The sequence below is a fragment of the Vreelandella gomseomensis genome (assembly GCF_031451645.1).
In the GTDB taxonomy this organism is placed as follows: Bacteria; Pseudomonadota; Gammaproteobacteria; order Pseudomonadales; family Halomonadaceae; genus Vreelandella; species Vreelandella gomseomensis.
In genome coordinates, this window is record NZ_JARWAI010000011.1 from 1 (window position 1) to 115,343 (window position 115,343).

Annotated in this window: 95 protein-coding genes, 2 pseudogenes and 1 riboswitch (1 of these 98 running past the window's edge); of the genes and pseudogenes, 61 read left to right on the plus strand and 36 right to left on the minus strand. The window is 60.4% G+C overall.

The window, feature by feature from the left end:
• Window positions 1-239 precede the first annotated feature (239 nt).
• Window positions 240-737, plus strand: coding sequence for an MmyB family transcriptional regulator (locus tag QC815_RS13935; RefSeq protein WP_422828726.1), 498 nt, complete (start codon window positions 240-242; stop codon window positions 735-737).
• Between the two features lie 266 nt (window positions 738-1,003).
• Window positions 1,004-2,659, plus strand: coding sequence for an FMN-binding glutamate synthase family protein (locus QC815_RS13940; RefSeq protein ID WP_310540413.1), 1,656 nt, complete (start codon window positions 1,004-1,006; stop codon window positions 2,657-2,659).
• 50 nt (window positions 2,660-2,709) lie between these two features.
• Here QC815_RS13940 and msrQ read toward each other — a convergent pair whose 3' ends face one another.
• Both msrQ and msrP read right to left on the minus strand, forming a co-directional pair.
• Complete coding sequence (gene msrQ / locus QC815_RS13945; RefSeq protein ID WP_310540415.1) at window positions 2,710-3,330, minus strand: protein-methionine-sulfoxide reductase heme-binding subunit MsrQ; 621 nt, start codon at window positions 3,328-3,330, stop codon at window positions 2,710-2,712.
• Window positions 3,330-4,349 carry a protein-methionine-sulfoxide reductase catalytic subunit MsrP gene (gene msrP, locus QC815_RS13950; RefSeq protein WP_230446965.1) on the minus strand — a complete coding sequence of 340 codons (1,020 nt, stop codon included), beginning with the start codon at window positions 4,347-4,349 and terminating at the stop codon, window positions 3,330-3,332. Before msrP ends, msrQ begins: the two co-directional genes overlap by 1 nt.
• A 305-nt stretch (window positions 4,350-4,654) precedes the next feature.
• Here msrP and QC815_RS13955 point away from each other — a divergent pair, with 305 nt between their 5' ends.
• Entirely contained in the window at window positions 4,655-6,382 is a 1,728-nt protein-coding gene (locus tag QC815_RS13955) for a mechanosensitive ion channel family protein (RefSeq protein ID WP_310540418.1), read from the plus strand.
• 26 nt (window positions 6,383-6,408) lie between these two features.
• On the opposite strand, the gene QC815_RS13960 is transcribed toward QC815_RS13955, so the two are convergent.
• Entirely contained in the window at window positions 6,409-7,194 is a 786-nt protein-coding gene (locus QC815_RS13960) for a glutamate racemase (RefSeq protein WP_310540420.1), read from the minus strand.
• Between the two features lie 185 nt (window positions 7,195-7,379).
• On the opposite strand from QC815_RS13960, the gene QC815_RS13965 reads away from it, so the two are divergent.
• The gene (locus QC815_RS13965) at window positions 7,380-8,135 is read left to right on the plus strand and encodes an alpha/beta hydrolase family protein (protein ID WP_310540422.1); all 756 of its coding nucleotides are present in this window, start codon (window positions 7,380-7,382) and stop codon (window positions 8,133-8,135) included.
• 50 nt (window positions 8,136-8,185) lie between these two features.
• On the opposite strand, the gene QC815_RS17335 is transcribed toward QC815_RS13965, so the two are convergent.
• A complete protein-coding gene (locus QC815_RS17335) occupies window positions 8,186-8,344 on the minus strand; it encodes a hypothetical protein (RefSeq protein WP_340331147.1) in 159 nt (52 codons plus the stop codon).
• A 388-nt stretch (window positions 8,345-8,732) separates the two neighbouring features.
• Here QC815_RS17335 and QC815_RS13975 point away from each other — a divergent pair, with 388 nt between their 5' ends.
• The 6 genes from QC815_RS13975 (at window position 8,733) to QC815_RS14000 (ending at window position 16,668) form a co-directional block, all read left to right on the plus strand.
• A complete protein-coding gene (locus QC815_RS13975) occupies window positions 8,733-9,872 on the plus strand; it encodes a hypothetical protein (RefSeq protein WP_310540431.1) in 1,140 nt (379 codons plus the stop codon).
• Entirely contained in the window at window positions 9,866-10,312 is a 447-nt protein-coding gene (locus QC815_RS13980) for a toxin-activating lysine-acyltransferase (protein WP_310540432.1), read from the plus strand. The genes QC815_RS13975 and QC815_RS13980 overlap by 7 nt, the downstream gene beginning before the upstream one ends.
• A gap of 674 nt (window positions 10,313-10,986) precedes the next feature.
• Window positions 10,987-12,315, plus strand: a complete 1,329-nt coding sequence (locus tag QC815_RS13985) for a M16 family metallopeptidase (RefSeq protein ID WP_310540434.1) — start codon at window positions 10,987-10,989, stop codon at window positions 12,313-12,315.
• Window positions 12,312-13,682, plus strand: a complete 1,371-nt coding sequence (locus tag QC815_RS13990; RefSeq protein ID WP_310540436.1) for a M16 family metallopeptidase — start codon at window positions 12,312-12,314, stop codon at window positions 13,680-13,682. The genes QC815_RS13985 and QC815_RS13990 overlap by 4 nt, the downstream gene beginning before the upstream one ends.
• Complete coding sequence (locus tag QC815_RS13995; RefSeq protein ID WP_230446956.1) at window positions 13,682-15,346, plus strand: peptidase domain-containing ABC transporter; 1,665 nt, start codon at window positions 13,682-13,684, stop codon at window positions 15,344-15,346. Before QC815_RS13990 ends, QC815_RS13995 begins: the two co-directional genes overlap by 1 nt.
• Complete coding sequence (locus tag QC815_RS14000) at window positions 15,343-16,668, plus strand: HlyD family type I secretion periplasmic adaptor subunit (protein WP_310540439.1); 1,326 nt, start codon at window positions 15,343-15,345, stop codon at window positions 16,666-16,668. The genes QC815_RS13995 and QC815_RS14000 overlap by 4 nt, the downstream gene beginning before the upstream one ends.
• A gap of 155 nt (window positions 16,669-16,823) precedes the next feature.
• Here the strand turns inward: QC815_RS14000 and QC815_RS14005 are convergent, their stop codons facing one another.
• A complete protein-coding gene (locus QC815_RS14005; RefSeq protein WP_310540441.1) occupies window positions 16,824-20,297 on the minus strand; it encodes an acyl-[ACP]--phospholipid O-acyltransferase in 3,474 nt (1,157 codons plus the stop codon).
• Between the two features lie 159 nt (window positions 20,298-20,456).
• Here QC815_RS14005 and QC815_RS14010 point away from each other — a divergent pair, with 159 nt between their 5' ends.
• The gene (locus QC815_RS14010; RefSeq protein WP_310540443.1) at window positions 20,457-21,206 is read left to right on the plus strand and encodes a helix-turn-helix domain-containing protein; all 750 of its coding nucleotides are present in this window, start codon (window positions 20,457-20,459) and stop codon (window positions 21,204-21,206) included.
• A gap of 218 nt (window positions 21,207-21,424) precedes the next feature.
• Here the strand turns inward: QC815_RS14010 and tnpC are convergent.
• Together tnpC and QC815_RS14020 are read right to left on the minus strand one after the other, a co-directional pair.
• Window positions 21,425-21,967 (minus strand): annotated as a pseudogene (tnpC, locus tag QC815_RS14015) (IS66 family transposase); the annotation flags it as partial.
• Window positions 21,968-22,272: 305 nt separating this feature from the next.
• The gene (locus tag QC815_RS14020) at window positions 22,273-22,527 is read right to left on the minus strand and encodes a hypothetical protein (RefSeq protein WP_310540444.1); all 255 of its coding nucleotides are present in this window, start codon (window positions 22,525-22,527) and stop codon (window positions 22,273-22,275) included.
• Window positions 22,528-22,758: 231 nt separating this feature from the next.
• Between QC815_RS14020 and QC815_RS14025 the strand changes: the two genes are divergently transcribed.
• Both QC815_RS14025 and QC815_RS14030 read left to right on the plus strand, forming a co-directional pair.
• Window positions 22,759-23,130 (plus strand): MbcA/ParS/Xre antitoxin family protein, encoded by a 372-nt coding sequence (locus tag QC815_RS14025; protein ID WP_230446951.1) that lies wholly within the window; start codon window positions 22,759-22,761, stop codon window positions 23,128-23,130.
• Window positions 23,127-23,876, plus strand: a complete 750-nt coding sequence (locus tag QC815_RS14030; protein WP_310540447.1) for an RES family NAD+ phosphorylase — start codon at window positions 23,127-23,129, stop codon at window positions 23,874-23,876. The genes QC815_RS14025 and QC815_RS14030 overlap by 4 nt, the downstream gene beginning before the upstream one ends.
• 49 nt (window positions 23,877-23,925) lie before the next feature.
• Here QC815_RS14030 and QC815_RS14035 read toward each other — a convergent pair whose 3' ends face one another.
• From QC815_RS14035 to QC815_RS14060, 6 genes are all read right to left on the minus strand, one after another.
• Complete coding sequence (locus QC815_RS14035; RefSeq protein ID WP_230446949.1) at window positions 23,926-24,264, minus strand: AzlD domain-containing protein; 339 nt, start codon at window positions 24,262-24,264, stop codon at window positions 23,926-23,928.
• Complete coding sequence (locus tag QC815_RS14040; protein WP_230446948.1) at window positions 24,261-24,983, minus strand: AzlC family ABC transporter permease; 723 nt, start codon at window positions 24,981-24,983, stop codon at window positions 24,261-24,263. Before QC815_RS14040 ends, QC815_RS14035 begins: the two co-directional genes overlap by 4 nt.
• A complete protein-coding gene (locus tag QC815_RS14045; protein WP_310540452.1) occupies window positions 24,980-25,510 on the minus strand; it encodes a helix-turn-helix domain-containing protein in 531 nt (176 codons plus the stop codon). The genes QC815_RS14040 and QC815_RS14045 overlap by 4 nt, the downstream gene beginning before the upstream one ends.
• A gap of 128 nt (window positions 25,511-25,638) precedes the next feature.
• The gene (locus QC815_RS14050) at window positions 25,639-25,926 is read right to left on the minus strand and encodes a hypothetical protein (RefSeq protein ID WP_230446946.1); all 288 of its coding nucleotides are present in this window, start codon (window positions 25,924-25,926) and stop codon (window positions 25,639-25,641) included.
• Window positions 25,927-26,535: 609 nt separating this feature from the next.
• Complete coding sequence (locus tag QC815_RS14055) at window positions 26,536-35,154, minus strand: GH36-type glycosyl hydrolase domain-containing protein (protein ID WP_310540454.1); 8,619 nt, start codon at window positions 35,152-35,154, stop codon at window positions 26,536-26,538.
• A gap of 107 nt (window positions 35,155-35,261) precedes the next feature.
• Complete coding sequence (locus tag QC815_RS14060) at window positions 35,262-35,897, minus strand: CDP-alcohol phosphatidyltransferase family protein (RefSeq protein ID WP_310540456.1); 636 nt, start codon at window positions 35,895-35,897, stop codon at window positions 35,262-35,264.
• 284 nt (window positions 35,898-36,181) lie between these two features.
• On the opposite strand from QC815_RS14060, the gene QC815_RS14065 reads away from it, so the two are divergent.
• From QC815_RS14065 to QC815_RS14085, 5 genes are all read left to right on the plus strand, one after another.
• Entirely contained in the window at window positions 36,182-37,813 is a 1,632-nt protein-coding gene (locus QC815_RS14065) for an SLC13 family permease (protein ID WP_310540597.1), read from the plus strand.
• A gap of 102 nt (window positions 37,814-37,915) precedes the next feature.
• Window positions 37,916-39,064: an exonuclease SbcCD subunit D gene (locus tag QC815_RS14070; protein WP_310540598.1), complete on the plus strand. Its 1,149-nt coding sequence runs from the start codon at window positions 37,916-37,918 to the stop codon at window positions 39,062-39,064.
• On the plus strand, window positions 39,061-41,661 hold the full coding sequence (locus QC815_RS14075) for an SMC family ATPase (RefSeq protein ID WP_310540457.1): 2,601 nt from the start codon (window positions 39,061-39,063) through the stop codon (window positions 41,659-41,661). The genes QC815_RS14070 and QC815_RS14075 overlap by 4 nt, the downstream gene beginning before the upstream one ends.
• A 62-nt stretch (window positions 41,662-41,723) precedes the next feature.
• Window positions 41,724-42,449 carry a tellurite resistance TerB family protein gene (locus QC815_RS14080; protein WP_310540460.1) on the plus strand — a complete coding sequence of 242 codons (726 nt, stop codon included), beginning with the start codon at window positions 41,724-41,726 and terminating at the stop codon, window positions 42,447-42,449.
• Complete coding sequence (locus QC815_RS14085; RefSeq protein WP_310540461.1) at window positions 42,449-42,928, plus strand: phosphatidylglycerophosphatase A family protein; 480 nt, start codon at window positions 42,449-42,451, stop codon at window positions 42,926-42,928. The genes QC815_RS14080 and QC815_RS14085 overlap by 1 nt, the downstream gene beginning before the upstream one ends.
• Window positions 42,929-43,016: 88 nt before the next feature.
• On the opposite strand, the gene QC815_RS14090 is transcribed toward QC815_RS14085, so the two are convergent.
• From QC815_RS14090 to QC815_RS14100, 3 genes are all read right to left on the minus strand, one after another.
• A complete protein-coding gene (locus QC815_RS14090) occupies window positions 43,017-44,399 on the minus strand; it encodes an NAD-dependent succinate-semialdehyde dehydrogenase (RefSeq protein ID WP_310540463.1) in 1,383 nt (460 codons plus the stop codon).
• A gap of 214 nt (window positions 44,400-44,613) precedes the next feature.
• On the minus strand, window positions 44,614-45,240 hold the full coding sequence (msrA, locus tag QC815_RS14095; RefSeq protein ID WP_310540465.1) for a peptide-methionine (S)-S-oxide reductase MsrA: 627 nt from the start codon (window positions 45,238-45,240) through the stop codon (window positions 44,614-44,616).
• Between the two features lie 95 nt (window positions 45,241-45,335).
• Window positions 45,336-46,247 (minus strand): LysR family transcriptional regulator, encoded by a 912-nt coding sequence (locus QC815_RS14100; protein ID WP_310540467.1) that lies wholly within the window; start codon window positions 46,245-46,247, stop codon window positions 45,336-45,338.
• A 139-nt stretch (window positions 46,248-46,386) separates the two neighbouring features.
• Between QC815_RS14100 and QC815_RS14105 the strand changes: the two genes are divergently transcribed.
• The 5 genes from QC815_RS14105 to QC815_RS14125 all read left to right on the plus strand — a co-directional run bounded on the left by QC815_RS14105 (window position 46,387) and on the right by QC815_RS14125 (window position 51,887).
• Window positions 46,387-47,907, plus strand: a complete 1,521-nt coding sequence (locus QC815_RS14105) for a CoA-acylating methylmalonate-semialdehyde dehydrogenase (RefSeq protein ID WP_310540469.1) — start codon at window positions 46,387-46,389, stop codon at window positions 47,905-47,907.
• 27 nt (window positions 47,908-47,934) lie between these two features.
• A complete protein-coding gene (locus tag QC815_RS14110) occupies window positions 47,935-49,599 on the plus strand; it encodes a GMC family oxidoreductase (protein WP_310540471.1) in 1,665 nt (554 codons plus the stop codon).
• A gap of 191 nt (window positions 49,600-49,790) precedes the next feature.
• A complete protein-coding gene (locus QC815_RS14115) occupies window positions 49,791-49,994 on the plus strand; it encodes a cold-shock protein (protein WP_230446934.1) in 204 nt (67 codons plus the stop codon).
• A gap of 158 nt (window positions 49,995-50,152) precedes the next feature.
• Complete coding sequence (locus tag QC815_RS14120) at window positions 50,153-50,821, plus strand: alpha/beta hydrolase (protein ID WP_310540473.1); 669 nt, start codon at window positions 50,153-50,155, stop codon at window positions 50,819-50,821.
• 46 nt (window positions 50,822-50,867) lie between these two features.
• The gene (locus tag QC815_RS14125; protein WP_310540475.1) at window positions 50,868-51,887 is read left to right on the plus strand and encodes a YihY/virulence factor BrkB family protein; all 1,020 of its coding nucleotides are present in this window, start codon (window positions 50,868-50,870) and stop codon (window positions 51,885-51,887) included.
• Window positions 51,888-51,961: 74 nt separating this feature from the next.
• Here QC815_RS14125 and QC815_RS14130 read toward each other — a convergent pair whose 3' ends face one another.
• The gene (locus QC815_RS14130) at window positions 51,962-53,371 is read right to left on the minus strand and encodes a PhoH family protein (protein WP_230446931.1); all 1,410 of its coding nucleotides are present in this window, start codon (window positions 53,369-53,371) and stop codon (window positions 51,962-51,964) included.
• A 227-nt stretch (window positions 53,372-53,598) separates the two neighbouring features.
• On the opposite strand from QC815_RS14130, the gene QC815_RS14135 reads away from it, so the two are divergent.
• The 7 genes from QC815_RS14135 to QC815_RS14165 all read left to right on the plus strand — a co-directional run bounded on the left by QC815_RS14135 (window position 53,599) and on the right by QC815_RS14165 (window position 61,274).
• The gene (locus QC815_RS14135) at window positions 53,599-54,462 is read left to right on the plus strand and encodes a cation diffusion facilitator family transporter (protein ID WP_230446930.1); all 864 of its coding nucleotides are present in this window, start codon (window positions 53,599-53,601) and stop codon (window positions 54,460-54,462) included.
• Window positions 54,463-54,527: 65 nt separating this feature from the next.
• Entirely contained in the window at window positions 54,528-54,995 is a 468-nt protein-coding gene (gene ybaK, locus QC815_RS14140; RefSeq protein ID WP_230446929.1) for a Cys-tRNA(Pro) deacylase, read from the plus strand.
• Between the two features lie 93 nt (window positions 54,996-55,088).
• Window positions 55,089-56,486, plus strand: coding sequence for an ATP-dependent RNA helicase DbpA (dbpA, locus tag QC815_RS14145; RefSeq protein WP_230446928.1), 1,398 nt, complete (start codon window positions 55,089-55,091; stop codon window positions 56,484-56,486).
• 57 nt (window positions 56,487-56,543) lie between these two features.
• The gene (locus QC815_RS14150) at window positions 56,544-57,422 is read left to right on the plus strand and encodes a PA4780 family RIO1-like protein kinase (protein WP_310540480.1); all 879 of its coding nucleotides are present in this window, start codon (window positions 56,544-56,546) and stop codon (window positions 57,420-57,422) included.
• 56 nt (window positions 57,423-57,478) lie between these two features.
• On the plus strand, window positions 57,479-59,368 hold the full coding sequence (locus QC815_RS14155) for an ABC transporter ATP-binding protein (protein WP_310540482.1): 1,890 nt from the start codon (window positions 57,479-57,481) through the stop codon (window positions 59,366-59,368).
• Between the two features lie 30 nt (window positions 59,369-59,398).
• A complete protein-coding gene (locus QC815_RS14160) occupies window positions 59,399-60,406 on the plus strand; it encodes a zinc-dependent alcohol dehydrogenase family protein (protein ID WP_230446926.1) in 1,008 nt (335 codons plus the stop codon).
• An 88-nt stretch (window positions 60,407-60,494) separates the two neighbouring features.
• Window positions 60,495-61,274: a DUF429 domain-containing protein gene (locus QC815_RS14165; protein WP_230446925.1), complete on the plus strand. Its 780-nt coding sequence runs from the start codon at window positions 60,495-60,497 to the stop codon at window positions 61,272-61,274.
• Between the two features lie 9 nt (window positions 61,275-61,283).
• On the opposite strand, the gene QC815_RS14170 is transcribed toward QC815_RS14165, so the two are convergent.
• Window positions 61,284-62,015 carry a YebC/PmpR family DNA-binding transcriptional regulator gene (locus QC815_RS14170; protein WP_230446924.1) on the minus strand — a complete coding sequence of 244 codons (732 nt, stop codon included), beginning with the start codon at window positions 62,013-62,015 and terminating at the stop codon, window positions 61,284-61,286.
• 195 nt (window positions 62,016-62,210) lie between these two features.
• On the opposite strand from QC815_RS14170, the gene QC815_RS14175 reads away from it, so the two are divergent.
• Window positions 62,211-62,828 carry a LysE family translocator gene (locus QC815_RS14175; protein WP_230446923.1) on the plus strand — a complete coding sequence of 206 codons (618 nt, stop codon included), beginning with the start codon at window positions 62,211-62,213 and terminating at the stop codon, window positions 62,826-62,828.
• 94 nt (window positions 62,829-62,922) lie between these two features.
• Window positions 62,923-63,408: a glutathione peroxidase gene (locus QC815_RS14180; RefSeq protein WP_230446922.1), complete on the plus strand. Its 486-nt coding sequence runs from the start codon at window positions 62,923-62,925 to the stop codon at window positions 63,406-63,408.
• Between the two features lie 5 nt (window positions 63,409-63,413).
• Here the strand turns inward: QC815_RS14180 and QC815_RS14185 are convergent, their stop codons facing one another.
• Entirely contained in the window at window positions 63,414-63,797 is a 384-nt protein-coding gene (locus QC815_RS14185; RefSeq protein ID WP_230446921.1) for a DUF7079 family protein, read from the minus strand.
• 152 nt (window positions 63,798-63,949) lie between these two features.
• Between QC815_RS14185 and fabV the strand changes: the two genes are divergently transcribed.
• Window positions 63,950-65,155, plus strand: coding sequence for an enoyl-ACP reductase FabV (gene fabV / locus QC815_RS14190; protein ID WP_230446920.1), 1,206 nt, complete (start codon window positions 63,950-63,952; stop codon window positions 65,153-65,155).
• 167 nt (window positions 65,156-65,322) lie between these two features.
• Window positions 65,323-66,300 (plus strand): GlxA family transcriptional regulator, encoded by a 978-nt coding sequence (locus QC815_RS14195; protein WP_230446919.1) that lies wholly within the window; start codon window positions 65,323-65,325, stop codon window positions 66,298-66,300.
• On the opposite strand, the gene QC815_RS14200 is transcribed toward QC815_RS14195, so the two are convergent.
• Window positions 66,292-67,086 carry an SDR family NAD(P)-dependent oxidoreductase gene (locus QC815_RS14200; protein ID WP_230446918.1) on the minus strand — a complete coding sequence of 265 codons (795 nt, stop codon included), beginning with the start codon at window positions 67,084-67,086 and terminating at the stop codon, window positions 66,292-66,294. The genes QC815_RS14195 and QC815_RS14200 overlap by 9 nt on opposite strands.
• Before the next feature lie 232 nt (window positions 67,087-67,318).
• Between QC815_RS14200 and QC815_RS14205 the strand changes: the two genes are divergently transcribed.
• The 6 genes from QC815_RS14205 to QC815_RS14230 all read left to right on the plus strand — a co-directional run bounded on the left by QC815_RS14205 (window position 67,319) and on the right by QC815_RS14230 (window position 74,061).
• Complete coding sequence (locus QC815_RS14205; protein ID WP_230446917.1) at window positions 67,319-68,533, plus strand: aspartate aminotransferase family protein; 1,215 nt, start codon at window positions 67,319-67,321, stop codon at window positions 68,531-68,533.
• A gap of 38 nt (window positions 68,534-68,571) precedes the next feature.
• Complete coding sequence (locus QC815_RS14210) at window positions 68,572-69,636, plus strand: arginine N-succinyltransferase (RefSeq protein ID WP_230446916.1); 1,065 nt, start codon at window positions 68,572-68,574, stop codon at window positions 69,634-69,636.
• Window positions 69,636-70,667, plus strand: a complete 1,032-nt coding sequence (astA, locus tag QC815_RS14215) for an arginine N-succinyltransferase (protein WP_310540489.1) — start codon at window positions 69,636-69,638, stop codon at window positions 70,665-70,667. The genes QC815_RS14210 and astA overlap by 1 nt, the downstream gene beginning before the upstream one ends.
• 36 nt (window positions 70,668-70,703) lie before the next feature.
• Window positions 70,704-72,176, plus strand: coding sequence for a succinylglutamate-semialdehyde dehydrogenase (astD, locus tag QC815_RS14220; protein ID WP_310540491.1), 1,473 nt, complete (start codon window positions 70,704-70,706; stop codon window positions 72,174-72,176).
• Window positions 72,173-73,531, plus strand: a complete 1,359-nt coding sequence (astB, locus tag QC815_RS14225) for an N-succinylarginine dihydrolase (protein ID WP_310540493.1) — start codon at window positions 72,173-72,175, stop codon at window positions 73,529-73,531. The genes astD and astB overlap by 4 nt, the downstream gene beginning before the upstream one ends.
• A gap of 104 nt (window positions 73,532-73,635) precedes the next feature.
• Window positions 73,636-74,061: a GNAT family N-acetyltransferase gene (locus QC815_RS14230; protein ID WP_230447288.1), complete on the plus strand. Its 426-nt coding sequence runs from the start codon at window positions 73,636-73,638 to the stop codon at window positions 74,059-74,061.
• An 82-nt stretch (window positions 74,062-74,143) separates the two neighbouring features.
• Here QC815_RS14230 and QC815_RS14235 read toward each other — a convergent pair whose 3' ends face one another.
• Window positions 74,144-75,085, minus strand: coding sequence for a DMT family transporter (locus tag QC815_RS14235; RefSeq protein WP_310540495.1), 942 nt, complete (start codon window positions 75,083-75,085; stop codon window positions 74,144-74,146).
• Window positions 75,086-75,183: 98 nt separating this feature from the next.
• Here QC815_RS14235 and QC815_RS14240 point away from each other — a divergent pair, with 98 nt between their 5' ends.
• Together QC815_RS14240 and bluB are read left to right on the plus strand one after the other, a co-directional pair.
• Window positions 75,184-75,669, plus strand: a complete 486-nt coding sequence (locus QC815_RS14240; protein ID WP_230447290.1) for a MarR family winged helix-turn-helix transcriptional regulator — start codon at window positions 75,184-75,186, stop codon at window positions 75,667-75,669.
• Window positions 75,670-75,775: 106 nt separating this feature from the next.
• On the plus strand, window positions 75,776-76,453 hold the full coding sequence (gene bluB / locus QC815_RS14245; protein WP_310540498.1) for a 5,6-dimethylbenzimidazole synthase: 678 nt from the start codon (window positions 75,776-75,778) through the stop codon (window positions 76,451-76,453).
• 39 nt (window positions 76,454-76,492) lie between these two features.
• On the opposite strand, the gene QC815_RS14250 is transcribed toward bluB, so the two are convergent.
• The gene (locus QC815_RS14250; RefSeq protein WP_310540500.1) at window positions 76,493-77,155 is read right to left on the minus strand and encodes a GGDEF domain-containing protein; all 663 of its coding nucleotides are present in this window, start codon (window positions 77,153-77,155) and stop codon (window positions 76,493-76,495) included.
• Between the two features lie 190 nt (window positions 77,156-77,345).
• Here QC815_RS14250 and QC815_RS14255 point away from each other — a divergent pair, with 190 nt between their 5' ends.
• On the plus strand, window positions 77,346-77,633 hold the full coding sequence (locus tag QC815_RS14255; RefSeq protein WP_310540603.1) for a hypothetical protein: 288 nt from the start codon (window positions 77,346-77,348) through the stop codon (window positions 77,631-77,633).
• Window positions 77,634-77,750: 117 nt separating this feature from the next.
• Here QC815_RS14255 and QC815_RS14260 read toward each other — a convergent pair.
• A pseudogene (locus tag QC815_RS14260) lies at window positions 77,751-77,987 on the minus strand (MASE2 domain-containing protein); the annotation flags it as partial.
• Window positions 77,988-78,277: 290 nt separating this feature from the next.
• Between QC815_RS14260 and QC815_RS14265 the strand changes: the two are divergent.
• Window positions 78,278-79,600 carry a DUF2252 domain-containing protein gene (locus QC815_RS14265; RefSeq protein ID WP_230447293.1) on the plus strand — a complete coding sequence of 441 codons (1,323 nt, stop codon included), beginning with the start codon at window positions 78,278-78,280 and terminating at the stop codon, window positions 79,598-79,600.
• A gap of 11 nt (window positions 79,601-79,611) precedes the next feature.
• On the opposite strand, the gene QC815_RS14270 is transcribed toward QC815_RS14265, so the two are convergent.
• The 3 genes from QC815_RS14270 to QC815_RS14280 all read right to left on the minus strand — a co-directional run bounded on the left by QC815_RS14270 (window position 79,612) and on the right by QC815_RS14280 (window position 83,211).
• Complete coding sequence (locus QC815_RS14270; RefSeq protein ID WP_310540503.1) at window positions 79,612-81,411, minus strand: GGDEF domain-containing protein; 1,800 nt, start codon at window positions 81,409-81,411, stop codon at window positions 79,612-79,614.
• A 247-nt stretch (window positions 81,412-81,658) separates the two neighbouring features.
• Window positions 81,659-82,714: an SPFH domain-containing protein gene (locus QC815_RS14275; RefSeq protein WP_310540505.1), complete on the minus strand. Its 1,056-nt coding sequence runs from the start codon at window positions 82,712-82,714 to the stop codon at window positions 81,659-81,661.
• Window positions 82,715-82,716: 2 nt separating this feature from the next.
• Window positions 82,717-83,211 (minus strand): NfeD family protein, encoded by a 495-nt coding sequence (locus QC815_RS14280; RefSeq protein ID WP_230447296.1) that lies wholly within the window; start codon window positions 83,209-83,211, stop codon window positions 82,717-82,719.
• A 166-nt stretch (window positions 83,212-83,377) separates the two neighbouring features.
• Between QC815_RS14280 and QC815_RS14285 the strand changes: the two genes are divergently transcribed.
• Window positions 83,378-84,094, plus strand: coding sequence for a trimeric intracellular cation channel family protein (locus QC815_RS14285; RefSeq protein WP_230447297.1), 717 nt, complete (start codon window positions 83,378-83,380; stop codon window positions 84,092-84,094).
• A gap of 5 nt (window positions 84,095-84,099) precedes the next feature.
• On the opposite strand, the gene QC815_RS14290 is transcribed toward QC815_RS14285, so the two are convergent.
• Window positions 84,100-87,120 carry a hypothetical protein gene (locus tag QC815_RS14290; RefSeq protein ID WP_310540506.1) on the minus strand — a complete coding sequence of 1,007 codons (3,021 nt, stop codon included), beginning with the start codon at window positions 87,118-87,120 and terminating at the stop codon, window positions 84,100-84,102.
• Window positions 87,121-87,228: 108 nt separating this feature from the next.
• Here QC815_RS14290 and QC815_RS14295 point away from each other — a divergent pair, with 108 nt between their 5' ends.
• Window positions 87,229-87,942 (plus strand): DUF3581 family protein, encoded by a 714-nt coding sequence (locus tag QC815_RS14295; protein ID WP_230447299.1) that lies wholly within the window; start codon window positions 87,229-87,231, stop codon window positions 87,940-87,942.
• Between the two features lie 35 nt (window positions 87,943-87,977).
• Here the strand turns inward: QC815_RS14295 and QC815_RS14300 are convergent, their stop codons facing one another.
• The 3 genes from QC815_RS14300 to QC815_RS14310 all read right to left on the minus strand — a co-directional run bounded on the left by QC815_RS14300 (window position 87,978) and on the right by QC815_RS14310 (window position 94,611).
• On the minus strand, window positions 87,978-88,859 hold the full coding sequence (locus QC815_RS14300; protein WP_230447300.1) for a transglutaminase family protein: 882 nt from the start codon (window positions 88,857-88,859) through the stop codon (window positions 87,978-87,980).
• Entirely contained in the window at window positions 88,856-91,264 is a 2,409-nt protein-coding gene (locus QC815_RS14305) for a circularly permuted type 2 ATP-grasp protein (protein WP_310540510.1), read from the minus strand. Before QC815_RS14305 ends, QC815_RS14300 begins: the two co-directional genes overlap by 4 nt.
• A 77-nt stretch (window positions 91,265-91,341) precedes the next feature.
• Window positions 91,342-94,611, minus strand: coding sequence for a transglutaminase family protein (locus QC815_RS14310; protein ID WP_310540512.1), 3,270 nt, complete (start codon window positions 94,609-94,611; stop codon window positions 91,342-91,344).
• 353 nt (window positions 94,612-94,964) lie between these two features.
• On the opposite strand from QC815_RS14310, the gene QC815_RS14315 reads away from it, so the two are divergent.
• Both QC815_RS14315 and QC815_RS14320 read left to right on the plus strand, forming a co-directional pair.
• A complete protein-coding gene (locus QC815_RS14315; protein WP_230447303.1) occupies window positions 94,965-96,449 on the plus strand; it encodes a circularly permuted type 2 ATP-grasp protein in 1,485 nt (494 codons plus the stop codon).
• Between the two features lie 3 nt (window positions 96,450-96,452).
• Window positions 96,453-97,457: an alpha-E domain-containing protein gene (locus QC815_RS14320; protein ID WP_230447304.1), complete on the plus strand. Its 1,005-nt coding sequence runs from the start codon at window positions 96,453-96,455 to the stop codon at window positions 97,455-97,457.
• A gap of 12 nt (window positions 97,458-97,469) precedes the next feature.
• Here the strand turns inward: QC815_RS14320 and QC815_RS14325 are convergent, their stop codons facing one another.
• Window positions 97,470-98,528, minus strand: a complete 1,059-nt coding sequence (locus QC815_RS14325; protein WP_310540515.1) for a zinc-binding metallopeptidase family protein — start codon at window positions 98,526-98,528, stop codon at window positions 97,470-97,472.
• Between the two features lie 273 nt (window positions 98,529-98,801).
• Here QC815_RS14325 and QC815_RS14330 point away from each other — a divergent pair, with 273 nt between their 5' ends.
• Window positions 98,802-100,301 (plus strand): CoA-acylating methylmalonate-semialdehyde dehydrogenase, encoded by a 1,500-nt coding sequence (locus QC815_RS14330; RefSeq protein ID WP_310540517.1) that lies wholly within the window; start codon window positions 98,802-98,804, stop codon window positions 100,299-100,301.
• 65 nt (window positions 100,302-100,366) lie between these two features.
• Here QC815_RS14330 and QC815_RS14335 read toward each other — a convergent pair whose 3' ends face one another.
• Window positions 100,367-101,059, minus strand: coding sequence for a hypothetical protein (locus tag QC815_RS14335; protein ID WP_230447307.1), 693 nt, complete (start codon window positions 101,057-101,059; stop codon window positions 100,367-100,369).
• Window positions 101,060-101,267: 208 nt separating this feature from the next.
• Window positions 101,268-101,370: riboswitch (TPP riboswitch) on the plus strand.
• On the opposite strand from QC815_RS14335, the gene QC815_RS14340 reads away from it, so the two are divergent.
• The 5 genes from QC815_RS14340 to QC815_RS14360 all read left to right on the plus strand — a co-directional run bounded on the left by QC815_RS14340 (window position 101,360) and on the right by QC815_RS14360 (window position 107,580).
• Window positions 101,360-102,739, plus strand: coding sequence for a sodium:solute symporter family transporter (locus tag QC815_RS14340; RefSeq protein WP_310540519.1), 1,380 nt, complete (start codon window positions 101,360-101,362; stop codon window positions 102,737-102,739). Its footprint overlaps the riboswitch before it by 11 nt.
• Window positions 102,740-102,802: 63 nt before the next feature.
• Window positions 102,803-104,218, plus strand: coding sequence for a diguanylate cyclase domain-containing protein (locus QC815_RS14345; protein ID WP_230447309.1), 1,416 nt, complete (start codon window positions 102,803-102,805; stop codon window positions 104,216-104,218).
• A gap of 26 nt (window positions 104,219-104,244) precedes the next feature.
• On the plus strand, window positions 104,245-105,213 hold the full coding sequence (locus QC815_RS14350; RefSeq protein WP_310540522.1) for a magnesium transporter CorA family protein: 969 nt from the start codon (window positions 104,245-104,247) through the stop codon (window positions 105,211-105,213).
• Window positions 105,214-105,315: 102 nt separating this feature from the next.
• Window positions 105,316-106,488 carry an alcohol dehydrogenase catalytic domain-containing protein gene (locus QC815_RS14355; RefSeq protein WP_230447311.1) on the plus strand — a complete coding sequence of 391 codons (1,173 nt, stop codon included), beginning with the start codon at window positions 105,316-105,318 and terminating at the stop codon, window positions 106,486-106,488.
• Between the two features lie 18 nt (window positions 106,489-106,506).
• On the plus strand, window positions 106,507-107,580 hold the full coding sequence (locus tag QC815_RS14360; RefSeq protein WP_310540524.1) for a proline racemase family protein: 1,074 nt from the start codon (window positions 106,507-106,509) through the stop codon (window positions 107,578-107,580).
• Here the strand turns inward: QC815_RS14360 and QC815_RS14365 are convergent.
• Window positions 107,541-107,756, minus strand: coding sequence for a DUF1289 domain-containing protein (locus tag QC815_RS14365; protein WP_310540526.1), 216 nt, complete (start codon window positions 107,754-107,756; stop codon window positions 107,541-107,543). The genes QC815_RS14360 and QC815_RS14365 overlap by 40 nt on opposite strands.
• A gap of 118 nt (window positions 107,757-107,874) precedes the next feature.
• On the opposite strand from QC815_RS14365, the gene QC815_RS14370 reads away from it, so the two are divergent.
• The 5 genes from QC815_RS14370 to QC815_RS14390 all read left to right on the plus strand — a co-directional run bounded on the left by QC815_RS14370 (window position 107,875) and on the right by QC815_RS14390 (window position 113,218).
• Entirely contained in the window at window positions 107,875-108,486 is a 612-nt protein-coding gene (locus QC815_RS14370; RefSeq protein WP_230447314.1) for a flavin reductase family protein, read from the plus strand.
• 226 nt (window positions 108,487-108,712) lie between these two features.
• Complete coding sequence (locus QC815_RS14375; RefSeq protein ID WP_230447315.1) at window positions 108,713-109,867, plus strand: ABC transporter substrate-binding protein; 1,155 nt, start codon at window positions 108,713-108,715, stop codon at window positions 109,865-109,867.
• 55 nt (window positions 109,868-109,922) lie between these two features.
• Complete coding sequence (locus QC815_RS14380; protein ID WP_310540528.1) at window positions 109,923-112,037, plus strand: methyl-accepting chemotaxis protein; 2,115 nt, start codon at window positions 109,923-109,925, stop codon at window positions 112,035-112,037.
• Between the two features lie 147 nt (window positions 112,038-112,184).
• Window positions 112,185-112,754: a DJ-1/PfpI family protein gene (locus tag QC815_RS14385; protein WP_230447317.1), complete on the plus strand. Its 570-nt coding sequence runs from the start codon at window positions 112,185-112,187 to the stop codon at window positions 112,752-112,754.
• Between the two features lie 101 nt (window positions 112,755-112,855).
• On the plus strand, window positions 112,856-113,218 hold the full coding sequence (locus QC815_RS14390) for a ribbon-helix-helix domain-containing protein (RefSeq protein WP_230447318.1): 363 nt from the start codon (window positions 112,856-112,858) through the stop codon (window positions 113,216-113,218).
• A 4-nt stretch (window positions 113,219-113,222) separates the two neighbouring features.
• Here the strand turns inward: QC815_RS14390 and QC815_RS14395 are convergent, their stop codons facing one another.
• Window positions 113,223-113,990 carry a DUF1499 domain-containing protein gene (locus tag QC815_RS14395; RefSeq protein ID WP_310540531.1) on the minus strand — a complete coding sequence of 256 codons (768 nt, stop codon included), beginning with the start codon at window positions 113,988-113,990 and terminating at the stop codon, window positions 113,223-113,225.
• 103 nt (window positions 113,991-114,093) lie between these two features.
• On the opposite strand from QC815_RS14395, the gene QC815_RS14400 reads away from it, so the two are divergent.
• Window positions 114,094-114,453 carry a hypothetical protein gene (locus QC815_RS14400; protein WP_310540533.1) on the plus strand — a complete coding sequence of 120 codons (360 nt, stop codon included), beginning with the start codon at window positions 114,094-114,096 and terminating at the stop codon, window positions 114,451-114,453.
• Between the two features lie 2 nt (window positions 114,454-114,455).
• Here the strand turns inward: QC815_RS14400 and QC815_RS14405 are convergent, their stop codons facing one another.
• Window positions 114,456-114,668 (minus strand): DUF3820 family protein, encoded by a 213-nt coding sequence (locus QC815_RS14405; protein ID WP_310540535.1) that lies wholly within the window; start codon window positions 114,666-114,668, stop codon window positions 114,456-114,458.
• 113 nt (window positions 114,669-114,781) lie between these two features.
• On the opposite strand from QC815_RS14405, the gene QC815_RS14410 reads away from it, so the two are divergent.
• On the plus strand, window positions 114,782-115,207 hold the full coding sequence (locus QC815_RS14410; RefSeq protein WP_230447322.1) for a VOC family protein: 426 nt from the start codon (window positions 114,782-114,784) through the stop codon (window positions 115,205-115,207).
• A gap of 9 nt (window positions 115,208-115,216) precedes the next feature.
• Here the strand turns inward: QC815_RS14410 and QC815_RS14415 are convergent, their stop codons facing one another.
• Window positions 115,217-115,343 carry the 3' portion of an AraC family transcriptional regulator gene (locus QC815_RS14415; RefSeq protein WP_310540538.1) on the minus strand. Its footprint extends 791 nt past the window's final position, so only the last 127 of its 918 coding nucleotides appear in the window; the start codon falls outside the window, past its right edge; its stop codon occupies window positions 115,217-115,219.

Consider the following 115,343-nt stretch of genomic DNA (forward strand, 5'->3'; position numbering starts at 1 on the left):
GGAAAAGACCTCATGCATTCAACGATGGCATTTCGCCCGTTGCCGCTGAGGAAAACCTTAAGATACTGTCCGGGATTAGTTGACCACTACAGCGGGATATAAGCGTATCGGCGACGTTTCTGGACAATCTATCCAAAGCGCTCAAGCTGGATGCGGCTGAGCGCCGACACCTGTTCTTGCTTACTCATCAGCGCTTACCCTCTGAGCTAGGCAAAACCTGGTGCAGTGTGCCGCCGCTGGTGCAAACCTTGATGGACGACCTGCCTACGCGACCTGCGTATATCCTGAACTTGCGCTGGGATGTGCTGGCCTGGAATGCTGCCGCTGATAAGCTTTTCAACTTCTCTGCTCACTCGCCGGAACGCCGCAATATGCTGTGGTTGTTATTTACCGACCCTGCCATGCGTCAGCGCTTGTCACCCTGGGAAGCGCAGGTCTGCCAAATGCTATCCAGCTTTCGGCGCGACTTTGCCCGGGCGACCGAAGATCCCGCTATCGATGGGTTGGTTGAAGAGTTAACTAAGGTGGCGCCTGAGTTTAAGGCATGGTGGAAAAATCAGGAGGTCAACGCGCCCTGTCAGGGAGTGCGTCACCTTAATATTGAAGCGCTTGGTGCTGTGGCGCTTGAACACACGACCCTCACAGTTGATGAAGAGCGCCACCTGCGGCTGGTCTACTACGCGCACAAAGGGAGTAAGGCCGAAGAACGTATCTTCAACGAGTGGATCATGGCTTGAATTCAGGAAGGCAGAGTTCGCAATAGCTATCACGGCATAATCGGCTTTCAGTCGATTCAGTAGAGTAGCAGTGCTGTGGTCTGTCCGGTGACGATACCTGTCGCCAATGCGCATGCAGTATATGGGACTGCCTCGCTGTCGCATACCGCAAGCATCTGCGCTGCGTCTTTGGATAAAAAGCGGCTTGGTGGGTCGTACACACTCTGCGTTATGCCAGCCAGTTTCGCCATCTGGTGTGAAACGACGCAAACGGAGTTTGTACGCTTATGATCGACGCTCGAGGGCTATCCCGTATTCCTCTCCGACATGCCACCTTTATTGCCTGTTTGTTGCTGTTGGCGATCTCGCTTATTGGGCTGTCTTTTTCGCTGGTGTGGCTGTGGGGCGTGGTGATCTTCGGCCTGCTGTCGGCGCTGGGGATTCATGATGTGCGTCAGCGTCGGCGTACTGTCAGCCGTAACTACCCGATACTGGCGCACTTGCGCTATGTCCTTGAGTCGATTGGCCCGGAGATTCGGCAGTATTTTATCCAGTCCGACCTGGACGCACGCCCTTTCTCCCGGGAACAGCGGGCGGTGGTCTATCAGCGCGCCAAGAATGAAAGCGACAAGAAGCCGTTTGGCTCGTTGCTGGATATGTATCAGCCGGGCCATGAATGGATCAATCACTCCCTTCGGCCCAGCACCATCGACAGTCACGATTTTCGTGTTCAGGTTGGCGGCAGCCGCTGCCGCAAGCCCTATTCCACCAGCGTGTTCAATATTTCGGCGATGAGCTTTGGTTCGCTGTCGGCCAATGCGATCGAGGCGCTTAACGCCGGGGCGCACAAGGGTGGCTTTTATCACGATACCGGTGAGGGCTCGATTTCCCGCTACCACCGCAAGCACGGTGGTGATCTGGTGTGGGAGATAGGCTCGGGCTACTTCGGCTGCCGTAACGACGATGGAACCTTCAGCGAGGCGCGCTTTGCGGCCAATGCCTGCGACGAGCAGGTGAAGATGATCGAGATCAAGCTTTCCCAGGGGGCAAAGCCCGGTCATGGAGGAATTCTGCCAGGCGCCAAGGTGACCGCTGAAATCGCCGAGGCGCGGGGTGTACCAGTGGGCGAGGATGTCGTCTCGCCCGCCGCTCATACGGCGTTTTCCACGCCGCTGGAGTTGATGCACTTTATCGCCCGCCTGCGCGAGCTTTCCGAGGGTAAGCCGGTGGGCTTCAAACTGGCGGTCGGCCACCCCTGGGAGTGGTTTGCCATTGTCAAAGCCATGCTTGAAACCGGCGAACGGCCGGATTTCATTGTGGTTGATGGAGGCGAGGGTGGTACGGGGGCAGCACCGCTGGAATTTATCAATCGGCTTGGAGTGCCGCTAACCGAAGCGCTGACCCTGGTTCACAATACCCTGGTGGGGGCGGGGCTGCGTGACGAAATTCGCATTGGGGCGGCGGGCAAGATCATGTCAGGTTTTCATATTGCCCGCACCATCGCGCTGGGGGCGGATTGGTGCAATGCGGGTCGTGGCTTCATGTTTTCACTGGGATGTATTCAGGCGCTCAGCTGTCACACCGATAAATGCCCCAGTGGGGTGGCGACCCAGGACCCGAAGCGGGGGCAGCATTTGGATGTCGTCGATAAGTCTGAACGGGTCTATCACTACCACCGTAATACGCTAAGGGCGTTGGCAGAGATGCTGGCCGCCGCCGGGCTGGGTCATACCAGTGAGCTGGGCCCAGAGCACATTATCCGGCGGGTGTCAGAAAATGAGATTCAATCCTACGATCAGCTTTTCACATTCTTGAAGCCTAACGAGCTGCTGACCGGTAACTGCCATCACACGGTCTTTGAGCACTACTGGGAGGACGCCCGGTCAGATTCGTTCTTACCGCCTTCGCGGATTGCCCAGCTGCGTTTCACTAAGCTGGAGTGAACGGACACCACGGCGATACGCCAATAGCAGATGCCTGCTTGTCGCGTTGCTTACGCTCGACTCAATCGGTGACGCAATTTGGGTAGAGTGCGCGACACAGGGGGCAGACGGGTGGCCATGACGAGCGCGCCGATGACCGCATACATTGCCCATTCGCCCATGTCGGCGCGTACCACCCAGAAGAAGTGCAGCAGCACCAAGCCCAGAATGGCGTAGGAAAATTTGTGCAGCGACTTCCAGCGCTTGCCCAGGCGGCGCATCGACCATTTGTTGGACGTCGCACCGAGTACGGCCAGGCCGATCAGCGCGATCATGCCGACGATAATATACGGGCGCTTGACGATCTCGCTGCCCAGCAGTGCCCAGTTAAGCCCCAGGATAAACAGCGCGTAACTGAGCATATGCAGGGTGGCGTAGGCGAGCGTCCACAGGCCCAACTGGCGCCGGATCAGCGCGAAGCCTTTCCAGCGGGTGAGCTTTGTTAGCGGCGTCAGGCTGAGGGTAAGCAGCAGCAGCCACAGCCCACCGATGCCAATGTTGAGCAGCAGGTAGCGCCCCGGCTCAGGCCCGGCGGCGTTGTTCGCCACCTGCCAACCCCAGAATATCAGCGGCGCGAGTGCGGCCAGAAACACCGCCGCACGCCAGGCTAACCATTTGCGCTGCGTTGCCATCAGTAGTGCTTCCTCAAATCCATGCCCGCATACAGCTCAGCGACTTCATCTTCGTAGCCGTTGAACATCCGGGTGTCGATGGTATTGGAGTTGAACAGGGTGTTGGGCAGACGGCGTTCGGTCGCCTGGCTCCAGCGGGGATGGTCCACATTGGGATTGACGTTGGCATAAAAGCCGTACTCATCCGAGGCAATCTTCTGCCAGGAATTGACCGGCTGCTCTTCGACCAGCGAGATGCGCACGATTGACTTGATACTCTTGAAGCCATACTTCCAGGGAACCACCAGCCGCAAGGGGGCGCCGTTCTGGTTGGGCAGCTCGCGGCCGTACATGCCCATGGCCATTATCGTCAGTGGGTGCATGGCTTCGTCTAAACGCAGGCCTTCCACATAGGGCCAGTCGATGATCGAGAAGGAGGAACGCTGACCGCGCATCTGATCCGGGTCGACCAGGGTTTCAAAGCGCACGTACTTGGCTTTGCTGGTAGGGTCGGCGCGCTTGATGATCTCGGCGAGCGGGATGCCCAGCCAGGGGATCACCATCGACCAGGCCTCAACGCAGCGCAGGCGGTAAATGCGCTCCTCAAACTGTGACGGTTTGACCAGGTCTTCGAGCGCAAAACGCCCGCCGTTGTTCACCTCACCATCGACCACCACGCTCCACGGCTGGGTTTCCAGGCTACCTGCATGGCGGGCAGGGTCGCCCTTGTCGGTGCCGAACTCGAAGAAGTTATTGTATTGGCTGGCGTCATCAAAGGGCGCGAGCTTGTCTTTTTCAGGGTCGCTTGGGGTGATGGCATCCCACTTGGCGTCGCTGATTTTTTCTTTCAGCCAACCGGGCGCGTCGCCTTCGGGAACGTCCGAATAGTCCTCGGCGGCTGCCTGGGCGTGGCCTGAGAGCGCAAGCCCTGCCCCCAGGCCTGCCACGCCGCCCATAAAGCGACGTCGGGAGAGGTAGATGGATTCGGGCGTAACATCGGATTCGTGCAAGTCACTCGGTTTGGCAATCTTGATGAGCATTGGATGCCTCCTGTGGGGGTAAGCCGATCGCCGAATTGGGGCATCTTTTTTGGCGAAGTCCCCATCGCTATCTATCGGCAATGGCACTTGGATGACCAAGCACGTTAAAAAGTTCTACGTAACTTTTAACACAATGGATGCAGGGAGAGGTAACGATGAACTGTAGCGAAGGCGACAGCATTAAGCCCCTGGAGAGCCTTGATTCATCGAATAAGGTAGGCTGTACTTTTATCCGCCACTGACACGGATAGCCTTCCTGGCAGTGGGTGGCAGACACCTGGGCTCACTCAACTTAAAAGGCGTTTATGAAAAAAAGTAACGCGTGGCTCGCGTGGCTGATACTGGTGGTGGCGTTCACTTTTTCCAGCCTGTGCGCAGCCCAAACTCAAGGAGGAGAGAGCGACGACAGTCGCTGGTTTACCGTCGATTCACTGAATACGGGCCTTGGCGAAGTCCCTGAGGAAGCCAACCGCGTCACGCCACGTGAGGCCATGCGAAGCTTTCTCGACCTCAGCGAACAGGGCGAGTACGAAAAAGCGGCCCACATGCTCAATCTGTCGGAATTGAGCGCGGCTGAGCAGCGCGAACAAGGTCAGGAACTGGCTCGGCAACTGGCAGAAGTGTTCAAGCGTGGCGAACGGATCAGCGTCGATAACCTATCGGGGCGGGAAGACGCCGTGATAGAAGACCCCGCCGGACAAAACCCGCGCATTGGCGAAACACGGCGTAATCTTGAGTTGGCGTCGTTGCGGGCCGACGGGCAAACCTATGATATTCGGCTAGCTCGCTACCGCGTGGGGGATGATGAACCGGTGTGGCTGATCATGCCCATCAGCGTCTCGTATATTCCAGTGCTGTATGAAGAGTACGGGCCGTCGATGCTCGAGCAATACATTCCCGAAAGGCTGCAGTCGTCGTTTGGCATATTGCGGCTTTGGGAATGGCTCGCTATTCCGGTCTTTTTGCTGTTCGTAGGCATGGTGGGCTGGGGGATCCACCGCTTGATCGGTTTGATGTCGAACTTGCTGCCATTCGGCGCTTTCCGCATGTTTGCCGAGCAGATTGGTATGCCGACGGCACTGATCGTGATGTCGCTGTTTACCCAAATGCTGCTGGACTACGTGGTGTCGTTTTCGGCGGTCGCGACCACCACTTTCCGTGTGTTGCTTATCGGTATTCTTGCCTGGGGCGCAGGCACCATCGCGCTGCGCTTTGTGGATACCCTGATGCTGCGTATGACACGGCGGCTGGTGGGGGAGATTGATGACTCCAAACCCAAGGACGAGCGCAAGCTCCTGACCTCGCTGTACGCACTGCGGCGCATTATTATCCTGGTCGCTGTGACCGGTGTATCGGTTTACATCCTGGGGCAGATCCAGCTTTTTGAGTCGATGGGGTTATCCATTCTGGCGTCTGCCAGCGTGCTGGCAGTCCTGGTAGGTGTCGCTGGTCAGGCAGTGTTGGGGAATATCTTAGCGTCTTTTCAATTGTCGTTTGCCAAACCGATTCGTATTGGTGACCTGGTGATCTTTGAAGATCAGTGGTGCTATGTAGAAGGCATTTTTTATACCTTTATCCGCTTAAGGACCTGGGACGAGCGGCGGTTGATCGTGCCCGTGACCTACTTTACGTCCAAGCCTTTCCAGAATCTCTCGGTCAAGAGTATCAAGATGTACCGCTATGTGGAGCTAACGCTGCACCTGAGCGCGGATATTGGCCTGATAAGAGACAAGTTTTTTGAGTTTGCCAAGGAAGAAGACAACGTCATCGAGCACCATAAGCTGCTTTGTTACGTGACAGCACAAACGGCAACCGCACAGACCGTGACCTGTTATCTAATGACCTCTGACCCCATGGCCGGGTGGACCGCGGAAATGCACGTACGCGAAAAGCTCATGGCGTTCATCCGCGATAACCATCCCGAGTGGTGGCCGAGAGACGTCGTGGTTATCAGTCATCAGGATGTTGCGCGTGGAGCGAAAGTTAAACACTCCTCGGAGGCGGACAACGCTGAGGGGAAAGCGTCGGAATAGAATGCTGACGCACAGCATTAGGCGCCTTATGGCGCTGAGACTATCTCTAACGGGATGTCCACGCCGAATTGCTGCAACATGCGTCGGAAGGTCTCTACATTATAGGTCTCACTTTCTGTTACCAGCCCTTGGATCTGACCTGTACCCAGTGTCCCTTCGCCTAGCCCCGTAACAATCGATTCAGCGGGGTCGAGGAAGCGGCAATTGGGTCGAGCTGCTTCAAAGAAGGGACGCAGCCATGGTAAATGCGTACTAGAAAGTGTCAGCGTGTCGATATCGGGATGCTGTCGGAAGAAGTCGTCGATAAAAGCCGTGACTGCTTTCTGCGTTGCCTTTGGGTCGAATAGAAAGGCGCCATTCTCGACAAATTCAACCATGGACGAAGCATTGATCAGGCTGACATTATCCGAGTGGGACGCATGTCGAGCGATGAACTTCTTCAGTGAAGAGCTTTCGATGAGTGAATGCACCCCCATGATGCCAACCTTGCCGCTCGCTGACATGGCGAGTGCTTCTTCGATGGGCGGGTAGACGCCCAACAATGGTACCGAGGTGTTCTGACGAACGTCATCCAACACCATGATAGACGGTGCGTTCGATGCGATGACGATGGCAGAGGGTGAGTAGCCCTCAAGAAAGCGCAGCGTGCGATGCATGACAGCGAGTAGTTCTTCCCGCCCTTTGCTTCCATAAGGAAAGCTCGCCCGATCAGCGAAATACACAATGTCCTGTTGTGGAAGGCGCTTGTGTATCTTGTCAACGATGGCGTAGCTACCAATGCCAGCGTCGAAAACAGCGATTGGCTGATGCATAGCAATATCCTTGGTTTCAGCGATATCTAATTATTAAAAAGATTTCAATGCTATGGAAGCAATATCATCATCTGTTAATCTAGTTAAGCTTTATACGATGCTGAGGCGCGGTACTGTATGAACCCAGGAAGAATGAATAACATGGCAATGGCGGGGAATTTTAGAGCTAAGGAGCGGCTGTTTAAATGCCGTTGAAGATCGTGCAGCGCGAGCTGCCTGGCTGGGGCGTTACTTATGGTCCGTCGGGCGATGGTCCTTTCCCAGCCATCATGTTGCTGCATGGCTCTGAAGGTGCCTGGGCAGGGTGGAGTCATCGTGACGCAATGCTATTCGCCGCCCATGGCTTCTTGGCGTTCCCTTACGGCTACTCAAGCGGCGGCAATGCCTGGAACGCAGGGCATATTATCGATTACCCGCTGGATCGCAGCGTAGAGGCATTTAAAGCCCTATGGGAATTCCAATTCGCTGATGAGCGAGCAGGGCTTTATGGTCTTTCACGCGGTGCCGAACACGCTTTATTGCTTGCCTCACTGATGGCAAGAGATAAGATTGAAGGAGCGCCAAATGCGATCGCAGTCCATAGCCCACCCGATGTGGTGTGCGGTGCCTTTGATGCCCGAGGCTTTCGCGATGCGGGTGATCCGGGCTGGCAAGCCTGGGACGTCAGCAAACGCGCCTGGACATGGAAGGGGAGTCATGAAGGCCTACTGCCCACCACGCCTATCGAAATTGAGCGCTACCCTGGACCGCTGTTTCTCTCCCATGGCACGCAAGACCGCATGTGGTCGGTTGAGATGACCAAGCGCTTGGAGCAGCGCCTACTCAAGCATGCCCGCAGCCCTGAAGTGCATTACTACGAAGGCGAAGATCACATTCCCAGCGGCGCTGGGCAGAACAAGCACTTTGAGCTGCTTCTGGGCTTCTTTTCAAAGCACCTGTAAGTCACTGTGCATCATTTTTCCATCACCACGGTTGCGCAATTACTAAAAGGTTAACGAGCAATCAGCGTCAAAAAACCATCTTCATCGATAAACCCTTTATCGCCGGTGACAAACCAGCGTTGTTCGTCGAGCTCCTTGATGACGTCATCTTGGCGGGTCGGGTCGTTCAGATAGCCCAGCATTACCTGCGGGCCGCTGATCAATATCATGCCCGCTTCGCCAGTGGGCAGCTCTTCAAAACTATCTGGGGCGACGATCTTGATGCTTGCCGGGTAGTGGCATATCCAAGCCGCCTCGCTGCACCTGCAGATAGTGAACGCCCATAGCATCAGTACTTAGCACGCGGGCATATTGGGTTCGCTGTTCTACGAAAGTTGTAAGATAAATCTTACAACTTTATCAGAAAGATCTTACATACCTATTTCGTCTATAGGTGCTACATTTCGGCTATCGCCTTTCGCCTTAGTTGATGAGTGTGTGGTGTATAGTTTCTATTTTGATGCCCTTTCCAAGTTGTGAAGTGCTTGGGGCTAAAACAACAGGCGGAATATCTCTTTTAGCTACATTTGGGGTTTCAAGGGACGAGAAGAGGGAAGTATGTATACGTGCAAGGATTGGCTAGCGCTTCATGGATTGAACGCATCAGAGGTAGAGGATGTTATATCGGCCTTTTGTGCAGGAAATATTGAGTGTTCCTTTCGCGTTTCGCCTACAGACAATGGAGTGTATCCGGGAAGTGATTCCATCAGCACTCAAGAAAGCTGTTATAGAAATATGGTTGTTCCCGCATTGGCTAAAGCCTTCGAGAACGTGAGCGAAGTAAAGCACCTGTTGTGCAACCATGTTGAGTTTCGGGGGCTGAATAACAGTAAAGAAGTTCCCTATACTGTTTGCCAGGGCAGTGGTCAGCCACCTGCGGTTTTTATAGACTGGCACGGACGGGCTGAAGACCTTCTTTGTCTTGTTCACGAGACGGCACATGCATTACAGATGCTCTTATCCAAGAATGAGATAATGCCGCCTGTCGCACGTGAAACCTGTGCATTTATTGGTGAGCTGCTTTTACTGGATTATGTAAAAGCATATCTACCTCAGTTTCACGCTTCACTACTAAATGTTTGGCATGGTCAAAATAGATTTTATCTTGGTGACTGTGTCGACGCACTGACGGATGCTTTAAACCACCCGGAAATTTCTTATCACTATTATCAAAATTATCCTCTAGCGCGATTAGCCGCCGTACAGGTGTTTTTTGCCACGGATAATAAATCGGTCTCTGCGTTGTTCTCAAGCGGTCGCGAGGCCATGGCATATCTACCCATCAATGAAATGGCAAGCGTTGGTATAGGGGTAAGGAACCCCCTTCCGGTTTTGCCGCCATCTGATGTTGAGCAACCAGCGGTTGATGCGTATCGAAGCTTGGGTGTTATGGCGTTGTTGGATATTGAGTCTGGAAGTAAAGCATCTTACCAACGAATTGAAAGTTACTATCTGAAGCTTTTAAAAAATCTGCAAGAGCGTACAGCCTTTATTGCATTAGATAACGACAACAAGCCAGTAGGTTACGCAACCTGGGTTGAGTCAAATGTAGATAATAACATGGTGCTGACGTGTCAGACGGCACTGCCGAGTAACCGCATTAACCTGCAGCGCGCGCTTGAGAAGTACATCAATAAGGCAAAAGATGTTAAGGCAAGTTACACGCGGAAAGCTTCCAAGGAGATGCTTGTATGGTGAGCATCGACTACTACACCAGCGTTGGTTATGCGCTCGAGCTACTGGCCCAGTCTGAATACCATCGGCAGTTCGAGCTGGGAGACTATTTCTGCACGGAAATTCTGCCTCCGCTTGGCTGTAATCAGGCACGTTTTTATGTCACGTCGGAGGGCTTGCCGACAGGTATGGTGACCTGGGCTTGGCTTTCGGAGGAAGTGGAGCGTGATGTGCATGCCACTGGGCGTGCATTAGGTTGGGAGGAATGGAGCAGCGGTGGCCGATTGTTTTTTAATGATTGGATAACGCCCTACGGCAATACACGAGAAATAGTTTACGACATGACGCATAACCTTTTTCCCAACTATATCGCCACTAGCTTGCGCCGTCGTCACGATGGTTCTGTGCGTAGCATTAAACGATGGACGGGTGTGAATTTGCGTCGTAAGCAAGAAGAGGCATAAGTGTTTTTCCCGCAGCGGTAGGCGGGAGTGAGTGGAGAGATGTAGCGATCTCCCCACCCAGTGAAGCCGCTGGGTAGCGAAACCCAGCAAACAACGACAGCGGAGACGATAACAGATCTGACCCGCAACCAGAAGGAAATTGAACATGCAAAACGCAACTTCAATGAATGACTTGTACACCACTACCAGTTTCGGTGGTGGTGGTAGTAGCAGTGGCTCTCGAGGCCGTGGCAGCGGCACCTTAGGGCCCGGTGGAGGAAGTGATCCAGGAAATCACCAGGCCGCTCGCACAGGTAACGGGCTAGGGACAGGGCCTTTGTCGCCAAGGCAACATAATGCTGTAACTGCGGGGCTTACTGCTGCAGCTGTTTCGCCAATTGGTAGAGGATTTCAAGCCGCTGCTGCCATTGGAGCTGGATATCGAGGCTATCAAGGTCGTAACCAATAATAACTGATTAAATAAGTGATTGATACCCTGGTGGCTTTATTGCTGGGGTATCTTTTTATAAAGGTATTATTATGAAATCTATTGTAGCTAAAGTTTTTTTGGTTTTAGGTCTCACATTTTTTCTTTGGGTATCTCCTTTGGGGACAGAGTATTCGAGGGTTCTCAATGGTTTGGTCTTTATGGCTATATACTTTGTGTCTATGTATTTTATTTCGAAGTACCTTGAATGAAAAAATCCGAAGAATGCTCTGCGTTTCTAAGAACCCCTTTTTGGTGCTTAGGGGTGGGGGCAGTCCTAATCTTTTTCCTGTATGCATGGTTTGACTTGGGTAGTTTCCTGGCCCAAGAGCAAGGTGTCTATGTCCAAAGCACCGAGGCTCAGGACGTTCAGGCTCATGTCATTATTAGGCACGGAAACACAGCCCCGGGGTTGGCCCATTATGTTGAACATCTTACTTGGTTAAACACGATCGGTGTTAAAGCACGCAGCGCAGACCGGCACTCAAATGCCTGGACTAACCCCTATGCCGTCGGTTATTGGCTGTCCGGTAAGCCCGATGAGCTGGACGAAATATTGCAAACCCTTTCGGGGCTTTTTGAACCTTTTGAGGTTCCTGTGGCATTTGCTAACGAAGAACGGGATATCATTTTGCGGGAATACGAATCACGCATGGTCGATAAACCGGATGCACAAGCGACGGAGGCGATGAATGCGTTTCTCTATGCCGAGAACGCCATTGCGTCCTCGGTACTGGGTACGCCAGATGACATCAGTGGATTCACCTATGATGACGCCCGCGCGTTGCATGCAGCTACCCATCGTCCAGAAAATGCCACACTTGTAGTGACTGGCGATATCACTGAGCGAGAGGTGAGCCGAGCGCTGAAGGAAGCCAACTGGCCTGAGGGGCAAAACGTTAACGCGGAGACTCAGCCTCCAACGTTCGAGCTGGCTGCACCTGCCGAGACCCTGCTGCGTTACCCAGAGAAGGATGCCTCTGCGCGAGTCATCTTCCGGCGTGTGGTGGCGCTGCCTGAGGCCGTGCCGTTTGATCTGCTGGAAGCAAATACGACGCTGCTGGGAAATATTCTTAACACCAACCTGGCCGGCGGCCTTGCTGGCCCTTTGCGTTTTGATGCCGCTATTGCACGCCGTTTTGATGTGCAAATCTGGCCAGTTGACGAGCGCCATATTGAGCTGAGTTTCACCGCCAGGCCCGACCGTGACGTATCACTGACCGCTATGCGGACGGCTTTCGAGGAAACACTGGCTGAGATTTCTGGCACTGGCATTCCTGACAAGACCTATCAACGCGTTTTAAGCCGCTTTGAGCACTTTTGGCCCGACTGGGCTGATGACGGCGAAACGGCGCGCTGGATGGCGGATTATACCCTTGACCGGGTCTCTACGCTGCGTAAACCCTTGCCATTACATGATGTGAAACGCCTTGAGCAAGCGCTTGCGCACCAAACGATCAATACCCTGTTAAATGAAATAGCCGGGGAAGGACGAACTGCCGTTGCTTTTATCGGCCCCAAGGAGAGGTTTGAATGATTCGACTTATACTGCTTGCTGCAATGATTATCAGCTTGGCTGCTTGTTCTTTAGAAGACGACGATAAGGGTGAGCCTAATGCCAGCAATGAAGTCAGCCCAGGGGGCATTGAGTATATCTTGCTTCATATGCCTGAAAGTGACGAAGTTGCTGTTAATGTCGCCTGGCCGACTGACTGGGCTTACCGAGAAGATACCAATCAGGCAGCAGCACGGGTTGGATCGGAATTGATACTTGCCGGTGGTGCGCAGGGGTACCCGGCGGGTGAGGTGGGCGAGCGCCTGGCGGATCTGAATGCGGAAGGTCGGCTATATGGGGAGGCAAATGATCATATTGTGGGTGAGCTGATTTTTGAGCGTGATGACATCAGTGAGGTGGTTGAGATTGCCAACGCCCACTTGCGTGAGCCCTTGTTGGAGCAGGCCTGGTTGAACCGTATAAGTGATGGGATTGAGCAGAGCGTGACGGAAGAGCGTTCACAGCCTGCCGCCGCTGGCTTTGAAGCAGTTCGTTGGGCGGTATTTGGAGAACAACCCTTGCGCAATGCGCTATCACTGTATGATCTGGATACACTGGATGAACTCACACGAGACGACATCATTGCCTGGCATGCCGAAACGTTTACGCGTTCCCCTGAAGCCGTCACAGTAGCAGGCGCAATAGACGCCAAAGCAGCCGGGGCTGCGCTAGATGGACTGTTCGAAGCGTTGCCGGAACAACGGCGGGAAGTGCAAAAAGCTGTCTCGCCAGATTACACACCACGCCGGATTCTCCTCCATATGCCAGACGCAGAAGTGTCAACGCTGGCGTTTATTGCACCGCTCCCCCCGACTAGCAAAGGGGGGGAGATTGAAGATGCGATCCTGACGCATGCCCTTGGCGGCGATGATCAAAGCGTTCTCTTTGATGCTGTCCGCACGCAACTTCGTGCCAGTTATGGTTTTGGTGCGGGTGTGGACAATTATACCCGGGAGGATCGCGTTCTCTTCATGGCCGGGGAGGTTGACACAAACCAAGTAGCAGAGACCGAAGAAGTGGTTCGTAAGGCGTATGACACTTTCCGCCAAGGCGGCCTGAAGGGTGAGCTGGCCGACCACAAGGCGCACCTGGCATCCTATCTCTCAGAGGTGGCCGATTCAGTGACGGCGCAGGCGAACAGCGCACTAGAAAGTGCCCTGGATGGGTACCCGACAGAACGTTCGTTAAACGAAGAGCTTGAGGCGGTAACAGACGCCTCGCTGAATGAACGGCTGACAATGGCTTTCCCCAGTGTGGATGAATTTATCGTTATCGCCGTCTCACCAGAGGCAGATGCTTTGCCTGAAGCATGTGTGACCACAACCCCGCGTGAAGCCGCAGATTGCTGATGATGGATAGCGCACATGACAAGGCCGGTGAGATTGCACTCTCCTGGTTCGGCAAGACGCTGTGGAAGTTTACACCGCTGTATATCGAGCTGATTTTCTTGGCGATCTGTTTGCGCCTGATCGGCCTGGTTGAGCCTTTTATATTTCAGGTGATTATTGACCGGATCTTGCCTTTTCAGCGGGAAGCATCCTTGCTTGTGGTTGCCGCTATATTTGTGGCTGTCAGCCTTTTTCAGCTCGGGTTTGAGGTGCTATCCGACCTGTTGGGGTTATTGTTAGCTAATCGTGTCACTCGCGAGCTGGGCGCTAGGATATTTGATCATCAGTTCAAACTGCCGTTCGGTCATTTTCGCAAGTGGTCCGTGGGTGAAAGTATGGCCCGTGTCGGCGAAACGGATACGATACGCGCCTTTTTGGTTGGAACGACAACAGGGGTGCTGCTAGATGTGGTCTTTGTGTTCATCTACATTGGGGTGTTGTTCACTTTGTCGGTGCCGCTGACGCTGATTATTTTGGTAGCCCTGCCTATTCAATTTTTGATTTACTTCGGTTTTGGGCCTTTTCTGCGCCGCCGCCTTCGTGCAGAGTTTGATGCTGGAGCCCAGCATCAGAATCAGATGGTCGAAAGTATTGCTGGTATCGATTCTATCAAGGCATTGAGCGCAGAAAAAAAGGTGCTGGAGCGGCTGGATAAGACGCTGCATGCCAGCCTCAATGCGTCCTATCGTGTAGGGCTTTTGCAAATCTGGAGCAGTAAGCTGCTGTTTGTTATCCAGCAAGCGATCACCATTAGTATTATCTATTTTGGCGCGCAGTCTGTTTTTGCCGGTGAAATGACACTCGGACAGTTGATTGCCTTCCACCTTTTAGCCGGTAAGGTGACCGAGCCTATCGAGCGCTTTTCAGGTTTATGGGAGGAGTGGCAAAACGTCCGCGTCTCGCGTCAACGTTTAGGCGATATCGTGAATTCGCCAATGGAGCCTTTCAGCACGCTACCAAGGCTGCCGACAAAAATTGAAGCGCGTTTAGAATTCCGTGACGTTGAATTTCATTACGCCCCTGCGAGCCCTGTTCTGCGCCACTTTAATTTTTGTGCTGAGCCTAACACCTTGACGCTGGTTGTTGGCCCTTCTGGGATTGGAAAATCCACCTTTGGACGGCTTGCCTCGGGGATTGATGTTCCAGACAGTGGCGAGGTGTTGTTAGGCGGAGAAAATATTGCCCAGTATGAACCGCATGATGTGAGGACTCGGATTGCCTACGTTCCCCAAGAGCCCTATCTGTTTGCTGGCACTGTGCGACAAAACCTTACTCTAGGCGACGATGAAGCCTCGGATGAGGCAATAGAGCGCGCGTTAAGAATCTCAGCGGCGGATCAGTTAGTCGCGCAATTGCCTGAGGGGCTTGATACGGATGTAGGTGAGCGTGGTTCTGGGCTTTCGGGAGGCCAGAGACAGCGGATTGCTATAGCGCGCTCTTTGGTTCGCGGCCCCAAGGTAATTATTCTTGATGAGCCGACGAGCGCTCTTGACGCACAAGCTCAGCGTCAGATGGCGGCAGAGCTTCATAAGTTAAAACATGAAACAACGCTGATTATTATCACGCACAACCCGAATATTTTTGGAGATTCTGACCAGACTGTTGATTTTGAGGCGCCATCGTGACTCATCACCTTAAACCAATGAATATCCGGTCACCAACACTTCACGGGACAATTTTTTTTACGGTTTTAGTATTCGCCATCATTTTGTTGATGTCGTTTGTACTAAAGATTGAGGTTGTGGCAAAGGGGCAAGGGCGCGTTTTGCCTATTAGTCGTGTTCAGGTTGTTCAGCCTGAATTCTCGGGCCGCATTACGGCGATTCACATTAAAAATGGGGACTCAGTTGAGAAAGGGGATGTGTTAATAGAGTTTGATCCCACAGAGGCTTTGACCGAGTTGGGAACCATTCAGGCGGAAGAAGACAGACTTCGCATTGAGATGGCGCGAATTGACGCTATGGTCGATGCGCTTGATTTAGATCCGGCTACACATGATTTCATCGATCAATCGCTTGCTGGGTTCAGCCCTCCTAGTGACTTGGATGAACATGTTTTTGCAGAAGAGCAGCGTAAGTTGCTGCTGGCTGAGGTCAACGACCTCTTGGCATCTCTAGAACAGATCGATGCGCGTGAAGAGACAAATCGCCGTTCTGAAGCGGTTACCAGTGCCAATATTGCCCGAGTGAATGCCGTTCTCGAAATCCAGTCAGAGCGGTTACAAGCTATAGAGCAATTGGTGGAGCGAGGTGCCACCAGCCGGTCTGACTTCCTTGATGTTCAAGAAGGCTTTACCAGACTGGAAAGCGAACGTGGCGTCTATCAAAGCGAGCTGGGTCAAAAGGCAGCTGAGCGCATGGCCCTTGAAAGTGAGCGCCGCCGTATCAAAGCTGATCTGCGTAGCTCCTTACTTGATAGGTACGCTGAGATTGATGCTCGTCTTGCCACATTGTCGGAAAAGGAACGCGCTGCAATTCGTCGAGTTGACGCTGCAACGCTTGAGGCTCCAGCTTCTGGGGTTGTTGATCAATTAAAGGTTTTTACTTTAGGTGGTATTGCCGAGTCCGGGGCTGAGCTGCTTCGAATTGTGCCAACTGATGCCAAGGTAGAAGTTGAAGGGACATTTTCTAATCAGGACATCGGGTTCATGAAAGTTGGGCAGCAGGCTAATATTCGGCTTTCTGCTTACCCTTCCGAAAGGTTCGGTTTTATACAGGGTGTTGTTTCTGATATTGCGGCAGATTCGTCTGAGTCCAAAAAGGGGAAGTGGCGTTATGTTGTCAGAATTCAGCCTGAACAAAACTATCTTGAGATGGGAGCGGAGCGCCTCTATTTGCGTCCTGGTATGACGGCAAAAGTTGACGCAATAACCGACCATAGAAGAATTATCAGCTACTTCTTTGCCCCGATAGTAGAGGCGGTGCAGAATTCACTGGGAGAGCGGTAGCGCTGAAGACGCAATGTCTGGGATGAAGTCATGCTGCTGATGGAACGATGGTAAAGCTAAGAAGCAGGCTGGCTTCTGCAATGTGTTATGGCGAAGAGCTAGTGCTGCACAGCGAGTAGCGGTGTTTTGCTGTACAGCACTCGTTTGTGCTTTTTTTATTGCTTCAGTTCTTCCCCTATCAGTTCTTGAGCCAAACGTTTCGCCCCGGCGAAATCAGCCTTGCCAGAGCCGAGATGAGGAATGGTTTCCACCGTCAACCAGTGGCTAGGGACCATCATGGATGATGTACCGTTGGCGAGCATGGCGGCTTTAACGGTGTTGGCGTCTAGTGCTGTTTCTGAAAGCAGCACGATACGCTCGCCTTTGCGGCTGTCGGGGATACTCACCGCCATTAACGCGTTGTCTGGTTCTTCGAGAGCCGCTTTGACGGCCCCTTCAACGGCGCTGAGGCTGATCATTTCGCCGCCAATCTTGGCAAAGCGGGCGTAGCGGTCAATCAGGGTTAAAAAGCCATCTTCATCCATATAGCCTTTATCCCCTGTGATGTACCAGCGGTGGCCATCGACCTCGTGGAGCGCCTTGGCCGTGCGCTTGGCGTCATTGAGGTAGCCCTGCATGATCTGCGGGCCGCTGATCAATATCATGCCCGCTTCGCCGGTGGCCAACTCTTCAAAACTTTCCGGGTCGACGACCTTGAAGCTGGTGCCGGGTAACGGCATACCCACGGTGCCTGACTTGCTGCCCCGCTGGATCTGTTGGTAATGGATGCCCATCGCATCGGGAAGGTTGACGGAAGCAACGGGGGCGATTTCGGTGGCGCCGTAGCCTTCATAAATGGGCTTGTGGAACTTCAGCGCAAAGTCGTTACGCACCTTGTCATCGAGCTTCTCTGCCCCGGCGACCACGATTCTCAGGCTCTCCAGCATCAGCGGATGCACCTTTGTGCTGCGTACAAACAGCCTTAAAAAGCTGGAGGTGCCGAACATGATAGTGGCCTTGTGCTTGGCAATAGCGCCTGCGATGCCAGGAGCATCGGTGGGGTCGGGATGGCACACCAGCGGCAGCCCTTCAATCAGCGGTAACAACTGAGTCACTGTGAGGCCGAAGGCGTGGAACAGGGGTAGCGAGCCCATCACCACGTCGTTGCTCTGGGTGTTGAGCACATCCGAGGTCTGTTTGATATTGGCCATCAGGTTGCGATGGCTGAGCATCACGCCTTTGGGTTCGCCTTCACTGCCGCTGTAGAAGAGGATGGCAGCGGTGGCATCGGCATCTTGGCCATGGCAGAAGCAACGCTGGAGTAGCCAAGTCGGCAGTATTCTTACCGCAAGCCAGGTGCTCAAGCGCTCGGCGCGGCCAATCGTGGTTTGCAGGTCTTCTAAAAAGACTACCTGCTCCTGCCTGAGCAATTGGCTAACGTCGAGCCCGCGCTGCTCAAGCTTCTTCACAAAGCGCTGTGAGGTGAACACGGTGGTGATCTCCGCCTGGGAAAGGGCGGACGTCAACGCTTCTTGGTCGGCGGTGTAATTAAGATTTACCAGCGTTTTACCGGCCAGCAGCGTGGCCATATTGGCAATGACCCCGGCACTGCTGGTGGGCAGCAGCAGGCCAACGTTCTGTCCTGGGTTGAGTTTGCGAATCCGTTTTGCCATCAGCAGGCTGGCGGTGAGTGCCTGGCTTGCGTTGAGTGGGCGGCCCAGATTATCGGCCAGGGCAAGCTCGCCAGGGCGGCGCTTAACGCTTTGAATCCAGGCGTTGGGTAGGCTTAGGAGTTCGCCCATGGCCTGCTGCCAGGAGCGGGTCGCCTGCTCGAAAATACGCCGTTTCAGCACATCAGCGGGGGTATCTTTGGGCAGCGGCTTACCAAAGGCGACCACTACCGAGCGGTGCAGCGGTGCGTTGCGCAGCTCCTTTAACTTGCTGGACGAGCGGGAAAACTGGCTGCCCCAGAGGCCGCGCAGGTAGAAAGGCACAATCTTGACGTCGGGGTTGGCCATGTTGCAGGCGCGCTCGTAGCCGCGGCGGAACTCCCCCAGCTGGCCGGTGCGGCTAATCGCCCCTTCGGGAAACAGACACACCACCTCGCCTGCGTTGAGCTGTTCAGCAACATCGGCCAGGGCCTTGTCGGCACCGCTGCCGCGCTCGATGGGAATACAGCCGAGTGCTTTGAAGAACCAGTTGAGGTACCAGCGCTGGTAAACCGATCTGAGCATCACAAAGCGCACGGGGCGGGGGCTGGCGATCTGTACCATGGCCCAATCCACCCAGCTGATATGGTTGCCCAGTAGCAGCACACCTCCCTGGGCGGGCAGGTTCTGCAAGCCATGCACATCGACCCGGTAGCGACGAGTCATCAAGAAGCTCAACAGGAAGCGCACCAGGCTTTGGGGCAGCTTAACAATGGTGTAACCGCCGCCGACCATCGCCACCGTGGCAATGAGCAACAGCAGGTAGTGGCTGTCTACTCCTGCCAGTGCGAACAGCGCCGTGAGCAGCAAAAAGCCCAGCATGGCGATGTTCTGGATCCAGTTATTGGCGGCCAGCACGGTGCCTAACTCGCTGTCGGCGGCGTGAAACTGAATCAGCGCGTTAAGCGGTACGATAAACAGTCCACCCATCATGCCAATAAACACAAAGTTCAGTGCTTGACCAACAGGCGTGGAGAGAAGCGGCAGGCACCATAACCCCACGGCTACCCCAACAGCTCCTACCGGAATCAAGCCGGTCTCGATACGGTTGTGAGAGAGCTTGCTGGCAAGCATGGAGCCCAGCGCAATCCCGATACCGCTAGCCGCCAGAATGCCTTGCAGTACCAGAGTGTTATCGATACTGAGGGCGTCTTTGGCATAGGCGGGAAAGGCCGCCAGTAGCACCTGGCCCACCGACCAGAAGGTGGCCAGGCCGATAATGGAGAGCCTGATCACGGGCTGGCGGACGATAAGCTGCAGGTTATCTTTCAGCGCAGCACCCTTAATATAGCGCTGCCAAGTCAACGGCGTATCGGGTTGCGTAGTGCTATCAAGCGGCAGACGGTAAAGCGTTGCCACTTGAATAGCGCTATTGAGCACCAGCAGCCAGCCGAGCGGCGCTATTTGGCGCAACAGCTGCGCCGGGGTTTGGTCGTCTGGCGATACCCAGGTCTCAAATAGGGCGGTAAATGCCACGGTACCCGCCAGGATAGCGCCAATCGTGACGGCCTGGATCAACCCGTTGGCCTCCGCCAGGCGCGGTTTGCCGAACAGCCCTTTGACCAAGCCGTACTTGGCCGGTGAGTAGAAGGCTGACTGAATCGCCAGCAGCAGTGTCATCGCAAACGCCAGCCAGAACCAGCCTTGGTAGTAGGCGGCGGTGATGCCCAGTGACACCACCACGGCGGCCCAGGCAGAGGCGCGTAAAACGCGTACCTTGGGGTAGCTGTCTGCCACGTGCCCCGCCGGACTAAACAGCAGGATAAATGGCAGTAAAATTAACCCATTCACCAGCGCGGTGAGGACGACCTGTGTTTCGCCATCGTAACTTTTAAAGATCGTGTTCTGAATAACAATCTTGTGCCCCAGATCCACAAAGGCATTGAGAAAGATGGCGATCAGGTAGGGCAAGGCGCCCTTTAAATGCAGCAGTCGTTGCATGGTTGTGTAGCCTTTTAAGTCCCTGGAAGTGTTGGCACTTTCTCTATGAGGCTTACTGGTTGCAACTCATTTGCACAAAGTTGTGATATAAGTGCCGGTTGGTAGCGTTATGCGATACTTTGATGTGTAATACCTTCCATGCCGTCCAAGGAAGATTCTATGTCTCAAGCCGAGTCACTGATTGAAACGCTTAAAAGCCAGTTGCGCGCTCAGGGGAAAACCTATGCCGATGTTGCCCGTTGGCTAGCACTCAGCGAGGCCTCGGTGAAGCGCCTGTTCGCTGAAAAGCACTTCACTTTGGCGCGGCTAGAGTGCATTTGTGATCAGCTTAACCTTGAGTTCGCTGAGCTGGTGCAGACCATGCAGGCAGGGGAGCAACGCCTTCAGGAACTGACTCAGGCCCAGGAGCAAAGTATCGTCGATGACCGTGAGCTGTTTCTGGTAGCTGTGTGCGTTATCAATGGCTATAGCTTCGACGAAATTCATCACCAGTACCAGCTAAGTGAAGCTGAGTGTACGCGGCAGTTACTCAAGCTTGAGCGGCTTCAGCTTATTGAGCTACTCCCCGGCAACCGGATCAGGCGAAGAGTAGCCGCTAATTTCCGCTGGCGGGCGGACGGGCCGATCCAGCGTTTCTTCCAGCAGTACATCGCCAACGAGTTTTTCCGCTCTCGCTTTGATAGCGACAGCGAAAAGCTGGTCGTACTCAATGGCTTGCTATCTTCCGCAGGTAATGCCGAATGGCAGCAGACCATGCAGCGCCTGGCTAAAGAGTTCCACTCCCTGTGTGAACGAGAAAGTGGGCTGCCTATTCACCAGCGGTTTGGCACCACTTCCGTGCTGGCGGTAAGGCAGTGGCAGTATGGGATGTTTCAGGATTATAAACGTGAAGCCGAAGCAAAATCCTAAAGTGCTGCGCCACGAAAGTGAGCGGCTTCTTGCTCTAACCACTCGATGAAGCGTGCCACCACCGGTGGCGGCTGCCAGGGGAATGGCCACGTTGCTCCAGCCGTAAATTGTCAGCAGCAGCGCCGAGCCAATGGCGGCGCTCAGCGCCACCGCCCATCCTTGAAGCGCGGCGCGATCATGGGTAAGCGATCCAATAACTACATCTAGCCAGTCATCGTTCAGACCGGTAATGTCTCTTTCCACTCCCAGGGCAGCAGCGTGTTCAGTTCGTCATCGTTGTTGAGGGTGGGCAGTGTTTCGAATACGTACTGCAGGTACTCGTAGGGCGAGAGGCCATTGGCCTTGGCGGTTTCGATCAGGCTGTAGATCGCCGCGCTGGCCTGTGCACCGCTTGGGGTGTGGCTGAACAACCAGTTTTTTCGGCCAACGACGAACGGGCGGATGGCGTTCTCCGCTGGGTTATTGTCCAGCGGGATCAGGCCATCGTCCAGGAATCGGGTCAGCCGGGGCCACTGATGATCCAGGTAGTGAAGGGCTTTCCCCAGTGTGCTTTTGGGCAGCACCTGGGCCAGTGACTTGTCGAGCCAGGTGCGCAGTTGATCGATTAACGGGCGGCTCTTATGGTCACGCAGCGCATGGCGCGCGTTGGGCTCAAGGGCCTTCGCCTGTTTTTCCACGCCGTACAGCTTACGGATCTGGTTGAGCGCCCAGTCCGCCTTGCCGGTTTTGCCTTTGGGCTGCACTTTCTGGGCCTCGACGAAAATGGGCCTTTAATCTGATTATCGTCCAGAGTCACTAACCAGTGTCAAAAAGGCTTTATCAATTGACCCTTCATGACGGCGAGACTACCTCAAGCGGTATATCGATGCCGAATCGCCGTAACATATATCGGAACGTTTCGACGTCGTAAGCCTCACTTTCTGTCACCACCCCTGAATCCGGCCTGTACCCTGTGTCCCTTCGCCTAGCCCAGCAACAATCGATTCAGCGGGATCGAGAAAGCGGCAATTGGGTCGCGCTGCTTCAAAGAAGGGACGCAGCCATGGTAAATGCGTACTCGAAAGGGTCAGCGTGTCGATATCGGGATGCTGCCGGAAGACGTCGTCGAGGCGATGACGATGGCCGGGGGAGCGTAGCGTTCTAGAAAGCGCAGCGTGCGTTGCATGACAGCGAGTAGCTCTTCCCGCCCTTTGCTCCCATAAGGAAAGCTCGCCCGATCCGCGAAATACACAATATCCTGTTTGGGAAGACGCCTGTGTATCTCGGCAACAATGGCATAGCTGCCGATACCTGCATCGAAGACAGCAATAGGTTGGTGCATAGCAGCCCGTATCTTGAATATCAGTGAATGCTTAATGATTCATAAAATTTCTACGTTATGGAACCACTATTTCACATTTCTGTGGACTTTTAAGCTAATCCGAGAACCTTTCGTGTCATCGAATGAAATCCTTGGGCCTGTGGCCTGAATGAACAGAGCAGCGATGCCTGGCGTGTGAATAAGCAACTTTATTGCTATTATTGTTGGAAATCCATCTCGCTGAGGTGTGTCATGCCAGCCCTTGCTCAACCAACGCCGACCCCTGAAGGGGTATTAGCAAAAGCGGTCTTGCGCGCTGCCGAACAGCTGGGGTTGTCGCAGTCTGATCTAGCCGCAGTGTTGGGTGTACACCGCACGACCATTACGCAACTCAAGAAAAGCCTCACCCTTGACCCGAACTCTAAACAGGGCGAGTTAGCCTTGCTGCTCATTCGTGTCGCCCGAGCGTTGTTCACGCTTACCGGCGGCGACCAGGCTTGGATTCAGCATTTCATGCGTACGCCCAACCGTGTGACGGGCGGTATACCGGCTGAGCAAGTGACGCGCCTGGAGGGTTTATTTGCGGTACTGAGATTCGTTGATGGCATGCGGGGTAAGGTGTGAGTGTGTGGGAGGCCTGCGGCGGCACCCGAAATATCGAACCCATCTCCGGCACGTTGTACCGGCTGGTGGAAAGTCAGGAGCAGGTCGCCACGCTCAGCTATGTCGACACGTTAGAAGAGCTAGAGGTGCTTGAAGCCCTGCTTGAAGGCGCTAAACCGCCTTACCCCGAGCAGGAGCAAGACCGGCACTATCTGCTAAAAACACCTTTTCGGTATCCCCCTCTCAAATGGGGGTCACGTTTTGGACGAGTGTTTGAGCCGAGCATTTTCTATGGCGGTAAACGTATCGCCACCACCCTTGCTGAATCTGCCTACTACCGACTGGTTTTCTGGTACTCCATGGAAGGTGAGCCCGTTACCGAATCGCTGCGATCGGAGCACACGCTATTGTCGGTGGACTATGCCGCTCAAAACGGCGTCAGGCTAAATGCTGGCGCCTTTGTCGAGCACATCACCGCGCTGACGCATCCGGTTGATTACGCGCCTTGTCAGCAATTGGGTAGTGCAATGCGCAGAGCGGGGGTGGAGGCCTTTGAGTACGCCTCCGCAAGAGATCGTCAAGGCGGTGCCTGTTTGGGGTTGTTTTCACCTGACGCGTTCGTCCAGCACGCGCCAACCGATATGCAGCCTTGGCTTTGCGTCACAAACGCCGCTCAGGTCTCATTCAAGCGTAAAGACACTCCAGGGGTAACGACCTATTATCTGGATGATTTTCTGCATCAGGGGGTGCTGCCATTCCCCGCTTAGGGCGTTTCTATGATGTGCAGCCAGCCGCCCAGGTCGCCAGCCGCACGGCTTAGCCTACGCCGGCCGCCGCTAACTGCACTGCGCCAAAGACCGCGACGCCGGCGGCAACCGGCCAACCCAGCGAGCGTAGCCGCCACCAGACCAGCAGGGTGACGCCCAACCCGATGGCGGTCGCGATCCACGAAATGGCGCTTGGGTTGACCGGCATGATCGAGACGCCCAGCACCGCTGCAATCATCAGCGGGCCGAGAATGCCGAGCCACTGGGGCATATTGTTGAGGCCGGTGGTGCTGTCCAGGCGGCGCTGCATCCACAGGAAGGGCACCACGCGAATCAGCAGGGTGCCCAGGGCAGACGCCATCACGGCGATCCATAGTCCAGTATTCATGAGCTTCGCCTCTCCGCCTTGAACTTGACCATGTAAAAGCACAGCGCACCGCTGGCGGCGGCCAGGGGAATGGCCACGTTGCTCCAGCCGTAAATTGTCAGCAACAGCGCCGAGCCAATGGCGGCGCTCAACGCCACCGCCCATCGCCTATCCGTGAAGCGCGGCGCGATCATGGTGAGAAACAGGGCGGGCAGAGCAAAGGGCATGACCTCGCCGAGCAGCGGCCAGCGCGCGGTCAGCGTTTCACCCGCCGTGGCCCCCACCACCGTTCCCACTATCCATACCCCCCAGGCGAGCAGGGCGGCGCCGGTGAACCAGCCAAACCGATCGGCTGCCGGTAGTTGGGGAAGCCGGGTGAGCGCCAGGGCAAATACCTGGTCGGTCAAACCGTGCATCAGCCAGGGCCAGTGGCGGCTGCGCGGCAATAACGCCGCCAGGTTCGGGCCGTACACCAGATGGCGGACGTTGATCAGCAGCGTCATGGCGACCACCAGCCAGAGCGGCGACCCCGCGGCCACCATGCCGACGAACAGAAACTGTGAGGCGCCAGCGTATATCAGCGTCGAGATGGCGGCGGCTTCCCAGGTGCTGAACCCTGCCTGGGTGGCGACCACCCCAAACGACAGCGAGACCGGAATATAGCCGCCCAGCAGCGGAATGGCTTCGCGCACGCCGGTCAGCCAGGCTCGTGAGCGATTAGAGGTAGCGGGGGACGTCATGGCGTGGCTCCCGGCGCGGCATACACCACGGTCAACAGCAGCGTCGCCCAGGTCTCTTCGGTGCGATAAAGATGGGGCTGATCGGCGGCAAAGGTCATCGATTCACCCGCCGTCAGTGTCCGGGTGGCGCCTTCCGGCCCGGCTTCCAGCCAGCCGCTCACCACCGTCAGCGACTCAATCGTACCGGGAGTGTGAGGTTCGGCATGGCGCATGGTATGCGGCGCGCAGCGCATCCAGTAGGCATCCACCTGGGGCGTGTCGGTCCCCTGGTCGATCAGCCGCACTTGCACGCCGTCCTCGTCCAGCGGTACCGATATGGGCGCCACCAGGGTGCCAAACGGCACGTTAAGCTGCGCGGCCAGCCGCCAGATAGTGTCAAGCGTGGGGTTGCCGTTGCCTTGTTCGAGGCGTGAAAGATTGGATTTGGCGACGCCTGCGGCGCTGGCCAGTTGCGAAAGCGACCAGCCGCGAGCGACGCGGAGTGCCTGTAAATGCAGACCCAGGGTGCTGAGGGAGAGTGAATCCATGAGAGCCGCCGTGTTGCGTTAAAACGTTCCTTTTATAGAACGTTCTATATAAAGAACAGGCGACTGTCAAACAACTTGTCTACTGCCGCAAACCCACTAACACCGAGATGGCTTCGTAGGGTCGCTGTTTAAGCTAAGGCGGCGTTTTCAGTGGAGACGGGCGCTGCAGCTGGCACGCTCATGACGTCAATGTTGGCATACCCTTGCTCCACCAGCGCCACCACATCTGGGGATGACCCCCAGCGCAGCAGCATGGTGTCGATCACCTGTTCGGCTTCGTCAAAGCGCCCACAGCGGCTAAGCAGCTTGGCCACGGTGTAATCACAGTCGGGGGTATCAAACATGTCGTCCTTGATTTCCTGAATGGCGAGCTGTAACCCGGCTTGGGAAATCTCAATACGCTGTTCATTTTGCATGGCACATCTCCTTGTGAATGCGTGATGGAGCACATCTTTCCAGTATGATCGAAGCATGAATATATTGTACGCAAGCTATACATAAAACACCCTAGAGCAGTCATGGCGACGGCGCGATAACCTATGATATGTGCCAGGGCCGTTGGCGATGTAGAGTTGATGCTGTCGTAAAAACATGAGCCGTTTAAAAATAAATACTTTTCTCACATATAGTTAGATAATGTCTGTGCGGTGGATAACGCTTGTGGAAAAAATGATACTACCGGTTTGAACCCGGAAAATAATTTGTGCAAATCTTTGCAAGACGGAGTCATAGCAACTAAGGTGTATAGTGCACGACAGGGAATCGTCAGGTTCGCCAAGAAGGCAGGCTTACGGACAAGCCAGTGAGACAGGAAGTCGATGACAGGACGTCACGCTGCACGCACCACGGAAAGGTATCCAGGACGGATAGACACGACAGGACGTCGGAGAATCACATCAAGGCCCCCGAGAGGGGGTTTTTTTGTGTCTGGATTTCGCCTCTGGCGTTGCATCGCCTTCGAACCTGAAGCCAGTGTCACATTACCCAAACCGTCACCATGGCACCCCATGGCGACGCCATGACGTTTAGTCCACTGCGACGCCACCCGACACCACCATGTCAAGCCGGTGGGACTTGCCATCCAGCGGCACGCGCACGTCGCCTTGTTGAAGCGCCAGCGCATGCCCGTCAAGCGTTGCACCGGTCGCGGCCTGGGTGGCACTGACCTTGACCACGTACTGGGTGTCGGCAATGTTGAGCGTTGCGCTATAACCCGGCCAGTCGTCGGGCAGGCAGGGGGCGAACACCAGCCAGCTGCCTTCCCGGCGAATACCCAGGATGCCCTCTATCCCGGCGCGGTACATCCAGCCCGCCGAGCCCGTGTACCACGTCCACCCGCCACGCCCTGTGTGAGGCGCCACGGAATAGACATCCGCAGCCACCACATAGGGTTCCACCTTATAGCGGGCTGACGTGTCGGGCGTGAGGGCATGGTTGATCGGGTTGAGCAGCGCAAACAGCTCGTGGGCCTTGCGACCGTCGCCCAGCTTGGCAAAGGCGAAGATCACCCACATCGCCGCGTGGCTATATTGGCCGCCATTTTCGCGCATGCCGGGCGGGTAGCCGCCGATATAGCCAGGGTCTTTCTGGGGTTGGTCGAAAGGCGGCCAGAACAGCAGCGCAAGTTGCTCGTCGTGTCTGATGAGCTCGCGCTCCAGGGAGTGCATGGCCGTGGCTGCTCGCTGAGGGTCGGCTACCCCCGAGAGCACTGCCCACGTCTGGGCGATCGAATCAATCCGGCATGCGTCGCTGTCCTGGCTGCCCAGCCAGCTGCCATCGTCGAAGGTGGCCCGTCGATACCACTGGCCGTCCCAGGCGGTGTTTTCCAGGGCGGTGCGAAGCGCCGCGGCGTGGCGGCGCCATCGCTCGGTGCGCGTAGCCTGGGGATGCGCCTGAGGCGTGGTCGTCGCTGTGGTGGGCGCTGGTTCGCGCTCCTCGGCAAAGGGCAGAAAAAGCTCAAGGGTATGCGCCAGCAGCCAGCCTAGCCACACGCTCTCCCCTTGGCCCGCCTCGCCAACGCGGTTCATGCCGTCGTTCCAGTCGCCACCGCCGATCAGTGGGAGGCCGTGTTCGCCGGTGAGCGTCAGGCTCTGGTCGAGACCCCGGGCACAGTGTTCGAACAGTGAGGCACTTTCCCCTGCCGTCATGGGTTGGAAAAAGTGGTCGTGCTCGCCGGGCGCTAATTCGGCGCCTTCCAGAAAACTCACCGGCACGTCCAGCACGGCGGCGTCCTGGGAGGTGGCGATATAGCGGGCGCAGGCATAGGCCAGCCATACCCGGTCATCGGCAATACGCGTACGCACGCCCTGGCCGGAGTGGGGCAGCCACCAGTGCTGGACATCGCCTTCGACAAACTGACGGGAAGCGGCGCGTAATAAGTGCTCACGAGTCGTTTCGGGGCGAGTGAAGGTCAGCGCCATGCCATCCTGCAGCTGATCGCGGAAGCCATACGCGCCGCTGGCTTGGTAGAACCCGGAGCGCGCGGTGATCCGGCAGGCAATGGTTTGATACATCAGCCAGCCGTTGAGCATGATGTCCATGGCGCGGTCCGGGGTCGTGACCTGGATAGTGTTCAACTGCGTTTGCCAGTGGGCAGTTACCAGCGCAAGTTCGGCATCGATATCGGCCTCGCGGTAGCGGGCGATCAGCGCCTGTGCCTCGGCGGTAGTGCTGCTTTGCCCCATCAGCACCGTGATGTCGATGCTTTCACCCACCGCCAGCGTCACGCTGCGGCTGAGTGCGGCGCAGGGATCCAGCCCCGCGCCGTGGGTGCCGGAAAGCGGGCGGCGACGGCGTAGCCCGGCGGGCGCGGCCAGGCTGCCGCCGTGGCCGATAAATTCGCCGCGATCGGCCGTCCAGCTATCGGGCCGGGCGCCGATATCCAGAAACGCCACCCGGTCGGGAAAGGCGATATTCCACGGGTTCTCGACCAGCAGTGCGCCACTCTCGGGGTCTGGACGAGAGATAAGGAAAGGCGCTGACCCGCTGCGCGAGGTACCCAGCACCCACTCGGCATAGGCGGTCACCGAGAGCTTGCGGGGTCGCCCGGAATGGTTGGTGAGGCGCAGCCGCGACAGCCTGAGGGGGGCCTCCAGCGGCACCAGGTGCAAGAGCGCCATCGCGATGCCGTCCGCCTGATGCTCGAACTGGCTGTAGCCGAAGCCGTGGCGCGCGGTATAGCGACCCAGGTCGCGGACAGGGCGTGCGGTGGCGGTATACAGCGCCAGCGTCTCTTCATCGCGCACATAGAGAGCATCGCCGCTGGGGTCTGCCACAGGGTCATTGGACCACGCTGTCAACTGGTTATCGCGGCTGTTGTCCGCCCATACGTAACCAGCGCCTTCCGCCGATACCTGAAAGCCGAAGCCCGCGTTGGCGATGACGTTGATCCACGGCGCGGGCGTTGTACTGCCCGCTTCAAGGACCGTGACATACTCGCGACCGTCCAGGGCAAAGCCGCCCTGGCCGTTGAAATATTCAAGCGTGGGCAATGCGGGCGGAGGTGTCGTGTCGTTCGCGGTTGTGGGTTGCGGAAGCGCGCCCTTGGCGTCTTTCTGGCTGGTGGCGGGTCGCGCCAACGGCAAGGTCATGGCCAGCTGGTTGGCCATGTTGCCGCGATGGGCCATGAGCGCCATGCAGGCGATCGATTGCAGCTGCATGCGCGCTTCCAGACTCATCAGGTCGGCGCGCAGGGCAACCACCGTGCCGGGCACCTGACCCTTTTTAAACAGCGGCTGGGCCTGGCTGCTGAGTACAGCGGTATCAATGGCTTGTTGCAGGTCCTGAACGTAGGAGGACGCCCGTTCGTTGATGATCACCACGTCCACGGCCAGCCGCTTCATACGCCAGTATTCATGGGCGCGAAGCAGCTGGCGTACCTGGGCAATATCGTCAAGGCTATCGATGCGCATCAGGATGATGGGCAGGTCGCCGGAAATCCCGTGCTGCCAGAGCCGTGACTGCGGGCCGGCGCCGCGCTCGATGGCCTCGGCGGGGGCCCTGAAGCGCGGGTCGGGGTACAGAATCGGCGCTGCCAGGCGCTGAAAATCCGCCGCTTCGTCAGGCTGGATACCCAGATGGCGAAGCTGAACTTGCGCCTGGGTCCAGGCGAGGGTCTTGGCCCGCTCAAAGGCGCTGCGGTCGTGGTGCTTATCGATCAGGTCCATCAGCGCGTCGCGGGAGTCGGCAACCACTGTCCAGTAAGCGATACGGGCGTCTTGGCCGGGGGCCACTCGCAGGCAGTAGCGCAGTGCAAAGACGGGATCCAGAACGCTGCCGACGCTGCCTGAAAGGTGTTCCCCCGCGCCCAGCGCTGCGGCGTTCAGCGTGCTTCGCCCGCGGCCCAGAAAGCGTGCCCGGTCGGTCTCGAACTCGAGCTCGCCGACGGTGACGCCTTCCACCACGGCAAAGTGGGCCGCCCAGACGGGCGGGTCGTCAGGCGAGCGCCGTCGTCTTGTGGCAATCAGCGCGTTACAGGCTTCCAGGTATTCGGTCACCACAAACATTTTGGCAAACGCGGGGTGGGCGTTGTCGGCGTCCGGCGTGGTCAAGACCAGCTCCGAATAGGAGGTGATATCGATATCCCGGGCGCGGCGGCCGTGGTTGGTCAGCGACAGGTGACGCACCTCGCTGTCGTCTTCGCCGGAAACCAGCACCTCCATATGGCTGGTGATGTCGTTGTGGCGATGGGTATAGCGCGCGTAGTCCTCGGCAAAGAGGGCGTGGTGGTGATCGTCTTTGGCGTCGCTGGCGGCCCTTGCGGTCTGCCCCGTGGCGGTCCATACGCCGGGGCGCTGGGTGTCGCGCAGAAAGATGAAACTGCCCAGGTGATCGCGGGTGGCGTCCGGCTGCCAGCGACTGATCGCGATGTTGCGCCAGCGGCTGTAGCCGCCGCCGGTGGCGGTGAGCATGACCGAGTAGCAGCCGTTGGAGAGCAAATGGGTAACGGGCGGGCCGTCGGCCGCAGTGGCTACCCGGCGAATGGTTTGTGCCTCATTGATGCTCTGGCTGGCCGTTGATTTCACCTCTTCGGCACGGGGGTGAAGAATGGCCACGTCCTTGGGCACACGCTCCTGCAGCAGTAATTCACTGGCCTGTATCATCGGCTCGCGGTGGAAGCGGGCACGCATCTGGCCGTGGTGGAGCGTATTGGCAATGGCCACGATGGTCATGCCCTGGTGGTGGGCCATGAAGCTGCGCACAATCACGGTGGTTTCCCCGGCGGGCAGCCGTGAACGAGTAAAATCGAGCGCTTCATAAAAGCCGTAGCGGCCGAGCGCGCCCATTTCCGCCAGGCGCTTGAAGTTGCGGCAGGCGCCGTTGGGGTCAACCATGGCGGCGAGCCCGGTGGCGTAGGGGGCGATGACCAGGTCGGCGGAAAGCCCGCGCTTGAGCCCCAGCCCCGGCACGCCGAAGTTGGAATATTGATAGGTAAATTCCAGGTCGCGGGCGTTATACGCCGACTCGGAAATGCCCCAGGGCGCCGAGAGCTGCGCCGCGTAGGTTTCCTGGCGCTTGACCACCAGCCGGTTGGTTTGCTCGAGCAGGCTGCCCGCCGGGGCGCGCATTACCAGCGACGGCATCAGGTATTCAAACATCGACCCCGACCAGGAGATCAGTGCCGAGCCAAAGGTGATAGGCGTTGCCGCCCGGCCGAGCCTGAACCAGTGGCGGGTCGGTACATCGCCCTTGGCAATCGCAAACAGGCTGGCCAGTCGTGCCTCGGAGGCCAGCAGGTCGTAGCAGCTGGTATCCAGGCAGTTGTCATCCAGCGAGTAGCCGATCGACAGCAGTTGGCGCTCGCTATCGAGCAGAAAGGCGAAGTCCATGCCCAATGCCAGACGCCGTGCGGTATCGGCGAGCTGTTGCAGGCGCGGGGTGAGGTCCTCTGCGGTCGGGGCGTTGCGATCGGCGCGATGCTGGATAACCGCGCTGTTGAGGGCGGCCACCCAAAACAACACCTCCTCGCTGTGTGCCTCGTCGCCGAGGTCGTTGAGATGCGTGCGCGCCAGGCACAAGGCGTCATCCGTCAAGGGGGCGAGCGTCGCCAGGCAGGTCGACGACAGGGCCTCCCCTTTAAGCTGAGCGTCAATCGCGTCAAAGGCCTTGCCAAGTGGGGCGGTGACGGTGGTCGGCAGCGTTGTGGCGTGCTTGAGCGCCTGACGCGCGAGGGCCAGCGTGTCGGCTATCCCCGGGCGAGGATCCGCAAGGCACTGGGCGGCCAGCCAGGATTCGCAGGCATTGGCGATCGTAATCAGGTGGCCCGCCAGGTTGCCGCTATCCACGGTCGAGACGTAACGCGGATCCAGCGGGCGTAGGTCGTGGGTGGCGTACCAGTTGTAGAAGTGCCCCCGGTAGCGCGGCAAGCCAAGCATGACCTCAAGCGTCGATTCGAGTCGCTCCAGTGTCTGTTGGGTACCGATCCAGCCAAAATCCCGCGCGGCCAGCGTAGAGAGCAGGTACAACCCCATGTTGGTTGGCGAGGTGCGCTGGGCGAGGACGGGTTGAGGGTCCTCCTGGAAGTTATCCGGCGGCAGGCGATTATCCGCCGCGGTAACAAAGGTTTCAAAGAAGCGCCAGGTGCGCCGCGCAATCAGGCGTAGCTCGAGCGCTTCCTCCGCTGACACCGTCGACTGGATGACCGCGCTTTTGCGGCTGCTTAGCCATGAGGCCACGGCGGGGGCGGCCAGCCAGAGCAGCGCCATGGGCACGGCAATCGGCCAGGCGTGGCTAGCCGTCCATAGCGTGGCGATGGCCAGCCCCAGCCCCAGCGCCGTGCCGGGGGCCATGCGCTGATAGAAGCCGACTACCGTGAGCGGCGGGCTTTTCATTGATTGGGCGGCGGAGGTCCACTCAAGCAGGCGCCGACGGGTAACCAGCACGCGAAGGAGCGTTTTGGCGATAGCATCCAGCATGCGCCACGCCTGGTCGGGCAGAAAGACCACCTGCAGCAGGCTCTGCGCGCTCCCCAGCTTCAGCTCGTCAAACCAGCGATGATAATGGTGGCGCAGCTGCCGCCGTGCGCGAAACGGGATAACGCTGCTCGCCAGGGAGAGCAGGGTCGGTGCCCCAACGACGGCGAGCAGCAACAGGGTGCTGACGAGGGCCATGCTCAGCGGCAGCTGCCAACTGACGGCCAGACTGGCGAGGACTAATGGCGGTAACACCGAGCGGCGCAGATTGCCGAGCATTTTCATGCGCCCGGTGAGCGGCAACCCTGGTGCCATCAGCCAGGGCAGCAACTGCCAGTCGCCGCGGGTCCAGCGGTGCTGGCGCTTGGCCGCCACGTCGTAACGGGCCGGAAAGTCTTCGATCACTTCGATATCGGAGGCAAGCCCGGCGCGTGCAAAAATACCCTCAAACAGATCGTGACTGAGCAGGCTGTTGTCAGGCACCCGGTTGATCAACGAGGCTTCAAAGGCATCGACCGCATAGATGCCTTTACCGGCGAACGAGCCTTCGCCGACTAGGTCCTGGTAAAGATCCGAAATCGCCGCCGCGTAGGGGTCGATGCCGCCGGGCGCCGAGAACAGCCGCTGATAGATGGAGCCTTCCCCACCGGTGGGTAACGCCGGGGTGACACGCGGCTGCAGGATGGCATAGCCCTCCACCACCCGGCGCTGCGCCTGATCCAGGCGTGGCTGGTTCAGCGGGTGGGCCATCTTGCCGATCAGCTGGCTGGCTGCCCCACGGGGCAACCGGGTGTCGGCATCCAGGGTAATTACATAGTGCACGTCGGTGGGTAGCGGGGGCGGATCGATAAAGGTGGTATCGAGCGCGCCGCGCAACAGCCGGTTTAGCTCCTTGAGCTTGCCCCGCTTGCGTTCCCAGCCCATCCAGGTGTTTTCAGCGGCGTTGAATAAACGGCGCCGATGGAGCAGAAAGAAGCGCTTGTCGCTGCCGGACGCCTGGGGACAATAACGCAGGTTCAACTGCTCGACGGCGGCGTGGGCGGCGGACAGCAGCGCCGCCTCCCCGGGTAGTTCCGCCTGGTCGGCATCAACGCCGTCCAGCAGCAGCGCATAGGCAAGCGCCCCGTCACCGCTGGATAAATGATGCACTTCGAGGCGTTCGATCTGTTCACGCAGGTCATCGTCGCCGGTCATCAGCGTGGGCACGGCCACCAGAGTTCGAAGCCGGGGCGGCACTCCTTTGGAGAGGTCAAGGCCGGGCAGCGGCTGGGCGTCGATGCAGTGAATGATCAGCCGGTTCACGATCTGGGTGGCGACGTCCACAATGGGTAAAAACCCCACCATGCCCAGCAGCATGAGCCAGACCAGCGGCGCCTCCCCGAGCGGCAGCGGGAGCCAGAGCAGTAGACTGCCGGCCAGCGTCATCAGGCTCAGGGTCACCGCCGCCATCATCACGCAATAGCTGCGCATGCCGTGATGAATCAGCGTGCGGCGCAGCCACTGACGTGCGGAGGGTTCGAAGCCAATCTTGTTTTCCAGCGTGGCACGGCCGGAACCGATCAGGAAGTAGCCGGGATCACCCATCCGCGCCGCCTCTATCGGGTAGTCGGCGGTGGCCATGGCCTCGCGGCATAAGTAGAGCGCCGCTTCCGCCACCTCAAGCTCGGTATGCTGCGAGCCCCGGGCAAGCTGCTCGACGGCGCTGCGGTATTGATTGCGGGTGGGAAAGTCGAGCTTTGCAAAGCAACTCTGCTGGCGCAACCGTGTGTCCACCGGGCTGATGCTTTCGAACAGCTCGGCCCAGTCGATGCTGGATACGAAGCGCATGCTGGTGATGATGTTGCGCACGGTCACATTCGCCGCGCCCTGGCGCTGTTGGGCGTGCTGAACCATGTCATCGATGGTTTCACCGCGCCTGCTGAGCTGTTCATCCAGCCAGCCCACCAGCGGGCTGCTGCGCGGATCCAGGCCGCGCAGCCGTTTGGCGAGCTGCGCGGTGAAGGGCTCGGCCAGCGGTCCGGTGTGGAATGTGAAACTGTCGGTCTCGAGATGAAAGGTATGGCGTTCCTGCCCCGTCTGCTTCTCGGCAGGCTTCATCCACCGGGTCGCCAGGGTATCGGCGTCGTCCCGTGCCGTTTGCTCGCTGATCATCTGGTCAGCAAGGCGGCGCAAATTCTCGATCAGCACGATACGTAGCGAGATCGCCAAGGCCCATAGCTCGCCGATGGTCAGCGGCTGAACGCGCTGGTAAGCGGTCATGAAGGTTTGCAGCGTGTTGAGGTCGAGATGGCTGTCGGTGTGCGCCACAAACGCCCAGGCAATGCTGAAAACCCTTGGATAACCGGCAAACGGGCCCTTCGCGAGCTTGGGTAGCTGGCGGTAATAGCCGGGGGGCAGGTCGCCGCGAATCTCGCGAATCTGGGCTTCGATCAGATGGTAGTTGTCGAGCAACCAGGCGGCGGCCGGCACGATATCGCGGCCCTCTGCCAGGGCTTTGGCACTGGCGCGGTAAGCCTTCAGCAGGGTGGCGGCGTTATCGTTGAGTCGGCGCGTCAGCGACACTACCTTGGGAGGCGTGGCGGTCACCTCCTGGGCATGCGCCAGGCTACCGGCGTGCTGTTCAAGCCGCTCTGCGCTGAACAATTCTTCTCTGACGGGCAGCGTCGAATCCCACGGCGCGGCAAACGCATGGTGCGGACGCACAAAACGGACATATTGGTTCACAGATACCATCCCGGTGAAAGTGGGCTCGACAGGCCGCAAAAAACGCTGATGACTTACCGGGACAATGATCCTGCCAGGGGCTTACGTCGGTTCGCTGGCGCACATAGCGTGCGGTTTCAGGCGGTGCCTTGAGCACCGGCCTTATGGCGGCGCAGCGTCCAGTAGCCGCCCCATAGCCGTGTGGCCGTGGTGATCAGGCAAGCAACGGCAAATACCACCGCCAGGGTGGTGAAGTGCGCTGGAAACAGACAGAACAGCATCAGGGCGACAACGGTCTCGGTGCCTTCGGTCAGGCCCTCCAGATAGTAGAACGCCTTGTTGGGAAAGTGGGGACGCTCGATGGCCTGCTGTTTGGCGGCAATGGCAAAGGCCAGAAACGACGTGCCGGTGCCGATAGAGGCAAACAGCAGCAGCGCCGCCGCCAGGGCGTTTTCCGCCGGGTTGGCCAGAGCAAAGCCCAGCACCACCGCGGCGTAAAACACAAAATCGAGGCCGATATCCAGAAAGCCGCCTGCCTCACTCGACCGACCGCTTACCCGTGCCAGCGCGCCGTCCAGGCCGTCACCCAGGCGGTTGAGTACCACGGCCACCAGCGCGAGGCCGTAGTATTCCCAAGCCAGCAGTGGCAGGGCGCTGATGCCGATCAGGAAAGCGATAAAGGTCACCTGGTCGGGCGTGGCACGCCCGGTAAGCCGATGGGCAAGCCGTTCAAGGGGGCGGTGGGTCAGGGGCATGGTCCAGCGGTCTAGCATACGGCGCTCCTTGGGGGGAATGACGATGAAATCAGCAAGCTAACATACCGGCCGAATGGCGATCCGGCCCATGAGGTAATGCTTATGAATTAAACTAAAGTCGTTATACTTTGGTATTAATAGCGAATAAATCACTGGACGCCAGGCGCAGGGGCATGGAAAACGGGGGCCGAAGAAGGCGCGTGCCCTGGCGATTCCAGTTGCTATGGGTGGGTCGTGTGTATTCTTCATAACCTTACACACTTTCGGTGAGCGAAGTACGTCGTATGCTAAGCAATGGAATGATGACGGTGTGGAACCAGCTTTGGGCTTCCCACCAGCAGGCAAAAACCCTGTTACTGTGCGCGTTGCCTACCACGGGCGGTTCGGGAGGCGGTAGTGCGTCTGGCAATAATGGCGCGGGCCCTGAGTCGCGTCCACCGGCGTATACAAAACCGCAAAAAGTAGGGCTACTGCTTGGCCCGCTGCTGTTCGCCTTTGTGGTGCTGTTCTTTCATCCCGCCGACCTGAGTTTTGAAGGCCGCATGGTGCTGGCCACGACGCTATGGGTCGCGGTGTGGTGGATTACCGAGGCGATCCCGATTCCGGCCACGTCGCTGCTGCCCATTGTCTTGCTGCCGATCACCGGGGTGCTGGAAAGCAGTCGGGTGACAGCGGCCTACGGCAACCCGATTATCTTCCTATTCCTGGGCGGCTTCATGATCGCCCTGGCCATGGAGAAATGGGGGCTGCACAAGCGTATTGCGCTGGTGATCATTGGCCTGCTGGGCACCAGTATCAATCGCATCGTGCTTGGCTTCATGGCGGCCACCGGATTTTTGTCGATGTGGGTGTCCAACACGGCCTCGGTGATGATGATGCTGCCGATTGGCACGGCGATTGTGTATCAAGTCACCCAGGAACTGAGCAAAACTGATGGCGACTACAGCGAGGATATCGATAAATTCAGCAAGGCGCTGATTTTCGGTATCGGCTACGGCGGAACCATCGGCGGCCTGGGCACCTTGATCGGCACGCCGCCCAACATCATCCTGGCGGCCACCGTGTCGGAGCTGTTCGGGGTTCAGATTTCCTTTGCCGAATGGATGTTCTTCGCCTTTCCCGTGGTGGTGATTCTGCTCTTTGCGGCCTGGCTGTTGCTGACCAAGGTAGTTTATCGCGTCAGGTTTGCCGATTTGCCTGGGGGCAAGGCGGTGATTGACAAGGAGAAGCAGGCCCTGGGCGCCACGCGCTTTGAAGAAAAAGCCGTGCTGGCCGTGTTCCTGTTCGCCGCCTTTATGTGGATCACGCGCTCGTTTTTATGGGAAGGGCAGTTGCTCAATATTCCCGGCATCAACGACACCATGATTGCCATGGTCGCGGCCATTGCGCTGTTTTTGATTCCCTCCAAACGTCGCGGCGGCTGCTTGCTGGACTGGGAGGTGGCCAAGGATGTGCCCTGGGGCATCCTGCTGCTGTTCGGTGGCGGTCTGGCGATTGCGGCGGGCTTCAGCGCCTCGGGGCTGGCCGAGTGGATCGGCGAGCAGATGAGCGTGCTGGAAGGCGTCAACTTCCTGCTGGTGATTCTGATGGCCAGCGCCATGGTACTGTTCCTGACCGAGATCACCTCGAATACCGCCACGGCGACGATGATTTTGCCGGTGCTGGCGTCGCTGGCGCTGGCGCTCAACGTGCATCCCTTCGTGCTGATGGTGCCCGCGGCCATGGCCGCCAACTGCGCCTTCATGCTGCCGGTGGGTACGCCGCCCAACGCGATTATTTTCGCCACGGGCAAAATCAAGATCGCCGAGATGGTACGCAACGGCTTCGGGCTGAATATCCTGGCGCTGGTGTTGATCGTCGCTGCGGTCTATTTCCTGCTACCGATGATGTGGGGCGTTGATCTGACCAGCTATCCGGAGGCGTTTCGCCGCTAGCTAAAGGATAACTCAAGCCTCAAGCAAAACGCCCCGCTTCGAGCGGGGCGTTTCGGTAGTGAGGTTGGTATGATGCCCCTAGGTTTTTCTGCTGAGTTTGCCATGCGCCTACTACATACTGCTGACTGGCACCTGGGGCGACTGTTTCATAACCTGTCGTTGCTGGATGACCAGCGTTACGTACTCGATCAACTGGTCGATATCATCGACCGGGAGGCCGTCGATGCGGTGTTGATCGCCGGGGATATCTACGACCGCTCGGTGCCCCCTGCTTCAGCAGTGGCACTGCTGGATGACGTACTGACGGCGCTGTGCAGCGAACGCAACCTGCCGGTGGTGATGATTTCCGGCAACCATGACAGCGCCCAGCGGCTAGGCTTTGGCGCGCGCCATTTGCGCCAGGCCGGGCTGCATATCCTGTCGGATTTGCGCGACTGCGACCAGCCGGTGACGCTGTCCGCCAACGGCGTGGAGGTGGATGTCTTCGGCATCCCCTACGCCGATCCGGAGTACGTACGCAGCCAGCTATCGGTGGACGTGCGCGATTTCGACGGCGCCCACCGTTACCTGGTCGAGCGGATCAACGCCCGGCGCCACTCCGCTCGCCCCACGGTGCTGATGAGCCACTGCTTTGTGGATGGTGGCAGCGCCTCGGATTCCGAGCGGCCGCTGACGCTGGGCGGCGCCGAAAGCGTGGCCTGGGAGCCCATGCAGGCCTTCGACTACGTGGCGCTGGGGCATTTGCACGGCCCGCAGTATAGAGGCGGCGAGCATATCCGCTATAGCGGTTCGCTACTCAAGTACAGCTTTTCCGAAGCCCGGCAGCGCAAAGGGGTTACCCTGGTGGATATCGACGCCAGCGGCGTCACCGGGATTGAACACCTTCCGCTGGCCCCCCGCCGCGACGTGCGCGTGCTGGAGGGCGAGCTGGACGCGCTGATCGACCAGGGGCGAACGGATGCCGACGCCGACGACTACCTGCTGGTGCGCTTGACCGACCGCCACGCCATCCTTGACCCCATGGGCAAGCTGCGCGAGGTCTACCCCAACGTACTCCATCTGGAAAAGCCCGGCATGCTGGAAGGGCGTGGCCAACAGACGCTTGACCGCGAGCGGCTTAAGTTCAGCGCGCTGGATATGTTCAGCGACTTCTTTACCCAGACCAGCGGCGAGCCCATGAGCGACGAACAGGCCCAAGCGATCAGCGAACTGATAGGCGAGCTTGGCCGCGACCAGGAGGCCGGACAATGACGCCGCTATGTTTGTCCATGCAGGCTTTTGGCCCCTTTGCCGGGCGCGAAACCGTTGATTTCGCGGCGCTCGGCCAAAGCCCACTGTTCCTGATCAACGGCCCCACCGGGGCGGGTAAAAGCTCGATTCTTGACGCGCTGTGCTTTGCCCTTTATGGCCAGACCACCGGCAATGAGCGCGATGCCAGCCAGATGCGCTGCGATCAGGCGGCGGCAACGCGGCTCACCGAGGTGACGCTGGACTTCCGCCTGCGCGGTGCGGCCTTCCGGGTGCGTCGGGTTCCCCAGCAGGTGCGCCCCAAGGCGCGCGGCGAAGGCACCACCACCCAAAATGCCGAGGCGCAGCTTTGGCGGCTCACCGCCGACGGCGAGCAGGGCGAATGCCTGGTGGCCAAAAGCGTCAGCGATGCCACGACCCAGGTTCAGGGCCTGATAGGCCTCGACGCCAGCCAGTTCCGGCAAGTCATGGTGTTGCCCCAGGGTAAATTCCGCGAGCTACTGCTGGCTGAGTCCAAAGATCGTGAAAAAATCTTTTCCCAGCTGTTCCAAACCCAGATTTTCCAGCGCATTGAAGAGCGCCTGCGCACCCAGGCCAATCAGATCGAACGCGAGGTGAACGACCATCGCCAGCGTGTGAAGGGCATCCTGCAGGCCAGTGACGTGGACAGCGACGCCGCCCTGGAAGACGAACGCCGCACCCTGGCGCCCCAGTGCCAGGCCGCCGAGCAGACGTTTCTGGACGCCAAGGCACGCCGCGAGGCCGCTGAGCAGGCCGAGCGTCAGGGCCAGACGCTTCAGGCGGCGTTCGATCAGCAGGCCACGCTCAACGCCGCCAAACAAGCGCTGCTCGACCGCAAGGACGAGATACAGGCGGCGCAAAAACGGCTGGCCGCCCACGGGCAAACCCAGGCGCTGGCGCCGACGTATCAGCAGTTGCAGGCGGCGCTTAACACGGCCCGGGCGACCCGCGACGAGCGCGCCCAGGCCAAGCAGGCCATGGCCGAGCGGCAAGCGGCGCAGGCCGATGCGCAGCGTGCCCTCGAGGCGGCCAGGCCCGATGCCGAACAGCTGCCCGCCTGGCGCGAGCAGGCGTTCCAGCTGCAGCAGGCCGTCAAGCAGTGCCAGGAGTTGGCCGCGCTCGACGCCCAGCGCCACCGGCTCGCCGACCAGGTGGCGGAGGCCAGCGCCGAGATCGGCCGCCAGCGGCCGGTCACCGAGGCCGCCGAGCAGCATGCCACCGAGCAGGAAATGCGCTGGCACCAGGGCCAGGCTGCGCTGCTCGCCCAGCGGCTGGAAGCCGATGCACCGTGCCCGGTATGCGGTAGCCGCGAGCATCCGGCACCCGCCGTCGCTGAACAGACACCGGTGACCCAAGCCGATGTGAAAAAAGCGCGCGCGGCGTTCGAGCAGGCTCGCCAGACGCTGATCAAGGCCGAGCAGCACCATGCCCGGCTCGCCCAGCAGCTGGCCGACAAGGACGCCCACTGCCAGCGGTTGCGCGAGGCGCTTGGCGAACACGCCTCCCTTGAGGTGCTGGAGGCCGATCAGGCCAAGCTCAGCGCCGCTATCCAGGCGGCCGACAGCGCCTGGCAACTCGCCCAGCAAACGGCGCAGCAAGCGCAAACCGCGCTGGCCCGCGCCGAGACCACGCTTGCGGATGTCAGCCAGCGCGAAGTCCGCGCCGAAAGCGCGCTCGACGAGGCCCGGCAAGCCTGGCAGCAAGCGCTGGCCGATAGCGCCTTTGACGATGAAGCTGCCTTTAACCAGGCCCGGCTTAGCGAAGCCGAACACAAGCAACTGCAAGACACGGTGACGGACTTTCAGCGTGAGCAGGCCAAGCTTGAGGGGCAGCTGGAGGCCAACCAGGCCCGTCTTGAAGGGCAAACGCCGCCGGACCTGCCCGCCCTGGCTGAGCACGTCGCCGACGCCAAGCGCCAGGAGCAGGCCCACCAGCAGACCTATCAGCAGCTGGCGACGCGGGTTGCCCAACTGGATGCCACACGCAAGAAACTCGACGCCGCCCAGGCCGCTCAAGCCGACCTGGAGGCGCAGTATCGCGTGTGGGGAACGCTCAGCGAGGTGGCCAATGGGCGTACCGGGCATCGCATCAGCCTGCAGCGTTTCGTGCTCGGCGTGCTGCTGGACGACGTGCTGATCCAGGCCTCCGAACGGCTGGTGCGCATGAGCCGCGGGCGCTATCAGCTGGTGCGGCGCGAGGATCCTTCCAAAGGCAATAAAGCTTCGGGGCTGGAACTGGATGTCGCCGACACCTACACCGGCAGGAACCGCCCGGTGGCAACGCTGTCCGGCGGCGAATCCTTCATGGCCGCGCTGTCGCTGGCGCTGGGGCTTTCCGACGTGGTTCAGGCCTACGCCGGCGGCATCCAGCTTGATACGCTGTTTATCGACGAAGGCTTCGGCAGCCTGGATCAGGATGCGCTGGAACAGGCGATTGCCATGCTCAGCGAACTGCAGATGGGCGGGCGGATGATCGGGATTATTTCCCACGTCAGCGAACTCAAGGAGCAGATGCCAGTCCGTATAGACGTGCTGGCCAGCCGCCAGGGGAGCACCATCGCGCTCCAGGGCACGCCCTAGCCTAGCGCGGTACTATCCGTTCAATCACCGTGGTCAGATGTTTAACTCAAAGGAGTGGAACCATGAATGCAAGCAAGATTCTCCAGCAGCTCATGCAGCAGTCAGGAGGCAGCCAAAAAGGCAGCGGTGTCGATGTCAAAGGCATGCTCGACGGCCTCTCCAAGCAGTTCGGTGGCGGTAGCCAGGGCGCCAAGGGCGGCGGTTCCGGCGGGGTGGACATGAAAAGCCTGCTGGGTGGCGGTGCCATGGGCATGCTGGTGGGTTCCAAGCGCGGTCGCAAGCTGGGCGGTAAAGCGCTCAAGTATGGCGCCATTGCCGGGGTGGGCGTGCTCGCCTGGAAGGCCTGGCAGAGCTCTCAAGCCAGTAAGAACGCGTCCGGCGAGTCCCAGGCAAGCGCCGAAGGCGAACGCGTCGACGTGCTGGACGGCGAGTATCAGGAGCGCCGCAGCCTGGAGTTGCTGCAAGCGATGATCATGGCCGCCCGGGCCGATGGCCACATTGATGAGCAGGAACAGGCGCTGATCACCGAGCAGATTGACGAACTGGGCGCTGATCAGGACATGCATAACTGGGTCGAGCGGCAGCTAAAGGCACCACTGGACGCCCAGGCACTAGCCAGTGAAGCGGATTCACCCCAGGCGGCGCGGGAAATGTACCTGATCAGCGTTGCCGTGACCGACGAACAAAACCCCATGGAGCGCGCCTGGCTCGATCAGTTGGCAAGCGCCCTTGATCTGTCCAAGGAAATGACCGCCGAGCTCGAGCGCCAGGCGCAGCAGGCGGTTTAATGCTGGAGACGATCAATTTCTGGGTGGCCACCGGCTTCGGGCTGGGACTGGCGCCGGTAGCGCCGGGTACCTTTGGTTCACTGCTGGGTATACCACTGGCTTGGTGGTTGCTGGGCAGGCCAACGAGCCGGCAAGCGGCGGTGGTCGGCGTATTGTTGGTAGCGGCGGTGCCGGTTTGTCACGTCGCCGCCTGGCATTACGCCGGGCTGGATCATGGCAGTATTGTCGCCGATGAATACGTGGCATTTCCGCTGGCGGTCATCGGCCTTGGCGCCGCGCGCCAACCGCTGGTCATGGCGCTGGCATTTGTGGTCTATCGCTTCTTCGATGGACTCAAGCCACCACCGATTCATCTGGCGGAATATGTCAGCGGCGGCGTTGGCATCGTGATAGACGATGTGATCGCCGCGCTGGTGACCTGGGGGATTATCGCCGGTGGCCTGTTTGTCTGGCGGCGCACCCAGCGACGCAGCGTTTGACGCCCATCACCTTTTAAGCACGCGTAAAAACGCCGCAGGCCAGAAGCCTGCGGCGTTTTCGTATCGGCTAGCGCGTCGTGCTCGGAGCTTACTCCTTGACGACAATGACCGACTTGACGTTGACGAATTCGTGCATACCGAAGCCGCCATGCTCTCGGCCGTAACCGGAGTCTTTCACGCCGCCAAATGGCATTTCCGGCGTGGCCACGCCAAAGCCGTTGATGAACACCATGCCGGTATCGAAGTACTGGCTGGCAAGCTCGGTGGCACGCTTCACATCCTTGGAAATGATCCCACCGCCGAGGCCATAACGGCTGTCATTGGCAATGCGCATGGCATCGTCGTCATCCTTGGCGCGAATCAAGGCCGCCACCGGGCCAAACAGCTCGTCATCGTAGGCGGGCTGGCCGGGGGTGACGTTATCCAGCACGGTGACCGGATAGAAGGCGCCTTGGCCGTCGGGCTTCTGGCCGCCGCATAGAATCGTCGCGCCCTGGCGTACGCTTTCTTCCACCTGCTCATGGAGGTCGTCGCGTAAATCGACGCGCGCCATGGGGCCGACATCGGTGCCGTCTTGCGTGGGGTCGCCCACCTGCAGGGCGTTCATCCGCTCGACGAAACGCTCCTTGAAGGCCTCGTAGTTGGCCTCGGTCACCACAAAGCGTTTGGCGGCCACGCAGGTTTGCCCGGTGTTGTAGACACGACCCATCACGCAGGTGTCCACGGCGACGTCCAGGTCGGCGTCGTCGAGTACCAGATAGGCGTCGTTGGAGCCCAGCTCGAGCACGGTCTTTTTCAGGTGCTCGGCGGCCTTGGCGGCGACCTTGCGGCCCGCGCCGTCGCTGCCGGTGAGCGTGACGCCGCGCACCGCCTTATGGGCGATGACCTGATCGGAGACGTCGTGGGAAATCACCAGCGTACGGAAAACGTTTTCCGGCAGGCCCGCCTCGCGGTAGATTTTCTCGAGCAGCAGGCCGCTACCGGTAACGCATTCGGCATGCTTCAGCAGCACGGCATTGCCCGCCATGATGTTGGCGATCGAATAGCGCACGACCTGATAAGCGGGGAAGTTCCACGGCTGAATGCCGTAGATGACGCCCATCGGCGAATAGGTCACGATGCCGCGTTCACCGTTGCTCGGGTTACGTGTCTCATCGGCCAGCGATTCCGGGCCGCGCGCGGCGGTGTAATCGCAGATGCCTACACACAGGTCGACTTCCTGATAGGCCTGCGAGGGCAGCTTGCCCATTTCCTTGACCATGAAGTCGGCAAGTTCTTCCTTGTGCGCCTTGAGCGCCTCGCCGATGGCTTTGACCACCTTGGCACGGTGGTCGAGAGACTTGAGACGCCAATCGAGAAATGCCTGGTGACTGGCCTCAACCACCTGAATCGCCTGGCTTTCATTCATTAGCGCATAGGTTTCGAGCGTTTCGCCGGTGGTGGGGTTTACCGTGGTGATGCTGTTGCTCATAAGATCTCCTATCTTTAGATCAACGCGTTGAATCAATACTTTTTAAAACCGCGTCCAATCAAGCAAGTATTGTCTGAATCAATGCAGAAGTCGGCGCGAGGCGTCCAAATCTATCATCAAGCTAGACGACCGGTCTACTCGTACTGGAGGCACTATAGTAGAAAACCGTCGCCGCTGCCTAATAGGCAAACCCTATAGGGCCATAAAGACTCGATTAGTCGAACGTCGGCCCACCGGCTTCGTCGCCCCAGACTTCTTCCAGGCGATCGTCACGGCCGCAGCTGAAGCGGTAGAACTTGTAGCGCACGGGGTTCTTGTCGTAGTAGTCCTGATGGTACTCCTCGGCCTTCCAAAAGGTATCGGCGGGCAAGATGTCGGTGGCAATTTCTTCGTCGAAGCGGTCTTCCATCTCGGCTTTGGAGGCTTCGGCGAGCTCGCGCTGCTCGTCATTCTGATAAAAAATCGCCGAGCGGTACTGGTCGCCCTGGTCACAGAACTGCCGGCCGACCGCGAACGGGTCGATATTGCGCCAGTAAATCTCGAGCAGCTGCTCGTAGCTGATCTGGTCCGCGTCGTATTCGACCTTGACCACTTCTATATGGTCGGTGTCGCCGCTGCTGACATCGTCGTAGGTGGGGTTTTCCAGCTCGCCACCGGTATAGCCGGAGATGGTCGCCGTCACGCCGGGCTGGCGGTCGTAAGGGGGCTCCATGCACCAGAAGCAGCCGCCAGCAAATACCGCTTCCGCGGGTGTTTCGGCCTGCAGCGACGTGCTGGTGATGCCAAGGGCGGCTGTAGCGATCCCCAGAGCAAGGGGGCGAAGTGATAGATGTTGCATCATGGGGTCGACTCCCGGGAGGTGAACCATATCGTTGCCAATTCTGAGTTGTTAAGTCGTCGGGTAGTTCACTTTCCTTACAGTTGATCGCTATCTCCTCATTGAACCTGGCCATGGCGTGGGGGCCATACGTCGTCCAGGGTTTTTAGCGCGGCGGCGATGGGGGGCTCGGTGGCACGATCATGTCGCCAGATAAGGCCCAGCGAACAGGGCAGGCGCACCTGATCCGCCACCGCCAGGCCGCTCTCCTGGCGTTCGGCCATGGCCAGGGCGTCCCGCGCCAGGCTCAGCCCGACGCCGGCGCGCACCAGATCGAGCATGCAGGCCTCCTGATCGACCTGGGCGACGCGGTTGGGCGTCACCTGGCTGGCGGCAAAGCGACGTTGCAGCAAGCGGTGATGCACCGAGTCGGGCGGGGTGACGATCCACGGCAGGCGGGCCAGCGACGCCCAACGCGTGTCCGTCAGCCGCGCCTCCCAGCCGGCGGGGGCAATCACATGGTAGTCAAACTGGGTGAGCTCCCGCCAGGCAAGCGCCGGGTGGCCGGTGCCTTCCCCGGGTGGCGCCAGGTAAAAACCAACGTCCAGCTCGCCTTGTTCGATGCGCGCCTGCACACGTCCGCTCATGCCGTGGTGTAGTTCGGTTTCCAGTTGGGGCGCCCGCAACATCAGGCGGCTCAAAAACGCCCCGAGGCGAATAAATTCAGGGTCGACGATGGTGCCGATGGTCAGCTTGCCGCGCAGCGTGCTGTGCAGCGCACTGGCGGTCTGGTCAAAGACGCTGGCGCTGGCCAGGGCTTTCTCGGCGGCGGGCAGCAGGGCGAGCCCATCGGCCGTCAGGCTCAGGCCCTGGGGACGTCGGTTGAACAGAACCAGCCCCAGGCTGGCCTGTAGCTGCTTCAACTTTAGGCTAACGGCAGGCTGGGTGAGGTGCAGTTGCTCGGCGCCGCGCGAGACGCTACCCGTTCGGGCAACGGCCACGAACGCGCGTAGCGTGGCGTATTCCTGCATGGGCGGCTCCCTTTAAGGTAAGTGATATCAGGAAAGCTTATATCGCGGTTAAGAATTACTCAATTGATTGCCCTGCAAAGCCCGGTAATGTGGTCTTATCGATCCCTTGACCCTCATGACACTTATAAAGGTTGCCTCCATGACCACCCCAACAACGACGACCCCCATCCATCACTTCATTAACGGCCGGACCAGCGAAGGGGCCGGCGCTGCCCAGGATGTGTTCAACCCGGCCACGGGGCAGGCGACAGGGCGCGTCTCATTGGCCGGGGAGCGGGAGGTCAACACGGCGGTGGAGGCGGCCAAGGCCGCGTTTCCTGCCTGGGCCGACACGCCGCCGATTCGTCGGGCACGGGTGATGTTCAAGTTCCTCGAGCTGCTCAATGCCAACAAGGATGCCGTTGCCGAGGCGATTACCAAGGAGCACGGCAAGGTGTTTACCGATGCCCAGGGGGAAGTGGCGCGGGGTATCGACATCGTCGAATTTGCCTGCGGTATCCCCCAACTGATGAAGGGCGACTACACCGAACAGGTCAGCACCGGGATTGATAACTGGACGGTGCGCCAGCCGCTAGGTGTAGTGGCGGGGATTACGCCGTTCAACTTCCCCGTCATGGTGCCCATGTGGATGTTTCCTGTGGCCATTGCGACGGGTAATACGTTTATCCTCAAGCCGAGCCCGCTGGACCCCAGCGCCTCATTGATGATTGCCGATCTGCTCAAGCAGGCCGGTTTGCCCGATGGTGTGTTCAACGTGGTGCAGGGCGGCAAGGAAGCGGTCGAACTACTGCTGGATCACCCTGACGTCAAGGCACTGTCGTTTGTCGGCTCCACGCCCATCGCCAACCTGATTTACGAGCGCGGTGCCCGCCACGGTAAGCGTGTTCAGGCGCTCGGCGGGGCGAAAAACCATATGGTGGTGATGCCCGATGCACATCTGGATAAGGCCGTTGATGCTCTGGTCGGCGCCGCCTATGGCTCGGCGGGGGAGCGCTGCATGGCGATCAGCGTGGCGGTGCTGGTCGGCGACGTCGCCGACAAGGTCGTCCCTGCGCTTACGGAGCGCGCCAAATCGCTCAAGGTCAAAGATGGCATGCAGTTGGACGCCGAAATGGGCCCGATCGTGACGCGGGAAGCGCACCAGCGCATTACCGGTTACATCGACAAGGGCGTGGCAGAGGGGGCCGAGCTGCTTGTCGACGGGCGTGAGTTTGACGCTTCCCAGACCGGCGACGGCTGCGCAGACGGTTTTTGGATGGGTGGCACGCTGTTTGACCATGTCACCCCGGACATGACGATCTACAAAGAAGAAATTTTCGGCCCGGTGCTGGTCTGCGTGCGGGTGCCCGATGCGGCCACGGCGATTCAATTGATCAACGACCATGAGTTTGGCAACGGCGTCAGCTGTTTCACTGAAAGCGGCAGCGTGGCACGGGAGTTTGGTCGTCGCATTCAGGTGGGCATGGTGGGTATCAACGTGCCCATCCCGGTGCCCATGGCATGGCACGGTTTCGGTGGCTGGAAGCGATCGCTGTTTGGCGATACCCATGCTTACGGCGAAGAAGGCGTGCGCTTCTATACCAAGCAGAAGTCGATCATGCAGCGCTGGTCCGACTCGATCGATGGTGGGGCTGATTTCGTCATGCCCACCGCCAAGTAAACGCCGACGCGTTGCGGGAGCCAGCTCATGACCGATACAACAAACAACACCTTTGACTTCATTGTCGTGGGGGCAGGTACCGCCGGGTGCCTGCTGGCCAATCGATTGAGCGCCAACCCCGATCATCGGGTGCTACTGATCGAGGCGGGCGGGCGCGATAACTATCACTGGATTCATATTCCGGTGGGTTACCTTTACTGCATCAATAACCCGCGCACTGACTGGATGTTCCGCACCGAGCCGGATAAAGGGCTCAACGGTCGCTCGTTAATTTACCCGCGGGGCAAGACCCTGGGCGGCTGTTCGAGCATCAACGGCATGCTGTATATCCGAGGCCAGGCGCGGGATTATAACCATTGGGCCGAGGTGACCGGCGACGATACCTGGCGCTGGGAAAACTGCCTGCCTGATTTTATCAAGCACGAACACCATCATCGCCTGGATGAAGGCGGCGATGCTGACCCCGAGCACCGCGACTTCCATGGCCACGGCGGTGAATGGCGGGTGGAAAAGCAGCGGCTAAGCTGGCAAGTGCTGGATGATTTTGCTGAAGCAGCGGCACAGTCAGGTATTCCCCGAACACGCGACTTCAATCGCGGCGACAACGAAGGGGTGGACTACTTTGAGGTCAATCAGCGCGCCGGTTGGCGTTGGAATACATCAAAAGCGTTTTTGAAGCCGGTGCGACAGCGTCATAACCTGACCATCTGGCACTCAACCCATGTCAACCAACTCCTATTTGCTAAGGATGGCACAACACCCCGCTGTGTGGGTGCCGAGGTGGTGCGCAACGGTGAAACGCTGCGTGTGGGCGCCAACCGGGAAGTCATCCTGTCTGCCGGGTCGATTGGTTCGCCTCAGTTGTTGCAGCTTTCCGGCATTGGTCCGGCTGACCTGCTGGCCGAGCACGATATCGAGGCAGTGAGCGCCTTGCCCGGCGTGGGCGAAAACCTTCAGGATCATCTGCAAATTCGCTCGGTGTATAAGGTTCAGGGGGGTAAGACGCTCAACACGATAGCCAATTCACTGGTAGGCAAGGCCAAAATTGGCCTGGAATATGCCCTTAAACGTACTGGCCCCATGAGCATGGCGCCGTCGCAGCTGTGCATATTTACCCGCAGCTCCGAGGAGTATGACGACGCCAATATCCAGTACCACGTTCAGCCGTTAAGCCTGGAGGCTTTTGGCCAGCCGCTGCACCCGTACGCCGCGATTACGGCGAGCGTGTGCAACCTGAATCCCAGCAGCCGCGGGACGGTCAGGATTAAAAGCCGCGACCCGCGCCAGGCACCGGCGATAGCGCCGAATTACCTGAGTACGCCGGAGGATCGCCAGGTGGCGGCTGATTCCTTGCGGGTCACGCGAAAAATTGCTGAGCAGCCCGCCTTTGCCAAGTACCAGCCCGAAGAAGTGAAGCCCGGCCTCGAATACCAGAGCGACGATGAGCTGGCGCGTCTGGCCGGGGATATCGGCACGACCATTTTTCATCCGGTGGGCACCGCGCGCATGGGGCGGAAAGACGACCCGATGGCCGTGGTCGACAGCCAACTGCGCGTTCGCGGCGTCAGTGGCCTGCGCGTGGCGGATGCCAGCGTGATGCCGACGATCACCAGCGGCAACACCAATTCGCCGACGCTGATGATCGCCGAAAAGGCGGCCGGATGGATATTATCGGCACGGTCATCGTACTGACATTTTTTTACGTCACAGTGTTGACGTGTGCTGAAACAAGGCGCATTCTTCTCGGCAGTAGGTTAGCAAGTCGAACGTAGTCAGCAGTATCGAAGCGCCGCAAGCGTTGAGTCTGGTGAAAGTTTCTTGTTCTACCCACTGCAACTCGGGTATTACCCGGCTCTAAATACGCTTAATCGAGGATTTCGATCATGGCAACTGGTACTGTTAAGTGGTTTAACGACACTAAAGGCTTCGGCTTCATTTCTCCGGACGACAATGGCGACGACCTGTTCGCGCACTTCTCCGAAATTCAAGCTGACGGCTTCAAAACCCTGCAAGACGGCCAGAAGGTTTCCTTCGACGTCACTCAGGGTAAAAAAGGCCTTCAGGCTTCCAACATCAAAGCGCTATAAGCTAGCGTCTTGATGTCTGCCATCAGCGGTTAGCGCTGATGAGCTAAAAAACCCCGCCCATGCGGGGTTTTTTGTATGCGTATGAAAAATAGCCACATGACTCGCCCCGGCCGTTGCTTTGCGCTAGGGTGACGTTTTCAAGTAAGGAATGGATGATCATGACAGCGCCTGGCGAACTCATCATCGAACCGAAAAGCGGCAAGCCCGCCGATGCGTGCGTATTCATACTGCACGGCCTGGGTGCCGACGGACACGACTTCGAGCCGCTGGTGCCGGCGTTAGGCTTGCCTGGCAGCGCAAACGTGCGCTTTATCATGCCCCATGCACCGCGACTGCCGGTCACCATCAACGGCGGCATGGTCATGCCGGCGTGGTACGATATTCTGGCCATGGATCTCGGCCGCCGCGTGGACGAAAATCAACTGAAAGTATCCGCCGAGCGCGTGCAGGGGCTCATCCAGGAGCAGATTGACCAGGGCATCGACAGTCAGCGGATCATTGTGGCCGGGTTTTCCCAGGGCGGCGCCGTGGCCTATCACGCAGCGCTTTCTTTCCCGCAGCCGCTGGGCGGGCTGCTGGCCATGTCGAGCTATTTTGCCACCGTTGACAGCATTTCACTGGCCGAGGCGAACAAGCAGATCCCGATCGAGGTCCAGCACGGCAGCTTTGATCCCATCGTGCCGGAAAGTCTGGGCAAAAGCGGAGCAGACCGCTTGTCGAGCCTGGGCTATGCGGTCAACTATCGCCAGTACCCCATGGCCCATTCGCTTTGCCCGCAGCAGGTAAGTGATATCGGCCGCTGGCTGCTGCAGCGGCTGAGTGCCTGACGACAGCCGTCGTATCCGCGTTGCTAAGGCGTTTTCAGGAGTCGGCATGTTTCGATCTTCGCGTGGCCGCCAAGCCGAGCTGCCCAACGAAATCCCCAGGGCGGGATGGCACGATATTGTCTGGCGGGTCATGCGCTCGGCACGGCGCGACCGCATCATGCTGCTGGCGGCGGGCGTTGCCTTTTATGCATTGCTGGCGCTGTTTCCGACCATTGCCGCCGTCATTTCGATCTGGGGGCTGTTTTTCGATCCTAGCGAGGCCAGCCAGCAGCTCTATAACCTGATTCGCTTGATGCCCCCCGACGCCGCCAAACTCATCGACGAGCAGGCTCAGGACGTGGTGGACGGCATTGATTCGAGTAATGAAATGGCGGCGCTGGTGGGCCTGCTGATCGCCATGTTCATTGCCTCGAAAGGCGTCAGCGGGCTGATTGTCGGGCTCAACGTCGTCTACGGTGAGAGGGAGCAGCGCAGCGTCTGGTGCCTAGGGCTGCTGGTGACCGCCATGACGTTCGGGCTGATCGGCATGACGCTGCTGACGCTTGGCTTCATTGCGCTGGTGCCGATGCTTGTCGATGCCCTGGCGGTGGCGTCGCCGTTCGATCGCGTCATCGATTTCATGCGCTGGCCGGCGCTGCTGGTCATGATGAGTGCGGTCATTGCGCTACTCTACCGCTTTGCGCCTTACCGCCGCTCGGCCAGGTGGGAGTGGTTGAGCGTCGGCACCCTGGTGGCCACGCTGCTATGGTTGCTGGGGTCGGCCGGCCTGTCGCTTTATGTGCGCTACTTTGCCAACTTCAGCGAACTTTACGGCTCCCTCGGGGCGGTAGTGGTCTTGATGCTGTGGTTTCTGCTCTCGGCCTTTGTAGTGTTGCTGGGCGCCGAGATCAACTGCGAACTCGAGCGCCAGACCCGCCAGGACACGACCATCGGCCAGGCGCGCCCCCAGGGCTCCCGCAATGCCTACGCCGCCGACACCCTGGGAAGCGAGCATCCCTGGAAAGGCGATGAAGACACCCTGACGCCTCCTTTAGATGGTACCCATCGCGGCGACCAGACGCGCTGAACGAGCCGGTTGCAGTATCGTGGTAGATGCCCCCCGCCGATGGCGGAAGGCACGGGCCTGATGCAAAGATAGGTTTAAAGCAGTTCTTCGGCGGCCAGGGCCAGGCGTGAACGCTCGACGCTTTTCAGCGTGATATGCCCGGCATGTGGCCAGTCGCGGAATCGCTCTACCACGGCGGCCATGCCGCAGGTATTGGCGGTCAGGTAAGGCGTGTCGATCTGTCCGACGTTGCCCAGGCAGACGATCTTGGTATTGCGCCCGGCCCGGGTGACCAGGGATTTCAGCTGTTTGGGCGTAAAGTTCTGCGCCTCGTCAATGATCAGGAAGGTGTCGTTGAGGGTGCGCCCGCGCATGAAGCTCGGTGCACGGATCTGCACACGTGAACCAATCAGCTGCCGTGTGGCGCCGTTATCCCAGGTGGACTCGCCTTCTTCATTGCGCAGCAGGTTATCCATGTTGTCGTGGAAAGCCCCCATCCACGGCGACATTTTCTCCTCCTCGGTGCCGGGTAGAAAGCCGATATCCTCGCCCATGGGAATCGGCGCGCGGGTAAACACAATGCGTTCGAACTGCTTTTGATCCAGGGTCTGCTGGAAAGCGGCGGCCAGCGTCATGTAGGTTTTGCCGGTGCCTGCGTTGCCCGCGATGGTGACCAGGTCGATCTCTGGATCCATCAGCAGGTTAAGGGTGAAGTTTTGCCGACTGTCGTGGGCGTGAACGCCCCATACACCGGCGTGATGGCGGTAGTTGGTCAGCAGTTGGAGGCGCGCCGACGAGGGTGAAAGCTCACGGATGATCGCCTCGAACTCGGCGCCGTTTTCGCTATCCGACACCAGCATGCCGACGTGCCAGTGGCGCGGCATGTCGCCACTTAGTTGGTAGAAGGTGTGATGGTCGATGCGTTCGACGGTCACGTCCACGTTAAGCGCTTCCCAAAGCGAGGCGCCGTGCGGGCCAGCAGAGGTGTATACCTGGGCGCCTTCGATCATCGCGTCGCTGTCGTCGAAGGCGCGGTCGTTCAGGTAATCCTCGACGGGGACTTTCAAGGCCGCGGCCTTTACCCGCAGATTGATGTCCTTGGTGATCAGAATGACCGAGGCATCGGGGCGTTCATCGCGCAGCCGGCAGGTTTCCGCCAGAATGCGATTGTCCGGGCTGTCGTCCAGCGAGCTGAAGGACTGCAGATCGTTGTAGCAGAGAAAATGGAGGCGACCGGACTCGCCGGTAATGCGGGGAATGGGAATGCCTTGCTGAATTTCGTCGAAGGTGACCTGGCTGGTTAAATCCGAGAGGGTACGGCTGATCTGGCGGGCCGTGCGGGCGATTTCGCGAATACCGTTTTTGTGCTTGTCCAGCTCCTCCAGTACGGTCATGGGGATAACGACATCGTGCTCGTCAAAGTGGTAGAGCGCGGCGGGGTCATGAATCAGGACATTGGTGTCCAGCACGTAAAGCCTGGCTGCTTTCTTATCGAGTCGTACCATCGTGGCATTCACTCCGTGGTTGACGGCAACATCGACACTGGCAGGTGCGTCTTACGCCCTAATGACACTTGCCTGTGTCGTTGAGATGGCGTGTCCTGGTACCTCCTTATTTAGCGCTTTTTAATAGCTTGGAAGGCGTTGGCGGTTTTTGCCACTAAAACTATTTCAACGCTGCGCCAGCGCCGTCGGTTATCATGGGCCCTCCCCACGAACTAAACGGAGCCCCCGTGACCCCCTTTATCGCTGAGCGCCGCGCGCTACGCCTATCGGCGCTATCGGCCGGCCTGTTTGCCCTGGCCGGGCTGGTGCTTGGCCTAGCGAGCGGATCGATCACCATTTTGTTCGATAGCGGCTATTCGCTGCTCAGCCTGGTGCTGGCCTCGCTTTCGCTGTTGGCGCTCAAGCAGGCGCGCAAACCGGCTGACGATCACTATCCCTTTGGGCGGCTGACGGTAGAGCCGCTGGCGGTACTGCTCAAAGGCGTAGTGATTGCGCTGGTGTGTCTGTTTTCGCTGGTGTCGGCACTGTGGAGCCTGGTGCACGGAGGGCAGGTCGTGACCCTCGACCTGGCGCTGATCTTCGGGGCCGTCAATGTCAGCGGCTGTTTGCTGACCTGGTGGTGGCTCAAGCGCTATGCGCGCATCGCCGATTCCTCGCTGCTCACCGCCGAACTGCGCCAGTGGCAGATGGATACCGGGTTAAGCGCCGCGGTCATGCTCGGGTTCGCCTTGACCTGGGGACTGACGCTGACCCCATGGGCGGGTTATGCGCGGTTTGCCGACCCGGTGATGGTGCTGATGATTGCCGGTTACTTCCTGCCCATGCCGATCCGCATGGTGCGCGGGGCCCTGCGCGAGCTGATGTTTGGCGAGCCGGTAGGCAGCGTCCGCCAGGATGTGGTCAAGGAAGTGGCCGATTTCGATATCGCCGATGACGACGTGCGCCTGGCACAGGTGGGCAGCTTCCTGGTGGTGGACATCCAGGTCGACAAGCGCCAGATTGATAATGCCGAAGGAATTGTCGAAAGCGTCGAGCAGCACTGCAAAGCGCGCAACCTGCGACCGGTGACCAGCATCACCCTGGCCACCTGATCATTCACATGACGGGGCCAAGCGTTTCGAGGACGTGACGCGCCCACCAACACAGAGACGGATCCATGACACCGGCGATTAACAGCGCAAAACACGCGGGCATTGCCTTTCACGTTCACGACTATGCACACGATGCCGCCGCCGAGTCCTTCGGCCTTGAAGCGGCGGAGAAGCTAGGCGTTCCACCCGCCCAGGTGTTTAAAACCCTGGTAGTGAAGCTCGACGGCAAACAGCTGGCGGTGGGCATGGTGCCGGTGGATAAACAGCTGGGCTTGAAGCAGATCGCGAAGGCGGCAGGGGCCAAGAAGGCGACCATGGCCGCCCCCGCGGAGGTCGAACGTGCGACCGGCTATGTGCTGGGCGGCGTCAGCCCGCTGGGCCAAAAAAAGCGCCTGGCCAGCTTTCTTGATGCCTCCGCCGAGCGCTTTGCTACGCTGTATGTCAGCGCGGGTCGTCGCGGCCTTGAAATCGAGCTGGCGCCAAACGACCTGATGGCGCTCAGCCAGGCGCAGCTGGCGCCTATCGCCGCATGACAACAGCGCGGGGCGAGGCACTTTCTGGTATGGTGCGAGGCATTCAGGCCGCTCATGCTTTGCAGGGCATTTTCGCCCCTTCAGGAAATTTCTGTGTCAGACACTTCTTTTGCATCCCTGGCGCTGCCTAGCGCACTCGCCAGCAATCTCGACTCTCTCGGTTATCACCAGATGACGCCGGTTCAGGCGCAAAGCCTGCCGCCGATGCTGGCCGGCCGCGACGTAATGGCCCAGGCCAAGACCGGCTCGGGTAAAACTGCGGCCTTTGGTCTGGCATTGCTGGCCGGCCTGCGCGTTGAGGCCTTCGCGGTGCAGGGCCTGGTGCTTTGCCCCACCCGGGAGCTTGCTGATCAGGTGGCCGAGGAACTACGCCGCCTGGCCCGCGCCATGCCCAACGTGAAAATCCTCACGCTCTGCGGTGGGGCGCCGCTGGGGCCGCAGCTGTCCTCCCTGGAACACGGTGCACACATCGTGGTGGGCACGCCGGGGCGCATCGAAGAGCACCTGCGCAAAGGCTCCCTGACGCTAGGGTCGCTGACGGCGCTGGTGCTGGATGAAGCGGATCGCATGCTGGACATGGGCTTTCAGGACTCGATTGACGCGATCATTGCCTACACCCCGGCGGATCGCCAGACGCTGCTGTTCAGCGCGACGTTCCCCGAGGAGCAGACGTCCGGCGACCTGGCGGCGATGACGCGTGGCGTCATGCACGATCCGGTGACGGTCAAGGTCGCCGAGATGCACGACGCCAGCACCATCGAGCAGCATTTTTACAGCGTGGCCAACGAGGAGGCCCGTTTTGACGCACTCAAGCAGCTGCTGCTGGTCAATCAGCCCACCACCAGCGTGGTGTTTTGCAACACCAAGCGGGAAACCCAGGCGGTGGCGGATCGGCTGGTAGACGCTGGCTTCAGCGCCGTAGCGCTCCACGGTGGTCTGGAGCAGAAAGATCGTGACCGTCTGCTGGTGCTGTTTGCCAACCAGAGCGCCTCGATTCTGGTCGCCACCGATGTGGCGGCTCGCGGGCTGGACATTGCCCAGCTGGACGCCGTCTTCAACTACCAGATCGCCCGGGAACTCGACGTTCACGTCCACCGTGTAGGCCGCACGGGGCGCGCCGGGGCGAGCGGCATTGCCTGCACCCTGGTAACCCCTAAGGAGGCCTATCGTCTCGAACGGCTGGCCGACGTGCTGGGCGAAAGCCTGGCCACCGAGCCGTTGCCCAAGGTCAGCAGTAACACGCCGTTCCAGCCGCCGATGGCGACGCTTCAGCTGGCAGGCGGCAAGAAAGACAAGCTGCGCCCGGGTGACATTCTCGGCGCCCTGACCAGCGAAGGCGGAATCCAGGGGCATCAGGTGGGTAAAATCAGCGTGCAGGCACGCAGCGCCTATGTGGCGGTCGCCCGCGAGGTGGTTCAGCAGGCGCAGGCCAAGCTTGAGCGGGATAAATTAAAAGGGCGAGCCTTCCGCGTTCGTCGCATTCGCCATTGAGCGCATAGCTGAGCGTTCGTAACGCTTTCGTAACAAGAGGAGCCAACGCAGCGACCCATGAAAATCCCTAAACGATTACAGCCCCTGGTCGATGACGGCATGATCGATGAAGTCATGATGCAGTTGATGAGCGGCAAGGAAGCGCAGGTCTATGTGGTGCGCTGCGGTGACGAAGAACGCTGTGCCAAGGTGTTCAAGGAAGCCAAGCAGCGCAGCTTCAAGCAGGCGGTGCAGTATCAGGAAGGGCGCAAAGAGCGCAACAGCCGCCGCGCCAGGGCGATGGCCAAGAAAACCCGTTACGGGCAAAAAGAGCAGGAGCAGGCCTGGCTCACCGCCGAAGTAGATGCCCTCTATCGGTTGGCGGCCGCCGATGTGCGCGTACCCAAGCCTTACGGCTTTGTAGACGGCGTGCTGCTGATGGAAATGATAACCGACGCCGAGGGCGTGGTGGCGCCGCGTCTGGGTGACGTCACCTTGACCCATGAGCAGGCGCTGCGCTATCACGCCAAGGTCATCCAAGATGTGATTCGCATGCTGTGTGCTGGCCTGATTCACGGCGACCTGTCGGAATTCAACGTACTGGTGGATGCCGAAGGCCCGGTGATCATCGACCTGCCCCAGGCGGTGGACGCCGCCGGCAACAACAGCGCCGCGGCCATGCTTTACCGCGATGTGGACAATATGCGCGACTATTTCGGGCGCTTTGCCCCTGAGCTGTTGACCACCCATTACGGCAAGGAAATGTGGGCGCTGTACGAATCCGGCGAGCTGCATCCGGATAGCCAACTGACCGGCCACTTCGATTTCGATAATCACATTGCCGACGTCGGTGAACTCATGGAAGTGATCGACGACGCCAAAGAGGAAGAAGCCGAGCGACAGGCGCGGATGCGCGATGACGATGAGGACTACCCGGAGCCGCCCCAGCCCTACTGACGTTCGACGCCCGCGCCACCCGCCATCCTCGGCTCACAAGTAACGTAAGGACCTACATGCTTTCGCGACTGCTCACGCCGCTGTTTCGTTACTTTGAAACCCGAGTAAATCCCTACCCCGAAGGCGAGGTGGCCACCCCGCCAAAGGGCCTGGCGCCGTTTATCTGGCACTTTTCCCGCCCGGTGTGGCCGCTGTTGCTGCTGATGTCGTTGTTTACTGGCCTGGTGTCCGCCGCCGAGGTGGTGTTTTTCAGCTATATGGGCGAGCTGGTGGACTGGCTGGGCAACGTCGAGCGGGCGAATTTCTGGGCCGAAAACGGCCCTTGGCTGGCCGGGGTGGGGGTGATGGTGCTGATTGGCCTGCCCCTGCTGGTACTGCTGCAGTCGCTGGTGACCCACCAGAGCATCTTCGGCAACTACCCGATGATTGGTCGTTGGTTGTCGCACCGTCATATGCTCAGCCAGAGCCTGGCGTTTTATCAGGACGAGTTTGCCGGGCGGGTGTCGCAGAAAGTCATGCAGACGGCGCTGGCGATTCGCGAAACCGTCACCAAGGTAATGGACCTGCTGGTCTATGCCATTGTGTACTTCACCGGTGCGGCGATTTTACTGGGCCGTGCCGACCCCTGGCTGCTGCTGCCTCTGGGGATCTGGCTTGTGGGCTATCTGGCGATCATGCGCTTTTTCGTGCCACGCCTGCGCGATGTCTCCATGGCCCAGGCGGATGCCCGGGCGCAGATGACCGGCCGGGTAGTGGACAGCTACAGCAACATCCAGACCATCAAGCTGTTTGCCGATACCCTGCGCGAGCAGGGCTACGCCAAGGACGCCATGGAAGGTTTCATGGGCACCGTGCACCGTCAAATGCGCCTTGTCACCATCATGAGCGTGTGCCTGACACTGCTGAATACGGCACTGCTGGTGGGCACAGCTGGGATGGCGATCAGTGCCTGGTACCTGGACGCGATCTCATTGGGTGTGCTTGCCATTGCCATCGCGCTGGTCATGCGGATTCGTTTCATGTCGGACTGGATTTTATGGGAAGTCGCCGGCCTATTTGAAAACATCGGTACGGTGCAGGACGGCATGAATACCATTGCCCAGGAACCGACGGTGCGCGATGCGCACAATGCCAAGGCGTTGCGCGTGCCCCATGGGGCAATTGCCTTTGAAGGGTTGCGCTTTGGCTATGCCCAGGCCAAGGGCGAGAACAAGACCGTGTTCGATGGCTTGAGCTTGAACATCGCGCCGGGTGAGAAAATCGGCCTGATTGGCCGCTCCGGGGCGGGCAAGTCGACCCTCGCCAATCTGCTGCTGCGCTTTTACGACCTGCAGGGCGGCCGGATTCTGATCGACGAGCAGAACATCGCCGAGGTCACCCAGACCTCCCTACGTCATCAGATTGGCATGGTGACCCAGGACACTTCGTTGCTGCACCGCTCGCTGCGCGACAACATCCGCTACGGCAGCCCGCATGCCAACGATGACGATGTCTGGGAGGCGGTGTGCCGCGCCCACGCCGATACGTTCATCAACGATCTGGTCGACCCCAAGGGGCGGCGCGGCCTGGATGCGCACGTCGGCGAGCGTGGCGTGAAGCTTTCCGGGGGCCAGCGTCAGCGCATTGCCATCGCCCGCGTGCTGCTCAAGAACGCGCCGATTCTGGTGCTGGACGAAGCCACCTCCGCACTGGACTCCGAAGTGGAAGCGGCTATTCAGGAACAGCTCGATACGCTGATGGAGGGCAAGACCGTGATTGCCATTGCCCACCGGCTGTCGACCATTGCCATGCTCGACCGGCTGATCGTGGTGGATGAGGGGCGTATGGTGGAAAGCGGAACCCATGCCGAGCTTTTGGCCCGCGACGGTATTTACGCGCGTCTGTGGCGTCGCCAGTCGGGTGGATTCATTGGCCTTGATGTTGGTGCCGGTCGCCCCAACGATTAATGTACCAGTCATTCCAACCGAGAGGTTTTCATGCAGGCGATTCAACTGACAGCACCCGGCGGTCTCGATAAACTGACCGTGGTCGATCAAGCCGCACCCGGCGAGCCGGGGGCCGGCGAAATTCGTGTGCGCTTGCACGCCAGCTCGCTGAATTTTCATGACTATGCCGTCGTGGCGGGGATGATCCCTACCGACGATGGCCGGATTCCCATGTCGGACGGCGCAGGCGTTGTCGATGCCGTGGGCGAGGGCGTGACGGAATTCGCCGTTGGCGATCCGGTCGTGTCGACGTTCTTCCCCGGCTGGCTGGAAGGCCCCGCGCGGGTCGGTGATTTCCGCACGACCCCCGGCGATGGCATCGATGGCTATGCGCGGGAGCAGGTGATTGCGCCAGCCACGTCGTTTACCTACCAGCCGGCAGGCTACAGCCACGCCGAGTCGGCCACGCTGACCACCGCCGGGCTGACCGCCTGGCGTGCGCTTGTCGTTGACGGTGGCCTGAAAGCCGGCGATACCGTGCTGGTGCTGGGCACCGGCGGCGTGTCCATTTTTGCGCTGCAGTTTGCCAAAATGATGGGCGCGCGAGTGATCGCCACGTCGTCGTCCGACGAGAAGCTCGCGCGCCTGCGTGAGCTCGGCGCCGAGCACACCATCAACTACAAGGAAACGCCCGAGTGGGGCAAGGCCGTCAAGGCGCTGACCGAAGGCGAGGGCGTGGATCATGTGGTGGAAGTCGGTGGCTCAGGCACGCTGCCGCAGTCGATTGACGCGGTCAAGATTGGTGGCCACATCGCGCTGATTGGCATATTGACCGGCCGCGAAGGCGAGATTCCCACCGCCAAGCTGATGGCCAAACAGGCCACCCTGAAAGGGCTGATCGTGGGCAGCCGTCGCGACCAGATCGAGATGACCCGCGCCATCGAGGCCAACGGCATGCGGCCGGTGATCGACCGTGAGTTTGCGCTGACCGAGATCGCCGACGCCTTCCGCCATCAGGAAGCCGGTAAGCACTTTGGCAAGATCTGCCTGACGTTCTAACGACGCCGTCGTTTAAACGCATTTGAGTGAACAGGAGCGGCCATATCGCATAGAATGGCCGCTCTTTTATTAGCATCAGGAGCAGGCCGTGCCGCTTCCAACGGGGAGTTCTCAACCGGTGTATTACGTGGGCTGGGACGTAGGTGGCTGGAACTGCGACGCCAACCCCGCCAGCCGCGATGCGCTGGTGGTGCTGGATGACGCGCTGAATCTGGTTGGGACACCGTGGCGGGGGAATCTGCGCACGACGCTCAATGAGGCGAGAGACAGCCGCGACCTGATCGACCGCCTGCTCGGCCTTTGTCGGCATCAGGCGCAGGGCGCCGAACATGTGGTGATGGCCATCGATACGCCGCTGGCGTTGCCACGCGCGCTACTGGCGCTGGCACGGGGTGACGCGGTGAGTGCGCTCGGCCGCTCCCAGGAAAATCCCTATCTTTATCGAGAGACGGAGCGCTGGCTGTTTCAGCGGGGGATCACGCCACTTTCGCCGATCAAGGATATGATCGGCAGCCAGGCCACCAAAGGCATGCACCTGCTGGCGCGCTTTGCCCCGCATATTGCCGCGTGCGGCCAGTGGCTAAGCGACGACCGGACCCTGACCGTGGTGGAAGGCTACCCGTCGCCTGCCAAACGCTCCCCGGCGTTTGCGGCCCTGCGCCAACGCGTCAACATGCCCGCAACGCTTGAAACCATGCTGCACCAGCCAACCCCGAAACAGCAGGATATCCAGGATGCCTGGCTGTGTGCGCTGCTGGCCTGGAGCCTGCGTCATGCCGCGCAGAGTGTTGCCTGGCCGCCGGACTCCATGCCGGCGGAGGAAGGCTGGATTTTTGTCCCCGTAGACAGCCTGACGCCGCCCGTTTGACGCGAGGAGTTACTCGCTCTCGGCGGGCAGCTCAGCGCTGTGGTAGACGTTTTGCACGTCGTCCAGGTCATTCAGCATGCCGAGCAGCTTTTCAAACATCGCCACGTCGTCGCCTTCCAGCGGGGTGGTGGTCTGCGGCAGGAACTGAATTTCGTCGGCGTCGAAGTCGATCTCGCCAAAGGTGTCGAGCAGTGCTTGCTTGGCCTTGGCGTAGTCGGTGTGCGGCGCAAAAACGGTGATGCGACCGTCTTCGTGCTCGATGTCGGTGACATCGACGTCCGCTTCCATCAGCGCTTCCAGAACGGCTTCCTCGTCGCTGCCGGCAAAGGCGAAGATCGCGCAGTGATCGAACATGTGGCTGACGCTGCCGGGGGTGCCGATTTTGCTCTTCGTCTTGGTGAAGCAGCCGCGCACGTCGCCGAAGGTGCGGTTCGGATTGTCGGTCAAGCACTCGACGATCACCATGGCGTTGCCGGGGCCGAAGCCTTCGTAGCGCGCAGTGGAAAAATCTTCGCCGCCGGCGCCGCTGGCTTTATCCAGCGCCTTGTCGATGACGTGCGAGGGGACCTGGTCTTTCTTGGCACGCTCGATCAGGCCGCGCAGCGTCAGGTTGCTGTGGGGATCGGTGCCGCCCGCCTTGGCGCAGACATAAATTTCGCGCCCGTACTTGCTGTAGACTTTTGTCTTCGCATCGGCCGTTTTGGCCATGGATTCTTTACGGTTCTGAAAAGCCCTACCCATGTTGACGTCCTGTAATCAGCAATCACCTCTGCAGGTCAGAGGCATTATCAAAAGGCCAAAGTTTACCCAACAGCGTATCATGCTAACAGCGTTATTTGCGCACGCGCAGGCGTCGACCCGATGGACGTGAGGTACACTGTGCGCGTCGCTATCTGCCGGCGGCAAAAGGAATAATAAACGAGCAAGGAGACCTATATGCCATTCTCACTATGGTTATCGTTGGCGGCGGTATGCGCCATGGGGGCCATGTCGCCAGGGCCGAGCCTGGCACTGGTGCTGCGCCATACCCTGGGGGGTGGAAGGCTGGTCGGCATGACGGCCGCGCTATGCCATGCCGGCGGGGTGGGCGCCTATGCGCTGCTGACCGTGCTGGGGTTGGGCGCATTGATCGCCAAGTCCCCCGCGCTCTTTCAACTGATTACCTGGGCGGGGGCCGCCTACCTGGGGTGGTTGGGTATCCAGGCGTTGCGCGCGGGTGGCGCAGGGGCCATGCAGCAACAGGGGGTGGTCACTTCAAGCGCTCGCGCTGCCAAGGAAGGTGTGCTGGTGGCGCTGGGCAACCCTAAGCTGATCATTTTCTTCATTGCCCTGCTGAGCCAGTTCGTGACACCCGACATGAGCCTGCTCGGCAAAGTATTGATCGTGGTGACGGCGATGGTTATCGACGGCGGATGGTACGTGCTGGTGGCCGTTGCGCTGTCCCATTCGCGGGTGCTGCCCTGGCTTCAGCAGCGCGCCCACTGGATCAATCGGATTACCGGCGTCTTGCTGCTGGCGCTGGCGCTGCGCGTTGTGGCGGGCCCGATGGGCTAGGGGGATCCTGCCAGGCGTTGTAAACTGGTGCCTAGGGTGCAGACATGGCATGGTAAGCGATGGTCAGGTCAGGCGTTCCGGGGGGAGGCGAGATATGACACTTTACGATCAGGATTGTTATACCCATACGGGGCAGCCGTTCAACCTGCGGGCGCTGCAGGGACAGGTGCTGCTGGTGGTCAATGTCGCCAGTCGCTGCGGCTTTACGCCACAGCTCAAGGAGCTGGAGGCGCTTTATCAGCGCTACCGCGACCGGGGATTTACCGTGCTGGGGTTTCCCTGCGATCAGTTTGGCAAGCAGTCGCCGGAAAGTGCCGAGGCGTTTTGTACCTTTGGTGAACAGCAATTCGGGGTGACGTTTCCGCTGATGGAAAAGGTCTGCGTCAACGGCCCTAGGGCCCATCCACTGTTTGTGCAGCTAAAGCGTGAGGCGCCCGGCCTGCTGGGCACCCGCATGATCAAGTGGAACTTCACCAAGTTTCTGGTCGGCCGCGACGGCAAGGTGATTGCCCGCTTCGGCCCCCGCGACCATGGCCGTGAACTCCGACTGCGCCTGGAGCGCGCCCTGGACGAGGTTTAGGTTTCTTAGGTCTCGCCTCGGGCGACCATCACTCTGCTCATCAGCTCATTCCAGCGGTGGCGCACCATCATTGTGGTCAGCCCGGAAAACAGCGCCCAGCTTTTGCGACGCCAGCCCGTTAAACGTAAATTGTGACCGACGAGCTGTTGCATCAGTTTGCGGTCGTTGAACTGCCGCCATTCGCTGGCAATCGATAGCTGATAGCGGGCCATGACCGGGGCCATTTCCAGCCGGAACATCCACTCCAATTCCTTAAACGACATCTGATAACGTTCTACCACCTCTACCATCTGGGCATAGTCGCGCTCGCTGGGTTCGCGATCCAGCCACAGCGGGGCCAGCGCCAACCATAAATCACCGCGTTCATCGACTAGCTGCTGTGCGTTCATGATAAAGCCTCGCAGGCGGTCTGGGTAAAACGATATCCTGACGCGAAAGGTCAATAAGCTCAATAGCGGACAGCGCCGCCCGAGACCGCTAGAATGGCGTCACTCATAGACGGTGCGACACCGAACACGTTATGGCGAAGAAGAGGTTCACTGTGATTATCAAACCCAAAGTACGCGGCTTTATCTGTACGACCACCCACCCGGTCGGCTGCGAGCAGAACGTTCGCGAGCAGATCGAGGCCACTCGCGCACGCAACCTGGATAAAAGCGCTGGGCCCAAGAAGGTGCTGGTGATCGGGGCTTCCAGCGGTTACGGCCTGGCGGCGCGGATCACCGCTGCGTTTGGCTATGGGGCCGATACCCTGGGCGTGTTCTTTGAAAAACCGGCCACCGAGAGCAAACCCGGTACCGCAGGCTGGTACAACAGTGCGGCGTTTGACAAGTTCGCCAAGCAGGAAGGCCTTTACAGCAAGTCGATCAACGGCGATGCGTTCTCCCACGAAGCGCGGCAAAAAGCCATTGAGCTGATCAAGCAGGACATGGGCGAAATCGACCTGGTGGTGTATTCGCTGGCATCCCCGGTACGCAAGCTGCCGGATAGCGGCGAGCTCAAGCGTTCGAGCCTCAAGCCGATTGGCGAGACCTACCGGGCGACGGCGATCGACACCAACAAGGACGCCATTATCGAAGCCGAGGTGGAGCCCGCCACCCAGCAGGAAATCGACGACACCATCACCGTGATGGGCGGCGAGGACTGGGAGCTGTGGATGGACGCCCTCGACCAGGCCGGCGTGCTGGCCAAGGGCGCACGCAGCGTGGCGTTCAGCTACATCGGCACGGAAATCACCTGGCCGATTTACTGGCACGGTGCCCTCGGCAAAGCCAAGGAAGACCTGGACCGTGCCGCCGCGGCAATCGATGCCAGGCTGAAAGAGACCAGTGGGGGTGCCAACGTGGCGGTGCTGAAGTCTGTGGTCACCCAGGCCAGCGCGGCCATTCCGGTCATGCCGCTGTATATCGCCATGGTCTATCGCATCATGAAAGAGCAGGGCGTCCACGAGGGCACCATCGATCAGCTCAACCGTCTATTCGGCGAGCGGCTCTACGCCCCGCAGGGCGGCGAGCTGGTGACCGACGAGGCGGGCCGCGTACGCCTGGATGACTGGGAGCTGCGCGACGATATCCAGCAGGCCTGCCAGGATCTGTGGCCGGAAGTGACCACCGACAACCTGTTCGAGATCACCGATTACGCCGGCTACAAGCACGAGTTTCTGAAGCTGTTTGGCTTTGAGCGTGACGACGTCGACTACGATGCCGACGTCGACACGCTGGTCGAGTTTGATGTGGTCAACCTATAAGCGTATGGCCCTGACGCTACACGCGCGTTGCGTCATCGCAGAACGTCGGGCTTTTGGCCCGGCGTTTTTGCATTTGCACGGCGTATTTTTTTCCCCGCGACGCCGTCGCTGCCTTTACTCGACCAATTGGTTAAGATGGCGGTTTGTTTTCGTCACGGCGGTTTCCCATGCAGCATAGCGCAGTCAACTCTCCCCATGCCGCCTCGCGACGGCGGGTCGCGTTTGTGCTGCTGCCGGGGTTTTCGCTGCTGGCCCATGCCAGCGCGCTGGAACCCTTGCAGATGGCCAACCAGCTCAGCGGGCAAATGCTTTATCACACCGTGACGCTGAGTATGAATAGCGAACCGGTGCGCAGCGGCGCGCAGCTTTCAGTACTCGCCGAGCACGCGCTTGAAAACCCGCTTGGCCCGCTGGATCTGCTGTTGGTCTGCGCGCCGACCCCGCTGCCTTATGCACTGCCTGCCAAACTCAATGAGTGGCTGCGCGGGCATCTTGGGCGCGGGGTGAAGCTTGGGGGGCTGGCCGGCGGTAGCGAGGTGCTGGCCCGCTGCGGGTTGCTCGAAGGCTACCGCGCCACGCTGCCCTGGCAGCGCTTCGATGCGTTTGCCCAGGCCTATCCCCAGGTCACGCTGTCCCAGCAGCTGTTTGAGATTGACCGCGACCGGCTTTCCTGCGCGGGCGGAACCGCCGCCATGGACATGATGCTGACGTTGATTGGCGAGCATCATGGCGCACGCCTGGCCGAGCAGGTGTCCGAGCAATTTGTCTGCGACCGCATTCGCCTGGCGGACGAACGTCAGCACGTGCCGCTGCGCAGCCGCCTGGGCCACGCGCCGCAGAGTCTGGTGGATGCCGTGACGCTGATGGAAGTCAATATCGAGGAGCCGCTGTCGACGCTGGAGCTGGCCGAGCATCTAGGGATTTCCCGGCGCCAGCTGGAGCGGCTGTTCAAGAAGTACCTGCAGGCAGTGCCCAGTCGCTACTACCTCGACCTGCGCCTGCAGGAAGCGCGCAAGCAACTGCGCGAGAGCGACCGGGCAGTAGGCGATATCGCGTTTGCCACCGGATTTTCTTCGGGGGCACACTTTTCCACCGCCTATCGTCACCATTTCGGCATGACGCCGAGGGAAGAACGTTTAGGTTAGCGTATCGACGATGCCGCCTTCCACGCGCAGGGCGGCGCCTGTGGTGGCGCTGGCCTGGGGTGAGGCCGCGTAGACACTCATGCTGGCCACTTCCTCGGGGGTTGCCAGGCGCTGAATGATCGACGACGGGCGGTTCTCCTGCACGAAACGCGCTTCCACCTCCTGCTGGGAAACGCCTTCTTTCTCGGCGATCTCGCCAAGCATGTTGAGCACCCCTTCGGAGCGTGTCGGCCCCGGCAGGATAGCGTTGACGGTCACATTGGTGCCGCTCAATACTTTCGCCAGACCCCGCGAAACCGAGAGCAGCGCCGATTTGGTCATGCCGTAGTGAACCATCTCGCTGGGAATGTTGATGCCCGACTCGCTGGACAGGAACTGGATGCGGCCCCAGTTGCGCTCGCGCATGCCCAGCGCATAGTGGCGCGACAGACGCACGGCGCTCATGATGTTAACGTCGAAGAACTGCTGCCAGGTGGCGTCATCCACCTCGAAAAAGTCCTGCGGGCCGAAGATGCCCACGTTGTTGATCAGGATGTCGGTCTCCGGCTGCTGGTCGATCAGCGCCTGACAGCCCTCGGCGGTGCCCAGGTCGGCGGCCACACCGGTCGCCTTGGCGTTGGGGGCGTGCTGCTTGAGCGTTGCGATGGCGTCGTCGACGCGCTGCTGGGTGCGTCCGGTGATGACCACCTCGGCCCCGGCGTTGGCGAGCCCCTCGGCAATTGCAAAGCCGATACCGGCGGTGGATCCGGTGATGATCGCGTGCTTGCCGCTAAGATCAATCTGCATGCTTTTGCTCCTCTGGTCGAAAATAGCCGTGCCTCGCCAAGCGACGCACAATCTTGTAGCTTGCTAATGACTATGGGGCAGTTATCGGATTCTTCAAGGTGATTCGCTTAAACGTGCACGTGTACCAACCTACGTCGCTATTCATAATTTGCCGTCCCATTGCTGAAAGCGGCCAACCGCGTTGCCGCCTTATACTGTTTTCATTCCTTTACTCCACTGGAGGTAGCGTCCCATGAGCCACACCCCAAGCCGTCAGGATTTCGATCACTACATGACGCCCAACTACTCGCCGCAGCAGGTCATTCCGGTGCGTGGTGAAGGCAGCCGCTTGTGGGACCAGGAGGGGCGCGAATATATCGATTTCGCCGGGGGCATCGCGGTCAACTCCCTGGGCCATTGCCACCCGGTGCTGGTCGATGCCCTCAAGGCCCAGGGCGAAAAGCTCTGGCACCTCGCCAACGTATTCACCAACGAGCCTGCGCTCAATCTCGCCAAGGCGCTGGTCGAGCGCACCTTTGCCGACAAGGCGTTTCTGTGTTCGTCCGGCGGTGAAGCTAACGAAGCCGCGCTGAAGCTGGCGCGCCGCTGGGCGGTGGATCACCACGGCGAGCACAAGGACAAGATCATCTCGTTCTATCAGTCCTTTCACGGGCGCACCTTCTTTACCGTGAGCGTGGGCGGTCAGCCCAAGTACTCCCAGGGCTTTGGCCCGGTGCCGGGCGGCATTCTGCACGCCACCTACAACGACCTGGAAAGCGTGCGTGCGCTGGTGGGCGACGACACCTGCGCGATCATGGTCGAGCCCATGCAGGGCGAGGGCGGCATCGTGCCCGGCACGCAAGACTTTCTCCAGGGGCTGCGCGACCTGTGCGACGAACACCAGGCGCTTTTGATCTTCGACGAGGTGCAGACCGGCGTGGGCCGCAGCGGCGAGCTCTACGCGTATAAAAATTACGGCATTACCCCGGATATTCTCACCAGCGCCAAATCCCTCGGTGGCGGCTTCCCTATCGGTGCCATGCTGGCGACCGATGCGGTCGCCAAGTCCCTGGCGATCGGCACCCACGGTTCCACCTATGGCGGCAACGCCCTGGCGTCGGCGGTGGCGCTTGCGGCGGTGGAGTTCATCGACACCCCCGAGGTGCTCGAGGGCGTCAAGAAACGCCACGATCTGTTCCGCGAACATCTTGAGACCATCAATCGCAAATATGGTGTGTTCAAGGAGATTCGCGGCATGGGGCTGCTGATGGGCGCGCAGATGTCGGATGCCTTCGAAGGCCGCGCCAAGGACATTCTGCCGCTGGCGATCGAGGAAGGCCTGATGGCGCTGATTGCCGGTCCCAACGTGCTGCGCATGGCGCCGTCGCTGGTGATCCCTGAAGCGGACATTGCGGAAGGCATGGCCCGTCTGGATCGCGCCATCGGGCGGTTGGTGGCCGCCGAATGAGCGAGCCGCACGCAGCCACACCACAGGGGACGTTGAGGATGCTGGTAATTCGACCGGTAAAAATGGCGGACCTGCCGGCGCTGGAGCAACTGGCCGAGCACGCGGTGCCCAGGCTCACCAACCTGCCCGCCAACCGCGAGCGGCTCGAGGAGCGTATTATGCGCTCCGAGGCCGCCTTCAATGACGAGGTGGAGTTCCCCGGCAACGAGCACTATACGTTTGTGTTGGCGGACGATGCCCGCGAGGAAGTCCTGGGGACGGCGACCATTCGCGCCCAGGCGGGCGCCAACGAGGCGTATTATACCTACCGTCAGGAAACGTTGATTCACGCCTCGCAGCAGCTCAACGTACGCCGCGAAGTGCAGACCTTGGCGCTATCCCACGAAGTCTCGGATGCCACGCTGCTCTGCGCGCTGTCGCTTGACCCCCGCTACAAGGGCACCAGCGCGGAAAGCCTGCTGCGTCGCGCGCGGCTGATGTTTATCGCCCAGTATCCGGAGCGCTTTTCGCGCATTCTGGCGGTGGCGTTCCCCGGCTATCTGGATACGCGCAGCGAATCTCCGTTCTGGGAAAGCGTCGGCCGGCACTTTTTTGCGCGCAGTTTCCAGGAGATGAATCATATTGCCGGGGTGCGCTCGAAAAGCTTTATCGCCGAGGTCATGCCGCAGTTTCCGCTTTACCTGCCGCTGTTGACCCCCCAGGCGCGGGCGGCCATTGGCCGGGAGCACCCCGCTCACGAGGAGCCTCTGGAAGAAATGCTGGCGGAAGGCTTCGTGCGTTCCCGCCACGTGGATATTTTCGATGCCGGGCCGATCGTCAAGACCGAGCGCGAGCAGCTGGAAACGTTCCGTCGCGCCGCCTGGCATCCGGTGCGAATTCGCCCCGAACATGCCTTGCCCGATGCGGAACCGGCGATGATTGCCAATCAGAAGCTGGATGGCTTTTGCTGCATTGTGGCGCGCTATGCGCTGTCGCCCACCGGTCAGCTGATGCTGTCGCCCGAGCATGCCGAGCGCCTGGGCGTTGAAGAGGGTCGCGCGGTGCTGGCAGCGCCGTTGACCCTGCCGAGCGCGGTGGACGCCCTCGATGAAGGAGAAATGTAATGCGCATTCGACCCATTGCCCGAGACGATCTGGATGGGCTTCAGGCGCTTGCGCAGCAGGCCGGCGTAGGCTTTACCTCGCTGCCGGACAACCGTGAGTTCCTGGCCGGCAAGATTGAAGCCGCTGCCTGCGCCTTTGAAGAGCGCACCCCGGTCGACGACCGGCTTTATTTCTTCGTGCTCGAAGACGACGACAGCGGCGAACTCGCCGGCTGCTGCGCCATTGAAGGTCAGGTAGGTCGTGAAGTGCCGTTTTACAACTATCGGCTGGGCACCCTGGCACACTCTTCGGTTCAGCTGGATCTGCATCGCACCATCGACACGCTGTTCCTGAGCTCCGACCATACCGGCGATGCCGAAGTGTGCTCGCTGTTTCTGCGCCCGGAATACCGCGGCGAGGCCAACAAGCACCTGCGCAACGGTGCGCTGCTCTCCAAGGCGCGCTGGCTGTTTATCGCCCAGTTCCGCGACCGTTTCCCCGATAAAGTGCTGGCGGAAATGCGCGGCGTATTTGACGAGCACAACACCAGCCCCTTCTGGGAAAGCCTGGGCAAGCACTTTTTCCCCATGGATTTCAATGAAGCCGACCGCCTGACCGGCCTGGGGCAAAAGAGCTTTATTGGCGAGTTGATGCCCAAGTTCCCGATCTATACCACCTTCATGTCGGAAGAGGCGCGGGCCTGCATTGGCCAGGTGCATCGGCATACCCGTCCGGCGCTGGAAATGCTCAAGAAGGAAGGGCTGCGCTGGGAAGGCTACATCGATATCTTCGACGGTGGCCCGACGGTGGAAGCCTACATTGAGGACGTGCGCGCGATTCGTAATTCCCGGCTCTGCCAGGTGGAAGTGGCCGATAACGCCGCCGACGAGAGCGTCAGCCGCTGGCTGGCCGCCACCTCCGACATGCTCAGCTTCACGGCCAGCTGGATAGGCCGCGCGCCCACCCACGACAACACCATTGTGCTTAGCCAGCAGGAAGCCAGACGCCTCGGGGTCACCACCGGTGACCAGGTTCGCTTGCTGGAAACCTGAGCTCGATATTCGTTCGGTAATGTCTAGGAGACAATCATGCACGCCCAACAGCAGCAACTGATCAATGGCGCCTGGGTCGCGGGCGAAGCCGATACGCTGACCAAGCACGACCCGGTTTCCGCGTCGCTGCTATGGCAGGGGGCCGAGGCGTCTAGCGAGCAGGTCGCCGCCGCGATCAACGCGGCCCGCGGCGCCTTTCCCGACTGGGCGCGTACGCCGTTTGCCGAACGCCAGGCGCTGGTCGAGCGTTTTGTCGAGGTGCTGACCGCCCGCCGCGAAGCCTTGGCCGTCGCCATTGCCTCCGAGACCGGCAAGCCGCTCTGGGAAGCGCGCACCGAAGTGGGCGCAATGATCGGTAAAGTGGCGCTTTCACTCAAGGCCTACCATGAGCGCACCGGCGAAAGGGAAAAAGACGTCGGCAGCGCCAAAGCCGTGCTGCGCCACCGTCCCCACGGTGTGATGGCGGTGTTTGGCCCCTACAATTTCCCTGGTCACCTGCCCAACGGCCACATGGTACCCGCGCTGTTGGCGGGAAACTGTGTGGTCTTCAAGCCCAGCGACCAGACGCCGCTGACCGCCGATCTAACCCTGCAGTGCTGGCTGGAAGCCGGTCTGCCCGCAGGTGTCATCAACCTCGTGCAAGGCGGCGTAGCGGTGGGGCAGGCGCTGGCGGGCAATCCGGATATCGATGGCCTGCTGTTTACCGGCAGCGCCAAGGTGGGCGGTATGCTCCACCAGCAGTTTGCCGGTCAACTGGATAAAATCCTCGCGCTGGAGCTGGGCGGCAACAACCCTCTGGTGGTGAAAGATGTGGAAGATGAGCGGGCGGCGGTGCTGAGCATTCTGCAGTCGGCGTTTCTTTCCGGCGGCCAGCGCTGCACCTGTGCGCGGCGCTTGATGGTGCCAAAGGGTGAAGTCGGTGACAGGCTGATCGACGCGTTGTCTGACGCGATCGGCAAGCTGCACGTGGCGGGCCAGTTCGAGGAAGAGCCCGCGCCGTTCTTCGGCGGGTTGGTCAGCGTGGCGGCGGCGGATGGCCTGCTCAAGGCCCAGGATGAGCTGGAGTCCATGGGCGGCACGGTGATCAATCGTATGCAGCGTCTACAGGACGATACCAGCCTGCTCAGCCCTGCGCTGATCGACGTGACCGGCTTGGACGTGCCCGACGAGGAGCACTTTGGCCCGCTGCTTAAAATCCACCGGTATAGCGACTGGGATGAAGCGGTACAACTTGCCAACAACACCCGTTACGGGCTTTCCGCCGGGTTAATTGGCGGTGATCAAGCCGACTGGGACGATTTTCTGCTGCGCATTCGCGCCGGGATCGTCAACTGGAACCGCCAGACCACCGGTGCGTCCGGCGACGCCCCTTTCGGTGGTGTGGGTGATAGTGGCAATCATCGTCCCAGCGCCTACTATGCGGCAGACTACTGCGCGTACCCGGTGGCGTCCATGGAAGCCGATACTCTGGAGATGCCCGAGACCCTGCCGCCAGGAGTGAGCCTGTGAGTACCGCCGACGTCAGGGAAGTCAATTTCGATGGGCTGGTCGGCCCGACCCATAACTACTCGGGGCTGGCGATGGGTAACGTCGCTTCCATGAGCCACGGGGGGCTGGTGTCCAGCCCCAAAGAGGGTGCCTTGCAGGGGCTTTTAAAGATGAAGTCGCTGATGGACGCGGGCTATGCCCAGGGCGTTCTGCCACCCCAGCAACGGCCGGATATCAGTGCGCTACGCGATCTGGGCTTCAGCGGCAGCAATAGCGACGTGCTGGCCCGCGCCGCCAAAGAGGCGCCTCAACTGCTGCGGGCGGTCTGCTCGGCGTCCAGTATGTGGACCGCCAACGCGGGTACGATTACTCCAAGCCTGGACGCGCCGGATAGCCGGGTGCATTTCACCCCGGCCAATCTTCAGTCCAGCTTTCACCGCTATTTAGAACCGCAAACCACCGGCCCCGTGCTGCAGGCTATTTTCCGCAACGAACAGTACTTTGCCCACCACCCGGTGCTGCCCGCCACGCCCGCCTTTGCCGACGAAGGCGCGGCCAACCATACCCGCCTATGCGGTGAGCACGGCGAGCCGGGCGTGCACCTGTTCGTGTATGGCCGCCAGGCGTTTGGTGACGCGCGTAGCGGCGAGCGAGAGCCCAAGCGCTATCCTGCAAGGCAGACCCTGGAAGCCAGCCAGGCGGTGGCGCGTCAGCATGGGCTGACGGACGCACAAACGGTGTTTGCCCAACAGCACCCGGACGCCATCGACGCGGGCGTGTTCCACAACGACGTCATCGCCGTGGGCAACGGCCCCGTGCTGCTTTACCACGAAATGGCCTTTCTGGATGAAGAAGGCACGCTCGATGCGCTACGCGCCAAAATGGCCAGCCCGCTGATTCCCGTGCGAGTGCCCGTCGAGGCGGTGAGCATGGAAGACGCTGTGGCATCGTATCTGTTCAACTCGCAGCTGCTCTCCAATCCGGATGGCACCATGACCCTGGTCGTGCCCGGCGAATGCCAGGAACGCGAGGCGGTATGGCGCACCATCCAGGATTACCTGCTGGCGGGCAACAACCCCATCAGTGAGGTGATCGTCAAGGACGTCAAGCAGAGCATGCGCAATGGCGGCGGCCCTGCCTGCCTGCGCCTGCGCGTGGCTCTTTCCGAGGCAGAGCGAGCAGCGCTAACCGGCCGCGTGCTGCTCACCGATGCGCTCTATGATGAGCTGACGGCATGGGTGGAGCGCCACTATCGCGATTGCTTAGCCCCTGATGATCTAGCCGACCCGCAGCTCGCGGAAGAATCGCTAGCCGCGCTGGATGAGCTTACCCAGTTGCTAAACATTGGATCTGTTTACCCGTTTCAGTTGGGGTAGGGGCTTAAGCTAAGCTAGTAACCAAAACGCCAAGGCAATGCCTTGGCGTTTTGCATACTATAAGTCCAAGATATCTCAGGTAACTAAAGCTTAGAGATACGCATATGGAAGCCATTATTCGTCGAACTGATGACAAAGAGTTCGCGGAAAGAATAATTCGTCAAAACATGTCTGCCTACTATAGGCAGTTGGATATGCACTGGGATACCGACCTGTTTGATAAGCAGTGGGGGGATTTAGACAGCTACGAGCTGGTCATCAACGCTGCGCGAGTGGGGCTGCTATGCATAAATCACGATGCAAACGCCTACTATATTCGAGAACTGCAGATTGACCCAGAGTGGCAGCGTCAAGGCTTGGGTACAACGGCAATCCGTTACACAATGGACATTGCCCAACAAGCGGGCATTCGCTTAATTCGGCTTCGTGTATTTTCTATAAATCCGGCAACTGCTTTATACGAGCGTATGGGGTTTCGCATTTGTAAAACAGAAGATAATACTCACTATATGGAGCGGTGTATTCTTTAACAATAATGAAAGTTAGGTTTGGTTGAAGGCTTCTTTTGAACGCCTCTATGCGGCGCACTGCCTTGATTTTCATCCCCCCTTGTTAGTCTGGTTTATTTGGATACTGCTTGGCTTTTCCAATATTCAGCAGGGCAATGCCGGCACCAATTAATAGGGTGCCTAGTAATAAGCCCTCAGGGGCGGTTTCTCCCTGCAACAATATGGCAACCGGAACACCCACCACGGCGCCAACTGAACCCAATAGGCTCAGAAACACCGGGCCGCCACTTTTTTGCAGCAGGAAGAGCAGTAAGAACTGGCCTGCGAAGACCATGGCTTGAACGGCGATCAGCATGATCGGCAGGGAACGGTCTGTCGGAACTTTTAGTGAGAAGCCTGGCAGAAAACCCACACTGAGAAGAATGACGGCTGCGGCGATGAGCATCCCCGGTGCTAACGCATCGCTGGATACACCTTCTGGCCAGCGCAAGGTTCTGTAAAGGTTGCCGATGGCCAGCAGTACCGGGCCGATTAAAGCGAGGAGAATCCAGAGATAATCAGCATCCGGCGCGGAAAGTTTATGGAAGGCCAGAGTGACGGCCCCCGCCAGGGCTGAGATCACCCCCGTCGCACGCAGCACCTGGAACCGCTCCATGTTTAACGCTAATGCGCCGACGTAGGTGAGTAGCGGTGGCAGGGTGATAATCAATGCCACGAACCCAGCACCCACATGGGGGATGGCAGTGAAGAAGACTAGGTTGGCACCCGCTACGCCCAGCAGCCCGGAAATAGCGTAATACTCAATGGTGCGACGGTTAACCGGCGGTAGATTACGGCGGAAGGCGGCCAGAACCAACAAAATGAGCGCCGCCCCTGAAATCGACCAGAACAGAAACGCAAGCGCTGGTAGCTGAATGTCACCGGCAAGTTTCGCCAAATTAGTTGACAGACCCAGCAAGGCGCCACCGGCTAGCAGATATACCAGTGGGGCAAGCCAAGCGCTTTTGGGTGGGTGTGTGGTGCGGGCAGTGCTTGATAACGTCATTGGCGAAGTTCTCATTGGTAACGACTTGGAAAGTATCTTGATATCAAGTTATGTGTGGTTAATCTTGACGTCAAGCTAATTAGGCGCAAAATAAGCTTATGGATCATGTAGACAACATTCTTAAACAGTGGCAGCGGGAGAGGCCCGACCTTGACGTTGCACCGATGGGTACCATTGGGCGGCTCAAACGGCTGAACCACAGCTTAATGCGCGCAATGGAGAAGACCTGGGCGGAATACGGCCTGACGGACGCCAGCTTTGACGTTCTGGCGACTCTTCGCCGAGAGGGGGCACCCTACGCGCTATCGCCAGGGGACTTGATGGCATCCACGATGGTGACCTCAGGCACCATGACTCACCGCATTAACCAACTGGAAAAGGCGGGGTTGATCGAGCGTGTCAAAAACCCTGACGATGGTCGTGGTTTTCTCATCTCTCTTTCCCAGCGTGGTTTCGAGTTAATCGACGAAGCAGTGGCCGCCCACGTGGAAACCCAGGCGCAGTTAGTGAGTGGGCTGACTGACGAGCAGCGGGAGCAACTCGATGATCTGCTCAAGCAGTTCCTGGCGGTGTTTGAGTCATAGGGCGGCGTTTTACGTCAAACACACCTGCTGCGATGGTGGCTAGGTTGACCTCGTGTAGACTCTTGACTGTCCATAAAACCAATCAGCAAAAGGCCCGGCCAGCGGCATGACCACCTCGAACCCTCCTTTTTCCGATGCTGAGCGGCGTGGACTTTACCGCGCCATATATGAGCGGCGTGATGTGCGCTCGCAATTTTTGCCTGACCGGATTCCTCCTGAAGTGCTGACCCGCCTGTTGGAAGCCGCGCATCATGCGCCTTCCGTGGGCTTTATGCAGCCTTGGGATTTCATCGTGATTGAAAGTCGCGACGTCAGGAAATCGGTGCTGGCGATGTTCGAGCAGGAGAACCAGAAGGCCGCTGAGCGCTTTGAAGGCGAACGCGAGGCGCATTATCGCACTCTCAAGCTGCAGGGAATCATGGAAAGCCCGCTCAATCTCTGTATTACCTGCGATCGAAGCCGGGGCGGCCCTCATGTGCTGGGGCGTAATAGCATTGTAGAAACCGATTTGTTTAGCACTTGTCTGGCCGTGCAGAACCTGTGGCTGGCGGCGCGGGCGGAAGGTATTGGCGTTGGCTGGGTGAGTATTCTCGACCAGGCGCAGCTGAGTACGACGTTGAACCTGCCTGAGCACGTTTATCCGCTGGCGTATCTCTGTCTTGGCTACGTGAGCGAGTTCTTAGACCAGCCGGAGCTTGAAGCCAAGGGCTGGCGTTCCCGCCTGCCATTAAACGACTTGGTGCACGGCGACAAGTGGGGGCAGCCGCGAGGCAGCGGTGGGTAACCAGCATTTCATTTGCAAGGACAGCCCGCTCGTCGAGCCTTAGCCACTTTTTCTTTGCCTGCGGCGCTGGCTCTTGTCGCGGTACATGCGCTCATCCGCTAGCGCCAGCACCTGCTGGGCAGGGGCTTCGCTTGAGCTGGCGCACCCCAGGCTGACATGCAGCGCGAGGGCTTCACGGTCGCCGTCGGCCGTGGTGATGAGGCATGGCTGATCGGGCAGGTGTTGCCTGATCAGGACGGCCAGACGCGTGGCGGCCGAGAGGTCGGCAGACGGAAACAGAATGACGAATTCGTCGCCGCCATAGCGCGCCAGGATGTCACTGTCGCGGCAGTGCCGCTGCAGACTTTCGGCCACGGTGGTGATCAACTGATCGCCCGCCATGTGCCCATAGCGGTCATTGACGTCCTTGAGCCCGTCGACGTCGATCATCAGTACGGCAAAATCCAGGTTCGGCGTCTGCACCTTGCCCTGAATGCTTTCCTGCAGCGATGCTTCCAGAAACCCCCGGTTGTAAAGACCGGTGAGGCCATCGCGTTCCGCGGTCTTCTTTAACTCCAAGTGCAGCAGCTTGTTTTCGGTCGCCGCGGCCAGCTGGTCGGCAAACAGAGTGAGTATCGGCTCCAGCGTGGTGTTCGGCTTGGGCGCCTTCACAATCAGCCAGCCGTCGTACAGGCTGAGACCGCCCCCCCAGGGATGTGGCATAGAGTATCTCACCGTCGCTTGTCGGGTGCGTCTTGAACGTGAGGGGTGTTTGTGCTGAGACGTTGTCGATCAGTTCCGTCAACCGGGGCTGATCTTTTGAGCCAATGCCGGCGGCGGCCGCATAGCTTGTTATATCGGGACGCTGTCGTTCTTTCAGGTACACGGCAAAGCCGTAGTCCGGAAAGTGGCTGTGCAGGTGGTTCAGGGCGTTCTCCAGCAGGACGTGAATGTTGCCGGCGCTGTTGGCAACCTTCCCCAGGTCGAGCAGGGCATGAAAAACCCGATTCTGAAACCTTATCTCGCCGATGTTACGACCGATCTTGCGATTCTGGCTGTAGGTGACGCGAGCGATGGTCAGGAAATAGACGATGGCGCCAGCCCATTGATAGAGGTCAAGCGGATAGCTGATGTAGGGCCGAAAATCGCTTCCGGTGAGGACGCTTCCCCCAGCGGCGGCAACTATGAACAAGGCCGTTGAGACAAGCATCTGTCGCGACCCGCCAACCACGAGGTTGTTCATCAAACAGGCAAGGCCAATGGTGACGGTGGCCAGAACGTAAAAGTCCAGCACGCTACACCAAACGCCAAACAGCACGCTGTCGCAGAGCAAGTTCGTGAATTCGGCACGCTTGGAGTTGCGGGCGTTGGCCGCATGCAGATATGCCACGCCCGGCCAGGCCAGCAACAACAGACCCGGCAGCACAAGCGCCCAGCCGAGCCCTTCTGCCACGGCGATCCAGACGGTAAGTCCGAAGGTATGACAGAAGGCAAACACGCGCGGAGCAAGCGTCGCTAAGGCAAGTCGGTGGGGAAGTCTCACTGAAGGCGGCATATGAGGTGGCGAGTGCGCTCAGGGGATCAGACCATTACACTAGCAGCTTAGACGACGTAACGTCTCTATATCGTTGACGGCCTGGCGCGTCTGATTCGAGTTTTTGTCCGTATGCCTTAAAAAGACACCCCGATGCCTCTACCCACTGAAATCGACTGACCCTAAGTTGGCTTTTGAGCATCGTCAGCCGTCTGCGTCGCATAGGCTCAGGATGAACGACTGACTTAATCTGTTAACGTTTCTAGCCTATGCTGTTAATAGCGTTTTTATGCACCCACAAAGGCATTGCGATGAGTCACGCACTAACGGGTCACAACCGCCCTCAGCAAGTGATTGAGGCTATTCAGCACACCAACGCGCCCCTGGCGGCGCCGACTCGCCAGGCCAAGTACGCCAAGATGGCCGCGTCTCCTTACCGCTTTTTCCGGGGTACCAATCATCTCTACTGGGACGATGTCTGGCACGACTGGCGTTTTGCGCTGTTCGGCGGCTGGCCGGATACCCAGACCTGGTTGCAGGGCGACGCTCATGTCTACAACTTCGGCGCCTACGGTCATCACGATGACCAGGTACGCTACGGGATGGACGACTTTGACGACGCGCTGATCGGTGACTACCAGTACGATGTGTGGCGACTGGCGGTGAGCCTGGTGCTCGATGGCCGCGAAAATGCCGAGCTCAGCCCCAAAGCGATCGATAAAGCGCTGAAAAAATTACTTGAAGGCTACTATCACACCCTGGCGGCGTATACCGACGATATCCCCATCGAGGCGGTAACGCTGGAGAGCGCCAAAGGCCCGCTAAAGCCGTTCATGAGCAAGGTGGCGGATAAACAAAGCCGCGCCCGCATGCTGGAAAAATGGACCACGCTGGATGAACAGCAAGGCCGTCAGTTTGCCGAGCGCCCGGGAAAACTGGCTAATCTGCCGGCGGATGTCGCCAGTCAGCTGCGTCGCCTGATCGAGCAGGAGTATCAGCAGACCCTCCAAGCGCCGACCAAGGAAAACGACGCCCATCACTTTAGCGTCAAGGATACCGCGCGGCGTCTGGATGCGGGCACCGGCTCGCTGGGCGTGGAGCGGTATTACGTATTGATTGAAGGCGGTGTCGAGCATGAGCATGACGACATCATTCTCGACGTGAAAGAGCAGGTGGCGCCAGAGGCGTTCCGTTTGATGACGAAGCCGCAGCAGCAGGCGTGGCGAAAGCTGTTTCCCAACGAAGGCATTCGCCACGCGGCGGCGTTTCACGCCATTGCAGAACACCCGGACGCCTACCTTGGCTGGCTCTCCATGAACGGCAAGATATTCTCGGTACGTGAACGCTCGCCGTTCAAGAAAGACGTTCCCACCCATAAGCTTTCCGGCGCCAAGTCGTATCGCAAACTGGCCCGACAATGGGGGCAGATTCTCGCCCGCGAGCACCTGCGCGGGGCGCAGGCATTGAACAAGGGCGACCACAGGCCATTTGCGCTGGCGGTCTGCCGGCGTCTGGAAGGGCGTGAAGCGCAGTTTGTCGACGTGGTGTCGACCCTGGCAGTGGCCTATGCCGACTGCGTCGAGCAGGATTACGGCGTGTTCATCGACCACTTTCTGGCGACCGATTCCCCGTAGCCTGTCGGTGGCTATTGGGGCTGTCGTCGTCCAAGCATGACGCCATGCGCCTCGAGCGAGGCGGACCACTCCACGCAGCGGTTACGGCCGCTGCGCTTGGCGTGATAAAGCGCCTCGTCAGCATGCCGTAGCAGCATGCGCGGGTCTTCGGTATGGTCGGGATAGGTGGCGATACCGCATGAAAACGTGATGCGCTTGAGCGAAGCTGCCTGGTGAGACCAGTCGGTCTGGGCCACCGCATTCAGCAGGGTGTTGGCACTGGCTTCGGCCGCTCTCGCGGAAGTGTCGGGGAGCAGGGCGACAAACTCTTCGCCTCCGATGCGGCATACTATCCCCGATTCCATGAAGTGCTGGCGCATCAAGGCGGCGATCTCGACCAGCACCTCATCCCCGGCGTCGTGGCCGAAGTGGTCGTTGATGTCCTTGAAATGATCCAGATCCAGCATCAACAGCGACAGCTGGCTGCCGTGCTGTTGTGCCCGGCGAGACTCGTGATCGAAGACCGTGTTGAAATGGCGGCGATTATGCAGCCCGGTGAGCGGGTCTTCAAACGACAGGCCTTCGAGTTCGCGGACAAGCTGGTCGAGCTCAGCGGTACGCGAGGCCACCTGCTGTTCGAGGGTTTCATTCGCCACGGCCAGTTGCTGCTGGGTGCGGCGATAGTGCCACAGAAATATCGCCGCAATCGCCAGGGAAAAGGCCAGACTGCCGTAGCTCAACGGCACCGAGCGCCAGGCCACAAAACCATGGGCGACGATCATGTCGGCGAGTAGCAGCGGGGCAAAAAAGGTGAAACTCAGCACCAGCAGGCGCTGCTCAAGGTTGAGCCGCCGGAAGCGAAACAGGGCGAGCAGCAACATGATCGGCATGGTCACGGCCAGCAGGACATCGAAGATGGGGAAGGTGATCGAAAGACTGATAACCCCGAGTTGCACCAGTCCAATGGCAAGCGCCAGATACGCCAGGTGTAGCGCCCACAGCCGGGTAATCCAACGTTTTGCCGTGCCTTCCAGCCAATGGCTGAGCAACATCCCCAGCGCGATGGGTAGGGTGTAGTAACTGCCCGCTCTGAGCGTGTCCCAGGCCAGGGCACCATCGGCGATCAACTGGCGGGCAGGCGCCTCGGCCAGCAGCATCAGCCCAGAGGCAAAGGCGAAGAGTGCGATGGCCATGAACCCCCGCCGCTCCGGCCCGATAAGGGCGAAAATCGTCGCTAGAATGGCGAGCACCAAGACCAGCGCGCTAACACCCAAGTCCTGGGCGGAGTCATGGATGACCTGCTTGAGCACATCAATGCGCTCCATCACCTGCACTTCACCCCACAGGCCAATGCTTGTGTAGTAGGAGTAAATACGGAAGGTAAGCGTCTGGCCGGCCGCGTCGTCAGGCAGGTCAATCATGTGCCAGGGCCAGCCCGCGAAGTCGCCGCGCCCCTGGTCGTCAAGTTCGCCGTACTGGTAAATCAGTTCGTCGCCGAGGTAGGCCTGGCCAATCAAGTTGATGCTGGTGATATACAGAACGGGGTCGTTCCACTTGCCGTCAGGCAAGATGGTACGTAGCCATAGGTGATGGTGCCCCTCACGTCCTGGCGGGTTGGACGGCGATATCGCTGACTGCCAGTCACTGGCGTCACTGCCCAGCCACTGGGGGGCGCCGTTGGCATCGAGGGGTGAGTCTCCCCAGCGGTATTCCCAGCTATCCAGCGGCTGAGGGGACGCCTCCGCGTGCACAACACCCGGCATCGCCATCAGTAGCGCGAAGGCGATGAGCACAAGCGTGCGAAAGCGTATGGCGAACCCACGGGGCAACATGGTGAGCGTCCTCATCTGCTGGTAGCGGGCATTCTACTCATCAATGCGGCCACTGGGATTATCGACGGCATGAAAGCGGTGTGAGGCCCATGTACTTGAGCCTTTATCAGTTTAACCAAAAACCTCGTCCAGGTGGCGATGTTTACTTCAACGTTGGCCGGTCTTTTTTATCGTCCACCCGGATACAAAATAGCCGGGCCACCAGGGGCCCGGCGTGAACGTCGATGGAGGCTGGATAATCCATCCATTAGTTGCCGCTGGCGGCACCCCCGACCATCCCGCTCTGGAGGCCGCTTTCGCGACTGCCGCTACGGTTTTTAAGGTGGCTGGTCACAGTGTCTTCCGGTGAGCCGGCCATTTCGCGGAACATGCCCATGGAACCCAGCAGGGCCGACGACTCGTAGGGCACGAAAACCCGTTCGCCGTCCTTGGCCATGTTGGGCAGGCCCTTGATATAGCTCTGGCCCAGCAGGTAGCCCACGACGGTACGCTTGTTCTCTTCGCTGTCGCCAATGGCGCTTAGCACCAGCTTGATCGACTCCTGCTCGCCCTGGGCGCGCAGAATGGCGGACTCTTTGTCGCCCTCGGCGTTAAGAATGGACGATTCCCGCTGGCCCTGGGCCATGGCGATAGCGGCGGATTTTTCGCCTTCCGCTTCGGTGACGGTGGCGCGGCGCTTACGCTCGGCGGCCATCTGCAGACGCATGGCGGACTCGACCTCATCCGGCATGGCGATATCCTGCACCTCGACGCGGGAGATTTTGATGCCCCACTTGGAGGCCGGTTCTTCCATGGCAGCCTGGATTTCGTTGTTCACTTCCGCGCGGGATTCAAACAGCTTGTCCAGCTCCATCTTGCCAACTACCGAACGCAGCGTGGTCTTGGCCAGCACTTCCACTGCCTGGCTCATGTTCTCGACTTCGTAGACCGCCCGCTTGGGGTCGATGATCTGATAGTAGAGCGCGCCATTGATGCGCACGGTGACATTATCGGTGGTCACCACCGGCTGACCCGGGAAATCCATCACCGTCTCGCGGCGGTCGATACGGGTCTCGTCGGTGGTAAGCGCCGTGTAGTCATCGCCTATCTTGCGATAGCGAAGCATCGTGATGGCACGCGGTTGCTCAATGAACGGCACGATGATGTTGATGCCGCTTTCCAGTACGCGATGAAACGAACCGAGTCGCTCGATGACCATCACCTCTGATTGGCGAACGATCACCAGGCCTTTCGAAATGATCAGTATGCCGATGACGACAATGATCAGGCTTATCAACAAGCCGGGGCTAATGGGTAAATCCATTTTTAAGGTTCCTTGGGTTGGGGCGTATCAGCCGAAGGTGCTCCGTTGGCTGAAGAAGAGAGCTGAACAACGGCTGTGGTGCCATCGAAGCGTTTAAACACCACCGGGGTGCCCGGAGGTAATTCGGTCTGGTCGCTCTCGATGACGCGCAGGCGATAGAAGTCACCGTTGACCTTGATCCCTGTGGCATCATCGAAGTCGCGTTTTAACGTGGTGTAGTGATTGCCTTTTTCCACGCCGGTACCGGTGGTGCCGTAAGCAACGCCTTTGGGCGAAAAGCGCGGGCGAATCACCATTACGCCCACTGGCATCAGCACGCCGGCAAACACGCCCATACTGATCAACTGCCAGGGCAGGGTGAGCCCCAGCGCCGTGACCGCTGCCGTCAGCGCCGCGGCGACGCCCAGGGCGAGCAAGAGCATCGCGCCGGAGGTCAGCTCCGCCAGGCTCAGCAGCAAGGCGAGTACAAGCCAGCTATAAGCGGGGTTCCAGTCCATGCACGCTCCGTTATCCATGGCGATCATTTTCTCCAGCGTAACCTAGTGGAGGGGCTGGCGCCTATCATTAGCGTACTCAGTGAAGACGTTCGTGTTAGTTTCAAACGCGTTCCGTCAGGGACTAGCCTCATGATCAATCACTCACTAACGGATAAAGGGGAAGCGCGTGTCGGGCGTTGTCTACTGGCTGGATATAGCGGGGGTCATCGTGTTTGCGCTGTCGGGCGTGATGTTGGCGTGCCGGTCGCGAATGGATCCCATCGGCATGCTGGTGCTGGCGGCAGTCACTGGCATTGGCGGTGGCACGCTACGCGATCTGGTGCTGGGAGTGCGGCCGGTATTCTGGGTTACCGATCCCATCTATCTGTGGGTGATTCTCGCCACGGTGAGCGTGTCGCTGGTGGGGTTTCATTATATCCACCGCCTGTCACGGGGCTTTTTGCCGGTAGCCGACGCCTTTGGGCTGGCGCTGTTTACCGTCATTGGTGCCCACAAGGCGCTGCTGCTGGGAAGCCCGGGGGTGGTCGCGGTACTGATGGGCATGATGACCGGCGTGGCCGGGGGTATGATTCGTGATGTGCTGGCCCAGCGGGTGCCGATGGTACTGCGCGAGGAGGTTTACGCCACGGCAGCGATGGCCGGGGGGATCATTTACGTGGCCCTGCATGCCCTGGGGGTACCGTCTGCCGTGAGCATTGTCGTATCGCTGAGCGTGACGCTGGGATTGCGCCTGGCCGCCATCCATTGGCAATTGGCGCTGCCGGTGTTTGCCTGGGTCAGTGTGCCGCGCAAAGCCCCCAACGACACAGGCGAGCCGCTGTCGACGCCGCAAAAGGCCAAGGAGCGGGTGCGCATGATTCGCCATGAGCGTAAGCAGCGCTAACCGTTCTAGGGTCTCACGCGGCGGTGGCTCTCTCTCCAGTGCTCAAACCAGCGGCGTGGCTGGAGTATTTTCAGCGTGGGCTCGCGGTTCGCTAGCTCGACCCCCACGCCGAGCCGCCCTAGGCGAGCGTAAAGCGCGCCGTTGGCGCTCTGCTCAGCCAGTGTCAGATCAGCCAGCAGCAGCAGTGGTCCGCCGCTTAGCTGCAGATCATTCAGATCCAGCCGCTTGTCATTCAAGCGGAGGAGGGCGCTGCCTTGGATATTGCGCACGCTGAGTAACCGCCCCAGCCAGTCACTTTCCCGGGCACGGGCGAGAAACAGCCGCGCGAGCAGGCCGCTGTCGCGAAGCCGCAGCCCCAGGCGGGCATCAAGATTGACGGGCGTCTCCCATAGAAGCGTCGCCTCGGCCATATCCAACTGCGCCCACCAGCCTGCATCGCTGGACGCTTCGTTGCCTATTCGTGAGACGTTCTCCAGGCGCAGGAAGGAATCGTTGGCGACAAAGCGCATGGCCGCCAGATCGCCTTCGCTGAGCACCAGCTGCATGTGGATATCGCCACGCAACCGTTGCTCCAGCAGTGCAAGCTCGGTGCCGAACGCCCTGAACGTCACGTCACCTTCGCCCTGCATACCGCTTAACACAAGCTCGCTGGATAGACTCGCCTGGCCATCCAGCAGCCTGACTCCAGTTCCCTCGGGCAGGTAGGCGTTGTAGCGGGTGATGTCCGGTACATCGATGATCGGCAAGCTGATCCGGGTGGTGAAGTGCTCGGGCTGCGGGTCGTCGATGACGGCGGAAAAGGCCTCGGTCGTGGTGGTGAGGGCCAGGTGGCGGCCTTCCACATGGGGGCTGTCATCGCCCTGGCGGGCCAGCGAAAAGCGCGGAATGCCCAGGGAGAGCAGCGCCCGCTCGGCACTGTCCAACTGCGCGGTCAGCTCGCCACGCCCGCTGGCGCGGTAATCCAGAAAATCAACGCGCAGTGGATTGGCCACCACGCGAAGCCGGGTAGGCGCGGTCAGTCGATCAGCCTTGAAGCCGCCCCGGGCCGACAGCTGTCCCGCGCCGTCGAGGGCAAGCCCATGGGCATCGGGCAGAAAGGCGTTGAGAAACCCCAGATGCTGGACGCTGCCGGACACGTCGAACCGGCCGCTTGGTTGGCTATCCTCGCGTTGAAAACGCCCTTCGTGGAGGATTAGCGAGCTTGTCAGCGTGCTCTCCTTGCGCGCTTGCCGGGAGGCGTCGCTTACCTGCCACTCAAGGCGGCTGCCGCTGACGTCTAACGTGCTGGCATCCATAGCCGCCTGGTTGATGGTCAGGTCGAGCTGCATGTCGCTGGTCAGGCGATGGGCGTCTTTACCGGTTGACCAATCGGTTACCCAGCGGCTGCCGGCGAGGGTGGCGTCACCGCTCAGCTGGTCGGACGTCAGGTTAAGCTGGCCCTGGCTGCGCGCCTGGCCGCTGACCAGACGCAGCGGCGCTGCATCGGGCAGGTAGGCGTCCACATAGGGTTGCAGCTTGCTAATGTCGGGCAGTGTCGCGTCCTCCCAGCGTAATGAACCCGTGGCATGTCGGCGCGCGGCGTCAGGATCCAGCGGGCTGTTGGCGGTCAGCGTCAGCGACGCGTCAGCCAGCAGGGGGCGGGCGTTGTGCTGCAGTCTTGCCTGGGTCAGGTTGAGCGTCGCAGTGAACGTCTCGGGAGTGGGCAGGTGCGCGTGAAGGGTACCGTTGCCTTCAGCGGTCAACGCCATGGCGCTTGCGCGCAGGGCAGTGGCGGTGACGGTCAGGTCCGCCGTCTCCAGGCGGTTATCAGACAGCGCCACATCCAGGGCGAGGCGTCCGTCACCGGCCAGAGTGATACCGCCGTCTAATGGATCGGCGGCTGCCCGCTCCAGGTAGCGCGCCAGCATGTCCAGCCGGAGAACACGTCCCTCCAGGCTGAGCGCGGCGGCGCTCGGCGCCTCGAGCTGATCCACGCGCCGGTTGTCGAGTGCGGTACTGAACTCGAGGTGCGTGTTATCGGCATAGGGTGCCGCCTGGCGAGCGGCAAGGCGATCGGCCAACATGACATTATCCAGCGTGGCGTCGAGGGTCAGCGTATCGGGTGACCCGGCAGGAACCCTCAACGCGATAACACCGTCTCCCTGGGCGATGTGTACCGGGGGCTGCTGGTCGGGGCGCTGCCAGCGCACCGCTTGCGGCTGACCCAGGTAGGCTTCGTCGACGCGCATGACCAGTGCAGGAGCCGAGAGGGTCACCTGGCTGCCGGGTTGCAGCCGGCCGTGGTCAAGGCTGATGTCACCGTGTAAATCCCCGCGGCCGTTGATCGCAAGCCAGGGCAGGTCGCTGAGGTAGGGCATGAACACATCCCAGGCGTCGGCGCGGGCACTGAGGCGTGCGTCGGCGGAAAGCGCGGCGACAAGCTCGGGATCAAGCCCGCCTTCAGCGCTGGTCGGCGTTATGCGGTCGAGAGAGGCGCTGGCATCCAACTGAATATTCCGGGCCAGGGTGGCGCCATCCTGGCCACGCACCAGCCGCCCCTGGGTCAATTGCAGAGTCGCCTGGGGAATGGCCAGGGTGTCGCGGCTGAGCGTGGTGTCCTTGAGGCTGAAACGGCCTTCCCCCTGAAGCGTTATATCGCCAAGCTGCAGCTCGCGGATACCTTCGGCGTCCAGCGCTTTAATGTGAATCTCGCCACCAAGCAGGGCCATCAACGAGAGCTCGAGCGTCGCGCGGTCCGCGTCAAGCGCCAGGGCAAGCGCGCCGTCATCGCGGCGTATCGTCAATTCCTCGACGTTCCAGCGCCCGGGGTGGCGGCTGCTGCCTTGTTCCCAGCGGATATCCACCCCGGGCGCCTGTGACAGTCGCTCGGGCAGCCATTGGCTGTTGAGCAGCCAGTAGCTGCCCGCCAGCCAGAGCACTAACAGACCCAATCCCGCCCCTAACGTGATGGCGAACCAGTGCGGTAAGCGTCGTTTCCAGGCCTTGGCGCGTGCCGAGGGTGTGGTATTAGGCGGTGGCGATGACATAAAACCGTCCTTGAAGATGGCTCCTGCTAGTCCATGTTTTATGGCATTATGCGCCACGTAAGTCCGCAATCGACTTTTGATTTCAACGCTAAGCAGACAGCCAACGCCATGTTCCAGGAATTTTACACGCAGCGTGGAGAGTATGTAGTGATCTCCGCCGAGCAGGCCAGCCATTTCGCCAAGGGTGTGGCGGGAGACTACAACCCGATCCATAACCCTGACGCGCGGCGTTTTTGTGTGCCGGGCGACCTTCTCTTTGCCCTGGTGCTGGCAAGGTTCGGGCTGTCGCGCCACATGGAGTTTCGCTTCACCAACATGGTGGGTGCCGACACCCCGTTGTTGTTCAGCGAGACCGACAACGGCGAGCTGGAAGTGCGCGACGAAGCCGGCAAGTGCTACTTGCAGGTTACGCGTCGGGGTGACAGGACCTACGACGCGTCGGTAATCGACGCCTTTGCCCGCTGCTACGTGGCGTTTTCGGGCAAGAACTTCCCTCACTACCTGAAGCCGCTGATGGAGGAGCACGGGGTCATGTTCAACCCCAGGCGGCCGCTGGTTATCTACGACAGCATGGGCTTTTCGCTGGAGCGGCTGGATGGAATATCGCCAGGACTGGTGCTGACCCACTCATCGCTGGACGTACAGGGCAAGCGGGCCGACGCGCTGCTGGAATTTGCCATTCAGTCCGGTGGTGAGCCAGTGGGCGTGGGCTCGAAAAAGCTTGTAGTCAGTGGGCTGTGTGCTTATGACGCCGACGAAATGGCCGCGATTGTCGACGAGTTCTATCGCCTCAAGGCGGCTTATCTGGCGTCGGTGGACTAGCTTCGCAGGCCGAGATGCGCTGCTGGCTGCCCGGGTTAACCAACGGGTTGATCAGCCGCTAGCGGCATGACGTCCACCTCGACCTCGAGCTGGTGGTCGCTACCGCCATTCATGACCCCCTTGAGCGGCGCCACATCGGCGTAATCACGCCCCCAGCCCAGTACCGGATGCTGCTCGCCGGCAACCGTGCCGTTGGTCGGATCCAGCGCCAGCCAGCCCCAGTCGGGTACCCAGAGTGCCAGCCAGGCATGGGAGGCATCCGCGCCCACCAGGCGTGGCTGGCCGGGCGGCGGCTGGGTTTCCAGGTAACCGCTGACGTAACGCGCCGCCAGGCCAATCGAGCGCAGGGCACCGATAGCAAGGTGGGCGAAGTCCTGACACACGCCGCGCTGCTGGGCGAGCACATCGCTCAGCGGCGTGGCGAGCGTCGTGACGCTGGAGTCGTAGTCGAAAGTGGCGTGTATAAGCTGGTTGAGGGCCAACGCCGCCTCGACCAGCGGGCGCCCTGGGGTAAAGCAGCGCCGGGCGAAGGCCGCCAGTGCTTCGTTACGGCGAATGAACGGCGAATCCAGCCGATACAGCTGGCGATCAAAATGGCTGTCGACGCCGAGCTGCTCGGCCACGCGCTCCCAGGCCGGGGAGTGGGCGGGCAGCGGGCCCAGCGGCTGGGTGGTGATCGGCGTGACCACGGTGACGTCCAGGGTCTGATGAAGGTCTTCCAGCGCGAAATACAGCACGCGATTGCCGAACACATCGCGACGTTCGGCCTGCGCGTCAGGCAGTGGATGAATGGTCAAGGCGGAGGCGCCGCACTGCTGGTGCGGCGTCTTGCGCGGTAGCACCCGCGCTTCGCTATGGCACAGCGTCACTGGTGCCGTGTAGCGGTAGCGAGTGGTGTGACGCAGGGTGTAATTCACGCGCCAGGCTCCATGCTGACGAGCTGGCGCGGCCGCTCGACATGGCTGAAGTGGCTGTGGCTGATAGCGTCGGACAGCGCGCTCAGCGGCGCTATCAGGGCGTCGAGCAACTGCCCGAGGGCGACCTGCGCCTCAGGGGTTTCGGTCAAATGGCTCAGACGGCCGATATCGGCCAGGTGCAGCGCAGCATTGGCCTGAATCATCAGCCGCCGTTCGGCATTGCGGTAGGGCGATGAGCTCCCGGGCAGCCGGTCGATTTGCCGCTCAAGGCGCTTGAGCATGTAGCCCACCGAGCGCGGGTTGGTTTCATCGAACAGCAGCAGGTCGAGAATCGCGGCCGGGTGGAGTTCGCTGCGATAACGCCGCCGGTAGGCGGTGAAGTTATCGGTCGTGGCGAGGACCACCTCCCAGAGGGCCAGGCCCGGTGACGGCGGCGCGTTCAGCGTCAGTTTGAGTAACGATAAAAGCCCCAGGACGCGATCCAGAAAACGCCCGATATCCATGAATCGCCAGCCGTAGTGGTGGGGCATGGTTTCGTTGCACAGGCCAAAGAAGGCGGCCAGCTGCGCGGAAAGGGCTTCGCAGGTGCGTCGGGCCGCGCTGGCGTCATGACCAGGATGCATACTGTTCATCCGCTGGCGCAGCTGGTGGAGTACGCGCCAGGAATCATCGCCCAGGTGGTCGCGAATGCTGCGCGCATTGCCCAGCAACTGGGCGAACAGCGGCGACAGTGCCTGGGGATGACTATCGTCGAATTGGGCCAGCAGGGCGTCGCGTTTCTGGATGAACCCTACCCTTGGCGCCTTGCTGGGTTCGCCATCGGCGTCCCGGGTCGCAATGTCGAGTATCAGCAACAGTTCATCCAGCAACTGGTCGGCAATGTCATCCTGATCGACTTCCAGTAGCCGCAGCAGTGCTTCGCGCAGCAGGCGTGAACGCGCATCCAGACGCTCGCCGTAGCGGCCCAGCCAGAACAGACTTTCGGCCACGCGGCTGGGCAGGTCAGTGCCATCGCGGGTGGCGACCACCGGGCCCCGTGCCTGACGCAGCTGGCTAACGTGAGGCTGTGGCGTGTCGGCGGTGATCCAGACGTCTTTGACTACCGGGCTTGCCAAGGACGGCGAACCGGGAGCGCCCACCCAGGCGAGCCCGCCGGGCATGACATGATAGTGGCTGGCGTGATCGTTTGCTGCGCTGACGCTGCCTGGCGTTCGCGACACAAAGCAGCGCAGGTTGAGGGTAGACGGCGTCAGGCGCTGCATGGGGTTATCGAACACCGGTGCCGTGGCGGTCGGGGTCTGCGGGTTGGCCGCTTGCAGTAACAAGGGTTCGCCGAGCAAGTGTTCGCACAGCGCCGGCAGATAGTCGGCAAGCGCGGGGAGCTCCAGCACGCCGACACCCAGCGCGTTCGAGATGGCCACGCCGCTGGATCGTGCTGCCTGCAGGAGCCCCGGCACGCCCAGCTGTGAATCGCCCCTCAACTCCAGTGGGTCGCAGTAGGCATCGTCACAGTGGCGCAGCACCACGTCCACCGCCTGCAGTCCACCCAGCGTGCGTAGCCATAGCTGGCTGTCGCGCACGACCATATCCTGGCCTTCGGCGAGGTCGATGTTGAGATAGTTGGCCAGGTAGGCGTGCTCGAAATAACGTGGGGTGGCCGGCCCCGGCGTTAGCAGCACGACCTTGGGATTGTCACGGTGTTGGTAGGCCAGCACGGTAAGCGTGCGGTGATACTTGTCCAGAAAGCCCGCCAGACGCTTTAACGGCGCGTTGCGGTACATCTCGGGGAGGGCTCGGGCCATTAGAATGCGGTTTTCCAGTGCAAAGCCGGTACCCGAGGGCGCCTGTAGGCGATCACCCATGACTCGCCACTGGCCCTTGGCGTCCTGAATGACATCGACACCGTGGAAGTTGATCGCGGGTCGGTCATTAGGTTTTGCGCCGTGACAGGCCAGCAGGAAATGCGGCGACGCCAGTATTGCTTGGGTCGGTAGCATGCCCGCATCAAACAGCGTGCGGGCACCGTAGATATCCTGGTACAGCGCATTAAATAGCCGGCTGCGCTGGGTCAGGCCGGCTTCCAGCGCCTGCCAGTGGGTCTGGTCGATCACCCAGGGCAGCGGGTCGAGCCGCCACGCGCGCCCCTGGGTATTGTCGTGCATGTTGAAGATGACGCCGTTCTCGGCCAGCAGCCGCTGGATCTCGTCCTGCTGCCGGTCGCGCCCCGCCTTGCCTAACGCTTCCAGCGCGCCGATAAGGCTTGTCCAGCCAGGGCGCAGCTGGCCGTGGCGGTCGAGCAGCGCGTCAAAAGTGCCGGGCTGTCCCTTGCCTAGCTGATGCCGATAGTCCTCAACCAGCCCGGCAGTGCCGAGCTCGAGTACCGAGGGAGAGACAGGCGCCGTCATGATCCTTGTAGTCCTAAAGCAGGTAAGGGGCGGATTATCCTGCAGCCAGCGCGGATAAGAAAGTACTCACCCGTGGATTAGCGTGGACACCAGCGTAAGTCCAGCGTGCAGGGCAGCTCCAGGCTGGGTATTTCCGTCGGCGGTACCTGGGTGCCATGCCGGTGCCCGCTATCGCTGAAGCGGCCCAGGCGCCTTGCTTCTGCCTCGAAGGCGTTCACCGGGAAGGTGTCAAAACTGCGCCCGGTGGGGTGCACCACATGATAGGTGCAACCTGCTACAGAACGCTGGTTCCAGGTATCGACCACGTCAAAAACCAGCGGTGCGTGGACGGGAATCTGTGGGTGCAGCGCCGACGGCGGCTGCCAGGCCCGGTAGCGTACCCCGGCTACCGCCTCACCATTACGCCCGGTGGCGGCGAGCGGTACCCGACGCCCGTTGCAGGTGACGATATAGCGGTCGCCGCTCATGCCGTTCACCTTGACCTCCAGGCGCTCGACCGAGGAGTCCACGTAGCGTGCGGTGCCTCCGGCAGAAGCTTCCTCTCCCAGCACGTGCCAGGGTTCGATGGCCTGACGCAGCTCGATATCCAGCATGGGGGTGTGCAGCCGTCCATGCACCGGGAAGCGGAACTCGAGAAACGGCGCAAACCAGGCCAGGTCGAAATCAAACCCATGATGACGCAGGTCGTCAAGGACGTCGTTCAGGTCTTCCCACAGGTAATACGGCAGCATCCAGCGATCCTGCAGAGCGCTGCCCCAGCGCACCGGTTTGGCCCGGTAGGGCGTTTTCCAGCAGCGGGCGACGAGTGCTCGAATCAGCAGCATCTGCATCAGTCCCATGCGCGCGTGTGGCGGCATTTCAAAGCCGCGAAGCTTAAGAAGCCCCAAACGGCCGCTATCGCTGTCCGGCGAGTAGAGCTTGTCGATACAGAACTCGGCGCGGTGGGTGTTGCCGGTAAGGTCGGTGAGCAGGTGGCGCAGCAGCCGATCCACCAGCCACGGCTGTACGACCTCGCCCTGGGGTATCTGCTGGAGAGCGATTTCCAGCTCGTAAAGCGCTTCGTGGCGGGCTTCATCCACGCGCGGTGCCTGGCTGGTGGGGCCGATGAACAGACCCGAAAACAGGTACGAAAGGCTGGGGTGGTGCTGCCAGTAGGTGACCAGGCTGGCAAGCAGATCCGGGCGGCGCAGGAACGGCGAATCTTCCGGTGTCACGCCGCCCAGGGTGACGTGGTTGCCGCCGCCGGTTCCCGTGTGGCGGCCGTCGAGCATAAACTTCTCGGTGCCCAGGCGCGCCTGTCGGGCCTCGTCGTAAAGCCGCTCGGTCTGCGCCACCAGGGTTTTCCAGCTGGCCGCCGCCATGATGTTGACTTCGATTACGCCGGGATCGGGGGTGATCATGAAGCTGTCCAGGCGCGGGTCGCGGGGCGGTGGATAGCCTTCGAGCATCACCGGGCAGCCAAGCTCGCGGGCGCACGTCTCGATGCTGCTGAGCAGATCCAGGTAGTGTTCAAGCTGGGTCAGCGGCGGCAGAAAGATGTGTAAACGCCCGTCCCGGGGCTCCACGCACAGACTGGTGTGGATCACCTTGTGGTCGCGGTCGTTCTCGGCGCTGGGTTGCTGCTGAACGGCTTCGCCTTCGGGATGACTCGAGCTTGGGTGCAGGCTTTGACCGTGGCGCTCGGCGCCGGTCAGGCGGGACTGCTCGTCCGGGTCGGCCCATGGCAGCGCCGACAGCGGCAGTCGCAGTCCCATGGGTGAGTCACCGGGGACGAGATACAGGTGGTCGCGCTTCAGCGGCCAGTGGCCGCTTTCCCAGCGGTGGGACTGCACAGTCGAATGGCGTAGCGGCAGGGCGTAGCCCACCGTCGCGCCCAGATCCTGCTCCAGCAGCCGGGCGAGTCGGCGTCGCTCGGCGTCATCTTTCAGATCCGCGTCGCGGGGGGCGACGCTCACCGGCAGGGTCTGCTCCTTCCACAGGTAGTAGTAGAGGTCTTCATAGGCGGGAATCCAGTGGCGTTCGGCCACCCCCAGCCGTTCGCTCAGCGCCAGGGTGAAGCGCTGGGCCATGGCGTCGTCGACCACCACCCTGGGCGCGCCGTCCAAGCAGGCGAGCCAATGCGGGTCGCGCCATAGCGGCACGCCGTCCTTGCGCCAGTAGCAGGCAAGTTCCCAGTGCGGCAGCGGCTCACCGGGGTACCATTTGCCCTGCTGCTGCTGAATGACGCTGCCCGGCGCAAAGCTGGCTTGCAGGCGTGTCAGCAACACCTCGGCGCGTTCGCGCTTGTGCTCGCCCAGGGCCTCGGTGTTCCACTCGGGGCTCTCCATATCGTCGACCGACACAAAGGTGGGCTCGCCGCCCATGGTCAGGCGCACGTCCTGCTGGTTGAGCTCGCTATCCACCTGGTCGCCCAGCTGAAGGATCTGCTGCCACGCCTGGTCGCTGTAGGGCTTGGTCACGCGCGGGTCTTCGTGGAGGCGCTCGACGCGCATTTCCACATCGAACTCGACCTCGCACTTCTCTGAAGCGCCGGTAATCGCGGCGGCGCTGCCGGTGGTCGGCGTGGCGGCCAGGGGGATATGGCCCTCGCCGGCAAACAGGCCTGAGGTCGGGTCGAGCCCCACCCAGCCCGCGCCGGGCAGGAAGACTTCGGTCCAGGCGTGGAGATCGGTGAAATCCACATCGGTGCCGCTCGGGCCATCCAGTGCCTTGATGTCGGGGGTCAACTGGATCAGGTAACCGGAGACAAAGCGCGCCGCCAGCCCCAGATGGCGCAGTATTTGAACCATGAGCCAGGCGCTGTCGCGACACGAGCCCCTACCCAGGGTCAGGGTTTCCTCGCAGCTCTGCACGCCGGGCTCCATGCGCACCAGGTAGCTGATGTCGTGCTGTAAACGCTGGTTGATGGCCACCAGAAAGTCGACGCTGGTGGTCGGCTCCATGGATACGTCCTCGAGCCACGCCATCAGGCGTGGCCCGGCCTCGGTAACGTCCAGGTAAGGACCGAGTTCAGTGCGCAGCGCGTCGGGATAGGTAAAAGGGATGGTCTGGGCGATGTCGTCCAGGAAAAAATCAAACGGGTTGATCACCGTCATCGGCGCGATGAGCTCAACGGCAATGATCAGTTCGCGCCGTGGTTCGGGGAAAACGATTCGCGCGTTGAAGTTGCCAAACGGATCCTGCTGCCAGTTTACAAAGTGATCGTCACCGGAAATGTTGAGCGAGTAGGCCTCGATATGGGTGCGGCAGTGGGGTGCCGGACGAAGACGGACCACATGCGGTGATAAGCGTACCGGCCGGTCAAAGCGGTAGGTCGTCTGGTGGTACAAGGCAACGCGAATGGTCATAAGCCACCCTCATGAAAGCCGGAATCAACCGAAAGCCGGTCAATGATAGGTTATTACTCGCAAGTATCGTTCCAGTTTTACTTTTTTGCAGCTGTCATTGCCGTTAAGCCGTTTAAGTAAGGTGTAAAACGATTTTTGCACCACAAAGAAGCGAGTTATGCACTGCCATAGAGCGCTATTTGAATAAACCGGCGGGATAAATGATGACATTTAAAGCGTGTAGCTAATCGAGCGTTGAAAAAGCGCAAAAGATGGTATGTATTTTGCTCGGTTTATTTACCGTCTTTTGGCAAGACCTGCTTAAACTAAGTATCAGGCAGATGCCGTCCTTCCCCTGCGCCAGGAGAGCGCCCATGAGCCAAGTGAATTGGAATAACTATGCGTGCCGCGATTATTACGATGAACTGATGGCGTCACCCGGTAACCCCCGCGCGTCGGCAGGCGAGCTTTGCAACATGCTGGCGCGGTTCAGTGCCGATGAGCTGGCCGAGCGTAAAACCGCTGCTGAAATCGCCATTCGCACCATGGGCATCACCTTCACGGTGTATTCGGAAGGCGCCATGATCGATCGCGCCTGGCCGTTCGATATTGTGCCGCGCATTATTCCCGCCCATGAATGGCGCAAGACCGAGGCGGGATTAAAACAGCGCGTTCAGGCACTCAACTTGTTTATCGACGATCTTTACCACGAGCAGAAAGTGGTCAAGGACGGGGTGTTGCCTGCCGAAGTGCTGGCGCAGTCGGTCAACTTCCGTCCTCAGTGCGTGGGTATCAACCCGCCCCATGGGGTCTGGGCGCATATTTGCGGCTCCGACCTGGTGCGTGGCGGCGATGGCACCTTGTATGTGCTGGAAGACAACCTGCGTATCCCCTCCGGCGTTTCCTACATGCTGGAAAACCGCAACGTGACCAAGCGAGTGCTGCCGGAGCTGTTTGCCACCGGCAAGATTTTGCCCGTGGATGATTACGTGGCCCAGCTTTACGACATGCTGGCGGCGATGTCGCCGCGCCCGGGGGACGAGCCACAGGTTGTTGTACTCACCCCGGGGATCTACAACTCGGCTTACTTCGAGCACGCCTATCTGGCTCAGCAGATGGGGGTCGAGCTGGTGCAGGGCAGCGACCTGCTGGTGGATGACGATGACGTTGTATTCATGCGCACCGTGGAAGGGTTGCGACGGGTGGACGTGATTTACCGACGGGTTGACGACGAGTTTCTCGACCCTGAAGCTTTCAACCCCAGCTCCATGCTGGGCGTGGCGGGCCTGATGCGCGCCTGGCGGTCGGGTAAGGTGGCCTTGGCCAACGCACCCGGTGCGGGGGTCGCCGACGACAAAGTGGTTTACGCCTTTGTGCCCGAGTTGATTCGCTACTACCTGGGCGAAGAGCCGCTATTGCCCAACGTGCCCAGCTATTTGTGCATGTTTGAAGAGGATCGCAAGTATGTGCTCGAGCACCTGGATGAGCTGGTCGTGAAGCCGGCCAACGAATCCGGTGGCTACGGCATGCTGATTGGCCCGCGCTCGACCAAGGAGACCCGCGACCATTTCGCCGAGTTGATCAACGCCAATCCGCGTAACTACATGGCCCAGCCAACGCTTGCGCTGTCGACGACGCCGACCCTTGCCAACGGCCTGCCGCAGCCCCGCCATGTCGACCTGCGTCCGTTTATTCTTTCCGGCCCCGAGACCCATGTGACCACCGGGGGGTTGACCCGTGTGGCCCTGGTGGAAGGCTCGCTAGTGGTCAATTCTTCCCAGGGGGGCGGCAGCAAGGACACCTGGATTGTCGAGACCGAGGATCACCCCGCGGCCGCCGCTGAGCGGACAGGAGCCTAGCCCATGCTGTCACGCGTCGCAGAGAACCTTTACTGGATGGCCCGTTATATCGAACGCGCCGAAGACACCGCGCGGTTACTGAGCGTGAACAGCCACCTGATGCTGGATTTGCCCCGGCATCTGCCGCTTGGCTGGGGGCCGCTGATTGAAATGACCGGCACGCTCGAGGCGTTCAGGGAGCGCCATGGCGACTTTGACGAGCGTAGCGTGGTGCACTTCTTGTGCGCCGATACCCAAAGTGGCAGCTCGATTCTTTCCGCCCTGGCCAGCGCCCGTGAAAACCTGCGCACCACCCGGGATGTGGTGCCCCGCGAGATCTGGGAAGAGGTCAACCAGCTCTACCTGAGCGTTGCCGACCAGGCCGAGAACGGCGTCAGCCCACGGCGCCGGGATGCCTTTTTGAAAAGCGTCATTCGTGGCTGCCAGACCTTGACCGGGTTGATCGAAGGCACCTTGAGCCACGGTCCGGCGCGTACGTTTATTGAGTTGGGGCGCCAACTGGAGCGGGTCGACATGACCACGCGGATTGTCGACGTGCGCTCGGCGAGCCTGCTGCCGCAAAACCCTGAAGAACTGCTGCCGTTTGAAAACCTGCAGTGGATGAGCGTGCTGAAGTCGCTGACCGCTTACCAGATGTATCGGCAGCAGGTGCGCCTGCGCGTTCGCGGCCCCGATGTGCTGCGCTTTCTGCTTCAGGATCCCAACCTGCCGCGTTCTATTGCCTGTAGCCTGGAAACCCTGGGTCACGAGCTGCAGTTATTGCCCAGGCAGGATCGCGTTGCTGCCACCGTCTCGCTGGTTAGAGCGGATGTGGTGGATGCCGATATTCAGGCGCTGGCCCACTCGCCGAGCAAGCTGCACGCTTTTGTCGACGAGCTGCAGATTGGCTTTGCCGCGATTCACGACACCCTGAGTGCCACCTATTTTGTCAGCGCCGACAGCATTCCCCATGTGACCCAGCGGCAAACCCAGAGTCATGCAGGTGATCAGGATATCGACGACGACTGACCGTCATTCATCTTAACCCTCGAGGCTGCGCGGAGCGTTGCGGATGAGCTCATGCAGATACGCGAGCTTGTCGCGCACCGCCGGGGCCATCACACCGGGTGCCAGATCCAGCAGCCCCATGTCGCGGTTGAGTTCATTGACCGCCATGCCTACCTGGTGGAAGGCCTGCAGCATGCCGTCTAGCGAGCCATCGTACTCGGCGCGGGAAAGCCCCATGTGCATGGCGGTATCCAGCACCGCCACCATATCCAGGTAGAACGCAAAGGTTTCGGCAAAGTCTTCCCACGGGTGCATGGCGGCATACGCCGAGATGAAGTGTATCGACCAGTCGGCGGGCGCGCCCTGCTGGTAGTAGTGTTCCAGCGCCTCCGCATAGCTGGGGTGGTGGTGGTCGCCAAACACTCGCCGACAGGCTTCCTCGTCACGCGCCTTGACCAGCAAATCCCAGTAGTAGTGGCCGATTTCATGGCGAAAGTGACCGATCAAGGTGCGGTGAGATTCGTTCATGTCGACCCGCAGGCGCTCCCGTTCAACGTCGTCGGCTTCCTTGACGTTGATGGTGATATGGCCGTTGGCGTGCCCGGTATAGACTTTTTCCTGGCTGGCGGTTGAGCGCCATAGCCCCTGGTCGGGGAGTGCGTCGGCCATGAACGAGAAGCTGAGCGGCACGCGGATGGCATCACCGTGGGTGCCGTGGGGGAGGCCCAGCACATCCAAGGTGTGAAATAGCCGGCGCTTGGCGGCTTCGAGCGCTGCCCAGCGCGCGCGATTACCCTCGATCGCCAAATCCGGTATCACCGCGTTATAGCGACAGCAGTCGCACAATGTATCGGCATGCCCGTCGTTCATGACCACCATCCGGTTGCAGACATTGGCGAATGCGTAGTTGTGACACTTCATCAGGTCAGTGGCGCAGCCAGGGTGGGTGCAGCGATACCCGCCCTTGGGCAATGTTTCCAGCGCCACGATGTTGGCACACGTCGGGCACCAGCCAACCTCGGACCGGCAGCCAAGGCAGTGGGTGTTTTCAAAAAAAAGCGGGTTGCCACAGCGGCAGCTGAACGTCTGCATGAAGGTCTCCTGGGGGCGAGTCGCAGCGCGCTTCATTAAGGTTCATTGGCGCGGAGACGCGATGATTGCTCCAGCATAGCGAGATCCGCGCAGCCATGAAAAGGCTAATTGACGCCGCGCCCCAGATTCTGTTTACTCGTGCTATGGCTAATTGACGTTTACGTTAACTTTCTTTGGTTCGCGGTCGAGCGTGCTGTGACGTCCGTTCACCACGCATGCCGCCACGATCCAGGCAAGCGCCCATCCCGACACAATGACAACAGGAGCCAAGCCATGCCCGTTCGCGAAATCCCCATGTATATCGATGGTCAGCCCGTCACGTCGCAAAGCCAGGCGTGGCGCGACGTGGTGAACCCGGCCACCCAGGACGTCGTCGCCCGCGTGCCGTTCTGTACCGCCGACGAAGTCGAGCGCGCCGTGGCCAGCGCCAAAACGGCCTTCAAGGAATGGCGCAAGGTACCGCTGGGCAAGCGCATGCGCATCATGCTCAAGCTGCAGGCGCTGATTCGCGAGCACACGCCCGAGCTGGCGGCGCTGATTACCGAGGAGCACGGCAAGACGCTGCCGGATGCCGAAGGTGAGGTGGGGCGCGGGCTGGAAGTGGTGGAACATGCCTGCTCGATCACTTCGCTGCAGCTTGGCGAGCTGGCCGATAATGCCGCCAACGAAGTCGACGTGTATACCATGCACCAGCCGCTGGGCGTCGGGGCGGGCATTACCGCTTTCAACTTCCCGATCATGCTGCCGTGTTTCATGTTCCCGCTGGCCATTGCCACCGGCAATACCTTTGTCCTGAAACCCTCGGAGCAGGATCCAAGCTCGACCATGCGCCTGGTCGAGCTTGCCCATGAAGCGGGTATTCCCGCAGGGGTATTGAACGTCGTGCACGGCGGCCCTGAGGTGGCCAACCAGATCGCCGACCACCAGGATATCAAGGCACTGTCGTTCATCGGCTCGACCCACGTCGGCTCGCTGCTCTACAACCGGTCTGCCGCAGCGGGCAAGCGTATGCAGGCGATGATGGGCGCCAAGAACCATTGCGTGGTGATGCCGGACGCCAATCGCAGCCAGGCCATCGACAGCCTGCTGGGCTCCGCTTTCGGCGCCGCCGGGCAGCGCTGCATGGCCAACTCGGTGGTAGTGCTGGTCGGTGAAGCGCGCGAGTGGCTGGATGACATCGTCCAGGGCGCGCGGGGCATGACCGTCGGCCCTGGCACCCAGCGCGATGCGGACTTGGGTCCGCTGGTGTCTCCCCAGGCCAAGGAGCGGGTTGAGCGCTTGATTACTGCGGGCGAAAAAGAAGGCGCCAAGCTGATGGTCGACGGGCGTGGCTGCACGGTGGAGGGTTACCCCGACGGCAACTTTGTGGGGCCGACACTGTTTGCCGACGTCACCGCAGAGATGACAGTCTATCGCGAGGAAATCTTTGGTCCGGTGCTCTGCGTGGTCAGCGTGGACACTCTGGACGATGCCATCGCCTTCATCAACGCCAATCCCAACGGTAACGGCACCTCGATCTTTACCAACTCCGGCTGGGTGGCGCGGCGCTTCGAAACCGACATCGACGTGGGCCAGATAGGCATCAACGTACCCATCCCGGTGCCGGTCGCCTACTTCAGCTTTACCGGTTCGCGTGGGTCGAAGCTGGGTGACCTGGGGCCGAACGGCAAGCAGGCGATTGCCTTCTGGACACAAACCAAGACCGTGACCGCCCGCTGGTTCGAGCCGGAGAACGTCTCTAGCGGTATCAACAGCACCATTTCGCTCGGCTGATGGTATCTCGTCACCTCCCCTTAGCCGGATTGAGGGGAGGTGCTTGGCAGGCTTTGGGTAACCGCCTAGACGTCTGCAAAGATCGGCAGGCTTTCTTCCAGCAGCCGTTCGATGGGATCCAGCTGACTTTCGTGCAGCACCAGCAGTGACGGTTCGGTGATGAAGTGCTTGCCGGTGGGCACCAGCAGCGCAAACTCGCCTTCTTCAAGATGGAACTCGTGAATCTCGCGCAGCCCGTGAGACGTATAGCACTGTGTGCAGCGGTACGCTTCGTCCTCGCCGTACACTAGACGGTGGTACATCTTGAACAGCGTATAGAGCGCCAGGCCGCCCTCGAAGGCCGGCCAGCGCGCCGGAATCGTGCGTGTCTCTTCATCCAGGGTTTGGCCGTCTGCCTCGGCATTGGCGATGGCATCGGCAAGCGGGGCGGCCAACAGAGCGTCGTCATCGGCGGGCAAGGCAAGGTTGTCTTTTGACGCCCGGGTAAAGTCGCTCACCGCGCGTTTGAAATCAGCCACGTTACTCAGAGGGTAGTCGACGTGCTGGAGATCCTGGGGATCGAAGCCGCCGTTTTCCCAGCCGTGAATCACGCGCAGCGTCATCAGGCCACGTTTCATCGGGCGCGTCAGCAGCATGTATAGCGTGATGCGAATATGCAGCTGGCGTTCGTCGGTATCGTTTTCAAACGCGTTGTAAGGGTCTGCAAACAGCTCGTGCAGCCTGCCCGGGGTATGTTCCTTGGCTTCGGTGTAGTGCATCAGCGTCATCCCTTTGAGAGAACCGTTTCCCGTAGCGCACGGTTTCTTTGACATTAGCGGGTTACCTGCTGAGTATGGCGAGCGGCTGTCAGGATTGAAAGACCCCGGCGTGTGAAATGCTCAACGCCTGCGCGCTGCGGCACACTCTTGGCGCTTTACGCTGACGCCATTATCGTTGACGATAAGTCCGCAAGAAAATCCTTTCACTCACTGTCGCCAGGGGAGCCCTACCGGGCTGAGAGGGCGTTTTATGCTTACCCTGGAACCTGATCCGGTTGATACCGGCGGAGGAAGTGCGACATGCCTTACCTGACATCTGCCGTGCTCGCCGCGGCACTTGGTTGTTTCATTCTGCTTGGTCTACGTGCCCGCTGGGTCGATGGCACGGTGGACGACTATATCACCGCGCGCAACTCCCAGTCGGGGGGCACGCTGGGGCTCTCCTTTCTTGCCTCGGGCATGGGCGCGTGGATTCTGTTTGCCCCGCCGGAAATCGGCGCCTTTGTGGGGCCTGTGGCGCTTGCCGGCTACGCCATCGGGTCGGCACTGCCGTTTATCGTTCTAGGACTCTACGGGCCGGCTATTCGGCGCGCGTTGCCTGAAGGTCGCAGCATCGCCGAGTTTGCCCAGGCCTGCTACGGCAGCGGCGTGCGGCGTTGGGTATCGCTGGTGTCGGTGGCCTACATGGCATGTTTCTTGGCCGCCGAGTTGACCGCTATCGGCGCGATTACCGCGCTGCTTTCCGATGTGCCTCCTGCCGCGGTGGTGCTGGGCGTTGCCTTGAGTACCCTGGCCTATACCGTGCTCGGGGGGCTGCGAGCGAGCCTTGCCACCGACCGCTGGCAGGCCTGGCTGCTGGTGGCGTTATTGCTCATCGTCAGCAGTGTGGCGTTCACCCATCTGCCCGACATGCCCACGATGTCATCGATGCCCAGCGTCCCTGTGGGGGAGGCGCTGGGGGTGGCGCTGACGCTGGTGATTGCCGTCACTGCGGCCAATCTTTTCCATCAGGGGTACTGGCAACGGGTGTGGGCCGCCCAAGATGCCAATAGCCTGGGCCGGGGCGCCTGGCTGGGCGGTGGCATGACCGTCGCCGTCGTCATGGCGATTGGCGGCCTGGGGATGCTGGCGGCAATGAGCGGTGTCGAGCTGGGCAATCCGCCCATGCCGTTTTTTGCGCTGTTGGGCACGGCGCCTGCCTGGGTGGGGCTTCTGGCGCTAGTGCTGGCCGTCACGCTGGTGGCATCGAGCGTCGATACGCTGCAAAACGCGATCGCCTCGCTGATGGTCTCCCAGCATGAACAGCAAGGTCGATCGCTGACCACGGCGCGCTGGCTGACCGTGGCGTTGATGGTGCCGGTGGTGGTGATCGCGCTGCAGGGGCTCTCGGTGCTGCGGCTGTTTCTGGTCGCCGACCTGCTGTGTGCAGCAATCGTCGTACCGGTGCTGTTGGGGTTGTGGCGGCGCATGAGTGCCGCAGCGGCGATTGCCGGCGGCCTGGCGGGGCTGCTGGGCGCCGTGCTGCCGGGCTGGGTGGCAAACGGGAGCCTGTCCGCCGGCCTCATGGCGGCCACCTTTCCCAACGGAATCCCCACGCTCGGGCCCTTCCTGGGCGCGCTATGCGCTTCTACCCTGGTCAGCGTCGGGCTGGCAATGGCCGGGCGTTTACGCGCCCATTGAGCAAAGCGGCGTCGTTCGCGTTATGCTGGTAGGTTACCGCCTACTATCATGGGTGACACGCCAATGAACTACCCAATCTTGCCCGACGAAGAGGCACGTCTGGCAGCGCTGTACGAGCTGGCGTTGCTGGACACACCGGAGGAACCTGCGTTCGACCGGGTCACGCGTCTGGTCACCCAACTGCTGGATGTGCCCACGTCAACGGTGACCCTGGTCGACGCCAAGCGCCAGTGGTTCAAGTCCCGCGTTGGCGTAGAGGCCCAGGAAACCTCCCGCGACGTGGCATTCTGCGCCTACACCATTGCCGACGAGGTGCCGCTGATCGTGGAAGATGCGCAGCAGGATCCCCGGTTTGCGCATAACCCCCTGGTGACCGCCGATCAGGGCGTGCGTTTTTATGTGGGCATTCCGCTGCGCACCTCCCAGGGGCTGGCTCTGGGGTCGCTGTGTGCCGTGGATTCCCGGCCGCGTCGTGTCACGGATGCCGAGCTCGCCGCGCTAAAGGACCTGGCGGCGATCGTGACCGATGAAATTCACCTGCGCGAACGTTTTCAGTTTGAAAAGCAGCGTCGCGAAGACTCGCAGGCATCCCTCGAGGCGTTGCATCTTGATCTCGAAAACCAGATTGAGCGGCGTACGCGCGAGCTGAATCTGGTGATCGAGTCGGCCTACGACGCCTATATCAGCATCAATGATAACGACAAGGTGCTGGACTGGAATCGCGCGGCGCAGACCATGTTCGGCTGGACGCGCAAGGAAGCCCTGGCCAGATCCCTTCAGCAACTGATCTTTCCCGAAGGCGTGCCCGAAGGCGATCAGCAAATGCCGATGACCTACTACGCCACCCGCCGTGACGGCAGCCAGGTGCCCGTGGAAATGCGCATCAAGTCGCTGGAGATCGAGGGCAAGGGTCGCCGCAGCCTGTTTCTGCACGACGTTACCGAGCGCATACAGCTGGAGCGCCTGCGCGACCAGCAGGCTCGCGAGGATGCGCTTACCCAACTGCCCAACCGGCGCGCCCTGGATGAACGACTGCCGGACGCCATGGCGCGCACGCGACGCCTGAAAAACGCCCTGGCCGTCCTGTTCATGGACCTGGACGGATTCAAATCGGTCAACGATCAAAACGGCCACGCCGCCGGTGACCAGCTGCTGCGCGAAGTGGCCAAACGCCTTAGCGACGCCGTGCGCGAAACCGACTATGTGGCCCGCTGGGCGGGCGACGAATTTGTGGTGCTGCTGGAAAACATCGCGCCGGAGGCGGCCGAGCGACTCGCCCGACAGTTGGTCGACACCATCGAGCGGCCGCTTTGCCTGGAAAAGGGGACGGCCCATATCAGCACCAGTATCGGGGTGGCGCTCTATTACCCCGAGGCCAGCGAAACCGCCCAGGAGTTGCTGAAGCGTGCCGACGTCGCCATGTATGACGCCAAGCGTGCTGGCAAGGCTCAGGTACGCATGGCTGACGCACCCGCGTAATCGCATTCAAAACGTCAAGGACGACCATGATCCGGACATTGTTGACCACCCCCGACGGCCAGGTGCAGGAAGGCGACGAGCAGCTCGTCGCGGTCTGGCGGGAGACGCCCGGTAGCCATATCTGGGTGGACATGCAAGGCGAAAGCCAGGCCAGCGAGCAACGGCTGCTGGAAGACTTCGACTGCCATCCAATGGCGATCCAGGATGCCCATCGGGAGCGTCATCCGCCGAAAATCGAAGAGTTCGGCCATCACACGCTGATTATCTACCGCGGCATCTCCTCGTTTGATGCCCAACTGAACTTCATTCCCCAGCAGGTATGCTTTTTTATCGGCGAGCGCTTTCTGGTGACCCTGCACCCCGGGGCGGCGATGAGTATCGAGCGGCTGCTCAAGGAGCAGGGCCGCGAGCTGCTGGCGTACTCCCCCGAACACGTCGCGCTGCGGGTCATGTACCTGTCGGCGGGGTTTTACATCGACAGCCTGCTGGAGTTCGAAGTCGCCCTCAGCGATCTGGAAGACGAGCTGCTTGAAAACGGCAATGATGTGCTGATGCGCCGGATTATCGCCTACCGCTCGCGGCTGGTGAAAATGCGCCGCATATTCAGCTATCACCGGGGTATTACCCAGGAGCTTACCGCCTACGACTATGCGCACCTGCCCCGCGACGAGAGCGAAACCCTGCACGCGATTACCGATGTGGAAGAGCGCTTCGAGCGGCTGTATACCCTTACGCAAATGTATTACGACATCTGCGGTGACCTGGTGGATGGCTATATTTCGATCTCTTCGCACCAGCTTAATATCACCATGCGCGTGCTTACGGTAATTACCGCGATTTTTGTGCCGCTGACGTTCATTGCCGGCATTTACGGCATGAATTTCGAGTACATGCCGGAGCTTGGCTATCGCTACGGCTATTTCTTCGTGTGGGGCGTGATGCTGGGTATCGGCGGTATGCTGATCTGGCTGTTCAAGCGCAAGCACTGGTTTTGACGCCAGACCGGCTCCCGACCCGGTTCGCTTGAGACAGGGCGAAAGTTTGTTAGGGTCATGCCATAACCCATACGACGTTTCATCGCTGGAAGGAGGCCGACAATGGCTGACGCAAAGATGAATGCCACACCGCCCGATACCATGGCCGCCATGCTGCTGACCGGGCATGGCGGCGTCGAGAAGCTTGAGTACCGCAAGGACGTGGCCACGCCCAAGCCCCGGGCGGGGGAGGTGCTGGTGCAGGTGACCGCCACGGCAAAAAACAATACCGATCGCAAGGCCCGCGAGGGGCTTTACCCCACCAAGAACAAGGGCGACGTGACCTCGTTTGCCATGGGCGGTGAGGCCACGCTGACGTTCCCACGCATTCAGGGCGCCGATGTGGCGGGCCGTGTCGTGGCGGTGGGCGAGGGCGTTGATGCTTCGAGGATCGGTGAGCGGGGGCTGCTGGATTTCAATCTGTATGCCGATGATCGCCGTGATATCAACCTGACCCCGGATTACTATGGCCACGGGGCCGATGGTGGCTATGCCGAGTACATCGCCGTACCGTCTGACCAGTTTCACCACGTGCCCAACCCGGCGCTGCACGATGCCGAGCTTGCCGCCATGGGGATGTGTTCCTACCAGACGGCCTACCACATGATGACATCCGCCGGGATCGGCGCCGGAGAGCGTGTGCTGGTCACCGGCGCAAGCGGCGGGGTGGGCACGGCACTGATCCAGTTGTGTCGCGTCGTGGGCGCTGTGCCCTACGCCGTGAGCCAGCCTGAGAAGGCCGATGCGCTACTGGCACTGGGCGCCGAGGCGGTGATCGACCGGGGTGATCTGCCGACCTTTGTGGATCGCGTATTGGCAACGACCAATGGCCAGCCGATCGACGCCGTGATGGATCTGGTCGGCGGCGACATGACCAACCTGTTTATCGATACCATGATCGTCGATATGCAGCACCGCAAGCGTTATCCGCGGCTTTCCATCGCTGGCGCCAGCGGCGGCAACGTGAGCGAAATCATGTGGACGAAGATTTATCTCTATCAGGTGCAGATCTTCGGCGTCTCCCACGGTACCCGGGAAGAGGCCGAGCAGCTCATCGCCTGGATTCGCAGCGACGAGCTTAAGCCGGTTCTGCACGCCGCGTTCAAGCTCTCGGAACTCCATGAAGCCGAGCGCTATTTCGTCAATCGCGGCAGCCACTATCTGGGCAAGATCGTGATCGTCCCGGATAGCCAATGGGACACCCATGGCGCGCCGTTTGCCCTTAACGCTTCCTGATCCCAAAGAGACTGGCGAATGAATACTCAGCACACCATCCAGCTAATGGATACCCATGCGGGCGGCGATGTCAGCCGGATCGTGACCGGTGGCATCGATCATCTTCCCGGGGACAGCGTCCGCGCGCAGATGGAGTACCTGCGCGACGACGCCGATGGCCTGCGTCGGCTGTTGCTCGAGGAACCCTACGGCATCCCCGAGATGTCCGTGGATCTCCTGGTGCCGCCCTGCGACCCGGAAGCCGTGGCCGGTTACATCATCATGGAGGTCATGGGCTACCCGATCTACTCGGGCTCGAACACGCTGTGCACCGCCACGGCGGTGCTGGAAAGCGGTATCGTGCCCAAGAAGGAGGGCATCCAGCGCTTCAAGCTGGAAGCCCCGGCGGGCCTTGTCCAGATCGAAGCCAGGGTGCATAACGGCGTGGTGGAGTCGGTGACCTGCGGCGGGCTGCCCAGCTACATCGACACCTACCGCGAGACCATCCAGGTGCCGGACATTGGCCCCGTGACCTATTCGGTCGCTTACAGTGGCGGCTTTTACGCGCTGGTGGATGCCGCCGAGCTGGGCTTCAAGCTGACCCTGGAAGAAGAGGCGGCGCTGGCGCTCTGTGCGCACAAGATTGTCGAAGCCATCAAGGCCGAGCGGGGCTTTTCCCACTACACATTGGGCGATGTGGGGCCGCTGCCATTCCTGCATTTCATGGGGCCTGAAGAACAGGTCGCTGAAGGTTATGTACGTTCTCGCTCAACGACCTACGTGCATCCCGGTGTTATTTGCCGCAGCACCACCGGTACGGGGACGTCCGCGCGGCTGGCGCTGATGCATTACGAAGGGCGGCTGAACCAGGGCGACAAGCTGGAAACCGTATCGCTGCGCGACACCGGCTTTATCGGCACCTTCATCGATACCCACCAGGAAGGCGCTTATCAGGTGGTGGAAAACACCATTACCGGGCGTAGCCACGTGCTGGCCCACTCGGATATCGTGATCAACTGCGATGAGCCCTTGGTGAACTGCGGCGAGCTACACCACATCCTGCTGGATCGTCATCACCCACCGCGCGCCGAGCTGCCCGACGATACGCTGTAGCCCTCGGCGTCGAGGCGCTTCCATACCGGCGCCTTTTCGGCCTCGGTCATCTGTCCCCAGCGGGCGATTTCATCCAGGGTGCGCCCGCAGCCTTCGCACAGCGACTGGTCGGGGACGACACGACAGATCTTGCGGCACGGCGACAGCGGGCGGAAAGAAGAAGGAGATGAAGTCACGGGTATCGTCAGCCTCATGGATGCAAGGGGGAAATCGCGAGCGCCTAGCCTAACATGACCCGCGACGACCTGGGTGTGGTAGCGTAAGGCTTTGTCCATGCGTTGATGAGGAAAGGCCATGCACTGTTTACTCGACAAGTCGCCGCTGGAGGCGGGCACCCTGTATCGGCTGTTATCCGGCACGATCTGTCCACGTCCGATTGCCTGGGTGGCCACCCAGGATCGCCAGGGCAACGCCAATCTCGCTCCGTTCTCGTTTTTCAACGTGGTCAGTGTCGATCCGCCGGTGCTGGGGTTTTCGCCCCTCCAGAACGGTCAGGGCCGCAGCAAGGACACCGTGCGTAACCTCGAGGAAAACCCCGAGTGCGTGGTGCACATCAGCAGCGAAGCCCTGGTCGATGCCCTCAACGCCACCAGTGCAAGCCTGTCTCCCGGCGAGGACGAATTCATGCTCGCCGGGCTCGAAAAAGCCGCCATGGCAGGAGTGTCTGTGCCGCGTATTGCCAGCGCGCCGGTGGCGTTCGGCTGTCGGCTGCGCGACATCATTCGCTTTGGCGATCAGCCCATGGCCGGCAATCTGGTACTCGCCAACGTGATATCCCTGCATCTTGATGACGCCATCTGGGACGGTCGCCACGTCAATCTGGAGGTGCTCAACCCGTTGGGGCGCCTGGCCGGCAGCGACTATCTGCGCACCACGGATCGCTTCGCCCTGCAGCGTCCCGGCTAATCGTTTTACCCGGCTCTCGGGCCGGGTTACGAAACTCGAAATAAAGCTTACTTTGTAATTAAGGATAATTGTCCTTTAGTCCTATAGTCTTCGGCCGATAGTACTGCTTGGTGCTTTTCACGCTGCGGGTGAAGCGTGGCTATAAATATCGCCGTGGTGCTTATTAGAAAAGTTTTAAACGAACCGCACGCAACAATAAAGCGGCAAACCGATTAGGGAAGGGACAATGCGACGATTCTTGATAGCATTACTGGCAAGTGTAGTGTCGATTCCGGCCGTTCATGCGGAACTGAAGTTTGCCATCGTGGCGCCGGACAGCGGCCCGGCAGCCTCACTCGGGCAGGGCATGCAGAAGGGCATTGAAACGTATTTTGCCGAGGTCAATGCTGAGGGCGGTGTCAATGGCGAGATGCTGTCCCTCGCCGCCTTTGACGATCGCTACGACCCCCTCACCGCCGCTCGCCACACCCGCGAGGTGGTGGAAGACGACGATATCCTGGCGGCCATCGGCAATGTGGGCACGCCCACCGCCACCGTCACCATACCGATTTACAACGAAGCCAAAACGCTGCTGTTCGGCGCCTTTACCGGCGCAGGCGTGCTGCGTCAATCGCCCCCCGACCGTTATGTCATCAACTACCGCGCCAGCTACGTTCAGGAAACCGCGGCGATGGTGGACGGCCTGATGGACGCGGGTATCGAGCCGGAGGAAATTGCCTTCTTCACCCAGAACGACAGCTTCGGCGACGCCGGCTACAACGGGGCGAAGCAAGCGCTTGAAGCACAGGGCTTTACCGGCACTCAAAACCTCGCTCACGGGCGTTTTTCGCGCGGGACACGCAACGTCCATCAGGGATTGGCCACCATCCTCCAGGCGGCTGAAACGCCCAAGGCGGTGATTATCGTCGGCACCTATGGCCCGGCGGCTGACTTTATCCGCGAAGCGCGCAAGGACATGCCCGATGCGGTGTTCCTCAACGTGTCCTTCGTGGGCAGCCAGGCGCTGTTGAATGAGCTGGGTGATCAAGCAGAGGGCGTGATCGTGACCCAGGTGGTGCCGCCACTGGACGCCGACCTGCCCGCCGTTGACGCCTACCGCCAGGCGCTTCAGGAATATGGCGACGGCAGTGAGCCTGACTTTGTTTCGTTGGAAGGTTATCTGGCCGCCAAGTTGTTTGTGGAAGGCGTGAAAGCCGCCGGCGACTCACCGGATCGCGAAGCCATTGTCGACGGGCTGCTGGGGCTGGGAGACGTGGATATCGGTCTTGAAGAACCTCTTCACCTGGCGCGCGACGATCACCAGGCAAGCGACAGCGTCTGGCCGACCATCGTTGTCGACGGCCAGTTCGAACGCGTCGAGTGGTCAACGCTGCTGCGCTAAGGCATTTAGCCGCAGCTTGATGCGCCATTTTCCCTGAGACAAGCGAAATCAGCCAATGAAAAAAACACTCAGCTTACGTGCCATGTTGATCGGCCTGTTCCTGGCCGCCGTGATCGGCGCCGTGGTGCTGGCGGTGACGGGTTGGACAACCAATCAGCGATTGATCGATTCCCAACGCTACATCACCGGTGAGGTGATGCCGCTGCAGAACGCCAGCCGGCAAATGGTCTCGACCATGGGCGCCTTTGGACGACGCCACGCCGAGCTGCTGGCCGCCGAGAGCGCCGCCGATCTTGAAGAGATCCCCACCCGGGCAACCCTCGATCAGCGCTTCCGCCAGGCGCGCGATCAGCTCGCGGTCGACGATGCCGAAACCCGATCCAGCCAGCTGACCACGCTGGATGAACACTACCAAAGCCTGCTGGACAGCGACGCGTCGCTGGAAAGTGTCCGTCAGGAAGAACTGGCGCTGCAGGCGAGCATGAACGAACAGCTGGCCGAGATGCAGGCGCTGATCGGCGAGGTCATGAGCAGCGCCGGCGATATCGCCGGGCGGACCGCGCTCGCCCAGGTGCGCGATCAGCGCGCGCTCGAAGATCGCTTGAACGCCTGGCGCAGCGACGGCATGACCACCTTGCCCACCGGGCTGCTGGATAACCTGTTCAGCAATGAAGCGGACGTGACCCGGCTGAGCAGCGAGGTGCGCATCGCCGTCGCCATGCTGGCCGACCTCGGGCGTCGCCTGATGCAGGTAGAGAGCAAAGACGAACTGGTCAACCTGCGCCATAACCAGATCGGCCAGCAGATTGGCCTGGCGCGGCAGTCGCTGGCGGGCATCATGCGCTCCCCCGGTGTTGATACCGAACAGGCGGCGCTGGTCAATGAGCTGGACGCTATCATCGTCGAACTGGAAAGCCTGATGCTCAGCGATGACCGCTCCGTCTACGCGCTGCGTCAGCAGCAGTTGGAGCGCCAGGAGCAGGCTCAGGCGGAGCTGAATAACGTCAGCCAGGCCATGGCGCAGATGGGCGACGCCCTTACCGATGTGGAGGCCTATGCAGTGGCGCAAGCCGATACCGCCGCCGAGCAGGCCGAAACCCTGGCCAACGCCGGGCGAACCCTGCTGATCGTGGTAACCCTGGTGGTGATTGCGCTGCTGGCAATCTTCGGCTGGCGCACCATGGTACGCGTGCTGGGCCCGCTGCTGACGATGCGCCAACAGATGGAAAGCATCAGCGGTGCGGCCGGTGAAAATGCTGATCTGTCGATGCGCCTGGATCTGCAGCGCAATGATGAAGTTGGTCAGACCGCCCAGGCGTTCAACCGCATGATGGACACCTTCGAAGGCATGGTGTCGCAGATTCGTGAAAGCGCCGAGGCGATTGCCGCCAGCAGCCGACAGATTGCCTCCGGGAATGAAAACCTCTCCCAGCGTACCGATCAGCAGGCCGCTTCACTGGCGGAAACCGCGTCGAGCCTTGAGCAGATCACCGCGACGGTCAAGCAGACCGCCGACTACGCCGACCACGCCAAGGGCGCAAGCAGCAGCGTCGACCAGCGTGCCCGCTCCGCCGGGGATGTGGCTCAGCGCACCACTCAGGCCATGGGCGATATTCGCGAGGCCAGCGAAAAGATCACCAGCATCATCAAGGCCATCGACGACATCGCCTTCCAGACCAATCTGCTGGCGCTCAACGCCTCGGTAGAGGCCGCGCGAGCCGGTGAGCAGGGGCGTGGGTTTGCCGTGGTCGCCCAGGAAGTCCGCAAGCTGGCCGGTAGAAGTGCGGAAGAAGCCGCGCAGATCCGCCATCTGGTCGACGACAGCGTCGCCAAGGTGAGCGAGGGCGAGCACCTGGTGAATGCCTCGAGCTCGCATCTACAGGAGATCGTCGACAGCCTGAGCGAAGTCACACGCTACGTGACGGAAATTGCCCAGGCGACCCACGAGCAGTCCTCCGGAATCGAGCAGATCAACCAGGCGATTGCCCAGCTGGATCAGGTGACGCACCAGAACGCCCACCTGGTTCAGGAAGCCTCCACCGAGAGCCAGACCCTCGACGAGCGGGCCAGCGACATGAACCTGCTGGTTAGCCGTTTCAAGGTCGGCGATGGCGCCGGGCAGCGCCATCTATCGCTGCCGGAACAGAAACCCGCTCCCCGCCTCAAGTAGTCTGTTGACACACCCGCCGCCCTCACGCAAGGCATGGCGGCGGGTGTAGTAACGGCCTACTACCCGTCTTTTATGGGCGCTTGCTAAGCTCATCTCACACGCGCTCCGCGTGGAACGCCATCGTTGTGGATAACAAGGAGACTTGAGATGAGCAGCAAGCGCATTCTGATGATTACCGGCGACTTCACCGAAGATTACGAAACCATGGTGCCGTTTCAGGCGCTGATGGCGGTGGGTCACCAAGTGGACGCGGTATGCCCCGACAAGCGAGCGGGGGACAGCGTGGCCACCGCCATTCACGATTTCGAAGGCGACCAGACCTACACCGAGAAACCCGGCCACCGGTTTGCCCTCAACGCGACCTTCGCCGATATCGACCCGGCGGACTACGATGCGCTGGTGGTGCCCGGCGGGCGTGCGCCGGAATATCTTCGCTTAAACAAAGCAGTGCTCACCATGGTGCAGCACTTCTTCGCGGCCGATAAGCCGGTGGCGGCGATCTGTCACGGCGCGCAGCTGTTAGCCGCTGCCAAGGTGCTGGAAGGCCGGCAGTGCTCGGCTTACCCCGCCTGCCAGCCCGAGGTCGAGCTTGCCGGCGGCCGCTTTGCCAACCTGGACGTGACCGATGCAGTGACCGACGGCAACCTGGTGACCGCACCGGCGTGGCCCGCGCATCCGGCCTGGCTTGCCCAGTTCATGGCGGTGCTGGATCGCTAGGCGCAGGGATGATGTCCCCTGCGCCGCGCCGATAACTGGGCGCGGGGCGATTTGGCCGCTATGCTGATGGCATGGCGGCCAATCTTTCAATGAGGCGTGTGATGTGCAAACTGTTTATTGATGCCGACCCCGCACTGTGGCAAAGCGCGACTCACTCGCTGCGCATTGATGGCATGGTGACCAGCGTGCGGCTGGAAAACTACTTCTGGCAGATTCTTGAGGAAATCGCCCGGCGCGACGGCATGAATACCGCGCAAATGATCACCCGGCTCTACCACGAGTCGATTGCCGCCGGGCACGACCTGGGCAACTTCACCTCATTTCTGCGCGTCTGCGCGCTGCGCTATCAAGCCCTCCAGCTAAGCGGTGATATACCCACGAGCCTCGAGGTGGCGATCGGGTCGCTGGACGGCGAATCGCTGGTGGGCCAGCAGGGCGCGACTCGCGCCAATCAGGTGCATTGAACGGCTATTCGAGCCGTTCCTCAAGTCCGTCAAGAAAGTCCTCGATACGGCGCGCGTTGGTGCCGACGTCGCTGGCACCCAACCGCGACGCCGAACGCATGTCCACCCTGACGCCGTCTTCCGCGTCGCTCAGGCGGATCACCACGTCATCCTTGAAGCCGAACCAGCGGGTCTCGGCAGTAGCCTCGAGGGTGCGGTCGCTCACCGCCGCTATCTGCCAGCCGGCCGACTCGACCTCTGACTGGACGGCGCTGAGCACCCGCGATAGCGGTGCCGCCACCACCAGCGGTTGTACCTCGGGGTAGGCGTCCTGCTGTTTCCGCGCGGTTTCCCCGCCGGGGTAGTCAACGCCGTTGGGCGCTGATGCCCGGACGTCGCGCAGCGCGTCAAAGGTCGGCGGGTTTTGGGTATCGGTGGTGATGTCGTGGATCACCGGAGCCTGCTGGGCCCGCTGCCACTGCTGCCAGGGCATATACAGCAGTGCGGCGGTGCCCACGAGCACGCTCACCGCAACGATCCCCGCGCCGGGACGACGCGTGATGGTGCTGAGTACCAGCACAACCACGCCAAGCGTAGCGGCCGCGACGGCGAGGTAGGCGCCATAGCGCAGCAGGCTGAAGGCGCCGCCCAGGCCAAGCAGTTCAGTGCGATAGGCCGGGCCCGCTCCGCCCATCAGGAGCAAGGCCGCCAGCAGCGCCAGAGCGCTCAGCCACGCCAGAATCTTGGGCCAGCGGCCGCCTTTGGGTTGCCGAGGGCTAGGTGGTTTTGTCATGCTTTTCTCCTGACGAATAACGCGTTAATCCACTCATAGGTCTTCAGCATAACCAGCCCTGCCAGGGTATGCCTGTTTTCCTGCAACGAGAACGCCGATCACGATGACCCCTACTGACACTGCCCCCGCGCTTTCCGACCAGGTGCGCGCGCTGCTGACCGACAAGCCCAGTGGCGAATTACCCATGACCTACCAGCAGGTGGCGAGGGCGCTGGGACTCGAACCACCGCGCACCATTCAGCGTGTGGCCCAGGCGATCGAGCAACTGATGGACGAGGATGTCGCCGCCGGGCGGCCGATGATCGCGGCCCTGGTGGTCAGCCGCCGTAACGACCTGCCCGCCGAGGGCTTCTTTGAACACGCAGTGGCGCTGGGTCGATTTCCCGCCGACCCGGAACAGTACGAAGCGCTGTACACCACCGAACGGGAGCGGGCGCTCAGGTTCAGAGGCCCGTCGCGCTGACGTCACTTCTGGCGCAGCGGGGTGAGCAGATCGCTCAGGCCGTTGTGGTCGATTTCATGCATCAGGTGGAGCAGCTGGCCGATTTCCCCGGCAGGGAACCCCTCCCGGGCAAACCAGTTAAGGTACGGCCCAGGCAGGTCGGCGATAAGCCGGCCTTCATACTTGCCGAAGGGCATGGTGCGGGTCACCAGCTTTTCAAGGTCTTGCGGGTTCACGTGGGCGATCCTTTCGTGTGCATTCATGCACCTTTTATAGCGTCAAGACGCTATCATCAAGCCATCGCTTTCAGATAACGCGATTCATCAGACCAACGCCACAGGAGACAACCATGAGCCTATCCCCTTTTCATCTGGCAATCCCCGTCTATGACCTGAGTGCGGCGCGGGCCTTCTACAACGATGTATTTGGCCTGAGTGAAGGGCGCTCCAGCGACCACTGGGTGGACTTCGACTTTTTCGGACACCAGCTGGTCATTCACGAACACCCCAAAACCCCTGGGCAGGAAGCCGTCCACACCAACCCGGTCGACGGGCACGACGTGCCGGTGCCGCATTTTGGCGTGGTGCTGGGCTGGGAGGAGTGGGAAGCGCTGGCCGAGCGCTTGAAGGCCCGCGCTACCCCGTTCGTGATCGAGCCCTACGTGCGCTTCAAGGGCGAAGTGGGCGAGCAGGCCACCATGTTCCTGCTCGACCCCTGCGGCAACGCGCTGGAATTCAAGGCCTTCAAGGACATGAGCCAGCTATTTGCCAAGTAACGGCACCGCTCAGCGGCGCAGGGCGTGTTCCTGGCGACGATGCTGCAACGGCGCGTCGCCGAAATAGCGCTTATAGTCACGGCTGAACTGCGACACGCTGCGGTAGCCTACTGTTTGGGCCGCCTGGCTGACGTTG

Bases quoted from the DNA above. Each gene is read 5' to 3' on its own strand.
- QC815_RS13940 (WP_310540413.1), top strand. From the start codon at position 1,004: ATGATCGACGCTCGAGGGCTATCCCGTATTCCTCTCCGACATGCCACC.
- msrQ (WP_310540415.1), bottom strand. From the start codon at position 3,330: ATGGCAACGCAGCGCAAATGGTTAGCCTGGCGTGCGGCGGTGTTTCTG.
- msrP (WP_230446965.1), bottom strand. From the start codon at position 4,349: ATGCTCATCAAGATTGCCAAACCGAGTGACTTGCACGAATCCGATGTT.
- QC815_RS13955 (WP_310540418.1), top strand. From the start codon at position 4,655: ATGAAAAAAAGTAACGCGTGGCTCGCGTGGCTGATACTGGTGGTGGCG.
- QC815_RS13960 (WP_310540420.1), bottom strand. From the start codon at position 7,194: ATGCATCAGCCAATCGCTGTTTTCGACGCTGGCATTGGTAGCTACGCC.
- QC815_RS13965 (WP_310540422.1), top strand. From the start codon at position 7,380: ATGCCGTTGAAGATCGTGCAGCGCGAGCTGCCTGGCTGGGGCGTTACT.
- QC815_RS17335 (WP_340331147.1), bottom strand. From the start codon at position 8,344: ATGATATTGATCAGCGGCCCGCAGGTAATGCTGGGCTATCTGAACGAC.
- QC815_RS13975 (WP_310540431.1), top strand. From the start codon at position 8,733: ATGTATACGTGCAAGGATTGGCTAGCGCTTCATGGATTGAACGCATCA.
- QC815_RS13980 (WP_310540432.1), top strand. From the start codon at position 9,866: ATGGTGAGCATCGACTACTACACCAGCGTTGGTTATGCGCTCGAGCTA.
- QC815_RS13985 (WP_310540434.1), top strand. From the start codon at position 10,987: ATGAAAAAATCCGAAGAATGCTCTGCGTTTCTAAGAACCCCTTTTTGG.
- QC815_RS13990 (WP_310540436.1), top strand. From the start codon at position 12,312: ATGATTCGACTTATACTGCTTGCTGCAATGATTATCAGCTTGGCTGCT.
- QC815_RS13995 (WP_230446956.1), top strand. From the start codon at position 13,682: ATGATGGATAGCGCACATGACAAGGCCGGTGAGATTGCACTCTCCTGG.
- QC815_RS14005 (WP_310540441.1), bottom strand. From the start codon at position 20,297: ATGCAACGACTGCTGCATTTAAAGGGCGCCTTGCCCTACCTGATCGCC.
- QC815_RS14010 (WP_310540443.1), top strand. From the start codon at position 20,457: ATGTCTCAAGCCGAGTCACTGATTGAAACGCTTAAAAGCCAGTTGCGC.
- QC815_RS14020 (WP_310540444.1), bottom strand. From the start codon at position 22,527: ATGCACCAACCTATTGCTGTCTTCGATGCAGGTATCGGCAGCTATGCC.
- QC815_RS14025 (WP_230446951.1), top strand. From the start codon at position 22,759: ATGCCAGCCCTTGCTCAACCAACGCCGACCCCTGAAGGGGTATTAGCA.
- QC815_RS14035 (WP_230446949.1), bottom strand. From the start codon at position 24,264: ATGAATACTGGACTATGGATCGCCGTGATGGCGTCTGCCCTGGGCACC.
- QC815_RS14040 (WP_230446948.1), bottom strand. From the start codon at position 24,983: ATGACGTCCCCCGCTACCTCTAATCGCTCACGAGCCTGGCTGACCGGC.
- QC815_RS14045 (WP_310540452.1), bottom strand. From the start codon at position 25,510: ATGGATTCACTCTCCCTCAGCACCCTGGGTCTGCATTTACAGGCACTC.
- QC815_RS14050 (WP_230446946.1), bottom strand. From the start codon at position 25,926: ATGCAAAATGAACAGCGTATTGAGATTTCCCAAGCCGGGTTACAGCTC.
- QC815_RS14055 (WP_310540454.1), bottom strand. From the start codon at position 35,154: ATGGTATCTGTGAACCAATATGTCCGTTTTGTGCGTCCGCACCATGCG.
- QC815_RS14060 (WP_310540456.1), bottom strand. From the start codon at position 35,897: ATGCTAGACCGCTGGACCATGCCCCTGACCCACCGCCCCCTTGAACGG.
- QC815_RS14065 (WP_310540597.1), top strand. From the start codon at position 36,182: ATGACGGTGTGGAACCAGCTTTGGGCTTCCCACCAGCAGGCAAAAACC.
- QC815_RS14070 (WP_310540598.1), top strand. From the start codon at position 37,916: ATGCGCCTACTACATACTGCTGACTGGCACCTGGGGCGACTGTTTCAT.
- QC815_RS14075 (WP_310540457.1), top strand. From the start codon at position 39,061: ATGACGCCGCTATGTTTGTCCATGCAGGCTTTTGGCCCCTTTGCCGGG.
- QC815_RS14080 (WP_310540460.1), top strand. From the start codon at position 41,724: ATGAATGCAAGCAAGATTCTCCAGCAGCTCATGCAGCAGTCAGGAGGC.
- QC815_RS14085 (WP_310540461.1), top strand. From the start codon at position 42,449: ATGCTGGAGACGATCAATTTCTGGGTGGCCACCGGCTTCGGGCTGGGA.
- QC815_RS14090 (WP_310540463.1), bottom strand. From the start codon at position 44,399: ATGAGCAACAGCATCACCACGGTAAACCCCACCACCGGCGAAACGCTC.
- msrA (WP_310540465.1), bottom strand. From the start codon at position 45,240: ATGATGCAACATCTATCACTTCGCCCCCTTGCTCTGGGGATCGCTACA.
- QC815_RS14100 (WP_310540467.1), bottom strand. From the start codon at position 46,247: ATGCAGGAATACGCCACGCTACGCGCGTTCGTGGCCGTTGCCCGAACG.
- QC815_RS14105 (WP_310540469.1), top strand. From the start codon at position 46,387: ATGACCACCCCAACAACGACGACCCCCATCCATCACTTCATTAACGGC.
- QC815_RS14110 (WP_310540471.1), top strand. From the start codon at position 47,935: ATGACCGATACAACAAACAACACCTTTGACTTCATTGTCGTGGGGGCA.
- QC815_RS14115 (WP_230446934.1), top strand. From the start codon at position 49,791: ATGGCAACTGGTACTGTTAAGTGGTTTAACGACACTAAAGGCTTCGGC.
- QC815_RS14120 (WP_310540473.1), top strand. From the start codon at position 50,153: ATGACAGCGCCTGGCGAACTCATCATCGAACCGAAAAGCGGCAAGCCC.
- QC815_RS14125 (WP_310540475.1), top strand. From the start codon at position 50,868: ATGTTTCGATCTTCGCGTGGCCGCCAAGCCGAGCTGCCCAACGAAATC.
- QC815_RS14130 (WP_230446931.1), bottom strand. From the start codon at position 53,371: ATGGTACGACTCGATAAGAAAGCAGCCAGGCTTTACGTGCTGGACACC.
- ybaK (WP_230446929.1), top strand. From the start codon at position 54,528: ATGACACCGGCGATTAACAGCGCAAAACACGCGGGCATTGCCTTTCAC.
- QC815_RS14150 (WP_310540480.1), top strand. From the start codon at position 56,544: ATGAAAATCCCTAAACGATTACAGCCCCTGGTCGATGACGGCATGATC.
- QC815_RS14155 (WP_310540482.1), top strand. From the start codon at position 57,479: ATGCTTTCGCGACTGCTCACGCCGCTGTTTCGTTACTTTGAAACCCGA.
- QC815_RS14160 (WP_230446926.1), top strand. From the start codon at position 59,399: ATGCAGGCGATTCAACTGACAGCACCCGGCGGTCTCGATAAACTGACC.
- QC815_RS14170 (WP_230446924.1), bottom strand. From the start codon at position 62,015: ATGGGTAGGGCTTTTCAGAACCGTAAAGAATCCATGGCCAAAACGGCC.
- QC815_RS14175 (WP_230446923.1), top strand. From the start codon at position 62,211: ATGCCATTCTCACTATGGTTATCGTTGGCGGCGGTATGCGCCATGGGG.
- QC815_RS14180 (WP_230446922.1), top strand. From the start codon at position 62,923: ATGACACTTTACGATCAGGATTGTTATACCCATACGGGGCAGCCGTTC.
- QC815_RS14185 (WP_230446921.1), bottom strand. From the start codon at position 63,797: ATGAACGCACAGCAGCTAGTCGATGAACGCGGTGATTTATGGTTGGCG.
- QC815_RS14195 (WP_230446919.1), top strand. From the start codon at position 65,323: ATGCAGCATAGCGCAGTCAACTCTCCCCATGCCGCCTCGCGACGGCGG.
- QC815_RS14200 (WP_230446918.1), bottom strand. From the start codon at position 67,086: ATGCAGATTGATCTTAGCGGCAAGCACGCGATCATCACCGGATCCACC.
- QC815_RS14205 (WP_230446917.1), top strand. From the start codon at position 67,319: ATGAGCCACACCCCAAGCCGTCAGGATTTCGATCACTACATGACGCCC.
- QC815_RS14210 (WP_230446916.1), top strand. From the start codon at position 68,572: ATGCTGGTAATTCGACCGGTAAAAATGGCGGACCTGCCGGCGCTGGAG.
- astA (WP_310540489.1), top strand. From the start codon at position 69,636: ATGCGCATTCGACCCATTGCCCGAGACGATCTGGATGGGCTTCAGGCG.
- astD (WP_310540491.1), top strand. From the start codon at position 70,704: ATGCACGCCCAACAGCAGCAACTGATCAATGGCGCCTGGGTCGCGGGC.
- QC815_RS14230 (WP_230447288.1), top strand. From the start codon at position 73,636: ATGGAAGCCATTATTCGTCGAACTGATGACAAAGAGTTCGCGGAAAGA.
- QC815_RS14235 (WP_310540495.1), bottom strand. From the start codon at position 75,085: ATGACGTTATCAAGCACTGCCCGCACCACACACCCACCCAAAAGCGCT.
- QC815_RS14240 (WP_230447290.1), top strand. From the start codon at position 75,184: ATGGATCATGTAGACAACATTCTTAAACAGTGGCAGCGGGAGAGGCCC.
- bluB (WP_310540498.1), top strand. From the start codon at position 75,776: ATGACCACCTCGAACCCTCCTTTTTCCGATGCTGAGCGGCGTGGACTT.
- QC815_RS14250 (WP_310540500.1), bottom strand. From the start codon at position 77,155: ATGCCACATCCCTGGGGGGGCGGTCTCAGCCTGTACGACGGCTGGCTG.
- QC815_RS14265 (WP_230447293.1), top strand. From the start codon at position 78,278: ATGAGTCACGCACTAACGGGTCACAACCGCCCTCAGCAAGTGATTGAG.
- QC815_RS14270 (WP_310540503.1), bottom strand. From the start codon at position 81,411: ATGTTGCCCCGTGGGTTCGCCATACGCTTTCGCACGCTTGTGCTCATC.
- QC815_RS14275 (WP_310540505.1), bottom strand. From the start codon at position 82,714: ATGGATTTACCCATTAGCCCCGGCTTGTTGATAAGCCTGATCATTGTC.
- QC815_RS14280 (WP_230447296.1), bottom strand. From the start codon at position 83,211: ATGGACTGGAACCCCGCTTATAGCTGGCTTGTACTCGCCTTGCTGCTG.
- QC815_RS14290 (WP_310540506.1), bottom strand. From the start codon at position 87,120: ATGTCATCGCCACCGCCTAATACCACACCCTCGGCACGCGCCAAGGCC.
- QC815_RS14295 (WP_230447299.1), top strand. From the start codon at position 87,229: ATGTTCCAGGAATTTTACACGCAGCGTGGAGAGTATGTAGTGATCTCC.
- QC815_RS14305 (WP_310540510.1), bottom strand. From the start codon at position 91,264: ATGACGGCGCCTGTCTCTCCCTCGGTACTCGAGCTCGGCACTGCCGGG.
- QC815_RS14310 (WP_310540512.1), bottom strand. From the start codon at position 94,611: ATGACCATTCGCGTTGCCTTGTACCACCAGACGACCTACCGCTTTGAC.
- QC815_RS14315 (WP_230447303.1), top strand. From the start codon at position 94,965: ATGAGCCAAGTGAATTGGAATAACTATGCGTGCCGCGATTATTACGAT.
- QC815_RS14320 (WP_230447304.1), top strand. From the start codon at position 96,453: ATGCTGTCACGCGTCGCAGAGAACCTTTACTGGATGGCCCGTTATATC.
- QC815_RS14325 (WP_310540515.1), bottom strand. From the start codon at position 98,528: ATGCAGACGTTCAGCTGCCGCTGTGGCAACCCGCTTTTTTTTGAAAAC.
- QC815_RS14330 (WP_310540517.1), top strand. From the start codon at position 98,802: ATGCCCGTTCGCGAAATCCCCATGTATATCGATGGTCAGCCCGTCACG.
- QC815_RS14335 (WP_230447307.1), bottom strand. From the start codon at position 101,059: ATGCACTACACCGAAGCCAAGGAACATACCCCGGGCAGGCTGCACGAG.
- QC815_RS14340 (WP_310540519.1), top strand. From the start codon at position 101,360: ATGCCTTACCTGACATCTGCCGTGCTCGCCGCGGCACTTGGTTGTTTC.
- QC815_RS14345 (WP_230447309.1), top strand. From the start codon at position 102,803: ATGAACTACCCAATCTTGCCCGACGAAGAGGCACGTCTGGCAGCGCTG.
- QC815_RS14350 (WP_310540522.1), top strand. From the start codon at position 104,245: ATGATCCGGACATTGTTGACCACCCCCGACGGCCAGGTGCAGGAAGGC.
- QC815_RS14355 (WP_230447311.1), top strand. From the start codon at position 105,316: ATGGCTGACGCAAAGATGAATGCCACACCGCCCGATACCATGGCCGCC.
- QC815_RS14360 (WP_310540524.1), top strand. From the start codon at position 106,507: ATGAATACTCAGCACACCATCCAGCTAATGGATACCCATGCGGGCGGC.
- QC815_RS14370 (WP_230447314.1), top strand. From the start codon at position 107,875: ATGCACTGTTTACTCGACAAGTCGCCGCTGGAGGCGGGCACCCTGTAT.
- QC815_RS14375 (WP_230447315.1), top strand. From the start codon at position 108,713: ATGCGACGATTCTTGATAGCATTACTGGCAAGTGTAGTGTCGATTCCG.
- QC815_RS14380 (WP_310540528.1), top strand. From the start codon at position 109,923: ATGAAAAAAACACTCAGCTTACGTGCCATGTTGATCGGCCTGTTCCTG.
- QC815_RS14385 (WP_230447317.1), top strand. From the start codon at position 112,185: ATGAGCAGCAAGCGCATTCTGATGATTACCGGCGACTTCACCGAAGAT.
- QC815_RS14390 (WP_230447318.1), top strand. From the start codon at position 112,856: ATGTGCAAACTGTTTATTGATGCCGACCCCGCACTGTGGCAAAGCGCG.
- QC815_RS14395 (WP_310540531.1), bottom strand. From the start codon at position 113,990: ATGACAAAACCACCTAGCCCTCGGCAACCCAAAGGCGGCCGCTGGCCC.
- QC815_RS14400 (WP_310540533.1), top strand. From the start codon at position 114,094: ATGACCCCTACTGACACTGCCCCCGCGCTTTCCGACCAGGTGCGCGCG.
- QC815_RS14410 (WP_230447322.1), top strand. From the start codon at position 114,782: ATGAGCCTATCCCCTTTTCATCTGGCAATCCCCGTCTATGACCTGAGT.